The organism is Corynebacterium variabile (genome assembly GCF_006539825.1).
Classification (GTDB): Bacteria; Actinomycetota; Actinomycetes; order Mycobacteriales; family Mycobacteriaceae; genus Corynebacterium; species Corynebacterium variabile.
Genome location: NZ_BJNT01000012.1, coordinates 55511 through 144969, shown reverse-complemented (window position 1 = coordinate 144969; position 89459 = coordinate 55511). Strand labels below are relative to the sequence as shown.

Genomic DNA, 89459 nt, shown 5'->3' with positions numbered 1-89459 from the left:
AGTTGTCGGGACGCTTCCGCCTTCGAGATGCCTCGCCGCATCCGGGCAACCTCGATGCGGTCACCGCTGAGGCGGAGGTTGTCCGCAGGGTGGCTACTGGATGGGGAAGTAGACATCATCATCACGATGCTAGTGCTGCGGCGGACATGGAAACTGAGTAATTGGAGCAGGTGAGCGGACTCGGGGCTGCTCTCTTGCCCCTGGCTGACCGGGGCCGAACCGGGTAGAATCACCGGGCACGAATACCGCACAGGACTACGACCTCCGCACCGAGGATCAGAAGGTCGCCGCTGTCGCCGCGTCGATGACCATGGCAGGGCAGCCGGTGACGCCGGAGGATGAGGCAAGGGGGCGTCGTGTTCTTCGAGGGGAAATCTCGGCGGATCAGGCTGTGCTCGAGATCCTGGAGGGTGAGGGGCTCGCGCACACTTTGAGAGCTGCCGAGCTGCGACGACGGATTGCGCGGGGCGCGTAGGGGGAAACATGGGGGACACAACGGGGGCGCCGGAGAACTACTTCGGGAAAAATGACCCTGCTGAACTGGAGCGTATCGCAGGCAGACTCGCTACTCAGCGCCTGTACGAACTCGAAAGTTCCGCCCCGCTCGCGAGCTTCACCCGGGACGATCTGTGCCATGTGCACGGCTACCTCATGCAGGACATCTACCCCCTGGGCAGGGCAGCTCCGCACCGGCGAGGTCGGTGCGATGGGCATGGCGATGTGCCGGGCGCAGTACGTTGACCAGGAACTCGATCGGGTGTTCCGGGACATCGCGAAGCATCCGCCGTCGACCTCGGATGTGGACGCCGCCGTCGCCACCGTCGCCGACCACTGGGCGGAGCTGACGATGGTCCACCCCTTCCGCGACGGGAACTCCCGGACCCAGCGCTTCTTCTTCGACCAGATGCTCCGCCACGCCGGGTGGTCCGTGGACTGGACGCTTGTCAGTGCCGAGCAGGTCCACGCAGCCCGCTACGTCGGCGCCGCCACCGTCGATTCCTCCTATCTCGCCCAGGCCCTGCGTCCCGGCGTCCTGCCCGCAACGGAGTCTGGTGCTGCATCATCCGGGTCGTCCCTGTCCGCAACCGAAGGATGCTGCGACAACCGGTCCGCCACCGAGATCTTCCACGACATGATGACCTTCCGGCGGACGCATCCCCGGGGCGTCCCGTACCGGCCGGGATCGTGAACCGGGACTGGCAGATCTTCGACGAAAGTCCCGCGGATTTTCGATCGTGGACCGATCGGAAGAGTCATTTTCGCTGGTAAGGACACATTTACGAGTGAACAGGGATCTGTCTCGGAATGAGTACGTTCCCGGTCTGGTTGGGTGCGACTCGAGGGGGTGGTCTGAGAGCGTCGGACCACCCTCTCGAGTCGCAGCGGTGAACGCAGACTCACTTCCGCAGCGACCGCACCCGCACCAGGTGGTCGTTGCAGAACTCGCCGACGCCCCACTCGGCCAGCTCGCGGCCGTAACCGGAACGTCCCACACCGCCGAAGGGGAGTCCCGCCGCGGTGACCGAGGCCTCGTTGACGAAGGACATGCCGACCTCCAGCCGGGCTGCGGTCTGCTCCGCCAACTCCAGGTCCGTGCCCCACACTGACCCGGACAGTCCGTAGTCGGAATCGTTGGCGATCCGTATGGCGTCGTCCACGTCGGTGGCGCGGTAGACGATGGCGACCGGGCCGAAGACTTCGTTGCAGCCCACGTCCGCGGTCGGATCGACGTCGGTTAGCAGCGTCGGCTCCATGAACGCTCCGGGCCGCTCCAGCGCCCGACCACCCACACGCACCGTGGCGGTCCCGTCGGAGGATGCGGCCTCCAGCCGCTGGACGATCTCGTCACGGGCGTCGATGGAGGACAGTGGACCGACATCGGCGTCCGGGTCGTCCCACTCACCCGGTAGCAGCGCACTGATCCGCTGCTCCAGGCCGGCCACCACGCGCTCGTAGTCGTCATCCAGGACGATCAGCCGCTTCGGCGCATTGCACGCCTGGCCGGTGTTGTACATCCGCAGGCCCACGTACCGGTCGAGGACGCTGTCCATGTCTTTGTCGGACAGGCCTCCGAGGATGATGAACGGGTCATTTCCGCCGAGCTCCAGCAGCGACTTCTTGTAGTTCTCGCCAGCTGTCGCAGCCACAGCCCCACCCGCACCCTCCGAACCGGTCAGTGAGACACCCGCGATCCGGGGGTCGGCGACGAAGGCATCCATCTGGGAGCCGGAGGCGTAGATGTTCTGGAATACGCCGGCGGGCAGGCCGGCGTCCTCCAGAAGATCCTGGCAGGCCTGGGAGGACAGCGGACAGATGGACGCGTGCTTGAGGACGAGGGAGTTGCCGAGCAGCAGGTTCGGCGCGGCCCAGCGGGCGACCTGGTAGTAGGGGAAGTTCCACGGCATGATGCCCAGCAGCGGGCCGACCGGGTCCTTGCGGACGTAGGTGTGCAGTGCATTCTGTGCCGGCAGTTCGCGGTCGGCGAGCAGCTCATGGGCGTGCTCGGCGTAGTACCGGTAGATGTCGACGACGATGCCGAGCTCGGCGCGCGCCCAGGAGGTGAGCTTGCCCATCTCGCGTCCGATATGGGACGCGAGCTCCTCGGTGTTCTCCTCGTAAAGGTCGGCGGCCCGGGCGAGGACGCGGGCCCGCTCGTCGACCGAGGTGGTGCGCCAGGAGTTGTAGGCCTCGGTCGCGCGGTCGAGGATGGCGTCCCTGTCGGAGTCCTCGATTCTCGTGAACGTGTCTTCGGTGGTGCCGGTGGACGGGTTGCTCAACTGGAAGGTACTCATGGGTTCCGTTGTACGCGTCTTGACCGGCTACGTCACCCGTTTCGGTGCCGCTCACGCCACACCGAGCAGGCGAAGCCCCGCGGTGGTCGCCATGGCCAGCAGTACCGCGAGGAGCATCGGCACCCGCCGCCACAGTGCGACGATTCCGACAGCTACGCCGAGGATGCGGGATAGCCCCGTGAGATCCTGTCCGTCGTAGGTGGCCTGTGTGGCGGCGACGGCGACGAGAATGACGACCGCTGCACGGTCGAGCCAGAGCCGGGCAGTCGCCGAGGAATCTCCGGATCCGGTGTCGGACGATCTGCCGGACGAAGCGGGGCCTCCCGCGGCGAGACGGTGTCCCCACGACACTCCGGCGAGCCGGATCAGGTAGGTGGCGACGATGAAGGCGCCGGCGGAGAGCAGGAAAATCTGTGTGTCCATCAGGCAGACCTCCGGGTCGATAGGGCCCAGGGCAGCAGGACGACCAGGGTGCAGACGGCGGTGAGGCCCGAGGGGACGAAGGGTGTCGCCGAGACGCTGACCACCACGACGGCGAGCGCGGCCAGCAGTGTGGGCTGTCGCCGGAGATCAGGGAGGACCATGGCGATGAGGATCACGGGGAAGGCTGCGTCCACCCCGAAAGCGTCGGTATCGGTGAGGTCCGCGACCATCTGGCCGGCCACGGCGCCGCTGATCCAGGAGGCGAGCATGACGACGCCGAAGACGGAGAACCGGCGCCACCGTTGCTCGGACGATGCGCCGGTTCGGGAGAAGGCCGTGGTTTCGTCGTTGACCCGGTGCGCGCCGGCGACTGCCCGCCAGCCGCGGGGTGCGATGGTGCCGACGTTCATGCCGTAGGCGAGGTTCCGGGAGTTCACGAGGACGCCGCCCAATACCGCGGCGACCGGGGATCCACTGGCGCCGAGCGTACCGACGAAGAGGATCTCGGCCGCGCCACCGTAGGCCAGCGCGGCGAGAAATGCGGTCTGCCAGAGGTGGAGTCCGGCCTGGTGGGACAGGGAGCCGTAGGAAACGCCCACGGCGAGCAACGTCAGGCAGGTGACCGCGCCGTCTTTCACTGCCGTTCTGTGCGATGGAATCATGTTCGCCATACTGAACGATCTTCTGATGTTCGTTAAGATGGATCATCGTCCCGTACGGTGAACGACATGTCGAATGATTCGCAGTACGACCATCAGCGAATGGGGTCCGCCCTGCGCGCCGAGCGGGAAAAGGTCGGACTGAGCCTCACTGAGGCAGCAGGCCGGGCGGGCATCGGGAAGTCCACACTCTCGGTCCTGGAGTCCGGTGCCGGCAACCCCAGCGTGGAGACACTCTGGTCGCTCGCCAGTGTCTACAACGTGCCGCTGTCCAGGATCATCGATCCGCCGATGCCGGACATCGACGTCACCCGGGCGGAGGAACTGAACTTCCTCGAGTCCGAGGACAGTGCCTACCGCGTGGCACTGGTCAGCCCGGGGGAGCCGTCTACCAGGTGGGACCTGTACTACATCACCGCAGGTCCGGGCGCGGTGAAGTCCTCGACGCCGCACCCGCGGGGGACCGTGGAGTACGTGTTCATCACCTCAGGACGCGCGGTGGTCGGCGTCCAGGACCGGACGATCACGCTGGAGGTCGGGGACTGCGTCCGCTATCCGGGGGACGTCCCGCACACCTTCGAGGCATTGGAGGACGGTACGACGGGTGTCACCGTCGTGGAGGGGTAGCGGCCGGAACGGGGTGGCGCTGCCTCACCGGTACAGAAATAGTGGCCGCAGGTCGCCCGATGCGGATTTTTCCGACTCCTCGCCACTACTTCTGTACAAGGGGGTGCACGGGAACACACGGGAGCGCGAGGGATGCGCAGGGCGGCACCGGGGCTCTGGAACACAGGGGCAGTCGGAGCCGGGAGGGGGAGAGGCCGCGACCGGGGCAGCGGAGTGCCGACCACAGGACCGCACCACCGAGCTGATGAACGACCGGTCACGGTCCACGTCCGTGCCTGCACTAGACTGTCTCACCGTGACTGATCAGACCAGCAGCAGCGCATCACGCAGCAACGAGTCAAGCGGCAACCGGGCCGACCGCCTCCCGAAGCAGTGGAACCCCACCGACGTAGAATCCGCCCTCTACCAGGGCTGGGTTGACGCCGGTTACTTCCACGCGGACGCGACGAGCGACAGGAAGCCGTTCTCCATCGTGCTCCCGCCGCCGAACGTCACCGGCCAGCTGCACATGGGTCACGCCCTCGACCACACCCTCATGGACTCCATGGCCCGCCGTAAGCGCATGCAGGGCTACGAGGTCCTGTGGCTGCCGGGCTCCGACCATGCCGGCATCGCGACCCAGACCAAGGTCGAGGCCATGCTCAAGGAGACCGAGAGTAAGGACCGTTTCGACTACGGCCGCGAGGAGTTCGTCGAGCGCGTCTGGGAATGGAAGCACAAGTTCGGCGGCGTCATCCAGAACCAGATGCGCGCCATCGGCGACTCGGTCGACTGGGAGCGCGAGCGCTTCACCCTCGACGACGGCCTGTCCAAGGCCGTCCAGACCATTTTCAAGGAGCTTTTCGACCGCGGCCTGATCTACCGCGCGAAGCGCCTGGTCAACTGGTCCCCGGTGCTGCGCACCGCCATCTCCGACATTGAGGTCGTCTACTCCGACGACGAGGGTGAGCTGGTCACCCTGCGCTACGGCGATGTCGAGGGCAAGGGCCCGCACGCCGATGTCGCGACCACCCGTGTCGAGACCATGCTCGGCGATGTCGCCGTCGCCGTCCACCCGGACGACGAGCGCTACAAGGACCTCGTCGGCACCACCCTCCCGCACCCGTTCATCGAGGGGCGCAGCATGGTCGTCATCGCCGACGACTACGTCGACCCCGAGTTCGGTACAGGCATGGTGAAGATCACCCCGGCCCACGACCCGAACGACTTCGCCATGGGTCAGCGCCACAACCTCGAGATGCCCGAGGTCATCGACGAGACCGGCCACATCGCGAACACCGGTACGCAGTTCGACGGCCTGGACCGGTTCGAGGCTCGTGAGCAGATCCGGCTGGCGCTGGAGGAGCAGGGCCGCGTCCTCAAGCGCATCCACCCCTACGTCCACTCCGTGGGTCACTCCGAGCGCTCCAAGGAGGCCATCGAGCCGCGCCTGTCCGAGCAGTGGTGGGTCAAGGTCGACGAGCTCGCCAAGATGTCCGGGGACGCGGTCCGTGAGGGCGACACCGTCATCCACCCCGCCTCCCAGGAGCCGCGCTGGTTCGACTGGGTCGACGACATGCACGACTGGTGCATCTCCCGTCAGCTGTGGTGGGGCCACCGCATCCCGATCTGGTACGGACCCGACGGCGAGATCGTCTGCTGCGGTCCCGACGACGAAAAGCCCACCGGCGAGGGCTGGCACCAGGAGAACGACGTCCTGGACACCTGGTTTTCCTCGGCACTGTGGCCCTTCTCCACGATGGGCTGGCCGGAGCAGTCGGACGAGCTGAAGAAGTTCTACCCGACCTCCGTGCTGGTCACCGGCTACGACATCCTCTTCTTCTGGGTCGCCCGCATGATGATGTTCGGCACCTTCGCCGACACCATCACCGGCTCCACCCTCGGTAGCGGCGAGTCCGGCACGAGTGCCGATGAGCGCAACGGTCGCCCGCAGGTGCCGTTCACGGACGTCTTCCTCCACGGCCTCGTCCGCGATGAGCACGGCCGCAAGATGTCGAAGTCCCTGGGCAACGGCATCGACCCGATGGACTGGGTCCGCGACTACGGTGCGGACGCCCTGCGCTTCACCCTGGCCCGCGGCGCCAACCCCGGCACCGACCTGCCGATCGGTGAGGATTCCGCGCAGTCCTCCCGTAACTTCGCCACCAAGCTCTTCAACGCCACCAAGTTCGCGCTGATGAACGGTGCCGAGGTCCTCGGTGAGAACGAGAAGCAGAACTTCCCGGCCCGCGAGGCCCTCACCGACGCCGACCGCTGGATCCTCGACAAGCTCGAGGAACTCCGCGTCCTGGTGGACACCCACCTCGACCGCTACGAGTTCGCCGTCGCCAACGAGGCCCTCTACCGTTTCGCCTGGAACGAATTCTGCGACTGGTACCTGGAGATCGCCAAGGTCCAGATCCCGCGCGACTGGGACGCCGCCACCGACGCCGAGAAGACCCGTGGTCAGAACACCCGTCTGGTGCTCGGTCGCGTCCTCGACACGGTCCTGCGCCTGCTGCACCCGTCGATGCCCTTCGTCACCGAGACCCTGTGGACCGTGCTCACCGACGGCGCCGAGGGCTATCCGACGAGCCTCGTCGTTGCGTCCTGGCCGACCGCCGAGGACACCAACGGGGGAGTGGCTGCCGACGAGGACGCCGCCCGCCGCATCGCCGACGTCGACAAGCTCGTCACCGAGCTGCGTCGTTTCCGCGCCGACCAGGGTGTCAAGCCCACCCAGAAGGTCCCGGCCCGCTTCGACGCCGCCGCTGTCGACCTCGTCGAGCAGGAGGACGCCGTCCGCTCGATCGTCAAGGTCACCGAGCCGGAGGACGGGTTCACCCCGACCGCGAGCGTGGAGCTGCGCCTGTCGACCGCGACCCTGACCGTGGAGCTGGACACCTCCGGCACCGTGGACGTCGCCGCCGAGCGCAAGCGTCTGGAGAAGGATCTCGCCGAGGCGAACAAGGAACTCGACCGCGCCGCGAAGAAGCTGGGCAACGAGGGCTTCCTCGCCAAGGCTCCGGAGCACGTCGTGGCCAAGATCCGTGAGCGTCAGCAGATCGCCGTCGAAGAGGTCGAGCGCATCTCCGCCCGCCTTGCCGAACTGCCGGAGAAGTAGTGGCTGCGGACAAGAACGACAAGAACGCCAAGGACGTCAACGAGGAACTCCACGAGGGTTTCGGCGAGGTCAATCTCGGTGAGTCCGGCCTGGACCTGCCCATCGACCTCAACGAGCCGGCCGCCGACGAGACCCCGGTCCACAATCCGGTGACCCCCGAGGACCTCGCCGCGCTGGCGCAGGTCGAGGCGGAGCTCAACGAGCGGTGGAACGAGACCCACATCGACCCGACCCTGGACCGCATCCGGGAGCTCATGGACCTGCTGGGCAACCCGCAGCGGGCCTACCAGTCGATCCACATCGCCGGCACCAACGGCAAGACCTCCACGGTGCGCATGGTCGAGTCACTGCTGCGCGCCTTCCACCGCCGCACCGGCCGGACCACCAGCCCGCACCTGCAGATCGCCACCGAACGCGTCGCGATCGACGGCCAGCCGATGCATCCGGCGGACTACGTCCGCATCTGGCGGGAGATCGAGCCCTACGTCGACATGGTGGACGCCGCGTCCGAGGCCAAGGGCGGCCCTCGGATGTCCAAGTTCGAGGTGCTCGTCGCGATGGCCTACGCGGCCTTCGCCGACGCCCCGGTCGACGTCGCCGTCGTCGAGGTCGGCATGGGAGGGCGCTGGGACGCCACAAACGTCATTGACGCCGACGTCTCCGTCATCATGCCCATCGGCCTGGACCACACCGACTACCTCGGCGACACCATCGCCGAGATCGCCGCGGAGAAGGCCGGGATCATCAAGTCCCGCTGGAACCGCGACGATCTGCTGACCCCGCCGGACAATGTCACCGTGGTCTCCGAGCAGGAGCCGGAGGCCATGGAGGTCATCCTCAGGAGGGCCGTCGAGGTCGATTCCTCAGTGGCCCGTGCGGGTGCTGAGTTCGGTGTCGTGGAGTCCGGCATCGCCGTCGGTGGCCAGACGCTGACCATCCGTGGTCTCGGCGGGACCTACGACAACATCTTCCTGCCGCTCTCCGGTGCCCACCAGGCCCGCAACGCCGCCGTCGCACTCGCTGCGGTGGAGGCCTTCTTCGGTGCCGGGGCAGGACGCCAGCTCGACATCGAGACTGTCCGACGCGGCTTCGCCCAGGTGCAGTCGCCGGGGCGGCTTGAGCGGGTGCGCGCCACCCCGTCGACCTTCATCGACGCAACCCACAACCCGCACGGTGCCAAGGCACTGGCCGAGGCTGTCGACCGCGACTTCTCGTTCCGACGCCTGGTCGGCGTCCTCGGGATCCTCGGTGACAAGGACGCCCGTGGCATCCTCGCCGCCTTGGAGCCGGTGCTCGACGAGGTTGTGGTGACCCGCAACGGGTCGCCGCGCGCCCTGGAGGTCGAGACCCTGGCCGAGTACGCCCGCGACGCCTTCGGTGAGGAGCGGGTGCATGTCGCCGCGGCCCTGCCCGGGGCTGTGGAGCTGGCCGTGGAGTTGGCCGAGGACGACGGCGGCTTCGACGGCGGCATGGTCTCCGGTGCCGGTGTACTGATCACCGGATCGGTCGTCACCGCCGGTGAGGCCCGCACCCTGTTCGGCAAGGACCCGGCATGACGGCGGTCGCTGAGCAGCAGGTGAAACGCGTCGCCCTGTACCTCGGGTCGGCGACCGGAAACTCCCCGGAGTACGAGGAAGCCACGGTCCGGACCGTACAGGTCCTCGCCGAGGCCGGCTACGAGCTGGTCTACGGCGGTGGCTCCGTGGGCCTCATGGGCGTGGCGGCAGATACCGCGCTGGACGCCGGCATGCCGGTCCACGGTGTGATCACCCGCCACCTCATGGACGGCGAGACCGGTCATCTGGGGCTGGACACCCTCGACATCGTCGAGACCATGACCGAGCGTAAGGAACGGATGGCGTCGATGGCGGACGCCATGGTCACCCTGCCCGGCGGCATCGGCACGCTCGAGGAGTTCTTCGAGGTGTGGGTCGGCCAGGTGCTCGGCGTCCACCACAAGCCGGTCGCGATCGTCGACGTGGACGACTACTGGCAGCCGATGGCGGACATGCTGGACCACATGGTGGCCCGTGGCTTCTTCGCCCAGGAGCACCGTGACCGCCTCATCCGGGTGGAGGATCCGGGCGAGCTGCCGGCCGCGTTGGACCTGTGGACCCCTGCTGCGGCAAAGTGGAGCAGGTGAGCGAGATGAGTGACGACAAGAGGCGGGGCAAGGCTCCCGAGGTCGGCCCGCTGGGCATGGGCCATGACCCCCAGATCGACCCCTTCAAGGGCCTCAAGGGGATGATGGCCGGCATCATGATCATGGAGGCGCTGGCGGTCTTCCTCATCCTCCCGACCATCGGCAAGCTGTGGGACGGCAAGTACGCCTCCGGATTCAACATGACCTACATCGCGGTTCTTGCGGTGGCGATGACCGTGGCGTCCTTCCTGCAGTTCAGGTCCTTCGCCGACCCGATGAACATCGTGCTGCAGGTGCTGCTGCTGATCGGCGGCATCGTGGTGCACCCGATCGTGTTCATTGTCGCGGTGCTGTTCATCGCCGCGTGGTGGTACACGTACTACCTGCGTGGGCATCTCAAGCGGCGGATGGAGCGGGGACTGCTGCCGGCGCAGCACGTGTGGGTCGACGAGAACAAGGACTCGCGGATGTGATCCCCGCCATATAGTTGACGCGTCAACTAATCTGCGGGTATAACTGGTTGGCATGACAAGTACTCCCCGTATCGGCATCCTCGCCGGCACCGTCCGCGAAGGCCGCAACTCCATCAAGATCGCCGACTGGGCGCAGCAGACCCTCGCTGCCGCCGGTATCGACGCCACCTTCGAGGTCATTGACCTCGCCGCCCAGGAGCTGGGCAAGTTCACCTCCGCCACCCCGCCGCGCATGCACCAGGGGGCCTACGAAGAGCCCGAGCTGGCCGCCTGGTCCGAGAAGATCGCCGGCTTCGACGGCTTCATCTTCGCCACCGGCGAGTACAACGGTTCCGTCCCGGGCGTCATGAAGAATGCCGTGGACTCCCTCTTCGTCGAGTGGACCGAGAAGCCCGTCGGCTTCATCGGCTGGGGCTCCACCGGGGCATCCTCCGCCCTGGAGCACTGGCACACCGTCATCACCTTCCTGGGCATGAAGCTCACCGGTGAGGACCTCAAGCTGCCCTTCGCCGAGGTCTTCCCGGACTTCCAGTTCACCCCGGGTGACGCGCAGAATGCTGCCGTCGTCGAGCTCGGCAAGGCCGTCGCTGCTGCCGCCTAGGTCACTGGCTTCATCCCCGCAGGCGCCACATTATGCATGCTGTAGTGCACACTACAGGGTGTATAAATGTCTGTGAACTGGGGGTTTCCTCATGGTGGATATCGGTGAGAATGCACAAAGTGACAGCACGATCTGACACCATCAGGTCAGGGTTGGTCGCTGTCGGTCACAGTCGTGAGAGACAGAGCTTCAGCGCATCAGTGACGGTCTTCCACAGCAGATCGCCGTCGGTGAGATGACCGTAGGCCGGCCGGAGCGGGTGCCACCCGAGATTCCCCAGTTCGGCGGTGATCCGGGAATCACGGTCCCGCTGGGATCTCGCCAGATGCCCTGACCCGTCATACTGCAACCCCGGCCGGCACTCGGCGATCGCCAGGTCGAGTCGTGCGACAATGCGTCCTTCCCCTGGCGTCACGCCGTGCACCGGATCGGACACCGACCCGTCAGCATGGACGACCAACTGCGGTACCAGTTCCGGTAGTGGCGGCAGCGCCCGGCGTGCCGCCAGTCCGTGCAGTATTCGCCGCACCTTCAGATGCATCACGGTCTCCATCGGGGAATCTGTGCCCTGGTCGGCGACTGCCACGATCCGCTTCAGTGTCCGCGCGGATGATGGTCGGCACCTCTGATGACATCCTCGTCCGTACGCACTGAACCGGACGGCACCCACAGTCCGTTGACCTGTGTGTACCTCTCATCCGGTGGTGACTCCCCGGGATGGGTCACCGGCACAGGACACGCAGTAGTACGCAGCGCCTCCGGTTCCTCCCACGCGGACGCCACAGCCTGGTCTATCTCCCCGCCCCGGTACATTTCTGATCCCCACCGTTCCCGGTCGTTTCTCCCCGGTGCCCCCTCGGCACCCAATCAGGCACCCATGGTAAGGGAAGTCCAGGAACGTCCGGTACCCTGTCCGGCATGACTGAACGCACTCTCATCCTCATCAAGCCGGACGGGGTCCAGCGCGGACTCGTCGGCGAGATCATCGCCCGCATCGAGCGCAAGGGCCTGACCCTGGCCGCCCTCGACCTGCGACTGACCGACCGCGCCACCGCCGAGAAGCACTACGCCGAGCACGAGGGCAAGCCCTTCTACGAGGGTCTCGTCGAGTTCGTCACCTCCTCTCCGCTGATCGCCGGCGTCGTCGAGGGCGAGCGCGCCATCGAAGCCTGGCGTCAGATCGCCGGCGGCACCGACCCGGTGTCCGCCGCCACCCCCGGCACCATCCGCGGCGACTTCGCCCTCTCTGTCGGTGAGAACGTCGTCCACGGTTCGGACTCCGTGCTCTCCGCCGAGCGTGAGATCGGGATCTGGTTCCCGGAGCTCGCCAAGTAGCGTTGCCCTTCCGGCCCTCGTGGTCGCGAGATCTGCCACCCCTCAGGTCAATGTCCGGGTCTCCCGGCGAACTGAGGGGTGGCAGATTTCTGTCCGGACAGGTCTCTTTCAGGACGCCGAGTCGGCCGGATGCGCTGTGTCCGCTGCGTCTGCCGCGCCGGCCTCGGTAAGGCTGATCCAGTCGACCCGTTCGCCGGACCGCTCCCGTTCGGTGACCACCACGAGCTTGTCCCGTGCAGCGAGGTCGGCGATGGTGCCTGCGACCTCGTCGGCGCTCATCCCCAGGGGCTCCGCCTCGTGGATGAGTGCGCTGCGGTTGACCTGGCGTCCGGAGGGGACGGCGTTGAGGGCGAGGAGCAGCCGGCACATGGTCCGGGCGCCTTGGCCGGTGGGGACCGGGATGTTCCTGGTGCGGTCGGTGGTCAGCGTCCACCAGATCAGAGCGCAGCTGACGGCGACGGCGACGGCGGCCGCCCAGATCCAGCCGAACACTTCGTCCTCTATGACGCCTCCGAAGGTGAGGGCGGCATAGAGGAGCACCGCGGTGACAGAGGGCGCCCAGGTGTCGACGGCGCTGCGGGTCTGCATTTCGGCATCCGGTGTCATCGGAGCGTGCTCGTTGAGGCGGAAACCGTGGCGCCGGTTGCGGACGGTGACCAGCGCCCAACCGATCAACAGGACGGCGAGAAATGTCCAGGTGACGACGGCATTGGCCCGGGGAGAGGCGGCGAACCCTGCGACGATGCCGGTCACCGTGGACAGTCCGACCCGGAGAAAGGTGACTGGGGACATTACTCCAGGGTACCGGGAAACTGTGGGTCTGCGATGCTCCGTAGAAGAAACTCACGATGTGAGGTGGCAGATACCGTGTGCAGCACAGGTCTTGCCGGGTGTTGTGACAGAATGGCTGGTGGACGTGCAGCACCAGTCAGGCAACACAGAGCCGGTGAACCGGAGTGCGCACCTCCGAGAAGAACTTTCAGACATCAATAATGCGGCGTCCCGGTCCACGAACGACCGACGCTCGGTGAGAGGCAGCGACATGCGCCCGCCGAATTGATGGACACCGCGCCCGTACAAGGAGAACAGTGGCTAAAACCAGCCAGGAACTCGCGGCAGCAGCCGCGGGAATCACAATCGAAGACATGGGGGAGAAGGTCCGCGTCCACGCGCTGGCCAAGGCCCTCGACGTGCCCAGTGCCGAACTGGTGCAGGTGCTGACCGCGCAGGGGATCGAGGGCAAACGTGCCACCTCGACTCTGCCGAAAGCCGAGGTCGGGGAATTCCTCACCGCTCTGACGGCGGCCGGGGCTCCGGCGGAGACCGCGAAGAAGGCTCCGGCCAAGCGCACCCGCAAGGCCGCGCCGAAGAAGTCCGCCGCCACAAAGAGCACTGCGAAAAAGGCTCCGGCGACCAAGACGGCGACCAAGGACGTTCCCGCTGAGGACGCGCCGGTCGATGCTACTGCTGCGGAGAAGAACACGGACGCACCGGCGGAGACCGCGAAGAAGGCCCCGGCCAAGCGCACCCGCAAGACCACCGCCAAGAAGGCGGCGCCGAAGAAGGACGAGTCACAGCAGCCCGAGGCCACCACGGCCGAGCCCAAGAAGTCGCGCGCCCGGAAGGCGCCTGCGAAGAAGACTGCGACGACGCAGACCGCGGCCAAGAAGGAAGAGCCGACTACTCCTGAGACTCCTGAGGTTGCCGAGCCTTCCGCCGAAGAGAAGTCGACGACGAAGACCACGTCGCGTCGTCCCCGTCGTGGACGCAAGGCGACAGCCGCCGCGAAGGCTGTGGCCACGGAAGACAAGTCAGACCAGGCTGACAAGGCAGAGAAGGCTGAGCCTTCGGTCCAGCCCACGGCCGCCACGACCGAATCCTCCGCTGACACCGTGGACGAGCTCATCGACCGCATCGCCGGATCGGTGGAGGCTCCGGAGGACGCCCCGAAGGCAGAGAAGAAGGCCGCGCGGAAGACTGAGACTGCTCAGGCCACCCCGGCTCCCGAGGCGGAGAGCCCGCGCCCGGTGCGTCGTCGTGTCGTGCGTCGGGTCGGTTCCCGCAGTGCCGCGTCCGATGCTGAACTGCTCCGCAGCCGTAAAGCCGAGCAGCGCCGTGCCGCCGAGGCCGTCGAGCAGACGACCGGGAATACGGACCAGCAGGCCGAGCAGGCTGGAGTCTCCGGGAGCTCCGAGAACTCCCGGGACAACCGTGCGTCCTCCCAGGATTCCGGTAACCGCAGCCAGCGTCGCGGCCGTCGTGGTCGTGGCCGTGGCCGCGGCGACCAGGACCGTCAGAACCAGAGCGACAACCGGAACGAGGAGGTCACCCAGGCTTCTGAGACCTCTGAGACTGTTGACCGTGCACCCGAGGCACCCGAGGCTCCTCTGGAGCCCGCCGACGATCACGGAGTCCCCGGCGACCTCCCCGTGCTCACCGAAGGCACCGACGTCGTCGACGAGCCGGTGAAGCTCAGGGGCTCGACCCGCCTGGAGTCGAAGAAGCGCTGGCGTCAGGAGCAGGGTCACGACAAGAAGAAGGTCGTCAGCAAGGCCGAGTTCCTCGCCCGCCGCGAGAACGTCGACCGCTCGATGGTCGTCCGCGACTCCGAGCGCTCCGACCACCCCGGCACGACCACCCAGGTCGGCATCACCGAGGACGGGATGCTCGTCGAGCACTTCGTCACCAGTGAGACCCAGTCGTCGATCATCGGCAATATCTACCTGGGCCGCGTCCAGAATGTGCTGTCCAGCATGGAGGCGGCCTTCGTCGACATCGGAACCGGACGCAACGCCGTGCTCTACGCCGGTGAGGTCGACTGGCGGAACAAGCACCTGCACACCCGCACCCGCCGCATCGAGGCCGCGCTGAAGCCCGGCGACCAGGTCCTCGTCCAGGCGATCAAGGATCCGCTGGGACACAAGGGCGCCCGACTGACCAACCGCCTGAGCTTCGCCGGCCGCTACCTCGTCTACGTGCCCGGCGGAAAGACCCAGGGCATCTCCCGCAAGCTGCCCGAGTCCGAGCGCAAGCGCCTCAAGGACATCCTCGGCCGCGTCGTCCCGGACAACGGCGGCACGATCATCCGTACCGCGGCAGAGGGCGTGTCCGAGGAACTCATCGCCGAGGACGTCAACCGTCTCCACCAGCGCTGGCTCGACATCCAGGACGCCGAGGAGAAGGCCCGCGCGCGCAAGGGTTCCCACCCGGTGACCATGTACGAAGAGCCGAACATGCTCGTCAAGGTCATCCGCGACATCTTCAACGAGGACTTCAACGAGCTCGTCGTCGACGGGGAGAAGTCCTGGGCCGTCGTGCGCGACTACGTCCACCGGATCGCCCCGGACCTGGAGTCCCGCGTGGTGCGCTACCACCCGGAGCAGCACGGCGGGCGCGATGTCTTCGAGGACCGCCAGCTCGACGAGCAGCTCGCCAAGGCGCTGAGCCGAAAGGTCTGGCTGCCGTCCGGCGGATACCTCATCATCGACCGCACCGAGGCGATGACCGTCATCGACGTGAATACCGGCAGCTTCGTCGGCTCCGGCGGGAACCTCGAGGAAACCGTCACCCTCAACAACCTCGAGGCCGCCGAGGAGATTGTCCGGCAGATGCGTCTGCGGGACATGGGCGGCATGATCGTCGTCGACTTCATCGACATGGTCCTGCCGGAGAACCGCGACCTCATGCTGCGTCGTCTCAGTGAGTTCCTCGGCCGCGACCGGACCCGTCACAAGGTCTCCGAGGTCACCAGCCTCGGCCTGGTGCAGATGACGCGTAAGCGCCTCGGCACCGGCCTGCTCGAGACGTTCTCGACCGAATGCCCGACCTGTGAGGGACGCGGCGTCATCATCCACGATGACCCGGTCGAGCACGTCGAGGAGGAGGACGGCCACCACCACGAGCGGCGCGACCACGGTCACCGCTCCGAGAAGCGTCAGGCCCGCGACCAGCAGGAGACGCGGCGTCGCCACGAGAAGAACCGCGAGGACGCCACTTCCGACCACCCGGAGAAGACCGGACAGAAGGAGGCTCCGGCCAAGGAGTCTCAGGACGCCAAGGAGGTCAAGGAGGACAAGTCCGAGGTCGAGCAGCAGCGTCGATCCCGGCGGACCCGTCGTGGATCCCGCGCCGGTGGTCAGGTGGCTGAGAAGGCGCCGGAGAAGGCACAGGAGCAGTCCCGGCCGAAGGCTGAATCCACGGTTGAGCCGAAGGCCGAGTTCAAGGCCGAATCCGAGGCAGCCCCGGAGCACTCCGGGGAGTCCCAGGGTGCCCGCCGTGGACGTCGGCGCGTGGTGCGTAGCAACGAGACCGGTCATCAGGACGAGCCGCGACGGGACCACAGCGGCGCCCGTGACGCCCGTGATGACCGTCGCTCCCATGGTGCAGGCAGTGCCGGTGACGTCGCCGCGATCGCCGCAGAGGCCGTGCAGCATGCCGGGATCGAGGACCCTGACGAGCCCACCGGTGCCGACTACGTGCCGAATGAGCCGCAGGAGATCGCAGCTACTCCGGCATCCGCCCCGGAGGTTGCTCCGGAGGCGGGCACGGACCGTCGTGGTCGTCGCCGGGTGCGCCGCGTGGTGCGGCCTGCCGAGGGGCATGCTCCGGAGCGGAAGGCAGCGCAGCAGAAGTCCCGGCCGAAGAACGGGACGACCCAGTCGGACCGGAAGCAGGAGCCGAAGGCTGCTCCTGAGTCTGCCGCCGAGTCGGCCGCAGCGTCTCCCACCGGGACTCCGTCCACCGGACAGAGCTTCGCTGAGGCGAGGGCCGAGTTCGACGCCTCGCCGCGTCGTCGTCGACGGACCCGGGGCCGCTCCCGGTCGGATGTCGCCCCGCAGCCCGTCGATTTCGCCGATGCGGGGTCGACCGCGGAGGCGGCGTCCTCCCCGGAGCGGGTGGAGAAGTCTCAGCCTGAGGTTGAGTCCTCCGCGCCGACGTCGAAGGCACCGAAGAAGTCTCAGGATACCGCGGTGACCAGCGACGCTCCGGCGGCTCGACGAGGTCGTCGTCGGGTCGTGCGCAGCAGCCGTTAGGGCACTCGGGCCCGGGCGGTGTAAGGATTTTGTCCTTCCCTGCCCGGGCAGGTAGTCTTGAGCGGTCGCTGTTCGACTGTCAGTGTCGTGTGCCCTCAACGGGTGTGCGGGACGTTCCGGCCACCGGATCCTCGGATCCAGATGTCGGCCTCACGATGTCGAACGCAGTGAAAGCAAGTTAGTCCAGTCAGTCCGTTTCCTCGGAACTCTCCGGTACTCCGGCAGAGGGTGGGGGAGCTGCCTGAGCCGAGTAGAGAAACAAAGGGGTAGCCCTTCCATGTACGCGATCGTCAAGACCGGCGGCAAGCAGTACAAGGTTGCCGAAGGTGACCTCGTCAAGGTTGAGAAGATCGAGGGAGAGTCCGGCGCAGCCGTGGCACTCACCCCGGTTCTCCTCGTCGATGGCGCGGACGTCACCTCCGGCGACGCCCTCGCGGGCAAGACCGTGAACGCCGAGATCGTCGAGCAGACCAAGGGTCCGAAGATCAACGGCATGCACTACCGGAACAAGACCGGTTACAAGCGCCGTTACGGTCACCGTCAGAAGCTGACCGTCCTCAAGGTCACGGGCATCAAGTAACTTCACCGACCGCTGCGACGTTACGCGGCGGCAAACTTTTCCGAGGAGGGAAAAGACATGGCACACAAGAAGGGTGCTGCTAGCTCCAGCAACGGTCGCGATTCCGAGTCCAAGCGTCTCGGTGTCAAGCGGTTCGGTGGTCAGCAGGTCAAGGCCGGCGAGATCCTGATCCGTCAGCGTGGTACCTCGTTCCACCCGGGTGAGAACGTCGGCCGTGGTGGCGACGACACCCTGTTCGCCCTCAAGGCCGGCGCGGTGCAGTTCAGCACCCGCCGTAACCGTCGACTGGTGAACATCGTCGAGGAGACCGAGACCGCCGAGGCCTAGTCCTCAGAGATCTCAGACGCCCATTGTGGCGTCGGTCCCGCAGGCCCCCTTCAGCTGTGTGCTGGAGGGGGTTCTGTGCGTCCGGGGCGAGTCCATGAGGTAGTGGGAATACTCACGCCGTGATAAAGGCCAGCCTATGGTAACTTATCTGGTCATGAAGCTCCCGACACTTCCGACCCGTGATCAGCCGTCATTCAGGCACCGACCCGTCACACGTCGCGCTTTCCTCGGCGGCACTGTCGGTGTCGCAGCCGTGGCCCTGCTGGCCGCCTGCTCCGGCGACGAGGAGGACGCTGACGACTCCACGGCGTCCTCCACCGACAGCGATGCGCAGACCACCCGCGTCGTCGCCCTGAACACCGGACACCTCGACCACCTCCTGCTGCTCGGCATCGTGCCCGTCGGCCTCGCTGTCGCCAAGTCCGCCAACGGTGACCCCAGCGGTATCCCGGACTACATCTACGACCGCTTCGGCGAAAGCTTCGACCTGGACGCCATCGAGCAGGTCGGCCTGCGCGCTGAACCGGACGTCGAGAAGATCGCCACACTGGAGCCGGATCTGATCCTCTCCAACGACCGCGCCGACGAGGCTCTGCTCACCCAGCTCCGTGGCATCACGACGGTTGTCACCACCAACGGTGGCTCCGAACTGTGGAAAGAGGACCTCGGGATCCTCGCCGACGCGGTCGGCAAGCGGGAGGAGGCCGACGACCTGCTCGCCGCCTACGAGAAGAACGCCTCCGACTGGGCAGACAACCGGGGCAATGACGCTGTCGTCTCCCTGGTCCGTGGCCGCAACGACGAGTACATCCTCACCGGCCCCAGTTCCCTCTCCGGCAGTGTGGTCGAAGACGCCGGCCTCACACGTCCTGATGGGCAGCGGTTCAGCGACACCGCCAACCACGACCTCTCCGTGGAGAACACCGACCAGTTGGACGCCGACTATCTCTTCTACTCCTTTGACGGTGGTGCGGAGTCGCTCACGGACTCGGCGTCCTGGCGCAACCTGGAGGTCGTCAAGGACGGCAACGCCTACGCCGTCGACATGGACGCCTGGTTCCTCAACGCCTCCCTCGTCGCCGCGCAGTACATCCTCGACGACCTGAAGGACAGGATCGGGGAGTAGGGAACCCGCTGGACGCGGGGTACACTCACCCGGTACGCGTTTGCGTCTGGTCTGTGCTTTCTACCTGGAGGGGAATCCCACCAATGTCTACCCGCTTCGTCGACCGAGTCGTCCTGCACCTGCAGGCCGGCGACGGCGGCAACGGCTGTTCCTCGGTCTACCGCGAGAAGTTCATCCCGCTCGGCGGTCCGGACGGCGGCAACGGCGGCCACGGTGGCGACATCATCCTCGAGGTCGACCCCCAGGTCCACACCCTGCTGGACTTCCACTTCCACCCGCACCTCAAGGCGGGCCGCGGCACCAACGGTGCAGGTGACCACCGCAACGGCGCCCGGGGTGAGGATCTCATCCTCCAGGTGCCCGCCGGTACCGTCATCCTCGACGACAAGGGCGAGGTCATCGCCGACATGGTCGCCAAGGGCCAGCGCGTCATCGTCGCCGCCGGTGGCCACGGTGGTCTCGGCAACGCGGCCCTGGTCTCGCGTGCCCGCAAGGCCCCCGGCTTCGCGCTGCTCGGTGAACCCGGTGAGATCAAGGACATCACCATCGAGCTGAAGTCCATGGCGGACGTCGGACTCGTCGGATTCCCCTCGGCCGGCAAGTCCTCGCTGGTCAGCGTCCTGTCGGCGGCGAAGCCGAAGATCGCCGACTACCCCTTCACCACGCTGCAGCCGAACCTCGGTGTGGTCAATGTCGGCCACCGCGTCTTCACCATCGCCGACGTCCCCGGCCTGATCCCCGGGGCGTCCCAGGGCAAGGGTCTGGGCCTGGATTTCCTGCGCCACATCGAGCGCACCGCCGTGCTCGCGCACATCGTCGACTGCGCCTCGCTGGAGTCCGAGCGCAACCCCGTCGACGACATCCGCGCCCTGGAGAGCGAGCTGGCCAACTACCAGTCCGAACTGTCCGAGGACGCCGGGCTCGGCGACCTGCGCGACCGTCCCCGCGTCATCGTCCTCAACAAGATGGACATCCCCGACGCCCGGGAGATGGCCGAGATCATCCGCCCCGAGCTCGAGGAGGAGTTCGGGTGGCCGGTCTTCGAGATCTCCACGGTCGCCCACCAGGGTCTGGAACCGCTGAAGTTCGCTCTCATGGACATCGTCGAGCAGCACCGGAAGGACCACCCGGTCGACGTCGCCCCCGCGCAGGTCATCACCCCCAAGAACCAGCGGCGCAAGGGTACGGCGAAGGTCAGCTTCGAGGTCAAGCCCGATCCGCAGGCCGGTCCCGACGGCGGCGCCTGGATCATCGAGAGCTCCGATCTGGAGCGCTGGATCCGGCAGACCGACTTCGAGAACGACGAGGCTGTCGGCTACCTCGCCGACCGCTTCGCCAAGGCCGGTGTGGAGGAGGCCCTCTACAAGGCAGGGGCGATCGAGGGCGACGACGTCACCATCGGCTGGGCGACCTTCCAGTGGGAGCCGCAGACCGCCGCCGGTGTCGATCTGCTGCCGTCCGGACGCGGCACCGACAAGCGTCTGGAGCGCACCGAGCGCGCGAGCGCCGTCGAGCGTAAGCGGGCCTCCCAGGCGCGCCGCGGTCTTATCGATGAGCTGGACTTCGGCGACGGGGAAGAGGCTTCCCGAGACCGCTGGGAAGGTTAACGGTAAAGTCGGGGGGCATGTCTGACACCGACGTGCAGCCTGACCCTTCCGACCCTTTCTTCGCGAACCCTGTGTTCGGGACAGATAACATCCATCAGCCAGGACCGGTCATTCCGGCGACGGCGAAGGAGTTCCCTGATCCCGACCTCTCTCTCGACGATCCCGAGTACGGGCACCGGTCGACCGCGAGACGGACGATCCGTGACGCCAAGCGTGTCGTCGTGAAGATCGGCTCCTCCAGTCTCACCGACGAGACAGGGAGTGTGAGCCCCGAACGTATCGACCTCATTGCCGACGCCCTGGAAGCCCGCATGGACCGCGGGACCGACATCATCGTCGTCTCCTCCGGCTCCATCGCCTGCGGCATGGGACCGCTCGGCCTGAGCCAGCGACCCACCGACCTCGCCACCAAGCAGGCCGCCGCGGCCGCGGGACAGGTCCTGCTGGCCCAGGAGTGGGCACGCAGTTTCGCCCGCTACGGCCGGCCCATCGGCCAGGTCCTCCTCACTGTCGCCGATGCATCGCGCCGTGACCGCGCGAGAAACTCCCAGCGGACCATCGACCGACTGAGACAGCTCGGCATCGTCCCGATCGTCAACGAGAACGACACCGTCACGACCTCCTCCGCCACCTTCGGCGACAACGACCGTCTCGCCTCCCTGGTGAGCCACCTGACCTACGCGGATGCCTGCGTACTGCTCTCCGATGTCGCCGGCCTCTACGACCGCAACCCCGCCGAGCCGGACGCCAAGTTCATCGCCGAGGTCCGCTCCCACAGAGACCTGCGTGGCGTCATCGCCGGTGACGGCGGACGCCTGGGCACCGGAGGCATGAGTGCGAAGGTCTCGGCCGCGCGCCTGGCGTCCCAGGGCGGCATCCCGGTGCTGCTGACCTCCACCGACAACATCGGTGCCGCGCTCGACCAGGCCATGGTCGGCACCTGCTTCTGGCCCGCCGAGGACCGCCTGTCGGCGTGGAAGTTCTGGATCCTCTACGCCGCGGAGGCCGGGGGTGTGCTGCACATCGACGGCGGTGCGGCCCAGGCCATGGAGCACCACAACTCGCTGCTGCCGGTGGGCATCACCAAGATCACGGGCGACTTCACCTCCCGTGAGGTGGTGGACATCGTCGGTCCCGGTGGCCACCTCATCGGTCGTGGCGAGGTGAACTACGACGCCGCCACCCTGGCCGGCCTCATGGGCAAGTCCAGTGACGAACTGCCGGACTTCGCGCAGCGCCCGGCGGTGCATGTCGACAACCTGTCGACCTACGCCAACCGCCTGTCCCGGGACTACGGCGCCACCCGCTAGGTACCCTTCCGGGGCCCGGCCCTGAAGTTGTTCAACAATTCGGGGGACAGGGGACGGTGCCTCGCGTAGGCTGGGGCACCATGAGTACCTCCAGCACGATCACCTCCGACTCCACCGGACTGACCGCCGAGCGCGCCGCAGAGCGTGCCGAGGTCCTCGCCAAGGCCACCACGGCCCGCGAGGTGTCGCAGCGTCCGCCGCTGACGACCACCGAGAAGAACACGATCCTCCTCGCCGCCGCCGACGCCCTCGTCGCCCGCAGCGCCGAGATCCTCTCCGCCAACGAGAAGGACATCGCCGCCGGCCGCGAGCGCGGCATGGACGAGTCCCTCATCGACCGCCTCCGCCTCACCGACGAGCGTGTCGAGGGCATCGCCGGGGGACTGCGCCAGGTCGCCGACCTGCCCGACCCGGTCGGCGACGTCGTGCGCGGTTCCCGCCGCCCCAACGGCCTCGAGATGCGCCAGGTGCGCGTCCCGCTGGGCGTGATGGGCATGGTCTACGAGGCCCGCCCCAACGTCACCGTCGACGCCTTCGGCCTCGCCCTGAAGTCCGGCAACGTACCGCTGCTCCGCGGTTCGAAGTCCGCCCAGCACTCCAACACCGCCCTCGTCGGGATCCTCCAGGATGTCCTCGAGGCCCACGACCAGCCCCGTGAGACCGTCCAGCTGCTGCCGTGCGACACCCACGACTCGGTCCAGGACCTCATCACCGCCCGCGGTCTGGTCGACATCGTCATCCCGCGTGGCGGTGCCGGCCTGATCAACGCCGTCGTCACCGGCGCGACCGTGCCCGCCATCGAGACCGGTACCGGGAACTGCCACTTCTACGTCGACGCCTCCGCCGACGTCGAGGAGGCCACCCGCCTGGTCGTCAACGGCAAGACCCGCCGCTGCTCGGTGTGCAACGCCACCGAGACCGTCCTGCTGGACGCCAGTCTCTCCGCCGAGGACAAGAAGCACGTCCTCACCACGCTGCAGGACGCCGGGGTCACGCTCCACGCCGACCTCGCCGAGCTCTCCGGTCTGGATCTCGGCGGCGTTGTCGCGGCCACCGAGGCCGACTGGGAGGACGAGTACGGCTCCTTCGACATCGCCGTGAAGATCGTCGACGGCGTCGAGGCGGCGACCGACCACATCCGCCGGTACACCACCGGCCACACCGAGGCGATCGGTGCGACCGATATCCGCGTCACCCAGTACTTCACCGCCAACGTGGACGCCGCGGCCGTCATGGTCAACACCTCCACCGCCTGGACCGACGGTGAGATGTTCGGCTTCGGTGCCGAGATCGGCATCTCCACCCAGAAGCTGCACGCCCGTGGACCGATGGGGCTGCCGGAGCTGACCAGCACCAAGTGGATCGTCACCGGCGAAGGTCAGGTCCGGCCGTAGCCGCTCTCAGCTCCTCCCCGGTCCTGTCCGGGGTCGTCGGCGGGACGCACGGGTACTGTATGTAGCCTGAGAAACATGAACAGCATCGTGAAGCCTGTCATGAGGTCCGGAGGGTCGGCGGCCGCCGTCCTGGCGCTCGTCCTCGCGGCGGCACCCGCGGCGCATGCCGGTGCGGGTGCGGCGGCAGGTACGGCAGGGGACACCTGCCCGTCCACCGTCATCCTGGCCGGCCGCGGCAGCGAGCAGAACCACGTCACCTACCCGGACGGGCCGCTGGCACGGTACTCCAACGGCTGGGAGGGGGAGGCCGTCTCCAACCTCTTCACCTTCACCCTCGCCGAGCACCCGGAGATCCTCGACGACGGCACCACGCAGATCATCGGCATCACCGACGAGCACTATCCGGCCCGCTTCCCGCTGCCGAAGTCCGTCGCCGACGTCACCCCGGCGGTTCTGGTCGAGTCCGCACAGCTCACCGCGGACTCCGTCATCCGCAGCTTCACCGGTGGGCAGACCCAGGTCGACGACTGGGAGGCCACCACCGGGTGCCGGCCGGACTACATCACCGTGGGCTACTCCCAGGGCGAACTGCCGATGCCCGGTGTCCAGCGGGATCTGGCAGCGGAAGGACGACTGCGTGGCGTCCTCGCCTTCGGCAACCCCCTGCACCATGTCCCTGGTGCCCGGGGCTTCCCCGGTGTGCCACGGGATGTCCCGTCGCTGGACTACTGCGTGCCCGATGACGTGGTCTGCGACACCGACGTCCGCTCGGCCTTCCTCGCCCTGACCGACCCCGAAGATGCGGGGGCCCACGCCTACTACTTCGAGGACGCCGCCGCCGGTTCACCCTCGGCGGGGGACCGGCGCGTCGCCGACACCCTCGCCGACTGGATCAGCCGGTAACTCAGCCGATGAACAGGACCAGCGGCCCGTCGTAGAGCACGGCGGCGACCAGTCCGGCCACGGTCACCCCGATGACCACCGGAATCTCGGTCATGCCGACCTTCTTCGGCGTCCACGCGGTCTTCGGTTCGGTCGAGGTGGCGTCCTTCGGGACGGCGTAGGAGCGCCACAGTGCCCAGCCGAAGACCACCACGGCCAGCAGCCACGGCAGGATGCCCATGTGCTCGGAGGTGACCGAGAAGACCACCACGACCAGGGACACCGCGTGGAAGACCATCGAGCCGGTCCACCATGCACGGTCGCCCTTCTTGCGGATCATCGTCTTCACGTAGAGGACGGTGCCGACCTGGTACAGGGCGAGCCACACCAGTGACCACCACATGACCGCCGGCAGGGAGTCGACGACCTCGGCGGTGAACAGGTTGCGGGTCAGCGTCACACCGTCAGAGACCGGCTGTGACGCACCGACACCCACACTGGCCAGCACCGCGATGAGGAAGGCGGAGGCCACGGTCTCGGCGGCACCGGCGATGAACGAGCGGGGCGTGCCACGGTTGATCTCCATCAGCGCGATGGCGGTCAACGGGACGAAGATCACCGCCCACCACAGCAGATGCGGCTGCAGGAGGACCGCACACACCACGGCGACGAGTGTCACCGCGCCGTAGACCAGGGTCGGCGTTTTCGCGGCGGCCCTGATGCGGGTGTTGCCCGAGGACCGGGCCTGCAGCCACTTCCCGCCGGCGAAGAAGGTCAGGTACCCGACGACCCAGGCCACCGCGACAGCGAGGGCGGTGAGTACCGCGCCGATGCCGGCATGGAAACCGGAGCCGAGTGCGCCCGCGTCGGAGACGATGGAGCGGAGTGCCCACAACCAGGCGAGACCGACGATGAGGGGGGCGATGATCATGGGCCAGGCACCGTGCTGGTCGGGCTGCCAGTAGCGTGAGGAGCGGGACGTCATGGTGATTCAGCGTAGCCGTCCGATAGGCTCTGTGGACGTGAACACACCCACAACCGGGCAGGGCAGGACCGGCCGGCCGCGGCGCATCGGCGTCATGGGCGGAACCTTCGACCCGATCCACAACGGACACCTTGTCGCGGCCAGTGAGGTCGCCGCGCTCTTCGAGCTGGATCTGGTCATTTTCGTGCCTACCGGGCAGCCCTGGCAGAAGAAGGACCGGTACGTCTCCGAGGCGGAACACCGCTACCTCATGACGGTGATCGCGACCGCCTCGAACCCGCGGTTCACCGTCTCGCGGGTGGACATCGACCGGCCCGGGGCGACGTACACCGTCGACACCCTCAAGGACATCCAGCAGCACCACCCGGACGCCGAACTGTTCTTCATCACCGGGGCGGACGCGTTGGACCGCATCGTCACCTGGCGGGACTGGGAGGAGGTCTTCCACCTCGCCCACTGCGTCGGCGTGACCCGCCCCGGCTACGACCTGGCGGACGCCGGCGAACAGCTGCGCGCCCAGGTCGACGCCGACCGGCTGAGTCTGGTGAATATCCCGGCGATGGCGATCTCCTCGACGGACATCCGGGAGCGGGCGTCCGAGCAGTGGCCGGTCTGGTACCTGGTGCCCGACGGGGTGGTGCAGTACATCGCCAAGACCGGGATGTACCGGAACACCGAGGAGGTCTACCCGTCCTACCTGGAGGGGAATCCGGACGCGGAGCCGGACGTGGACTGGGGGACGCACCGGTTCCCGCCCGGTTCGTTCCGACAACCCGGCTCCTACAGGTAGAATTACGCAACGGATATTTCCGCACCAACCCTGCACCAACCTCTGCACTAACCTCTGCACCTACCCTGAAGGAACTCACTGACCGTGACCGCCAGCTCCGAAGCCATCAACCACGCAGGCATCGCCGCCCGTGCCGCCGCCGAGAAGTTCGGTGAGGACATCGCCGTCCTCGACGTCACCGGCCGTATGCCGCTGGCGGACATCTTCGTCATCATCACCGGCGACAACGAGCGCATGGTCGACTCGATCGTCGACGAGATCGAGGCGGAGCTCTCCGAGAAGGCCGGCGTCAAGCCGCGCATGCGCGAGGGTCACCGTGACGGTCGGTGGGTCCTGCTGGACTACGGCACGATCATCGCCCACGTGCAGCGCCGTGGGGAGCGCGAGTTCTACGGACTCGACCGTCTCTACCGCGACTGCCCGACCGTCGAGGTCGAGGGCATCGAGCAGTCCGACCGTGGCGCATGGGCGGACAACCTCGACGTCAGCGAGCTCGCCGAGCTCGACCGGTTGGATCCGCTGCAGGCTCAGAGCGTCGACGAGCTGCCGCTGGCCGGTCCGGGGCCGGACGCCGACGAGATCTAGGTCAGGAGACCTGTCATGTCGGGAACAGCGGGATCACCAGCGCGTCCGGAGCGTCGTCTCCTGCTGATCCGTCATGGCCAGACCGAGTTCAACAAGGCCGGTCGGATGCAGGGGCAGCTCGACACGCCGCTGAGTGACGCCGGTCGGGACGAGGCCATCCGGGTCGCCGAGGGCCTCGCGGACTGGCCGATCGGCACCGTCGTCTCCTCCGACCTGGAACGCGCGGTGGATACCGCCGCCGCGCTCGCCGGGGCACTGTTCGCGGAGGCCCGGCAGTTCACGACGGACCCCCGACTGCGGGAGACCGACCTCGGGGAGTGGTCGGGGCGCGCCCACGAGGACGTGGACGCGAGCTTCCCCGGCGCCCGGTCCCACTGGCGGCTCAACCCGCGGTGGGCGCCGCCGGGCGGGGAGACCCGCCTGGAGGTCTCGGCACGGGCGGCGGAGGTCGTCACCGAGCTGATGGCCTCGGACGCCTGGGACCGTGGTGCGGTCGCACTCGTCGCCCACGGCGGGACGATCTCCGCCCTGACCTGCCGTCTGCTGGGGATCCCGGTGGATCACTACGCGATGCTCGGCGGCCTGGGGAACACCCGCTGGTCGCAGGTCGTCGCCCGCCCCTCGGACGCCTGGGCACCCGGGTCAGGGAGGCCCTGGTGGGAGAGCCCACGCTGGTTCCTCGAGGGCTGGAACGTCGGTGTGTCGATGCCGTCGCCGGTGGCCGTCGTCAACGCCGACGAGGGGACGGACACCGACGGTGAGCCGGACACCCCTGAATCCTCAGGTGGTGCGGCATGACAGTGCATGTGGTCACGGATTCCACGGCCTGCCTGCCGCCCGCGCTCGCGGACGAGTACGGCATCACGGTCCTGGACATCCACACCCGGGGACAGATCCCCACCAAGGGTGCGGACGCTCCCGGGGTACCGGAGGATATCGCCGACGACGAGGCCGGGGGCAAGGACGCGGACACGGACGCGGCCCCGGAGGACGCCGGGTCCGTCAGGGAGAGCGGCGATACCGACGATGCCGATGACCCTGGTGACGTCGCTGGCGATTCCGGCACCGGTGATTCCGGGAAGCAGGAGGAGGACGCCCCCACGACCGCCGGTCTCGGCCCGTTGGAGCTGACCGCGGCCTATGCCCGGCTGCTCGAACGTGGTGGTGACGAGGGTGTTGTCGCGCTGCACCTGTCCCGGGAACTGTCGTCGACCTGGACCTCGGCGACGCAGGCCGCGGGTGTCTTCCACGGCCTGGTTGAGGTGCTGGACACCCGGTCGGCCGGCATGGTGCTGGGCCAGGCGGCGATCGCCGCGGCCCAGGCATCCGCCGCCGGTGGGACGTTGGCCGAGTGCACTGCGGCCGCGCAGCATGTCCTCGATGGTGCAGAGGTCTGGCTGTACGTCCACCGACTCGACGCCATGGCCCGCGGTGGGCGCCTGTCCACCGCGCAGCGGCTGTTGTCGACGGCGCTGGCGATCAAGCCGATCCTGCGTCTGGCGGGCGGCAAGATCGAGCTCGCGGCGAAGACCCGTACCCAGTCCAAGGCGATGGCCCGGTTGGTCTCCCTCGCCGAGAGTGCCTACCGCACCGCCGCCACCCCGGCTCGTGCGCCGGAGACGGACGAGGACACAGCGGACGCCGAAGACGCAGTGGGCACACAGGACTCCGCAGACTCCGAGGACACGCCACCGGAGACCGGCGACGCAGTCGAGACTGTCGAGGACACGAAGGCCGCTGAAGCGACTGAAGTAACTGAGGCTGCTGACACCGAGGCTCCCCAGGCGGAAACTGATGACGACGCCTCCGATGACGGCGCTGACAGCGCTGACGACGCCGACACCTCCGGTGAGGTGGAGCAGCAGCAGGAGGAAGGGCGTCCCCGCGTCTTCACCTTCGGCGGTGACCACGAGTTCCGGCTGCGCAAGCGCAAGGAAGCTCCGGTGCCGCTGTCCGAGCTGCCTGCGGTGCCGATGCATCTGGACATCCACCAGGCCGGCTGCCCGGAGATCGCCGAGGAGCTGCGCGCGACACTGCGCGCCGATCTGCCCGACTGCGTGGTGATCTCCGTGGTCGATCTCTCCCCGGCCCTGATGGTCCACACCGGCCCGGAGGCCATCGGTATCACTCTTGTCCAGGGCTGAACTCCGGGCCGGATGACGGACGATTCGGGGCTCTGCGGTGTGATGTCTCAGGGCACCGTCGCCGGAACCCCTATCGGCGGACCGATCTTTCACCGACAGGCAGGAACGTCACGGCGGACAATGGTCGTCACGGGTGGACTGTGGCTGTGGTCCCTGGCGCCGTGACGGCCCGTAGGCCCGGGCGACACCCCCGTCTGCCCGAGCGCGTCCGTCTGCGAAACACGTCCGCTGCTCACCGGAAGTGTCACCGATGCCCTGATACATCACATTCCGGGATCTGCTGGACAGGTGCTCAGAATCGTCCGTTTTTCTTCCGGGGGACGCCGGGCGAGACTGCCCGGAGTGGAGGGGGAGGACTACAGAAACTGTTGCTGATCTGCGTTTTTCAGGTGTCGTGGCCGTGTCTGCGGCGTCCTGGTAAAAAGTTTGTCCACAGGGGCCGAGTTATCCACAGGGTCCTGGTCTTTTGTCTTTTCCGGGGGCCGGGCGGCGACGCCACCGTGGTTGGCTGTGCCGCATGGACGGAGACGCAGAGCGCAACGGAGAGCTGAAGGGCCGCACACGACGTGCCGCCGGCTCGGTGAAGGCCAGGATCGAATCCCTGGTCCAGCCGGTGCCGGGGCATGAGCTGGCCGATGTCCGTTTCGAGCGTCGGACCGCGATCGGTCCCCGGTCCGCCCGTGCCTTGACCATCATCGTCGCGGCTGTCGCAGTCGCACTCGGAGGAGGGATGCTTATCGGACTGTTGAGAGGCGGAGGTGGCGACGGGGGAACGGTCGCCGTGGCGGGACTTTCGCCGACCGGAGCAGGACAGCTGACGGAAACGCCCATTGCTGCAGAATCTCCGTCAGCTGGCCGCCCGGAGAGGGACAACAACGGGGATGCAGGGGATACGGGGAACACAGGGGATACAGAGACGGTGGTGATCGCGGTCCAGGGGCTGGTGGACCGCCCGGGGCTGCACATCGTCGATGCGGGGACGCGGCTGGGCGAGATACTCGACCTCGCCGGAGGGGTGCGGCCGGAGGCGGGACTTGAGGGGATCAATCTCGCCGAGAAGGTGGTCGACGGTCTGCAACTGGTGGTGGACGCCGAGGGGTCCCGGGTGACGTATCCCGGGCAGGCGGTGCAGGCAGGTGGGGCGTCAACGGGAGGGACCACCGGGGGCGGGGACCCGGGATCCGACGGTGGCACCGGTGGAGAGAAGGTGGACATCAACACCGCGGACCTCGCCGGGCTGACCACGCTGAGCGGGGTGGGGGAGAAGACCGCGCAGGCGATCATCGACTGGCGCGAGGCCAACGGTCCGTTCACCGCGCCCGAGCAGCTCATGGAGGTCAAGGGGATCGGCCCGGCGAAGTTCGAGGCGCTGCGGGACGCCGTCAGTGTCTGATCTGCCTGAGTCGTCCAAGCGGGGCGAGCAGCCTGGGCAACCCGAGCGGTCCGACCGTCCCTACCCGGATCCGGACCTCACGCCGGCCCCGGGGACCGGACGCGCCTGGAGTGTCCCGGACCGGGATCCGCACAGTCCCGCTGTCCTGCGCAGTCGACGCGGCCCGGACCTGCGGCTCGTCCCGGTCGCCCTCGCCGTCTGGCTGTCGGTCATTCTCACCGTGGTCACGAGGACGCCGTGGCCACCGCTGTTCACCGGCATGCCGGTCCTGGTCGGTGGACTGGTTGTCGGGGTGCGACGGTGGGGACGTCGAGGTCACCACCGACCCGGCTTCACCGGCACCCATGCTGCTGCGCTGCGCACCGGCGTGCTGGCCGGACTGTGTGCCGCGGTGTGGTCGGCACGGGCGGCCTTGCTGGTCCACCGGGCAGACCGGCACCCGTGGCTCACCGGGACCTCCCGCCGGTTCAGTGGGGTCCTCGAACTGGCCGGCGCACCGAAGCGGCTCACCGGGGGAAGCCTGCAGGCGCCGGTCGACGTGCCCGACCTGGGCACGGTGCCGCTGTTCATCTCCCCGGACGAAATTCCGGCAGACACCCCGGCCGGTGCCGGCCCGCTCGAGGCGATCCTCGACCTCCAGCCGGGCGCGGAACTGGCGGTCACGGCGACGGTCCGGGCGTCCGATCGTCCGGGCATCGCCCCGGTCACGCTCTCGGCGGTCACCACACCGGAACCCGCCGACGGGCCCGACGGCATCTCTGCGGTGACGGCTCATTTGCGCGACGGACTGCGAGACGCCGCGTCCCACCTGCCCGACGGTGCCTCTGACCTGGTACCGGGCATGGTCGTCGGCGATGTCGGTGGGCAGGCTCCCGCCACCCGCACCGAATTCCTCGCCACCGGACTCTCGCACCTGACCGCGGTTTCCGGGGCGAATCTGGCGATCGTCTCCGGCGGGGTGCTGGTGCTGGCAGGTGCCCTGGGCGCGGGCAAACGGGTACAGGTGATCCTCGCCGCGGTCTGTCTCGTGGCGTTCGTCGTGCTCGTCGGCCCGGAACCGAGTGTGCTGCGCGCCGCGGTCATGGGGTTTGTCGGCCTGGTCGCCGTGGTCAGCGCCCGCCGGACCCACGGGTTCGCGGCCTGCTCGGCGGCGGTACTGCTGCTCCTGCTCATCGACCCCGGCCTCGCGGTGGAGTACGCCTTCATCCTCTCGGTCGTGGCGACGGTCGGCATCGTGGCCGTCGCACCGCTGGTCTCCCGGCGACTGCTGCAGTATCAGGCGGACAGGAGGACCGACCACCACACCCCGGTCGGCTGGCAGCGCAATCTCTGTCAGCTCATCGGGGTGAGTCTCGCCGCCGATGTCGTCACCGCACCGGTCATCGCACACATGACCGGGGTCCTCTCGCCGACCGCCGTGGTGGCGAATCTTCTCGTCGGGCCTGCCGTGCCCGTGGTGACGGTGGTCGGCATGGTCGGCGCCCTGCTTGCGGGGGTGTGGGTGCCGGTCGGTGTGGCGGTGTTGTGGATCTGCGCGCCCTGTGCGATGTGGATCACGCAGGTCGCCCACACCCTCGCCAGGGTTCCGGTGCTGTCGACGACCGCGGGCTGGTGGGCGGTGGTGGCTGTCGCGACTGTCGGGACAGCTCTGGTCACGGTGGTGGTCTCGGCCCGGTGGCGCACGACCGCTGCCGGCGTCCTCGGTATGGCGCTGGTGGTCGGGGCACTGGCCTGGCGGAGCGGAACACTGACCGCCGGGCCGTACCCCACACCTGCGGCCACACCACGCTTCGGTGCAGGCATCGACCGGACCTGGGCCGAGAACCTCGACGAGGTGACCGACTGGCGGATCGGGGTGCGGTGGGCCGACGACGGTCCTGAGCTGCTGAGCCCCGGAGACCACGGAGCCGACACCGTGCAGGTCATCACCCTGCCCGACGATGGGAGCGTCCTGCGACATGAACAGGCGGCCTCCGGCACACAGCGTCCTGACCTGTACGTGGTGACCGCCTGCGGACGCTCCCGCGGCATGCCCAGCATGACCCCTGGCGGCGTCCCCGTGGCCTACCCCTGTCGCGACGGAACAGTACTTCTCGCCGACGACGGACTGCACGCCTCGGGGCAGGGGTGAGCTGGTCCGGTGCGCTGTCTACTATGGCGGGCATGGCTCCAGCGTCTTCCGTGTCATCCACGCGCCCGTCGGCCACCGCACAGGTGTACCTCATCGTCGGCGGGGACGACTTCCTCGCTGAGCGACGGCGCACCGCGATCGTCGAGGAAGCCAGGCGCTCCGCCGGCAACCCTGACCTGCCGGTGGAGATGCGCAAGGTCAGCGAGATCGACGCCGGGGAACTGGCCGAGCTGCTCAGCCCCTCCCTGTTCGCCGAGGACCGTGTCGTCGCGGTCACCGGACTGGCCGAGGCATCCAAGGACACCGCCGGACTCATCGAGGCCGCCGTCGCCGATCCTGCGCCGGGCGTGGTCCTGATTCTCCAGCACTCCGGCAAGGGGCGCCAGAAGGCACTGGTCACCAGCCTGCCGAAGAAGGCACCCACCGGTGCCCTGCAGGTGCTCTCCGCCGAAGAACTCAAGGGCCGGGAACGCGCGGGTTTCATCGACGCCGAATTCCGGGACGCCGGGGTGCGCGTCAGCCCGGACGTCACCGAGGCTCTGCTGGACGCCGTGGGTACGGACCTGCGTGAACTGGCCAGCGCCGTCAGTCAGCTCGTCTCCGACACCGGCGGGAAGGTCACCGCCGCCGCGGTCCACCGCTATTACCAGGGCTCGGCCGAGGTCTCCGGCTTCGATGTCGCCGAGTACGCCGTGTCCGGGCGGACCGACCAGGCGGTGGGGGCGGCGCGCCGGGCACTGCAGCTGGGCGTCCCGCATGTGCTGCTGGCCTCCGCACTGTCCGGGATGATGGGGGACATCGCCAAGGTGCACGGGGTGGGACGGATCAACGCCCGTGCCCAGGCGGCGGAGTTCGGCATGCCGCCGTGGAAGCTGGAGAAGACCGTCCGGCTGGCACGGGCGTGGACGGCGGCCGGGGTCGCCGCCGCAGTCCAGGTCGTCGCGGAGCTGGACGCCGGGGTGAAAGGCTGGGCGGCGGATCCCGAGTACGCGGTTGAGGATGCTGTCAGACGCATTTCCGTTCTCGCACGGGGGTAACCACTGCCACCCCCACAGGGGTGTTTCGGGACGCAGTTTCCGGGGTGGCTGCGGAGGGGATCTGCCGTTCGTCCAGCGGATATGCGGAAACTCGCCCGCATGAGGGGGTAGTAGGCAGGGGTGAATATGTGGTTACCCGCTGAATCCGGACATACGGTGGAACTCGGGACTTACCCCCACGTTCTTCACTCGAAGGAGCCGACATGAACCCTCGGACCCGGGTACTCACAGGGACGGTGCTCGCCCAACTCGGACTGGGCACCGTCTACTCGTGGTCTATCCTCAACCCCGCACTGGCCGACAAGTACGACACGAAGACCTTCAGCATCGCGATCACCTTCTCGATCATGATGATCTGTCTGTCGGTCTCCACCCTGACGATCAACTGGCTGCAGGCGAAGTTCGGCGTCCGCAATGTGCTTGTCGCCTGCGGCGTGGTCCTGGCCGTCGGCCTGTTCCTCTCCGCGTTCATGCCGAATGTCATCCTGCTGTACCTCACCGCCGGCGTCATGGTCGGTATCGCGGACGGCATCGGTTACCTGCTGAGCCTGACCAACTGCCTGCGCTGGTTCCCGGAGAAGTCCGGCACCATCTCCGGCATCTGCGTCGGCGCCTACGGTCTGCCCGCCTTCATCCTCCCGCTCGTCGTCACCCCGGTGCTCGGCGCCGCCGAGGACGGCTACCCCGGACTGCGGACCTGCTTCATCCTCTGGGCGGTCATCGCCGCCGTGCTCATCGTCGTCGGTGGTCTGCTCCTGGCGGACGCCCCGCGGATCCCGCACTCCGACACCCCGTCCTCCGGGGAGTACAGCCGGCCCCAGATGCTGCGTCAGCCGCAGGCCTACCTGCTCTTCTGGGGCATCACGGCCTTCTGCTTCGCCGGCCTGTTCATCATCGGTAACGCCGGTGGTGCCGCCGCGGACGCCGCCGACCCGAAGAAGTACCTCATCGGCACCACCGTCACCCTGGTCTCCCTGGTGGCGCTGGCGAATACCGCGGGACGCTTCCTCTTCGGCTGGCTCTCCGACCACGTCACCCGCACCCTCATCGTCGCCTGCTCGCTGACCGTGCTGACCATCATGTCGGTGGTCGTCGGCCTGGCCTGGCGTCCGGAACCGTGGCTCTACATCCTCGCCTTCCTGCTCTTCGGCGCTGCTTTCGGTGGCTGCATCACGATCTACCCGACGATCGTCGGCGATTACTTCGGCCACAACAACCAGGCGAAGAACTACTCGATCATCTACCAGGGGTTCGCCTGCGGCGCGGTCATCACCCTGATCTTCAACACCCTGATGTCCAATGACGCCCTCGAGTTCGGCACCGCCCTGCTCATCGGCTCCGTCTTCCTCGCGATCGGCGCGGTCATCCTCTTCCTTGTCAAGGCCCCCGGCCCGCCGCCCGCGGAGGACGCCGCCACGACCGCAACCCCTGAATCCGTCAACGTCTAGCAAAGGACAGTGACCACAAATGTCTGACACCACAGCAACCGCCCCGGTCGTCGACTTCGCCGCCATCAAGGCCGGCCTCGGCGAGGACTACGACAACCCGTTCCAGGTCCTCGACGAAAACCACCGGGTCGTCAACCAGGAGGTCTTCGACACCTTCACCGACGACGAACTCGTCCACTTCATGAAGATCATGCTCCGCGAGCGCATCCTCCACGAGCAGACCACCGTCTTCTCCAAGCAGGGACGCCTCGGCTTCTACGCCCCGACACTCGGCCAGGAGGCCAGTCAGCTGGGCAGCGTCACCGCCTTCCAGCCGCAGGACTACCTCTTCCCGAGCTACCGTGACCTGCCGCAGATGATCGAGCACGGCGCGATCACCCCGGCCCAGGGCTACCTCTGGTCCCGCGGACATGTCCAGGGCAACCGCATGGCCGACGGTCACCGCAGCTGGTTCCCGCAGATCATCATCGGCGCGCAGCACATCGCCGCCGCCGGCGCGGCGCTCGGTCTCAAGAAGAACGGGGAGGACGCCGTGGCGTTCTCCTACTCCGGTGACGGCTCGACCTCCCAGGGCGACACCTACGAGGGACTGAACTTCGCCGGTGCCTTCCAGGCTCCGCTCGTCATGATCATCCAGAACAACGGCTGGGCGATCTCCGTGCCGCGTGACTACCAGACCCACACCCGCACCCTGGCCCAGAAGGCCGTCGCCGCCGGCGTCCCGTCGGTGCAGGTCGACGGTATGGACGTCCTCGCCGTCCACGCCGTGGCCAAGGCCGCCCGTGACTTCGCCGCCGCCGGCAACGGCCCGGTGATGATCGAGACCCTGACCTACCGCTTCGGTGCCCACTCCTCGGCCGGCGACGACCCGTCCCGCTACCGCACCCACGAGCAGGAGCAGCCCTGGTTCGACAAGGACCCGCTGAACCGCCTGCGTGAGCTGCTCACCGAGAAGGACCTGTGGTCCGCCGAGCACGAGGCAGAGCTGAAGGACGCCTACAAGAAGGAGTTCCGCGCCGCCATCAAGGAGGCGGAGGCCGCTCCGCACCAGACCGTCACCGAGTTCCTCACCAACACCTTCGAGGAACCCACACCGAACATCGTCAAGCAGCTGGAAGAAGCGGCTGCTGCAGAGGCTGAGGAGAAGTAACCATGACCACCATGAGCTACATCGATGCCGTCACCAGTGCCCTCGACAACGTTCTCGCGGAGGATCCGAAGACCCTCATCTTCGGCGAGGACGTCGGTAAGAACGGCGGCGTCTTCCGCGCCACCCAGGGGCTCCAGGACGAGTTCGGCGAGGACCGTGTCTTCGACACCCCGCTGGCGGAGTCCGGCATCCTGGGCCTGTCGATCGGACTGGCCGCCACCGGATGGCGTCCCATCCCTGAGATCCAGTTCTCCCCGTTCTCCTTCGAGGCCGCGGACTCGCTGATCGGGCAGATGTCCCGCAACCGCTTCCGCACCGCCGGCGACATAGCCCAGCCGATCACCGTGCGTTCCCCGTACGGCGGCGGCACCCACACCGCCGAGCTGCACTCCGACAGCATCGAGCACGTCTTCGCCGGCGTCCCCGGTCTGCGCGTGGTCGCCCCGTCCTCCGCCTATGACGCCAAGGGTCTGCTGGTCTCGTCGATCGAGAACAATGACCCGGTCCTCTTCCTCGAGCACCTCAAGCTCTACCGCTCGATCAAGGAGGACGTCCCGGAGGACATCTACCGCATCCCGCTGGACAAGGCGAACGTCGTCCGGCAGGGCACCGACATCACCCTCGTCGCCTACGGTGCGATGGTCCACGAGTGTGTGAAGGCCGCCGAGGAACTGGCCAAGGACGGGATCGCCGCCGAGGTCATCGACCTGCGCACCATCTCGCCGATCGACACGGACACCATCTTCGCCTCCGTCGACAAGACCTCCCGCCTCGTCGTCGTCCAGGAGGCACAGAACATGGCCGGTGTCGGCGCCCACGTCGTCACCGAGGTCGCGGAGAACCGGATCCTGTCGCTGGAGGCCCCCATCGGGCGCGTCTCCGCCCCGGACTCGGTCTACCCCTTCGCCGTCGACGAGCACGCCTGGCTGCCGGACGCGTCCAAGATCGTCGCCAAGGCCCGCGAAGTCCTGAGCTATTAGGAGCACATCATGGCTTATTCATTCATCATGCCGGAGCTGGGCGAGGGCCTGGCCGAGGGAACCATCTCCAACTGGCTGGTCGCCGAGGGTGACACGGTCGAGGAGGATCAGGACCTCGTCGAGATCGAGAACGACAAGGCGGTCACCGAACTGCCCTCGCCGGTCGAGGGCACCGTCGAGAAGATCAACTTCGGACCCGGTGACGTCGCCAAGGTCGGTGACGTTCTCATCGTCATCGACGACGGGTCGCCGGATACCGGGGCCGATGCCGTCGAGGACGCCTCTCACCCGGCCGTTATCGCCGACGCCACCGCCCTCGAGGAGCACTCCGCCAAGGGCGGCGCCGATGAGGCGGTGACGGCACAGGAGAACCCGGTCAACCGGCAGACCCGACCGGCCGCCCCCACCGAACCGGGCACGACACCCACCGAGGTCGCGCCGCTGCGCAACGACGGTGACCCGGCTGTCGCCGCGGCCGAGGGGACCCGCGTCCTCGCGATGCCGGCGGTGCGCCGTTACGCCCGCGAGCGTGACGTGGACATCACCACGGTCGTCCCGACCGGAGCCCACGGCCACGTCACCCGCGGTGACATCGACAAGGCCTACGGTGCGCCGAAGGCCGCCGACACCGAGGCAGCCACAGAGAACGCTCCCGCGCAGGACGCCGCGGCGTCCTCCCCGGTCGCTGCCGCACCCGCGCCGGTGCGTCCGACCGAAGGCGACCGTCGCGAGGCCTACGCCGGCATCTCGGCGGCCACCGGCCGGGCGATGTCCGCCTCCCACGCGACGATCCCGCCGGTCACCAACTTCGGCGAGGTCGAGGTCTCCGCGCTGCTCAAGCTGCAGAAGAGGTACAAGGAGCACGCTGCCGAGCAGGACGTCCACCTGACCATCCTGCCGTTCATCGTCAAGGCGCTCGTCGCCGCGATGAAGAAGTACCCGGTGCTCAACGGCGCGTTGGATACGGAGACCAACGAGATCGTCTACCACGCGGCCTGCAATGTCGCGATCGCCACCGACACCCCGCGCGGGCTCTACGCCCCGGTGGTCAAGGACGCCGACCGCGTCAATGTCCTCGAGATCGCCAAGACCATCGGCGACAACGCCGGCAAGGCGGCCGAGGGCAAGCTGTCCGCGGACGACATGTCCGGCGCCGGCGTCACCGTGAGCAACCTCGGCGGTGTCGACGGTGGCTGGTTCACCCCGATCATCAGTGTCGGGCAGTCCGCCATCCTCGGTGTGGGCCGTGCCGTCAAGGCACCCTACGTCAACGACGACGGTGAGCTGGCTGTCGGCAGGATGATGAAGCTCTCGCTGACCTACGACCACCGCATCATCGACGGCGTGCGCGGCCAGGAGATCCTCAACACGGTCATGCGGCTGCTGCACGACCCGAACCTGCTGGTCATCGAAGGTTAGGAGAACAGTCATGGCCAAGGAACTGGAACAACACGGCACCGTCATCATCGGTGCAGGCCCCGGCGGGTACGTCGCCGCGATCCGTGCGGCGGAACTCGGACAGCAGGTCACCGTCATCGAGGAGTCCGACACCCTCGGCGGCATCTGCCTCAACGTCGGCTGCGTGCCGTCCAAGGCGCTGATCTCGGCCGGCAAGCGGCTGAGCCAGGCGCAGGACTCCACCATGTACGGGATCACCACCGGTGAGGTCTCCTTCGACTTCACCGCCCTGCAGGACTGGAAGCAGCACAAGGTCGTCGACCGGATGACCAAAGGCATCGAAGGGCTGTTCGCCAAGCACGGGATCGAGATTGTCCGCGGCTCCGCGATGCTGGTCAGCGACAGCGAGATCCAGATCATGCCGGCCGGCCCGCAGCAGTTCATGAGTGTCACCGAACCGCGGCGGATCGCCTTCACCGACCTGATCATCGCCACCGGCTCGCGCCCGGTGGAGATCCCCGGCTTCCAGATCAGCGGACGCGTCATCGACTCGACCGGCGGTCTGGGTCTGGAGAGTCTACCGAAGGAGCTCGTCGTCATCGGCGGCGGGTACATCGGCACCGAACTCGCTGGCGCCTACGCCGACTTCGGTACCCACGTCACCATCCTCGAGGGCACCGACCAGATCCTCCCCGGGTTCGAGAAGGACCTGGTGAAGGTCGTCGTCAAGAAGCTGAAGTCCAAGGGCGTCACCGTGCTCACCGGGGTGCGCGCCAAGCACTCCGAGCAGCGTGCGGACGAGGTCACCGTCACCTACGCGACCAAGGGCGGCGAGGAGAAGAAGGTCACCGCCGACTACTGCATGATCACCGTCGGAAGGACGCCGAACACCGACTCCCTCGGGCTGGACGCCACGGGTGTGGAACTCGACAAGCACGGCCTCATCAAGGTCGACGAGCGCGGGTTCACCGGGGTGGATCACATCTGGGCCGTCGGTGACGTGACCATGGGCCCGGCTCTGGCGCACATGGCCTTCATGGAGGGCAAGACCGCGGCCGGTGCCATCGCCGGACGCCCGGACGCCAACGAGTATTTCGCCGTGCCGGCGGTGTGCTTCTCCGACCCGGAGATCGCGACGGTCGGCATGACCGTGGCGGAGGCGGAGAAGAGCGGGCTGACCGTGCACGCCTCCCAGTTCCCCTTCGCGGGCAACGCCCGTGCCGTGTCCCTGGGTGAGGGCGAGGGCTTCGTGCGTCTGGTCTCGACGATCGACACCGGCACGCTCGTCGGTGCTCAGATCGTGGGCCCGGGTGCCTCCGACCTCATCTCGGAGTTGTCCGTGGCAGTGAACTGCCAGCTCAACGTGGAGGACATCGCCCTGACGATCCATCCGCACCCGACGCTGGGTGAGCCGGTGGCCGAGGCCGCGGACATCGCGATCGGTCTGCCGACACACCTGTAGGGCTCTCTTCAGGACGCGTGCAGGACGCCCGTATCGCGCCCGCAGCGCGCCGGGCCGGGTCGACCGCCACCGCGGCGGGGGTAGCGCAATGTCCCCCCGCTGTGGTGGCGGTCGTCGTCATGTTCAGGGGGTGCCACCTCTGCAGACGGGGGAGGTGTCAAGTATGTTCGCACACCTATGTTGATAGAAGGGTTGCCGGGTATGGGGGAGCGGCCTAGCGTGGTCCGCGTCGCCGCCGATGTGATCCCGGGCACAAAAACGTTGCACTGTGACCCTTCTCGGTACCTCGGCGGCGCGACCCCCTGTTTCTACCGTTGCATCCCCTCCGAGAGGACCTTCCTTGTCTGCTCCGACGATCGACCGTACCGACCTCAACAACCGCGTCCTCACCTGGTTCGCTGACTTCGCCGACGCCCTGGCGACCCCGGATGCCGAGGCCGCCGCCTCCGCCACCGCCGACCTGTTCGTCGAGCAGGGTTACTGGCGTGACCTCACCACCTTCACCTGGAACCTGCACACCGCAGAGGGCCGGAAGAGTATCGAGGACCTGGTCAAGGGTACCCACGGCACCGGCAACCTCACGATCAGCAACATCGAGATCGACCGGGACGCCGTCGTGGAGGACGCTGCCGACGGAGACGGCGAGGACATCTTCGCCTTCGTCACCTTCGAGAACCGGGTCGTGAAGTCGCGGGCGCTGATCCGTCTGAAGAACGAGGGCACCGAGGACGCCCCGGTCGACAGGTGCTGGACCCTGCTGACCTCCGCCCGTGAGCTGCACGCCCGCCCGGAGAAGAAGGGCCGTAACCGGATCAAGGGTGCCGAGCACGGACCTCACGCCGACCCTCGCAACTGGGCGGACCGCCGGGCCGAGCGGCGCGAGAACCTCGGCTACTCCGAGCAGCCGTATGTCCTCATTGTCGGTGGTGGTCAGGGTGGCATCGCCCTGGCGTCCCGCCTGAAGCGGCTCGGTGTGCCGACGCTGGTCGTGGAGAAGTCCGCCCGCCCCGGTGACCAGTGGCGCGGCCGGTACCACTCCCTGTGCCTGCACGACCCGGTCTGGTACGACCACCTGCCCTACCTCCCGTTCCCGGACGACTGGCCGATCTTCACGCCCAAGGACAAGATGGGCGACTGGCTGGAGCACTACACCGGCATCATGGACCTCGACTACTGGAACAACACCAGCTGCGAGCGGGCGTCCTACGATGAGGCGTCCGGCACCTGGGAGGTTGTCGTCGACCGTGACGGTGAGCAGGTCGTGCTGCATCCCGAGCAGCTCGTGATGGCCACCGGCATGTCCGGTATCGCCAACAAGCCGACCTTCCCCGGCCAGGAGAAGTTCCGTGGCGAGATCCGGCACTCCTCGGAGCACCCCGGCGGTGAGGTGGACAAGGGACGCCGCGTGGTCGTGCTCGGCGCGAACAACTCCGCCCACGACATCTGCGCCGACCTCTACGAGAACGGTGCGCACCCGGTGATGATCCAGCGGTCGCCGACCTACATCGTCAACTCGGACATGTTCATCAAGTACGTGACCAGCCCGCTGTACTCCGAGGAGGCGGTGGACGCCGGCATCGACACCGACACCGCCGACCTGCTGTTCGCCTCCTGGCCGTACAAGCTGCTGCCGCTGGGTCAGCGCGTGGCCTCCGACGGCATCCGCGAGGAGGACGCGGAGTTCTACGCCGACCTGGAGAAGGCCGGGTTCATGGTCGACTTCGGTGAGGACGAGACCGGCCTGTTCCTGAAGTACCTGCGCCGAGGCTCGGGCTACTACATCAACGTCGGTGCGTCCCAGCTGGTCATCGACGGGTCCATCGAGGTCCACTCGCAGGTCGGCATCGACCACTACACCGAAGACGGTGTGGTGCTCACCGACGGCACCGAACTGCAGGCCGACGTGGTCGTCCTGGCCACCGGCTACGGCTCGATGAACGGCTGGGCCGAGCGACTGATCAGCCCCGAGGTCGCCGACAAGGTCGGCAAGTGCTGGGGTCTCGGCTCGGAGACCGCCAAGGATCCGGGCCCGTGGGAGGGCGAACTGCGCAATATGTGGAAGCCGACCCAGCAGGAGAACCTGTGGTTCATGGGTGGCAACCTGCACCAGGGGCGTCACTACTCCCGCTACCTGTCGCTGCAGCTCGCGGCCCGGCATGAGGGGCTGGACACCCCGGTGTACGCACTGGCTCCCTCGTATCACGAGAAGTAGAAGCCCGGCTGCTTCTCATCGGGCCGCTGTTCTTCAAGCCCCACGAAATCTGCCACCCCTCAGGTCATGTCCCGGACTTCCAGGCGACCTGAGGGGTGGCAGATCTCTGTGTCGGATGGGGCTTCACGACTGCTTCGCCCACGAATCCGAGGTGTCGTGGTGGCGTCCTACCCCGTGAAGAGACCCGCGGCCTTGATGATGGTCTGGATCACGCCGTAGGACAGGGCGGCGACCACGATGAACGCCAGACCCGAGGCGACGGTCGTGTAAAGGCCACCGGCGGTGGTGGCGGTGCCGTTCGAGCGTGCATCGGAGGCCTGGGCGGCAGCGGCGCGGTCGGCCCGGACCTTCTCCTCGACGATCTCCGGATCCTCGAAGTGCTTTTCGTTGACCTTGCGGACCAGCAGGTTCGCGATGAAGCCGACGACCAGCACGCCGACCATGATGAACAGGGACAGCCGGTAGAGGTCGAATCCGGAGTGGCCCGCATCCTCCTGGGACTCGACGACGGAGTTGACGATCAGCGGGCCGGCGATACCGGCGGCGGACCAGGCGGTGAGCAGGCGACCGTGGATCGCGCCGACCTGGTAGGTGCCGAAGAGGTCCTTGAGGTAGGCCGGGATCGTCGCAAAGCCGCCGCCGTAGAAGGAGAGGATGACCAGCGCGCAGACCACGAACAGTGCCAGGGAGTGCGAGCCGAGGCTGGCGAGCAGCAGGTAGAGCAGCGACCCGAGACCCAGGTAGAGGATGTAGGTGTTCTTGCGGCCGATGTAGTCGGAGACGGTGGACCAGACGAAGCGTCCTCCCATGTTGAACAGCGACAGCAGACCGACGAAGCCACCGGCGGCGACCGCGGTGATCGCGAAGGAGTTCTGGATCATCGGGGAGGCGGACTCGAGGATGCCGATACCTGCGGTGACGTTGGTGAACAGCACGATCCAGAGGAGCCAGAACTGTGGCGTCCTGATCGCACTCCTGGCGGAGACATTGCCGGTGGTCTGGTGGGCGCGCGCCGGGATCGTCGCCGGGGTGTAGCCGGCCGGCTTCCAGTCCGGGTGAGGCAGGCGGATGACGAACGCGCCGAGGGCGATGATCACCAGGTAGAGGATCGCGAGAGTGAGGAACGTGGCCGGCATGCCCGGGGTCAGGGAGTCCGCGTCGTCACTGAACAGCGACATGAGGTCATTGGACAGCGGGCTGGCGATCAGCGCACCACCGCCGAAGCCCATGATCGCGAGGCCTGTCGCCAGGCCGGGGCGGTCCGGGAACCACTTCATCAGCGTGGAGACCGGGGAGATGTAGCCGATGCCCAGGCCGATGCCGCCGATGAAGCCGTAGCCGAAGTACACCAGCCACAGCTGGTCGGTCCAGATGCCGAGGGTGGCGACGAAGAAGCCGACGACCCAGGCGGTGCCGGAGGCGACCATGGCCTTGCGTGGTCCGACGCGTTCGACCCACGGGCCGGCGATGGCGGCGGAGATGCCGAGCATGCCGATGGCCACGGAGAAGATCCAGCCGGTGGCGACCTCACCGACCTCGAAGTGTTCGGTGAGCGGTGCCTTGAACACGGAGAAGGCGTAGGCCTGCCCGATACTCAGGTGGATGGCGAGGGCGGCGGCGGGGATGAGCCACCGGTTGAAGTTCACGGGCGCGATGATGGCGTCCCGGTCCAGTACTGACATGGGGGTCTCCTTATGGCGTCATGTATTCGCGCCGAATGTACCTTTTGTGACGCCGAATCAGTATCCCAGGTCACACCTGGTACCCCCGTTCGCCCAGGGAACTCTCGTACTCTGGGGCCCATGTCTGAACTTCCCACACTGCCCACCACCGTCGACGAACTGCTGTCCACTGTCACCGTCCCGTTGGAGCGCCGTCCGGACGGGGACGTCGTCTCCTCCCGGGCTGTCCACGACCCCGCCACCGGCCAGGTCATCGGCCTGGCCCCGGTTCACGGCGCCGAGGAGGTCGATGAGGCCGTCGCGATGGCCAGAGATATCCAGCCCGAGTGGGCGTCCTGGTCCCCGGCGGAGCGCGCTGCAGTGCTGAACCGGGCGGCGGACGCCGTGGACGCCGTCGCCGGACCACTGGCCGAACTGCTCAGCCGGGAGACCGGCAAGCCGCTGAACGGCCCCAACGCCCGCTTCGAGGTCGGGGCGTGTTCGGCGTGGCTGCGGACCGCGGCGTCGCTCGAAGTGCCGGAGGCGACGGTGGTCGATGACGGTGAGAGCGGGGGAGCGGTGGGACGCGGGCGACGCTGACGTGGCGTCCGGTGGGGATCGTCGGGGCGATCGGTCCGTGGAACTGGCCGATGATGATCAGCATCTGGCAGATCGCGCCGGCGCTGCGGATGGGCAATGCTGTGATCGTCAAGCCCTCGGAGAATACGACGCTGTCCGTCCTGGCGCTGGGCTGGGTGCTCAACCAGGTGCTGCCCGCCGGGGTGCTCACCGTCGTGCCGGGGGAGCGGGAGGTTGGTTCGGTCATCGCCGGGCACCCGGACATCCGCAAGGTGATGTTCACCGGCTCCACTGCGACGGGACGACGCATCGTCGAGGCCAGTGCGGGCAACCTCAAGCGGCTGACTCTGGAGCTCGGCGGGAACGACGCCGGCATCGTCCTGCCCGACATCTTCGACGGTGCTTCGCCCGAGCGTCGCCGGGAGATCGCGGAGACCCTGTTCTGGGGTGCGTTCATCAACACCGGCCAGACCTGTGCGGCGCTCAAGCGGCTCTACGTGCCCGACGAGATCTACGACGAGGTCTGTCGGGCGCTGGTGCGGGTCGCTGAGGATGTGCCGATGGGCATGGGGCTGGAGGAGGAGAACCTGCTGGGCCCGCTGCAGAACCGGACGCAGTTCGACATCGTCGACCGGCTCGTGGAGGACGCGAAGGCCTCCGGTGCCACGGTGCTGTGCGGTGGCAACCCGGACCGGGACGCGCCGGGCAACTTCTACCCGACGACGCTGGTCGCCGACATCGACGGGGACGCCGCGCTGGTCACCGAAGAGCAGTTCGGCCCGGCGCTGCCGATCATCCGGTACACGGACCTGGATGACGCGGTGGCCGAAGCGAACCGGTCGGAGGCCGGACTGGGCGGGTCGGTGTGGTCGGCGGATCCCGTGGCAGCCCGCGAGGTCGCGGCCCGGCTGGAGGCCGGCACCGTGTGGATCAACAACCACGGTGCGGTCGATCCGCGGATCCCCTTCGGTGGGGTGAAGGGGTCCGGCTACGGCCTGGAGTTCGGTGTCGAGGGGCTCAAGGCGGTGGCCGTGCCGCAGGTGATCAACGGGTGATGCTCACAGCGTGATCCGGTAGCGGCGGATAAGGACGCCGTCCGGGTCGGTACGACGGTCCTCGAGGACGCCACCGCAGGCTTCGATGACTCCGATCGAGCCGGCGTTGTCATCGTTACAGACGAGCAGGGCCCTGTCGATACCCCGCTCAGCGAGCAGGGCGAGGGACTGCCGGAGGATCTCGGTGGCGTAGCCGCGACGACGGTGGTCGGGGGCGACGGCGTAGCCGATGTGACCGCCGTAGTTCAGCAGGTACTCGTTGAGGCCGTAGCGGATGGAGGTGCGGCCGATGAGGGTGGTCCCGCCGTCGGCGGTGATGACCTCGGCGACGAGGAAGTCCGCGGGGAGCCAGCCCTCCGGCAGATCGGTGCCTTCATGCTGGTTGCGGACACTGTCGAGGAAGGCGGTGTAGCCGGTGCTGTCGGCGTTGAGATTGCCCACGCCGGCCAGGAAGTCGAAGGTGTCCGTCGAGCAGGAGCGGTTGAGCTCCCAGACAGCGGATTCGTCATCGGTGGTGGGCAGGCGGAGCGTGAGGGAGGGAGTTGTGGAACCTGTCACCGGAACGCCTGCTCTCCGGTGAGTGCCTGGCCGATGGTGAGCTGGTGCATTTCCGCGGTCCCCTCGTAGGTCAGCACGGACTCGAGGTTGTTGGCGTGCCGCAGCGGGGAGTGATCCAGGGTGATGCCGGATGCGCCGAGCAGCGTCCGGCATTCGCGGGTGATCTCCAGGGCCACGCGGGTGGAGTTCAGCTTGCCGACGCTGATGCGCGGCGGGGTGAGCTGCCCGGCGTCCTTGAGCCGACCGAGTTGGAGGGCCAGCAGCATGGACTTGTCGAGTTCGACGGTCATGTCCGCCAGTTTGGCCTGGGTGATCTGGAAACTGCTCAGCGGCCGGTCGAAGACGTCGCGGGTACCGACGTAGTCGATGGCGGTGGCCAGGGCGTCGCGGGCAGCACCGAGGGCACCCCAGATGATGCCGTAGCGCGCCTCATTGAGGCAGGTCAGTGGGCCACGCAGGGAGCTGACGCCGGGCAGTCGCCGGGAGTCCGGTAGCCGGCAGTCCTCCAGGATGATCTCGCCGGTGACCGAGGCGCGTAGGGAGAGCTTGCGGTGGATCTCGGCGGTGGAGAATCCGGGGGCGCCCTTCTCGACGATGAAGCCAGCGAAGCCGGGCTTTCCATCGCCGCGGTCGTCGGTGCGGGCCCAGACCACGGCGACATCGGCCACCGGGGCGTTGGTGATCCACATCTTCGTGCCGTTGAGGATCCAGTCGGCATCCTCCCCGGAGCCGTCGCGGACTGCCCGGGTGCGCATGTTCGCGGGGTCGGAGCCGGCGTCCGGCTCGGTGAGCCCGAAGCAACCGAGGGTGGTACCGGCGGCCATGCCCGGCAGGTAGTGCTCCTTCTGCTCCTCCGAGCCCCAGTGGTGGATCGCGAACATGGCCAGCGATCCCTGGACAGAGACCAGCGAGCGCAGGCCGGAGTCGACCGCCTCGATCTCCATGCAGGCCAGCCCGTAGTCGACGGCGGACATCCCGGGGCAGCCGTAGCCGTCGAGGTGCATACCGAGGACGCCGAGTTCGCCGAACTTCGGTGCGAGATCGTTGACCGGCAGGGCGCCGGCCTCGAACCAGTCAGCGACGTGGGGCCGCAGTTCCCGGTCACCGAAGTCTGCGACGGCGTCCCGGATCTGCCGTTCCTCGTCGCTGAGCAGGGAGTCGAAGCCGATGAGGTCCAGCGGGGTGGTTGTCGCGGAGGTTTTCGTCATGAAGCCACCGTAATCCTTTCGTGGTGAATTGTTGTTCAGTTGAGCTGAACCTCGACCACCGAACCGAGCAGTGGCAGGTGGATGAGGATCCGGGCGGGGGGAGTGCCGGTGATGTCGGTGAGCGCCCGGCGGTACACCTCCATCTGACCGAGGTACTTCGCCGCCACATGACCGGTTGGGTCGGTGCCGGGGTAGGTCTTGTGGTCGACGATGATCTGCCGGTCACCGTTGTCACCGGGCACAGTGACCAGCTGGTCGATCCAGCCCTGGGCCCGCTGGTGAGCCTCATTCGTCCAGGTGAAGGGGACCTCGGAGTCCACGGCGGTAGCGCCGAGGGACTCATGCAGGAACCGCTGCCAGCGCTCACCGCACTCCACGACCTGCTCGGGACTGACCACCGCACCGACACCCCAGTTCGTCACCAGCCGGGCAGCGACCTGCTGCTTCATGGCGGCATCGAGGGATTCCAGGGGAGCGGCGAGATAGGAGTGGATGCAGTCGCCGACCTTGTTCCACTCCGGGCCACCGCCACTGACCAGTGCCGGGCCGAGGTCCGCGATCTCACGGACCACGGTGCCCAGTGCCGTCTCCGGAGTGGCCTCGGCACCACTGGGCGCGATCGTGGCAGGCACGATGTCGCGTCCGGCGTCGACGAGTCCACGGTCGACATCGAGCTGTCCGGCCGGTGAGGTGAACCGACGGGCGGCCTCCACCACGGTCTCGCGTGGCAATGCAGGTACGGGATCCGAGTCGGCGAGCAGTACAACAAGCTCATCGGCGTCCAGGCCGGCCTCGGCCAGCGCCCGCCACTTCGCGGTCGACGAGTACGGGGCCAGCACGGTCCGGAACTTCGAGCGGGTCATCGCGACATAGAGCAGTCGCTGTTCCTCGAGCAGTTCGGTGGTGCGCCGGGCCTGCTGTGCGTCGGTGGCGGCCAGCGCTTCCTTCACCCCGGAGTGGGCGAGCAGTGTGTCCGGCCAGAACCGGAGGTGGCGTCCTGCCAGGGGATCGTCCATGGTCAGCGGGGTGGAGGGCTGGACCCACACCCCGGCCGGGGTGAAGCGTTCGCGGGAGTCCGGCATGGCGACGATGACCGTGTCCCACTCCAGACCCTTGGCCTGGTGGACGGTGTGGACCTCCACCGCGCCCGGTTCCGCGGTCGGGGTGGAGACCGTCTCCTCGTCATTGAGATGGGCCAGGACGCCGGCGACAGTGGCGGGCTCGCCGGCGGACTCCTGCTCGGCGGCGAAGTCCGCGGCTGCTTGCAGGATCCCGGTGACCGAGCCGGTGCGTTCAGCCGGGCCGGTGGACGCGGCGACGCGTCCCCGCAGGTCCAGGGCATCCACCACAGCGGCGACGAGTTCGGCGACCGGCAGTTCGGACAGGGCACTGCGCAGGGCGGTGACCGGGGCAAGCACCGGGTCCTCGGTCCAGAGCTGCAGCTGTTCCCGACATGCGTCCCGGTCCGGCAACGCGGCGAGCGTGTCGAACCAGTCGGCGTGGGCGGAATGGTCGGGCATCAGGGTGATCATCTCGACCAGCGCCTGGGTGTCCGCCTTGTCCAGCAGCAGGGCGAGTGCGGCGGTGACCAGGCTTCCTTCCCTCGTGGTGGACAGTGGCACGCCACCACCGGCACAGGGGATACCTGCGGCCCGCAACGCGGTGCGGATCTCGGCGGCGTGGGAGTTGGTGCGCACCAGGATCGCGCGGCTGCCGGAATCGGCGTCGCGTTCGGCGAGTGCGCCGATACCGTCGCTGATCCGCTCGAACCACACGTTCTTCGATGCACGACCTTCGGTGTGTGGCCAGGTGACGGTCTCGCCGGCTGCACGGGCGCCGTCGGCGGCGTAGGCCTCCGCCCGGATCTGCGGGACGCTGAGCTCCACATCACCGGTGAACAGGCGGCTGAACAGGCGGTTCGACAGGTCCAGCGGGGCCTGCCGGGTGCGGTAGGAGTGGGCGAGGATCTCGGAGCGTCCGGCCAGCCCGGCGGGATCGGTGATCGCCTCGACCGCCGAATCCATCAGTGCCGGGTCAGAGCCGCGGAAGCCGTAGATGGACTGCTTCGGGTCACCGACCCAGATCACCTCGTCGACCAGGCCGGCGAGCTCGGTGAACAGGGCGAGCTGCAGGGGGCTGGTGTCCTGGAACTCGTCGACGACGAGGATCCGGAACCGTGCGGCGAGGGTCTCGCGCACCGCGTCCCGGGTCGCCTCAGACACCCCGTCGCCGCGCAGCAGACGCAGGGTGAGCTGTTCCTGGTCGGTGAAGTCGATGAGGCCGAGGGCGTCCTTGTAGTCGGCGTAAGCGCTCAGGCAGGACGCTGCGGTGGTGAAGACGAGCCGGATCAGCGTGTCCAGGTCAGTGCGCAGCGCGGGGTCGACGAGAATCTCCGCGGCGGAGGTGACCGACCCGTAGGCCTCCTTGATCGGCTTGGTCGGCGCGGACACCCCGGGGACCTTGCCCTCGGCGGTCTTCAGCCAGTCTGACCAGGGGATCGAGTCGCGCTCGCGGCGTACCCGGCGGGCGAAGCGTTCCAGGGAATCGAGCCGGGTGAGGACGCCGTCGGCCGACCGCTTGGCGATGGTGCCGTTCTCGACCTCGGCGCGCAGCTGGCGGGGCAGGGTGCGGGCGGCGGTGGTCAGGGCGGCGCGGGTATCCGAAGGCGCGGTGCCGGCGGACTCCTCGTCCAGCACGCTATGCAGCTCGGTGATGCTGGCCTCGGCGAAGCCCGCGAGGTCCTCGGCAGGGATGTTGTTCGACCGGGCGTGGTCGGTGACGCTGCGGATCGTCGCTGCCCAGTTGGTTGCTTTGCTGTAGAATCCGCGGTCCTCGACGGCGTCGTAGCCGGTGCGGGCGAGCAGGTCGCGGTGGGCGTCCTCAGCCTCGGCGATGAGGTGGTCGGTCGCGCGGGTGAAGGCGGTCTGCTGCGACTGCTCGGTGAGCACGGCGAGGTCGGGGGAGCGGCCGGCGTCGAGGGCGAAGTCGGTGAGGATCCGCCCGGTCACCGAGTTCACCGTGCCGATGAGCGCGGTGGGCAGGGCGGCGGCCTGGTCCAGCAGTCCACGGTCGACGAGGGTGCCACGGATGCGGTCGGTGAGTTCGGCGGCGGCGGCGCGGGTGAAGGTCGTGGCGATGATCTGGGAGGGGCGCAGCACGGTGCCGTCGTCGGCCGGGTGGGTGAGCCGGTCGGTGAGCAGTTCGGTGAGTCGGTAGGTCTTGCCCGAGCCGGCGGAGGCCCTGATGATGGTCCAGCGGGTCATGCGCGGTCTCCTTCCACGCCGGTGACCAGCGCAAGATCGGTGTACTTGGCGGACGCCGCGGGCAGGTACCCGGTCTCTCCGGCGGCGGCGAGGGCTGCCCTGGTCTCCTCGGTCGTCCCCTCGGAGGAGTTGCTGTCGGGGTCTGCGTCCTGGAGTACGAGCAGGTTGCCGAGGTCGGTGAGCTGTCCGGCGCGCAGATCGTCGAGGATCCGGTTGAGCCCGGTGACAGCCCGCTCCCACAGTTCGTCGGCGGTCGGGGCACCGCCGTCGGCGACGGACACCTCGAGGGTGTCTTCACCGAGCCCGAAGCGCGGGTCGGCGGTGTGAAGCAGGTCATTGTGGAGGGAGAAGTACGCCACCGGGACATCGGCGAGGCGTTGTCCGGTGCCTGGGGCTCCGGCGACCGAGGCGGCGTACACGGCGAGCTGAAGGGCGGTGCCGTTGGCGACGGCGTCCCGGTACTTCTTCTTGGCGAAGGTGTATTTCAGGTCGATGACGCCGTCGGTGCCGTCGGCCATGATCACGTCCATGTCGCGGAAGCCACCGAGGACCAGTGGTTCACCGTCCCGGCCGTGGCTGCCGGTCAGCGTGGTCTCGAATTCTGCCTCCACGGCGCGGACGCGGATCCCGGCGTCCTCCAGTGCGGTGAACAGGCCGGTGATCGAGCGGACGGCGAGGGCGATGGTTGCGCCGCGGTCGCGGCTGCGGCCGGGCAGGGCGAGTTCGGAGGCGTAGACGGGCAGCAGTGCCTCGAGTTCCTCGGTGACTTCGTGGGCGGTGACGTAGACGGTGACGGGGTCGCCGTTGTTCTCGTCGAGGCGGCGGTTGACGATGTTCTCGACGGTGGCGTGGAGCCAGGTACCGACCATGCGGTTACCGGTGGGCACGTCGACGAGACCGCCGGCGCGGATGCCGAGGCGCCGGTCGAGCAGCCATTCCAGCGGATGGACCAGCAGTTTCTCCCACTGGGAGTAGCTGATGCGGGTGGGGATGAGGTGTTCACCTCCGGTGACTGTGCGGCTGACGGGGTCGGGGATGCAGAACTCGAGGGTGTCGGGGACGTGTGCCCGGTCGTCGGGGAGGGTGGCGACCTCCCGGGTGCTTTTCTGCAGGTCGTCGAAGGTGGTGTCTGTCTTGCGGGGTAGATCGTTGATGAGGAAGGTGAGGGCGGCGTGCTCGGCGGCGCGTTCCCCGTCGACCCGGGCGGGCAGGACCGCGGTGACCCTTCCGCGTCGGCGCAACGCACGCAGCTCGGAGCGCAGCGTGAGGCGGGCGAGCATTTCGGGGTCGGGGAGGGCGACGCCGGCGTTCTCCAGCCAGGCGGATTCGGCGGGGCGCAGCAGGTCGCGGACGCTGCGGTGTTCGTCGGTCGGCAGCCACCAGATGACCGGGGCCGTGCCGGTGCCGAGCTGGCCGGGGGAGGTCACGGTGTCACGTGCCGCGGATGCTTCGGAGTGGACGCGGAGCCCGCCGGTGCCGGTGACTTCGGAGACGACCTGGTCGAGTTCGTGGGCGCTGATCCTTGCCCCGAGACCTGTGACCAGTGTGCTGACGGTGCTGATCAGTGCGGTGACACGGGCAGGCTCGTTGTCCTCCCGGCTGAATCGCTGGAACTGCCGTCCGAGCCAGTCCAGATGAGCGGCGACCAGCGAGGTGTCGAGGCCGTCGTCGTCGGTGAGCGGGATGAGACGGATGAGCTCGTCGAACTCACGGACACTCTGGGCATCTTCGGGCCCGGCGCCGTCCAGGGTGGTGTTGACGGCCGTGGTCCAGGCGGGGCCGCCGACACCGGGTTCCTGGTTGAGGGCGTCGATGAGGGTTCTGCGCAGTGCACCGGGCAGCAGCGGGAAGGTGGAGCGCTCGTCGATCCCCGGGACGGTGACATTGAGGAGGTCAGCGAGGGCGGAGACATCGTGGGGCGCGGTGACGGCGCGGAGGAACACCGGGATGACCTGGGCCAATGGGGACACTCCGCGGGCACGCACACCGACCGGCGTCCCGCCGAGGCGCAGGAGTTCGCGGTCGAGCAGTTGGGTGGAGCGTCCGGCGAGGAAGGTGTGGTGTTCGCCGGCCGTCTCGAGGTCGGTGAGCAGGCGGGCGACGGCGGGGGCGGCGTCCCATTCGGTGTCTGCGGTGAGGACGGTGAGGTCGCTAAGTGGTGCAGGTTCAGGAAGCTCGGTGACGGGGACGCCGAGGGCGGTGAGGTTGGTCAGGATGCGCCGCCACAGGGGCGGCAGGTCGTTGACGGGGTGGTCGAGGGCGACGGCATCGATGCCGAGTGGCCAGTCGGTACCGTTGGTGACCAGGTCCGCGAGGGTTGTGTCGATGGTGCGTAGGGTGTCCGCGGGGCCGGGTGCCCAACCGGCCGTGGTGGGCAGCAGCGCTTCGACGCGCACGAGGACGCCGAGACGCTCGGGGGTGTCTGTGCCTGCCGTGTCTGTGGGATTCCATCCGGCAGAGACGAGCTGGTCGCGCCAGGCGAGGAGCTCGCGGGCGACGGTCCAGGGGTCGTGGGAGAAGCCGGCGGCGGGCCAGGAACCGGGAGCGGCGGTGGCGACGACCTGGCCCAGGGCGCTGCGGTAGGCCGCGATGCGGGTGGAGCGGTCCAGGTCAGGTCGGGTGAGTGCGAGGCGGGTGGCGAGGATGTCCGCGAGGCCGGTGGGACCGGTGACCACTGACCCGAGGGTGGCGGGTGTGGTGGCGGTGGTCCAGCGGGCAGTGTCGAAGCCCCATCCGAAGGTGATGTGCATGCGGCGTCCTTTCTGTTGTTCGCGAGGCTACATGCGGGGCCGGACAGCTCCGGCGCGCAAGGCGCGAAGTGTTCGATTACTGGCGTGTCTGCCCGGCGCACTGGTCATATTTCTCACGATTCGGGACGCTGATACCCCCGAAGTGGGTTATTTTGGGACGTGAAGAGGTTGGAGGCTTATCGTTGACGACGAACTCGACCACACCAACGCTCGTGGGAGAGCCTCGACCCCGACCCGCACCCTGGTCGGGGTCGTTTCATGTCTGCAGGGGGTTGTGGGGTGGGGAAGGGCAGGTTATTGTTTTGGGACCCGAGCTAACCGGCCGGGTGATGTGCCGTCGAGGGGCGGGCATCTGGGGAGGAAGATCAAGGGGAAAGACGTATGACGCGTACCTGGACTGTGTCGGGACGGCGGATGATGTGGGGTCAGGTGTCGGGACGATCGGGTCGAAGACTCCGTGGGAGGCGCAGGGGGAGATGGAAGCCTCTGCTGGCGGCGCCGCTGGTCGGGGTGTTGCTCGCCGTGAGCGGGTGCACCTCGGATGATGGGGAAGATCCCGGCGTTGAGGATGTCGCTGCCGCATCCACTGTGGATCCGAACATTCTTGTCGAGGTTCCGGTGACCACGGAGGATGGTCGGATGCTGCAGCCCGCCGGGCATGTCGGCATCTGGTTCGAGACTGAGCCGAGTGATCCGCTTGACCGCCTGGTGTGGAAGTCCCAGCAGTTCGTAGGGCAGCCGCTGGAGCTGGAGCCGTTGGGTGATGCTGCGCGGACCCCGGAGAGTGTTGATCTTCCGAATGTGTGTGTTCCAGAGGTCTTTGACCGGTTGGAGACGCTAGGGATGGAGAAGGGGGCTGCCCCGGATATTGGTCTTGACTATGTGGTCTGTGCGATTTCTGGGTCGCATTCCGATTCGTCAGCTCGTCATGTCGGGTTCTTGTGGGGGGCTGCTTCAGGGGCCGGTCCTCTCCTGGGGGACGACGGTGTTATTTCACAGGATGATTCCGGAATTAATGTCTTAGATGATGGGGGATACTCGGTTGAAGCTGGGTGTATCGCTTTTGGCGGTTCCGCGTTGGAGGGTCCAACGATATTCTCCTATTCGAGAGAGTTGGATCCGTACATGGAATGCGATGGCCCCATTCGTGGTCAGCAGTTAATCTTGAATTCTATTGGAGGGCACTATGTTTAAATTCGATGTTGAAAGTGTTAATCAAGCTCTTTTTGAGGTTAAGAATGCTGGACATCCGTTGGCTTACGGAAATCTGGAAGTATTCAGGGCAACTACTTTCACGACATCGCCAGCTCTTGGTGCTGTCGCAGCTCAGTACACCTCGTACATTGGGGACCATCCAGGATCCCTGGCAGTTGCGACTCGCGCGATGCTGGAGAATGTGAATTTCCTCCATGAGTCGATGCTTCGGCTGACTGAGGCAGTCGAAGCACAGGAAGCCGGGGCCTCGGAGGCTTTCTTCAATGACCCTGCTGTCGCCGGAATGAAGGCTCGCCAGCTCGAGCAGGGGACGCTCATTCTGCCGACGCGCAAGGATGTGCCGATCCTGGACCTCGCCTACACGCCCCCGGTCGCCGCTATCGAGGCGGGAACCGAGATCAAGACGCTGCTGGCGATGTTCACCGGTGAGGACAGCTCGATCATCATGGCGTCGGACGCCTGGATTCGCGGGGGGAAGAGGCTGGCCACGGCTGCGAAGACCCTCCAGAGCGCATCGGCGACCCTGGCCGCGAACACGGAGGGCGAAGCCTTCGTGACTATGCAGACCACTATCGGCGAGGTCGTCGCCCAGGGCACCATCATCGCCGCTAACGCCACGGCCATGGGGACCTCCATGCTGCAGTTGCCGGAAATTCGAGCGACAGCGCACGCGACACTGACCGCCATGGTCGCCGAGGCGGAGACCAGGAAAACTGCGGCCACGGTTGCGGCTGCTGCTACCCCGGGTGGTGCCGCTGCCGCAGCGGTGACGATGGCCACGGTTGAAGCCGAGACTCAGGCCGAGGTCGCAGCCTTCGTGTCCTCCTACCTGCAGCCGGCGCTGGACATCGCCAGGCCGACGGTCAGCAATCTCGGTGTGGAAGTCGTCGGACACAACGGAGGAGGAACACTCACCACCGGGACAACCGGCACCCAGGCGATGGGCGATGTCGCCACCCAGGTATCGGGTGGAGCACAGGCTGCCGGTCAGACCTTGGCGACTCAGCAGGCGACGCAGGTGGCCCAACAGGCTGGTCAGGTGGCGAACACGACGACTGCAGCTACGCCTGCTGCGCCGTTGGGCAGGGCCTCGACAGCTCCCGTCGGTGGTACAGCCCCAGCCGGTGGTGCACCGATGGGAACGGCGACGCAGCGCAGCGCTGCAACTGCTCCGGCCGGTGGCGTCCAGACTGCCGGTGGCGGAACCTCCGCAGCATCCCCGCTGACAGGGCAGAACAGGACCGTCAGTTCCCCGACCATGGCGGGCACCGGAACCCGGACTGGCACCGGGACGGTGGCTCAGCCGCTGCTGCCACGATCATTGTCGATGGGCGGCTCAGGCGGAACCGGTGGGCAGGGAAGAGTAGGCGGTATGGGTGGATCAGGTGGACCCGGCGCCGGCGGACCTGGCACGACAGGTCGCACGGGTGTCCCGGGAGCAGGCATCCCCGGTGGAGCCATAGGAGGTGTCCCCGCCGGTGGTGCGGCCCGTGGTGGCGCCGGCGGCATGCACGGCATGGGCATGGGACCCGGCATGGCAGGAGCGGGAGGCGGCGCTGGTGCCGGTGGAAAGCAGGGCGCGGCGTCCTCCACGCCCTTCGCCGCAGGGGACGGGAAGAAGAAGTCCAAGCGCGACATGATCAAGGACTACTTCCGGCGCCAGTTCATGGGGGAGGAGCCGCAGACCGTCCGCACCGTCATCCGGTAGACGGCTAGAAGGAGCCGTCGATGTCGCTGACCACGACGACCTTCTGGTTCACGAACTCCTTGATGCCCAGGTCGATGAGCTCGTGGCCGTAGCCGGAGTGCTTCACACCGCCGAAGGGAACGTCGGCCTTCACACCGGTCGGCTGGTTGATGAAGACCATGCCGGTCTCGATACGGCGGGCGACCTTGCGGGCACGCTCGATGTCGGTGGAGAACACCGAACCGCCGAGGCCGAACGGCGTGTCATTGGCGATGCGTACGGCGTCCTCCTCGTCCTTGGCCCGGTAGAGCTGCGTGACCGGACCGAAGAACTCGGTCTGCGACGTCGCGGAGCCCTCCGGGATATCGGTCACCAGCAACGGGCGGGCGAACGCCCCCTGCTCCGGGACTTCAGCACCGATCGCCTCGACGGTCGCACCCTCGGCCTTCGCCTTCTCGACCTGCACCGCGAGATCATCGGCAGCCTGCTGGGACGACAGCGGTGCCAGCGTAGTGGAGGGATCCATCGGATCACCGGCGACCAGCTCGGCGACATGACGGCGGTACTCGGTCAGGAACCGGTCGTACACTGCATCGACGACAATCAGCCGCTTGGAGGAGACACAAACCTGACCGGCATTCCAGTGCCGGCCGAACGCGGCCCACTTCGCGGCCTTCTCGACCTCCGCGTCCTCCAGGACGACGAAAGCGTCCGCACCGCCGAGCTCCAGGGTCGACTTCTTCAGGTTCTTCGCGGCGGCCGACGCAATGGCGGCGCCGGCACCCTCGGAACCCGTGAGAGCCACACCGCGGACACGCGAATCGGCGAGGATCCGGTCGGTGGCGTCATGACCGGCGAAGACATTGGTCAGCAGGTTCTCCGGGGCACCGGCCTGGCGGTACAGCTCAACCATGCGTAGCGCGGACTGCGGCACATTCGACGCGTGCTTGAGCACGATGGTGTTGCCGGCGAGGAACTGGGGAGCGCTGATGCGGATGACCTGGTAGTAGGGGAAGTTCCAGGGCTCCACGGCGTAGAGGACACCCAGCGGGTCATTGACCAGGGCGACATCCTGATCGCCGAATCCCTCGGCCCGGAGGTACCGCGGGGCCAGCGCCTCGGCACCGTGGTTCGCGTAGTACTCCAGGATGCCCGCCGAGAGTTCTACCTCGGCCTCCGCCTCACCGATGAGCTTGCCCATCTCGAGAGTCAGGGTCTCGGCATAGTCGCGCTTGTTCGCCCGCAGGATCTCCGCAGCCTTGGCGAGGACCGCGGCGCGCTCCTCGACCGGGGTCTGCGACCAGGTGCGGAACGTGGCATCGGCGCCGGTGACCGCCTGGTCGATCTCCTCGGCGGTGGCGGTCGGGAAGGTCTTGACGACCTCTCCGGTGTAAGGGTTGGTGGTTGCGTACGCCATGGTGGTGGTCCTTTCGTACGGTAGGTGGTTCGCTGTTCACTTCCCGAGTTTAGGTCCACCTCAGGCGGTTTCGGCAGGGTGATGTTGCACACAGGCGTGCCGACCATGACTGAGCTCTGCTGACTGTTGCCGACCGTCGCTGACCGTGACCCCCGGTCACCCCCGGGACCTACTCCACCGTAAACGTCACCGTCTCGGTGTACTCGGCACCGTAGCGGTCCGTCGCCGTGGCCTCGGCGGTGTGCTCGCCCGGGGTCAGGTCGGCCGGGACCGCGGTCCGCCACAGGTGCGGGCTGGACTGCGCCACATTGCCCGTGGTCGACAGGTTCTCGGTCGCGGAGATCGGATCGGTGAATTCCCAGCCCTTGTTCTCGCCCTCGCCGGTGGCAGGCTGGGTGATCTCGGCGTCCACGGCATTCCCACCGTCGAAGGAGACAGACACCGTCGCCTCGGTGGAACCACCGAAGAAGCTCGAGGTCAGGAAGGACTTGCCGTCCTTCAGATCTTCAGTAGACACCGTCAGCGGATCAATCGAGGCCGGCTCATCGCCCGCCTTGTCGTCGTCCTGCCACGCCTGGGCCTTCTCGGCCCACTCACGCCAGGTCGGCGAGTTGATGCCGATGAGCTGCTGGTGTGCCTGGTCGGCACCACGCACCGTGTAGTACCCGCCGTAGGTTCCCGGCTCGTCGCCGGAGAAGGTCAGCGTGTACACGCCAGGCTCCGCGGCCTCGGAGGTGTAGGCGTAGGGCACACCGTTCTTGTTGAGCCCGCCGGAGTACCAGTCACCGGAGACCGCACCGGCGACGATCTGATCGTTCGGCAGCTCGGACAACCCGGCGTCCTTCCACTCCTGACGCTGCTCGCCGGCGAGCAGGTGCTCGAGGGTGTGGGTGTGGCCGCCGACGGTCACCAGGTTCGGGTGCGAGGAGACCGCGTCGTAGAAATCAAGAGCGTCATCGGTGATGAGCTCCTTGTAGTTCACGATCGGTGCGTGGGAGTAGACCACCACCTGTGCATTCTCGTCGACCTGGGCGAGGTCGTTCTTCAGCCAGGTCAGCTGCTCCTCGCCGACCTTCTCCAGATAGCCGTTCTTCGAGCCGTCCGGGTTCGCGCCCTTGTACTCGATGTTGTCGAGGGCGATGAAGTGCGTGTCGCCGACGTTGTAGGAGTAGTGCGTCGCGCCGAAGTCCTGCCGGTAGGTGTCGGTGGCGTGGGAGTCGTCCGCGGCGTCGTAGTCCATGTCGTGGTTGCCGGGCAACGCGCGCACCGGGCCGTTCATGCCCGCGTACAGCGAGCGGAGATCCGGGTTCAGTGACAGGTCGTCGCCGACATTGTCGCCCAGCAGCATGACGCCGCAGCCGGCGTAGTCATTGCGCTCGGCGAGGTCGGCGGGGCCACCCTTGGCGGCGTACCCGACCTCCTCCTTGTCGTAGGTCTGGGTGTCCGCGGCGACCGGGCAGGACTGGTCCTTGGCTGCCGTAGCCTCGGACTTCGCCATGGGGAAGTTCACCGCGGCCGGCACGTCGCCGGTCGGTTCCAGGCCACCGAACTTCAGGTCGGTGGAGCCCTCCGGCAGGTGGTTGTAGCTGAACTGGGCGAAATTGTCGGCGTCGACCGGCACCTGCCAGCCGGCCGGCTGGGTGACCGACAGGGTGAGGTTGTCACCGGCGGGCAGCTCGTAGCGTCCCTCATCGTCGGTGGTGACGACGTCGACCCCGTTGCTCACGGGGACGCCGGCGATCGGCTCTTCGCCGTCGTCGAGGGTGGAGTTGCGGTTGGTGTCGTCGAAGACCCGGCCGGTGAAGGTGGACTGGTCCTCGGCCGGATCGTCGGAGACCTCGACCCGGCCTTCGTAGAGGCCGTCGTTGGTGGAGGGGCCACCGGGTCCAGTGTCGGAGGAGCCGGGAAGGGAACCGGGGAGAGAGCCGGTGATTGACCCGGCCGAGCCTGCTGAGCCGGCGGGCGAGGAGCCGGGCAGGTCGTCGGCGACGGCGGTGGCTGTGGTGGAGGCGGCAGACGCGGTGAGCGCTGTGAGGATGGCGAGGGACGCAGCGGTGAGGTGCCGGCGTGAGGATGACGAGGAAGTCATGCGAGAGGTCATGGGAGAGTAAGCCCCTGAGAGGTTGGGAGAGTGGATGATGCGGTGGTTGTCCGCACCTCACGGGAGCTTAGGGACGCCGGGTCACGAGGCAGTGGCGTTGATGTGGCAGCCCGGTGGTGGGGGAGTGAACAGGTGGTGGCGTGGGCGAACCCCCGGATACGACGACACCGCCCGCCATCCGTGGAGGATGACGGGCGGTGAAGAGTGCCACCGGCGCACGAGGCGCCGCAGAGGCCGACTTACTTGGCGGTGAGCTTGTTCAGCTCGGCAGCCAGACCGGACTTCTTGTTGGCGGCGTTGTTCTTGTGGATGACGTGCTTGGTGGCGGCCTTGTCGTAGAGACGGGAGGCGACGCGCAGCTGAGCGGCGGCACCCTCGGCGTCGCCGGCGGCGACCAGGGCGTGGAACTTGCGGGTCTCGGTGCGCAGGCGGGAACGGACAGCCTGGTTACGCTGACGGGCGAGCTCGTTGGTGAGGACGCGCTTCTTCTGCTGCTTGATGTTGGCCATGGGGAATACCTCTTCCTGAACGGTGAATCTGGCGATACTTCTGATCGTTCGCCACTTTCGTGCGGGTCAGCCGCAGACACGGTCTCTGACATCCGGCCCAAGGTCCTGCCGGATGCGGTGAATGCGCCACGCACGGTCGCGGGTCAACCTGACACACCCTACACGCGTGCAGCGCAGTGCCCCAATTCACGCCTCACACTCACGCCTCATCGAAGCCCCGGGACGTCCTGCCCGTCGGCGGTGCGGCCACCGGAGGACGCATCCTCCCACCCAGCAGCTCCTCGATCTGCACCGCAGCCTGGAGTACCGGCACCCAGCGCATGTCCTTGAGCACCCGCCCCGGCGACCCGAGTTCCCCATCGGACGCCAGGAAGGGGATCAGCCCTGCCCGGGCCGCACCGACGGCCCCGGCCAGCATCGCCTGCCGGGCCTCCATGTCGGTGAAGCTGCGCGAGGTGGCGCGCAGCAGCGGACCCGGGGTCTCTGACGACTTCGCACGGGATTCCGGCGCGATCCACCAGTGGGACGTCGCCGGCGCCTCAGGCACCAGGGACTCCTTGTTCGTCCACGGCGCCCCGCCCGACCACACCTGCGGGGCGTAGCCGAGGAAGATGTAGCCGAGGATCTCGCCCAGCACAGCGAGCCGCTCGGCGTCGGTCAGCCCCTCATGCAGTCGCACCTGGTACCAGGCCTTCTCCGGGGTCAGCGGGGACTGCGGTGCCAGGCCCGGCTGCCCGCCCCTGATGCGGCAGGTGAAGGCGCCGGACCGGTCGGCGGTGCGTCCTGACCCGTAGTAGTCGACCGAGATGCCGATAGCTGCGACCCTCTTGACCGCCGTCGCCCAGGCTGCTGCAGCATCCGGAATGGAGACCGGCTCGCGCTCGCGCCACGGGTACTCCCGGTTGCCGTCGACCTCGCGGAAGAGGTCGGTATCGACCACGTAGTTCACCTCGCCACCGTCGGTCCCGGGCAGGGTGATCAGTGCATCCTTCTCCTCGGTACGCAGTCCGTTGGAGTAGGCCTCGATCTCCGGGATGAGCATGGAGGTCCTCGAGGTGGTGGGGGCGTCCTTCCGGTAGCGCTCGCGGTAGCGACGGTAGATCTGCAGTGTCGCCTCGACCGCGTCGGACAGGGAGTGGTCGCGCTGCCGCACCGCGAAATCGAGCAGAATCGGCACCGTCCGGTTGCGGTCGAAGGCGTTGCGCAGTCCCCAGATCTCCAGCTCGAACGCCTCGAAAGGGGTGAAGGTCCTGGTGGTCTCAGTCATGAAAGTATTCTCCTTTCACTGACGAGTGTGCCACGGATCACCACACCCCCGAGCTACCCCTGCGCCACGAGCCGACCAGATGCGTGTCGACGATGCCCACGGCCTCCATCAGAGCGAACATCGTCGTCGGCCCGACGAAGGCGAAACCGCGCTTCTTCAGCGCCTTCGCCAGTGCCACGGACTCCGCCGAGGTCGTCGGGATCTCCCCGATACTCTCCGGCTCCGGCGTGCGTTCCGGCGCGAAGGACCAGATGAAGGACGCCAGGTCCCGGTCTTCCGTGTTCCCGTTGCTCCGCATGGCCACCGTGGCCCGGGCATTATTCAGTGTCGCGAGGACCTTGCGACGGTTGCGCACGATGCCGGCGTCCGCCATGAGACGTTCCACGTCCACGTCGGTGAAGGCGGCGACCGCGTCCGGATCGAAGTCGGCGAAGGCGGCGCGGAACGCCGGACGTTTACGCAGGATCGTCGCCCAGCTCAGCCCGGACTGGAAGGCCTCCAGGCTCAGCCGCTCGAACATGCCCTGTTCGGTGCGGACCGGCATGCCCCATTCGGTGTCGTAGTAGTCGCGAAGCAGCGGGTCGGACGCGGCCCATGCCGGACGCGCCAGCCCGTCGTCGCCGGTGATGAGTCCTGAGTCGCTCATGAGTCCATTCCTGTCACGCGCATGGTGATGTTCAGCCGGCCGGTGATGCCGCACTCGTCCGGCGCGGTGCCGTCGAGGACCCTGGGGACGCCGTGGAAGTTCCACCGTGCGGGGCCACCGAAGACGAAGGTATCTCCGGAACGCAGCTCGACATCGGTGTACGGCTTCGTGCGGGTCTCGGCGTTGCCGAAGCGGAAGCGGCAGGTGTCGCCGATCGACAGCGAGACGACCGGGGCGGGGGAGGACTCGTCGGCGTCGCGGTGCATGCCCATTGTCGCGCCCGGGCCGTAGTGGTTCGCCAGCAGGCTGTCGGGTGTGTACGTCGGATCGCCGGTGACCATCCGGCCGACCTTCACCGCCCAGTCCGGCATCGGCAGGATGCGGGCGTTGTTGACGTCGACGGCATTCCGGGAGAACCCGTTGCCGGCCCAGTGCCAGCCCAGGGAGAGCATCTCCACGCTCATCTGCCCGGAGCCGTAGCGGGGGCGCCGCGGCGGGACCGGACCGTTGCGCCACTGCCGGTACTGGCGGACGATCCACTGCTGCTGGTCCATGGTCAGCCAGTCAGGCAGGAACCGTGCCCCGGACGGCAGGTCGACCGGTTCGCGGGGTGGTTCGGGCATGTCGAACAGTCCGTGCTGGTCGGGTTCTGACGGCACAGCAGCCACTCAGGACCAGCCGTGCTCGGTGCGCAGTGCGCCGGCGATGCGGTCGTAGCGTCGTTCCGGCATGGAGACGCCGCGACGCTGGATCCGGGCCTCGGGGATCTCCACCACGCGGTCGATGCGGACCCAGCACTTGTTGCCCCTGGGGTCCCAGAGTCCGGTGCCGATGGGGATCCAGTTGTCGTCGGTACGGTGTTCCGGGTTCGAGCTGATGAGCATGCCGAGCAGGGTGTGCTCGTTGCGTCCGATGATGAGGCAGGCGCGCATCTCGGGGGCAACGTCCTTGGCGCGGACGACGCCGTACCAGACGACCTCGCCGGGATCGACCTGTCCGTCCATGTCGGGGGCGTAGATCACCGGGCGGGCCAGGGTGCCGGTGGGCACGGTGACGGTGACCGAGCGGTCCTCGCGCTCGACGGTCGGGCCGTTGGACAGTCCGAGGTTCGCGTGCAGCTCATCGATGCCGCGGTCGAGGTGGCCGCGGTGGTGGAAGTGGCGCTCGATGAAATGCCGGGCCCTGCGGACGGGATTGCTGTGGGTGCGGGCGGGCTCCGTCATGGGGACCATGGTAGCCCTACCTTGGTTCGGTTGCCGCTTCGTCGCCACGGGCCCGGAGTGCTACCCGTCGTTGTCTCGTCGGGTCTGTGACCGCAGGTCCTCGAAGTCGCCCTGGGTGGCCTCGAGACCGGTGACCGGGGCGTCCTTCAGCAGCGTGCCGTCGGCGGAGACGACCGCACCTCCGTGGTGCTGCGCCTTCTCGGATGCAGCCTCGTCGATGTGGGTTGCGACCTCGTCGACCTTCTCGCGCAGACCGTGGTGGTGGGCCTCTGCCGGGATGCGCATGACAGCACCGTCGGACTCGCGGATCTCCAGGCCGTGGGCGGCGAGGACCTTCTTCTGTTCGACCGCCCCGTGGCGTCCGGCGGCCTTCTGGGCGTCCTGGAACATGGTGGTGCGTCCGCGCAGGATGCGGCGGATGAGCCTGCGCTCGCGGAAGGGCTTGCCGACCAGCGACAGCAGGACGCCGGCGAGGATGTAGCAGGCGATCAGGATCCAGCCGTGGGTGTAGCCGGGGCCGACGCCGTAGACGAGTTTCTTGAGCATCTCGGTGATGCCGTTGCCGACGACGCCGCGGGAGATCCATTCGAAGAACCGGGGCATCATCCAGATCGGCAGTGCGCCACCGGAGGCTGGCATCGACAGGAAGATGCACATGAGCATCGCGGGCACGGCGACGAAGCGTCCGACGAAGTAGGAGACTCCGTTGACGGCTGCGCCGATGGCGAAAGCCCAGATGAAGCCGAGGCCCCACAGCGCCCAGAAGTGACCGGTGATCGCACCGAGGATCGGGTCGACGAGCAGGGCGGAGAGGAAGCTCAGCAGGACCGCGGTGCAGGCGATGATGAAGAAGCGGACGCGCCGGCCCAGTGGACCACCCATGAGTCCGACGAACATGGCGGCGAGGTAGCCGGAGATGCACCAGGCGATCATGAGGTACATGGGCGTCATGCCGATGTCGTGGGCGGGCAGGGGAGCGAGGTCGTCGACGGTCGGGGTCTCGTCCTGTTCGAGGGCGGGCAGTACCGGGGTGACGATCTTCGGGATGATGTTCGCTGCCTGGGCCTGAAGGGCGGAGGCGGTGATGAGCGTGTGGGAGTCCACGTCATAGGCGGCGGCGAGGTCGCCGTCGCTGACCTGCCGGGTAGCGGTGGCGTAGTCGGGGAGGTTCTCGAACGCGATCGCGCCGGGCTCGCCCCGGTCGGCGGCGGCCTGGAGGGTCCGGGTCTCCTCGACGGTGCCGACGACGCCGATGGGGGCGTCGCGCGGGGCGGCGTGCTGGAAGGGGGCGACGTAGCAGAGAATGAACATGATGAGCATGAACACGGGCATCCACAGCTGGGAGAGCACCATCTGGACATTGGGGTGCTGTGCGCCGTACCAGCGTCGGTACGCCGACTTCTTCGGAGGCATTGCGTAGACGAGGTGGTCGGTGTGCTGGTCGGCGGAGGACGCCTCGCTGTGTTCAGAGTGTTCAGTTGTATCCATAACGGGATTATCTTAACTGACAGTTGGGGTGCGGGCAGTGTGAGGGTGATCGGGGCTGTGGCGGCGGCGTGGTGTCGTCGGGCAGGGGGCGCGGGGCCACTTGGTAGGCTCGACCCGATATCCACCTGCCCGGCACCCCGGGCCAGGGCAGCGCATCACCAGGAGGACCCCCATGGCGCCGAAGCAGCAGAATTACGCCCTCGACACGTTCACGGAGCCGAGTCGTATCCGCAACTTCTGCATCATCGCCCACATCGACCACGGCAAGTCCACCCTGGCGGACCGCATACTGCAGCTCTCCGGCGTCATCGACGACCGTGACATGCGCGATCAGTACCTGGACAACATGGACATCGAGCGCGAACGCGGCATCACCATCAAGGCGCAGAACGTGCGCCTGCCGTGGATCCCGCGCTCCGGGGCGAACAAGGGCGAGGAGCTGGTGATGCACCTCATCGACACCCCCGGCCACGTGGACTTCACCTACGAGGTCTCGCGCGCCCTGGAGGCGTGTGAGGGTGCGATCCTGCTGGTGGACGCCGCGCAGGGCATCGAGGCGCAGACCCTGGCGAACCTCTATCTGGCGATGGAGAAAGACCTGGAGATCATCCCGGTCCTCAACAAGATCGACCTGCCGGCGGCGGATCCGGAGAAGTACTCCCTGGAGATCGCGAACATCATCGGCTGTGAGCCGGAGGAGGTGCTGCGTATCTCGGCGAAGACCGGTGAGGGCATCCCGGAGATGCTGGACAAGGTCTGTGAGCTGGTGCCGTCCCCGACCGGTGATGAGGATGCGCCGGCCCGCGCGCTGATCTTCGACTCGGTCTACGACATCTTCCGTGGTGTGGTGACCTATATCCGTATGGTCGACGGCACGCTGGAGCCGCGCCAGAAGATCACGATGATGTCCTCGGGCTCGACGCATGAGGCGTTGGAGATCGGTGTGGTCTCCCCGCAGCCGACGAAGTCGAAGGGCCTCGGCGTGGGGGAGGTGGGCTACATCATCACGGGTGTGAAGGATGTGCGCCTGTCGAAGGTGGGCGACACGGTGACGTGGGCGAACAAGGGGGCGACGGAGCCGTTGAAGGGCTACTCGGAGCCGACACCGATGGTCTACTCGGGCCTGTTCCCGGTCTCGGCCGACCAGTACCCGGATCTGCGTGAGGCGATCGAGAAGCTGCAGCTCAATGATGCTTCGCTGACCTTCGAGCCGGAGACGTCCACTGCGCTGGGCTTCGGTTTCCGTTGTGGCTTCCTGGGGCTGCTACACATGGAGATCACCAGGACGCGTCTGGAGCGCGAGTTCGACCTGGACCTGATTTCGACCGCGCCGAGCGTGGTCTACAAGGTGGTCGCGGAGAACGGCGAGGAGCTGTTCGTGCAGAACCCGTCGGACTGGCCGGAGGGGAAGATCAAGGAGGTCTACGAGCCGATGGTGGACATGACCATCATCGTGCCGGAGGAGTTCCTGGGTGGGGTGATGACTCTGTGCCAGGAGAAGCGCGGCCAGATGAAGAACATGGACTTCCTGTCGACGGACCGTGTGGAGCTGCGCTACTACATGCCGATGGGTGAGATCATCTTCGACTTCTTCGACATGCTGAAGTCGAAGACGAAGGGCTATGCGTCGCTGAACTACGAGGAGAACGGCGAGCAGCTGGCGGATCTGGTGAAGGTCGACATCCTGCTGCAGGGGGAGCCGGTGGACGCCTTCGCTGCGATCGTGCACCGGGAGAATGCCCTGCATTACGGCAATAAGATGACGAAGAAGCTCAAGGAGCTGATCCCCCGTCAGCAGTTCGAGGTGCCGGTGCAGGCGGCCATCGGGTCGAAGATCATCTCCCGCACAAATATCCGCGCTTTGCGTAAGGATGTCCTCAGTAAGTGCTATGGTGGCGACATCTCCCGCAAGAAGAAGCTGCTGGAGAAGCAGAAGGAAGGCAAGAAGCGCATGAAGTCCATTGGGTCGGTGTCTGTGCCGCAGGAGGCGTTTGTTGCTGCTTTGTCGACTGATGAGGGCTAAAAGTAGAAAACTTCCGCCGTATCCCTAAACTAGAAGTTACCTCTCTGGGGTGCTTCGGACGATCATTTCTGCCATCCTGTCAATAATTTGAGAGCACTCTTCCCGAATTACATTTTCCCCTCGGTCTACCGAGGCGGAAACTCGGTCGGCGACAACGGATTTGGCCTTAGCGACTGTTTTCTCGGCATCTGGCACTCCACAATCTTCGAGAATTCTCTGGAGTCGTTCGCTCCAAGCTTGAGTCTGGCCATTTGCGAGAGTGGACTTCTGTTTCTCGTTGAGCGAGAATCCAATGACGGATTCGACACTTTCCATGTAGATGGAGTCTTTGAAGAGATCCTCCAATTCTGAATACTTGCTGTTCGGTCTCGCAATTGAGACCACGGAAGTATTGTTGATCTTGCCGGACTCAAGGAGTTTCTTGACGTCGCTCTTTCCTGCACTGTCTCCGTCTACGATCGCGATGGGTTTTGCTAGTATGGCATTGGCAGCAGCCACAAGGGTTGATATTTTACTTCCGGAACCAGCTGCCATGAAAGTGATTCTACCAGATTTAATGAGTTCCCGGACTCGTGGTTCCTTCAGACCCAGAATCTTTGGTAGTGTTAAGTAGTCCAGTTTTCCTTCAAGTATTATCATGACCTCAGCACTAGTGAGAGAATCCGATACTTCTACTCCGAGTATTTTTCTTAGATCTTCAATGTTTCGAGCTGGATGTGCGGTGCGATCGCTCACGATCACGTTCTGACCAATACTATTTCTATTCACTAGTGACTGACTGTGGGTGGTAACCATAACCTGATGGTCCTCGGAAATCCCCGATAGGACTGATCTGAGTTCATGGATGGCTCCAGGATGAAGGTGCGATTCTGGCTCTTCGACTGCAATGATAAGTTGTCTATCGGGGTGATTTCTTGAGCGGGTCCACTCGAGCGTAAGGGCTAGGGCGACCAAGCTCTGAATACCATCACCTTTAGATGTTAGCGAAGTCAAAGAACCGTCATCTATCGAGATATCCTCAATTTCCCAGGAACTTGCTACGGACTTGGTCTTTAAGTCAACCGCCAGTGTACCTGGAACGAATCTATCTAGAGTGCGCTTTAGGATTTCCTCAACATCAGAATCTATCGAATCATGGTAGGACTGAATCTTTTCGAGAAGTTGATTATATTCTTCGTCTTCTTGGAGCTTCCGTCGTCTTGATGTGAGAATCTCTTGCGCTATGTCGATCGCAGTCAAATTTGTTCGAATTGCTGGAATATACAGCATTGAAATGTGCTTGTCCACAAAGCGTGCGATTGCCCTTGATTTGAGATCGTGATTTCCCTTACCTTGCTTGGGTACTTCGAGTTTGACTTTCATTTCACCCAGGGTTATTTTGATGGGAAGGTTGTCGTTGATGGAGATACCTGTGGAAGATTTAAATTCGTCCCGCTCGGAGGCACTTAGAGCAAAATCAAGCTGTATGATTGTACTGGTCTGAGCCCCTTTTCTCTGTCGTGCAAACACTGGAAAATCTCTATCCCAATAATACTCTATGTCTGCACCATGACTATGTGAGGGAATACCTCGACGTGATACTGAGAGCACGTAAGAGATTGGGGGTTCTCGAAGGGCGCTCCGACCCGGTGCTATACGACTCCATCCCCGGATGATTGCCATTCCCAATGCCGTTGCTCTAAGCAGGTTAGACTTGCCTTGATTATTGGGTCCAATGAGGACCGAGAAATTCCCCACATCGAAACTTGCCTGCCGATCGATACTTCTATACTTTCTTACAGATACTTTGCGTAGTTTCAAAACACGATTCCCTTCAGTGAGATTCCGATTTGTCATTTTTCCTGTAGTTGATGAATTGCTATTAATAACTGCAAGTTCGCCACTTGCGTTCTTGTGTGCTTGTATTTATTTCCTAATGGGTTCTGCTGCTTTGTGAAGTAGAGCGGCTCGTCGAATGGCGGTCGTCGGGGCAAAGGGTATTCTATAGTAGTGACTGTGCTGAGAGATAGTCTAGTGGAACATTTTCTTGGGAACAGTGTAAGGGTAAAGATTTCTCGAATGGGGGTGATGGAAGGTGAACCCTCACAACCGCGTCGTTTCCTGTCCGTCGCGGCCGACCTCGTGGATGCGGTGCCGACAGAGTTGGAGGCGCAGCCATTCCTCGACCGGCGGGAACCGGCGTCCCCGCCGTCAGATGAGGTCCACGTTCATCTCCCAGTCGGTGAACGGGTACGCGCCCAGCTGCAGCTCCACGAGCTCTCCGGTGGCGATCCCCTTGAGAATGAGCTGGCGAGGGACCGTCGCCCACCCCACGCCGGACTTCATCAACTCGATGAGCGCCTGGTAGCTGTCGGAATGCCAGGTCTGCGTCGACTGCAGGTACTCACTGGTCGGCAATGCTCGAGAGTACGAGGCGTAGGCGAGATGCCGGACGTCACGGATGTCGTCGAAGCTGGGGCTACGGACAGTAGCCAGCGGATGGTCGCGGTGCACCACATGCGTCATGAACAGCCTACCGAGCTGACGGAACGCCAGATCCTCCGGGTAGTCCGGCAGGGCAAAGGCGACCCCCAGCAGTGTCTCGTCATCCAGCACGCTGGAACGCACGTCACCGTTCGCTGGATTCCGGATGGTCAGGTCGACGAAGGGGAACTCGTCGGCGAACCGGGTGAGTACAGGGGAGAGCTGACGGTGGGGATCCCCACCGCCAGGGTGATGTTCGTCGGCTGGCCCTGGAAGAGGGAGTCCCCGAGCCGCTCGTAGGCGTGTCCGCGGTCATAGAGGGCCTTGGCCTCCTGGAGCAGCGTCTCGTCTTCCGCGGTGAGAACCGGGAAACGCGAGGATCGGTCGAACAGCTCTGTGTCCAGCGCGATCTCCAGGTTCGCGATGGATGTGCTCACCGTGGACTGACTGCGTCCCATTGCCCGGGCGGCCCTGGAGAAGGAGCCGTGCCGGGGGCGAGGACGAAGGCCTCGACCTGTTCCAGAGTGAGTCGCACAGCAGCACCGTACGTCCTCCGGCCGCACACCGCAGCGCGAAACAGGGGAGGGGAGCTGCACAGCGATGTATCGGAATGAACGATGGACACTCACTGTGCACATCGTCCGGATCGCCATACTTTCTGCGTCCATGTCCTCCACAACTCCACCCTCCACCCGCCCCGACAGGCTGAATCCGCCGGAGGTCGACGAGGTCCTCCCGTGGCGCTCCATGCTCAGTCTCGGGCTCCAGCTTGTCCTCGTCATCTACGCCGGCATTGTCGCCGTGCCCCTCATCCTCGGTTCCGCCCTCGGCCTCGACAACTCCGAGGTCATCATCCTGATCAACTGCAACCTCATCATCGGCGGTCTCGTCACCGTCCTGCAGACCACCGACATCTGGCGGTTCGGATCCCGGCTCCCGCTGATCCAGGGGGCGTCCTTCATCGCCCTGGCACCGATGCTGCTCATCGGCGAGGACTACGGGATCCGTTACATCTTGGGTCCGTCATCGCCGCCGGTGTGCTTGGTGTGATCCTTGCGCCGTTCTTCTCGCGCCTGCTGCGGTTCTTCCCGCGGGTCGTCATCGGCTGCCTCATCACCATCGTCGGCATCTCCCTTATGCCGACCGCCGCCGGCTGGTTCGGTGGCGGTGAGAATGCAGACGACTTCGGCGCCACGAAATACCTCATCCTCGTCACGGTGACTGTCCTGGTCACGGTTATCGGCTATGTCATGTTCACCGGACTGCTGGCCAGTCTCTCGGTGCTCATCGGCATGGTCGTCGGCACTGTCGTAGCTCTGTGCATGGGACTGACCGACTTCTCCGGTGTCGCGGACGCGGACTGGATCGGAATCTCCGCCCCGCTGCACTTCGGCAGTTCGCAGTTCAGCCTGTCGCCGGTCCTCGTGATGACGCTCGCCCTCATCGTCATCATGGCCGAGACCACCGGCAACAGCCTCGCCATCGGCCGGATGATCAAGGCCCCGATCACCCAGCGTCGGCTCTCGGACACCTTCCGTGGTGAGGGATTCGCCGCGGTCGTCAGCGGGTTCTTCAACGGATTCCCACTCAACGCCTTCAGCCAGAACACCGGCCTGATCGCCATGACGAAGGTCCGCAGCCGTTTCGTGGTCACTGTCGCCGGCGTCATCATGGTGCTCATGGGCCTGGTACCGAAACTCGGGGCGGTCATCGCCGCCATCCCGCCGTCCGTGCTGGGCGGTAGTGCGATCATCATGTTCGGCGTGACCTCCGCCGCCGGTATCCAGGAACTCGCCCGGGTGAAGTTCGAGGGGACGAACAACGCGCTGATCGTGGCGGTATCCCTTTCCGTGGGCGTGCTGCCGATGGCGTCCCCGGAACTCTTCGGACACTTTTCCGGCACTGCCCGTCTGGTGCTGGACAGCGGCATCTTCCTCTGCGCGATCTGTGCGGTGGTCCTCAATCTCATCCTCAACCGAAAGAACACCGACAATGACTGACAACCTCACCGACAACGCCGGACTCACCGAGACTGACCTGGGATTCCTGCGCCGGGCCATCGAACTCTCCGAGGAGTCGAAGCAGCGGGGGCGCCACCCGTTCGCCGCCCTCGTGGTGGACGCCGACGGCGTCGTCCTCTCGGCGAAGGGCAACAACTCGATGCCCCCGGAGGGCGATCCCACCCAGCATGCCGAGCTCACTGCGGCCGCTGAGGCTGCGACGAAGCGGATGCTGGAGGAACTCGCCGGAGCGACGCTCTACACCAGTGCCGAGCCGTGCGTGATGTGCACCGGTGCGGTGTACTGGACCGGCATCGGCCGGATCGTCTACGCACTGTCGGAGAAGAAGCTGGCGACTCTGACCGGTGATGACCCCGAGAACCCGACCTTCGATCTGCCCTGCCGCGAGGTCGCGGCGCGGGGGCAGCGCGTCATCGAGATCCACGGTCCGGCGTTGGAGGACGAGGCTGCGGCGCCGCACCTCGGGTTCTGGCGGCCGACGGAGGGGTAGGGGGCTACTTCCCGAACTTCTCGTTGATCTGCGCGGTCACGTAGTCGGCGAGGAGTTCGTTCGCGCGTGTCGTCATGTGCTCGGCGGCGCTGAAGATGTATGTCTGGTCGGCGTCCTCACTGGCCCAGGCGTCCTTCTCGCAGACGTTCTGGCCGGGTTCGCGGCAGGCGTCCTCATTGGCGCCGTGGGTGAAGCCGTTGTCCTCCTTGTTCTCCACCAGATCGTCGACGAAGGACCAGGTGTCCAGCACCTGGACACGGGGATCGTCCGGCAGGGAGTTCGTCAACTCGTCGTTGTAGGAGGTCGCGAGCGTATGGACGTAGTCGCGGGATGCGTCGGACTCGAACCAGGGGAGCTTCGCGAGGTCGAAGACGTTGAACACCAGGATGTGCTCCGCGCCGTTGTCCAGCATGCGCTGGACCTGGTCGGCCTCGTCGGATGCGGCGGTGCGCACGCGCGCGTCCTCGGACGCCATGACGTTCTCCGGGGCAGGTGTGTTGTCGCGCAGGGACTGCGCCATCTCCGGGTTGATGGAGGGGTCGTAGTTGTAGGCGACATCGTTGGTGCCGATGTACACCGTGGCGAGCTGGTCCGGGTCGAACTTCTGGTGCTGCTCGAGGAAGCGGTCGACCTGGACCTTCACGGAGATCGGTGTTCCGTCTGCGGCGTCCGAGACCGCGGAGTACGCGGAGTTCGCCTTGGCACCGCCTTCGGCGTAGTTCAGGCCACCGGGGCCGGGCTCTCCGGGCTTGCCGACGTAGACATCATTCGGGTCAGCGACGTGCTCGTTGGATTCCGTCGACTGGCCGAGGCCGTCGGCGATGTGCTGGGCCCAGGTCTGTCCTGGCATGGTGGTGAAGCGGTAGCCGTAGGTGCCGGCGTCGGTGAGGCTGTCGCCGAAGAAGACCCCCTCGGTAATTGCCCCGCCGGCGAGGGGCTCACCGGTAGGGGCGGCTGGCGTGCCCGATGTGTCGGCTGAAGCACCGGCTGACGTGGGTGTGTCGGTCGTGGTGGAATCGTCCGACGAGCTGCACCCGGCGAGGGCCAGGGTGCCGATCGCGATGGTGGCGGTGGCGGCTTTCATCCAGCCTGTGGGCATCCTGCTCATGGGTTCTCCTCGGTGTTGTGGCCGTCAGTGAATACGGACTCAGCTAACAGTAGAGACGTGGATCACAGTCGCGCAAGGTACTTTGTCTGAGGTTCAGTCGCAACCTGGGGAAACCGCCGCAGGGAGAGCTCGGAAGTTCATACGGGATGCGGAAAATGGGCATGCCTGCAGAATCATCTGGCCCTCACGCCGCGCAACCGGGGCGGACGGGAACTCGCATTCCGGCGGGAATTCTCGCTCGCGGTAGTCGGCGACGGCGACAAATGACCAGGTGAACGCGGCGATCAGTGAACGATTGCTTAACATGTTCGACGAGTGGAAGTATTCCGTTCCACACCGATAGTCAAATGTGAGGCAGGGCACAAGTATGACCGCAGCAGTAGAGCGTCGCCGCTCCACCAGCAGCACCACTGCTGCTGCCCTCGCACGCGACCTCGGTGTTTCCCGGGCCACCGTCAGCTACGCACTCAACGGCAAGCCGGGTGTGTCCGACGGTCTGCGCCACCGCATCCTCAAGGAAGCGAAGAAGCGCGGTCTGGAGGTCAACACCGGTACCACCGCCCATGGTGGATCTGTCGGTCTCGTCCTCGGCGACGTGATGAACCCCTTCTACGCCGAGCTCGCCAGGGAGGCGGTCCGTGCCGCCCGCGAACTCGACATGGAGGTGCTCGTCGCCAACAGTGACGGTAACCCCGCCCAGGTCCGCCGATCCGTGAACGCACTCACCGAGGCCGGCGCACGGGGGATCATTCTCACCACGCTCAATCTCGATGACGGCGAACGAATCCGCGAACTCCGGCAGAGTCACGTTCCTGTCGTTCTGCTTTCTCGACGCATCCCCCAGATACAGGACATCCCCTTCGACGGTATCGACGATTTCCAGGCAGGTCGTGACCTCATGGATCACGTCCTCAGCCACGGCTACCGGGACATCGCCATTGCCACCGGAGGATTCCGTTCCTATGCGACAAGCCGTCGCATCGAGGGATTCCTCGCCTCCGCAACCGGAGCGGGGATCATCATTCCGAAGAACCGGATCATGTCCACCGAGCTGAACATCGTCGGCGGCGACATCGCCGCCGAGTACCTCCTCGGACAGAAGACACTTCCGGAGGTCGTGGTGTGTGGCGCCGACGCCATCGCGACAGGCCTCATAAACCGGCTCGTCCACGCCGGAATCCGCGTTCCCGCGGACATGGCTGTCGTCGGTTTCGACGGCGCCCGCGGTCTGCGCAACGCCTACATCGACCTGACGACCATCGTCCAGCCCACCCACGTCATGGCGTCCAGCGCCATCCGCAAACTCGTCGAACTCGCCTCCGGGCGACGGCCCGACGATATCCAGACCTTTCACCCGCACGAACTGCACATCGGCAGTACCTGCGGTTCCCATCCGTCCACCGATTCCGACAATCAGTAGGAGAACATCCCCATGACAGCCTTATCCACTGACCAGCAGTACTCGCCCCTCGCAGGACGCAACGCCGTCGTCACCGGGGCCTCCCGCGGCATCGGCGCGGGCATCGCACGCAAGCTCGCCGACCGGGGCGCCCGCGTCATCGTCACTGACGTCAACCTCGAGGCCGCCACGGCCACAGCCGAGGCCTGCGGAAACGGTTCCTTCGCCGTCGAGCTTAATGTCGCGGACGCGGATGCCGTCCGTACCACTGTCGCCGACCTCATCGGGAAGCTCGAGCACATCGACATCCTCGTCAACAACGCCGGCATCAACCGGGACGCCATGCTCCACAAGATGACCGACGACCAGTGGGAGGCCGTGCTCGCTGTCGACCTCTCCGGAGAGTTCTACATGTGCCGTGAGATCGGCACCCACATGCGCACCACCGGCTACGGACGCATCGTCAACGTCGCCTCGGCGTCCTGGATGGGAAACGTCGGCCAGACGAACTACGCCGCGGCGAAGGGCGGCGTCGTCTCCCTGACCCGCTCCATCGCCAAGGAACTGGCGCGCAAGAACATCACCGCCAACGCCATCTGCCCGGGATTCATCGACACGGAGATGACCCGCGGCATGCCACAGGACCTCTTTGACGCCCAGCTTGACAAGATCCCGCTGGGACGCGCCGGCCAGCCGGAGGATGTCGCCAACCTCGTGGCCTTCCTCGCCTCGGATGATGCCTCCTACCTCACCGGCGAAGTCATCAATATCGGCGGAGGGTACAAACTCTGATGAAGATCATCACCCCTGATCAGGTACCTGCTCTCGTCCCCGACGGCGCGACGGTGGTCAGCGACGGCATGACCATGATGGGTGTCGCCGACGAACTGTTCGCGGTGCTGGAGACCAGTTTCCTGGGCACGAACTCGCCCCGGGACCTCACCTGGGTTCACGCCGCCGGACAGTCCAACCGCGTGGCTGGGCTGGCCCGCATCGCCCATGACGGCATGGTCCGCCGCGTCGTCGGTTCACACTGGGGGCTCAACCCACCCGTCGGCGAGCTCCTCGGACAGGACCGTGCCGAAGGCGTGTGTCTCCCGCAGGGGCAGCTGTCCACCCTCTTCCGGTCCATCGCCGCCGGACGCCCCGGCCAGCTCTCCACGGTCGGCCTGGCAACCTATGTCGACCCCCGCCTCGGCGCCGGACTGATCAACGACTCCGCCCGCAGCAACGTCGCCGAGGGGGAGTACGTCCAGATCGTCGAGGTCAACGGTGAGGAGTACATCTTCTACCGCGCCTTCGACCTCGATGTCGCCCTCATCCGCGGTTCCGCGATCGACACCGACGGAAACCTCAGCCACCGCGAGGAGGTCTCCGGCCTCGACGCCCTGGCCATCGCCCAGGCCGTCCACAACTGCGGAGGCGTGGTGATCGCCCAGGTCCGCGAGATCGTGGAACCGGGGGACATCGACGCCCGCGACGTGACCGTTCCTGCACCGCTGGTCGACTACACCGTGGTCTGCACCGACCCGCAGACGTACCACCGGCAGTCCGACAGCTACCCCGAGGTCGACCGTGGTCTCGTCTCCGGACACATGGACGCCGACCGTCTCCGTCATGCCTTCGAGGTCCAGGAGACTCCTGAGCACCGCCTGAACGTCGGACGTCGTGGAGTCGGACTCGTCAAGTACGGCGACGTGATCAACGTCGGCACCGGCATCCCCGCCGACACCGTCGGGAAGGCACTCGCCGAAGCCGACCTTCTCCCGGAGGTCCATCTCACCGTCGAGTCCGGCACCTACGGTGGACTCCCGCTGGGTGTCGTCGACTTCGGCTGTTCGGTGCACCCGTCCGCCATCGTCGGGCATCCCCAGCAGATGGACTTCTACAACGGCGGGGGAGTGGACATCACCTTCATGGGCGCCGGCCAGATCGACCCCCACGGCGACATCAACGTCTCCTTCCTCGGCGGCAACGCCATCGGCTGCGGCGGATTCATGGACATCGTTGACGGGGCCCGCACCGTTTGCTTCCTCGTCTCCGTCTCCGGCCGCCACTCCAAGTACACCGACCACGTCGACCAGATCAGCTTCTCCGGTGCCCAGGCACTGCGCAAGGGGCAGAAGGTCTACATCGCGACCGAGTACTACCTCCTCGCGTTCACCGAAGACGGTTGGGCGCTGCAGGACTGCGACGACAGCGACGACGCACGCGCGGCAATCGAACGAATCCCTTTCACCATCACAGGAGCGAACAATGACTGACTCCACCAACCCCAACGCGCCGGTCTTCCTCGCCGGGGCCCGTACCGCCGTCGGTTCCTTCGGCGGCAGCCTCGCCAGCGTCCCGAACCATGAACTCGGCGCCCACGCTACCCGCACTGCCCTGCAACGGGCCGGGGTCCCCGCAGAGAACATCGACGAGTTCATCTACGGCTGTGTCGGCCAGGTCGGCGGCGACGCCTTCCTTGCCCGTCGTATTTCGCTGGCCTCCGGGGCCAGGGACAGCTCCACCGCAATGACCGTCAACCGCCTCTGCGGATCCGGTCTCCAGGCGGTGCAGAGCGCCGCCCAGGAACTCGCTACCGGTCAGTCGCGCTACGTCGTCGCCGGCGGCGCGGAGAACATGTCCGCCCAGCCCTTCCTCGACTACGGCGCACGTGACGGCTGGCGGCTCGCGAACCGGACCGTCATCGACGGGACGCTGTCCCTGGTCACCGACCCCTTCGGCAACTACCCGATGGGCACCACCGCCGAGGCCGTCGCCCGCGAGTTCCACGTCTCCCGGGAGGAGCAGGACGCCTTCGCCGCCGAATCCCAGCGTCGCGCCGCAGACGCACAGGAGGCGGGCCTCTTCGCCGACGAGATCGAGCCGCTGGAGGTGAAGAAGCGCCGGGAGACCGTCACGGTCGACACGGATGAGCACCCCCGTCCTGGGACGACCGTCGAGAAGCTCGCGAAGCTCCGTCCGGCCTTCGACCCGGAGGGGTCAGTCACCGCCGGTAATGCCTCCGGTATCAACGACGCTGGCGCCGCGCTCGTCATGACCACCCGGGCGACCGCGGACGCGGACGGCGTCCGCCCGCTCGGAGAACTCGTCGGTTTCGCCAAGGCCGGCGTCCGCACCGAGATCATGGGCTACGCCCCGCGCTACGCCGTGGAAAAGGTCCTCGGCCAGACCGGACTGTCACTCGCGGACATCGACTGGATCGAGCTCAACGAGGCCTTCGCCTCGCAGGCCGTCGCGGTGTCCCGTGATCTCGGGCTTGACCCGCAGAAGGTCAACCCGCTCGGCGGAGCCATCGCCCTCGGTCACCCCATCGGGGCGACCGGAGCCATCCTCACTCTCCGCACACTGCTCAACCTGCACCGCACCGGCAAGGAATTCGGCCTCGTCACCATGTGCATCGGTGGCGGGCAGGCCGTCGCCGCCGTTGTCCGGGCCGTCTGACCCGGGTAACCCGAATTCACTGCGCCACCCACAACAGAGAGTGACACCATGAGTACCACCAACTCGAACGAGGTTTTCGAGGCCGCCCGGGACGCTGATGCGGTTGTCCGGGCCCGGACCGCCGGAACGATCACCAAGATCTTCCGCCGCCTTATGCCGATCCTCGTCATCGCCTACATCATCTCCTTCGTCGACCGAACGAACATCGGCATGGCCAAGGAAGGCCTCGAGACCGATATCGGCATCTCGGCCGCCGCCTACGGACTCGGTGCCGGACTCTTCTTCGTCTTCTACGCTTTCCTCGAGGTCCCCTCGAATCTGATCCTCAACCGGGTCGGAGCTCGGTTCTGGATTGCCCGCATCATGCTGACCTGGGGAATCCTGTCGATGTGCATGGCTTTCGTCTGGAACGAGTGGTCCTTCTACATCGTCCGTATGCTCCTCGGTGCCGCTGAGGCGGGTCTGTACCCCGGCATCATCTTCTATATCTCACTCTGGTTCCCGAAAAAGACCAGGGCGAAGGCCATCGGCATCTTCCTGCTGGGCGTCTCCCTGGCAAACATCATCGGTGCCCCCATCGGCGGACTGCTGCTGGAGATGGATGGATTCGGAGGTCTCCACGGATGGCAGTGGATGTTCCTCATCGAGGGCGTCCCGGCGGTCATCATGTGCTTCTGGGTCTGGTTCAAACTCCCGAACGGACCCAAGGATGCGTCATTCCTCACTGACGGTGAGAAGGAGGACCTGTCCCGCGTGCTCAGCGCGGAGGATAGCGGAGAGCAGAGCAGTCACGGCGATCTCCGTGCCCTCGGCCCCGTACTGAAGGACAGGCAGATCTGGTTGATCGTCGCGATCTACTTCACCCACCAGATCGCCGTCTACTCCCTGTCATACTTCCTCCCGTCGATGATCAAGAGCTACAACGACGACATGTCGTCGCTGACCGTCGGACTGATCACCGCGTTGCCGTGGATCGCCGCAGCAGTCGGCTCGATTCTGCTGCCCCGCCATGCGACCAACATCACCAGGAAGAAGTCCATGGTCTCCGGTGGCCTCATCCTCATCGCCGGCGGACTGGTCATCGCAGCCACCTCCGGATTCATCATCGCGCTGGTCGGTTTCTGCATCTCCGCGTTCATGCTCTTCGTCATCCAGTCGATCCTGTTCACATTCCCGACTGACCGACTCTCGGGTGCTGCCGCTGCCTCCGGTGTCGCCTTCATCAACACCTGTGGCCTGGTCGGTGGCTTCATCGGCCCGACCGTGATGGGAAGTCTTGAGGAATCCACCGGAAACTCGCGGGCAGGACTGTGGTTCATCAGCATCCTCGCCGTCTGTGGCGCAGCTCTGGCGTGGGGCCTGAAGAACGCGAAGCCTACGGAAGTAGTGGCGGAGCCATGAGGATTATCGTGGCACCCGACTCGTTCAAGGAATCCCTGACGTCGGTCGAGGCTGCGGCCGCCATGGCGGCCGGGATCCACGATGTGGACCCGGCCGCCGAGGTCGTGGAAGTCCCGATCGCCGACGGAGGCGAAGGAACCGCCCTAGCTCTCACCCCGGCACTGGGTGGAGAGCTCAGGACCGCCACGGTGACCGGGCCGACCGGCACGCCGGTGGACGCCGTCTGGGGCTTCGTCCCCGCCACATCCACCGCGGTGGTGGAACTCGCGGAAGCCGCTGGCATCCACCTCGTGCCCGTGGACCGTCGTGACATCTGGAGAGCAGGGACCAGCGGGGTCGGGGAACTGATGGCACATGCCCTCGACGCGGGGGCGACAACGGTCATCGTCGGACTCGGCGGCTCCGTCACCAATGACGGTGGCCTCGGGCTGCTCCAGGCACTCGGCGTCTACGTCACCGACCGCGATGGCACTACGGTTACCCCGGACGCTGCCGGGATGGCGCAGGCAGACAGCCTCGACATCACAGGGATGGACCCCAGGTGGGAAGATACGCAGGTCATCATCGCCGGTGATGTCACCAACCCCCTGTGCGGTGTTGACGGAGCGTCAGCGGTCTTCGGGCTGCAGAAAGGTGCCACGCCGCAGGACCTCGGCCCGCTCGATGAGGCACTCCGACGATGGGTTCAGGTGCTGGCCGGCGGCTGTGGCGGGGACGCAGGCACAATCAGGGACGTGCCTGGGGCAGGAGCCGCCGGCGGTGTCGGCGCGGCCCTCCTCGCGGTCCTGGACGCACGGATGGAATCCGGTGCTGAACTTCTGCTGGATCTCGTGGACTTCCGGGAACTGTGCCGCGGAGCCGATCTGGTGCTCACCGGAGAGGGGAGCGTGGACGTCCAGACCGGTCACGGCAAAGCCCCGGCGGTGGTCGCCGGATCCGCGGCGCAGCAGGGTGTCCCGACCGTCGCCTTCGGCGGCAGGGTGTCTGATTCTGCGGAAGACCTGGTCCCCGTGTTGTTCCATTCAGTGGTGCAGGTCAGTGAACCCACCGCGCCCCTGGAGGAATCCCTGGCGCGTGGCGCGGAAAACCTACGGAAGCATGTTGCGGAATATCTGAGGAAAGCGACGGAAGAATAATGACAATGACTGACATACTCTCCGGCCAATTTGACCCGGAAACCAGGACATTCGGACGGGTTCCGCTCACTGCGTGGGGTGCCCTGTCCCGGACCGCCGCAAGATATCCGGACAAGGCGGCCGTGTGCGAGGATTCGGGCGACAGCCTCACATTCGGCGAGTTGCTCAGCCAGGCTGAGACCGCCTCCGCCAATCTGTGGGCGATCGGTGCCCGTCCGGGGACGAGGGTCGGAATCCTCCTCGACAACTCGGCGGCGTTCCTCACCGCTCTACTTGCAGTGAACCGGATAGGCGCGGTCTCCGTGATGCTGCCCGGAAAATTCTCTGACGCCCAGCTGACCGAGATGATCGGAATCGCCCGGGTCGACATCCTCGTCGTCGACGATCCCCGTGCCGCCGGTACCGGTGATTTTCTTGTTCCGACCACCATGGCACTGTCGGATTTCCTGTCCCCGTCGGGGAGACCGATGCCGGGGGCTGTGACGGATCCCTGTGCCCCGGCCGTCCACATGTTCACCTCGGGGACGACCGGGACACCGAAACGGGTCGTGCTCACCAACCGAAACATCATGCATGCCGTGGCCGCGTACGAGCACGTCCTTGACCTGACCGCGGAGGACAGCATGATCTTCGGCGCGGCCCTCTACCACGTCACCGGAGTAGTAGCTGTCGCACTGCAGTGCGTCTACCTGGGAATGACCCTACATCTTCAACGGCGATTCGACCCGGTGGCCTTCGTCCATTGGGCGGAAGATACCGGGGTGACATACATTCACGGGTCCCCGACCATCTTCCAGCTCATGCTGGAGAACTGGCCCCAGGAACGTCCACAGTTGGGGAACGTCCGACTGTTGGCGTGCGGCGCGGCGAACATGCCGCCCGGTCGGATCCAACGGCTGACAGAGCACATGCCCGCGGCGTCCTTCCGGACGGTCTACGGACTGACGGAAACGACGTCGCCGGCCACGGTCTTTCCGGTGGACGCTGCGTCCTCGTCCCTCATCGGATCGTCCGGAACCCCGATTCCCGGTGTCACCGTGCGCATTGTTGCCCCTGACGGGACAGAGCTCGGTTCGGACGAGGTCGGCGAGATCACCGTGTCCGGCACCAATGTCTCACCCGGATACCTGGATGCCGACGACCACTTCACGGCTGCGGAGTGGTTGACCACCGGAGATCTGGGGTATCTCACTGCAGACGGGTACCTCTATGTCGTGGACCGGTTGAAGAATCAGATCAACAGGGGCGGGGAGAAGATCCACCCGAACAGCGTGGAGAATGTCCTGTGCAGTCTTGAGGGGGTGGAGGACGCCTGCGTCGTCGGTGTCCTAGATGACCTGTACGGGGAGGTCCCCGCCGCCCTGGTGGTGGTTGAGGAAGGTACTGACATCGGGGAACTCCCGGAGAAACTCCGGGGGAGGATCGCCAAGTACGCTGTGCCGGTCAGGATCCTCCCGGTCGACGAGATCCCGAGGACAGTCGGGATGAAGACCGACCGGGACGCTGTGCGTGCACTGCTGACTGAGCGGTGACCGGGGACCCAGACAGAACGTGAGCCCCCGACGGCGTTGAGCCGTCGGGGGTTCGTTGTGGTCTGTGATGTATCGGGCGCGGGAAGTGCGCCCGTTACGGGGTGACCGTGAGCTGCTCGGTGACAGGCGCAGAATGGCGGATCTGACGGATGAATAGGGGAACCAATGCGCCGATGAGTGCGAAGGCCGCCATGCAGAGGAAGGTGTAGACGTATCCGGTCGACTCCTCCCACCCGCCGCCAAGGCCGACAAGACGCCCCATGAGCACGGGAGCGATACCGCCACCGATGAACATTGCTGTGGTGATCACGCCGTTGGCAGTGGAGGTTCCACCTTCAGGGGCGGCGTCTGATGCGGTGGCGTAGTAGATGGGCCACACGGCATTGGCGACGAGACCGAACGCCAGCTGCACGATGACGACGAGGAGCGACGTGGTGGCGAAGTAGAGGCAGCCGACACTGACGGCCATCCAGAGACCGCAGATCACGATCGTGACCCCGCGTCCGAAAATGTCCGACAGCGTGGGCCACAGGACCTGGCCGATAATGCCCGTGAGGGTGAACACAACACTGAGCCCGGCGGACTCGGCCAGGGAAAGGCCGACGATGTTGTGGAGGTACAGCGGAAGTACCGTGTTGACCCCCATGTAGACGATCTGGGTGAGCATCGTGGTGATTGCCGTGCCGGTGATCTGCGGGGTGGTCAGGACCTTGCGCAGGACACCCTCCGGACGTTCGGCGTGCTCGGTGATGACCTCGGGGGCGGTCAGTCCCTTCGCCTCGATGTCGGCGTAGAGGGTGTCGATCTTGTCCCGGGTGGAGTACTTCCGCCAGAACAGCATAATCGGTACAGCAAAGACAAGACTGAAGAAGAAGGCGTAGGACCAGCCCTCGTCTCCGAACCAGGTGAGTACGGCTGCGCCAGCGACACCGGAGAGCAGAGAACCAATCGGGTAGCCGGTGTGGTGAGCACCGAGGGCGAAACCGCGGCGCTCCCGGGGCCACCATTCGGCGGTGTTGCTCACACCCACCGGTTCGCCCCAGCCTGCGCCGAGGTTCACACCGACGCGGACCGCGATGAAGGCGACGATATTGTGGCTCACAGTCTTGAATCCGGAGAGGAAGGCCAGTGCGGTGGTTCCGATGACCAGGGGGACCTGGAATGCCGCCCGCTTGTGGCCGCCTCCATGCCGGTCGCTCATGGCGGAGCCGGCAATCGGCATGACGGCGAGAGCGAGCATAATCAGGGACGCGATTACACCCCAGGTGTCGGGGGAGAGGTCGAAGGTCTCGGAGATCGACGGCCCCAGGCGCAGGACGATCTCCCGGTCGTAGGCGTTGAGAATCCAGATCAGCCAGCAGACAGCCAGGGAGACCCAGGAATAGCGGTGGATCTGGCCGAGCGATGTTTTCATCCGGGTGTACATGGTGGCCTCCTAAGCGTTTCCAGCGAAACGATGTTCGGGGACCCCTGTGACACCGAGACCGGTGATTGCGAACAGGGAACCGCGCTGTTGTCCGTCGTCAGGGAATCGGGGAAGTGGGGGCCTCGCCATCGACGTCACATAGAGGGTGTCGAGGTCAGGGCTGCCGAAGTTCATGCTGGTGCACTTGAGGACCGGCATTTCGATGGTGCGGTCGACGGTGCCGTCCGGGGCGTAACGGACGATGACTCCGCTGTAGACCAGTGCCTGCCAGAGGTAGCCCTCGGAGTCCACGGTCGCTCCGTCGGCGGCTCCGCCCCGGGAGGTGTCGACACCGGCGAAGACCCTGCGGTTGGTGGCGTCCCCGGTATCGGGGTCGTAGTCGTAGCTCCAGATGTCGCCGGTCCAGGTGTCACTGAAGTAGAGGATTCTCCCGTCGGGGCTGAAACACGGGCCGTTGGAGCAGATGATGCCTTCATCGAGGACGCGGAGACCGCCGTCGGGAGAGTAGGAGTAGAGCCGCCCGAGCGGGTCTTCCTCGAGGGTGTCCATGGAACCGACGATGAAGCGTCCCTGTCGGTCGGTCTTCCCGTCGTTGAGTCGGGTCCGGTCGTTCTCCTCCGGGTCGGTGATGAGCGTCTTCTCCCCGGTTGCCTGGTCAACCCAGTAGAGGCCGGACTTGAGCGCGGCCAGGAAAGCGGTGCCGTCCTCGCTGAGCGCGATGGATCCGATCGGCTCGCCGACTTCCCAGGCACGAAGCTCCCGTCCGTCGGCGGTGGACCGGAAGATCCGGCCGTCGGCGCTGTCCACCCAGTGGAGGCGTTCAGAGTCGGCGTCCCAGAGCGGGCCCTCTCCCAGCGTGGTCTTGATGTCCAGCAGGACATTGATGTGTGGATCTGACAGTGAAGTCATGCGGTGACTCCTCCTCATGGGTGTGGACAAGTTGGTGGACGACTACCCGTGATGCGGAGCCGTCAGCCCGCACTGCTGTGTCTCGAGTCACAGAACAGGGTGGTCATGAGGAGGGATTGTGCTGAAGATCCGGAGGGATAAGCAATGGTTAAGCAGGGGAAACGTTGTGTTGTCGGCTGAAGGTGCGGACATACATCTCTATTGCCCATGGGTGTTCAACGTGAATTGCACGCCTGTCCCGCACTCCACCTGGTGAATTCGGGAAGGCTGCCAGCGTCCCCGTCAAAGGTCTTGAGCAGCGAGACGAACTCGTCGACTGCGGGGGTGCGCGGCCGGGAGGCGTCCTGCAGGATGCCGACCCGCCGGGTCACCGTGCCCGCCCCCGCCAGGGGTGCCAGTGGTCGGATGGTGACCCCCGCCACCCGGGTCATGGGGATCACGAACCCGGGCACAGCCGAGATTCCGAGCCCTGCCGCGCACAGGCCGGCGACCGCGGAGATCGTCCCGGCGGAGACCGTCTGCGCAGGCACGATGCCCGCGGCGCTGAGCACCCGGTCCGTAATCCGCCGCACGGAACTTGTTCCGGTGAAGGAGATGAAGGACTGCCCCGCGAGATCGGTCCACGCCACCGTCTCCTGCCGGGCAAGCTCATGCTCGGAGGGGAGAATGCAGGCGAAGCCTTCGCTCGCGACGGGGGTGAAGTGAAAGCTGCCCGGGAGAGTGTTGAACAGTTCGGCATCCTCGGCGGTCACCGCGAGATCCACCGTGCCATCCCGGCAGAGGTCGATGATGTCCGCGGCCTTGAGGTCCAGGAGGTCAACGGTGGCGTGGGGGAACGCGTGGTGAAACCGGTGGATGAACGGTGGCAGCAGTGTGGCTGCGAGGGACGGCAAGGTTGCGATTCTCAGTTTTCCGTTGGGGCCGCTGAGATAGCTGACGAAATGGTTGATGGACCGGTCGTAGGTCTCCACGATGTGACGTGCGGTGTGGACGAACTCTGCCCCGAGCTCTGTCAGGGTGACACTCCGGGTGGTCCTGTCGAAGAGTCGCGCGCCAGCGGACTTCTCCACCATCGCGACGACTCTGCTCAAGGAGGACTGGGACTGCCCGAGAACATCGGCTGCTGCAGTGAATCCTCCCTGGTCAGCGATACAGATGACGGTTCGCATGTGTTCCACGGTGATGTCTTTCATGCGCATGGAGCATTAATCTATGCGATATTGTTGTTGGACACAACTAAGTGGCCTGGCTCATACTCGACGATGTCCACGCGGTACGTCACGGGCGCCACATCACGGTGCATCGCGGCTGCCGCAGTATCCATGAGAGGAGAGCCACCGCGATGCTTGCGTTGTTCGGCTTTCTCACAGTAGGGGTGTTTCTCGCACTCACGCTGTTCACGCGGACGTCGGTCCTCGTCGGCCTGGTCCTTGTCCCCATCGTCTTCGCTGTCATCGCCGGCAAGGGCGGAGACCTCGGCGACAATATCGGTGACGGTCTGCTTCAGGTCGCCCCTGTCGCCGTGATGATGACCTTCGCCGTTCTCTACTTCAGTCTGATGATGGAGTCCGGCCTGTTTGATCCGTTGATCAGGGTCATTATCCGCTGGGCCAAGGGCGATCCGGTGAAGATCGCGATGGGTACAGCCGTCGTGACGATGTGTGTCCACCTCGACGGTGACGGGGCCGCGACATTCCTCATCACCCTGTCCGCTTTCCTCCCGATCTACCAGAGGATCGGCATGCGTCCGATCACCCTGACCGCCATCGTCGCCCTCGGCGCGGGTCTGATGAACATGCTCCCGTGGGGCGGTCCCACCCTGCGCGCGATGGCGGCCCTCAATCTGCCCTCCTCAGAAGTTTTCACCCCGATGATCATCCCCATGATCGCGGGCGGGGTGTGGGTGCTCGTCGCAAGCTACATCCTGGGTCGGATGGAACGGCGACGGCTCGGGACACTCAGCGTGGACGGCATCCTGTCATCTGACGATGTGGAGGCGGCGGGGAACGGGACGGTGGCCGAGGGCGGCCTCACCGACCACACCGACCACACCGACACATCCCACGCCTCCCGCGACCAGCACGTCCCCCTCTGGCGCATGGTGTTCAACCTGGTGCTCACGGTCGCGCTGATCGTCGTGCTGCTGACCCACAGCGTCCCGATGGAAGTCTGCTTCATCGTCGCCTTCGTCATCGCCCTGTGCGTGAACCTCCCACAGTGGTCGGATCAGCAGCAGCTGTTCAAGGACCACGGTGCGAACGTTGTCCTTGTCACCTCCATGGTGTTCGCCGCGGGCGTGTTCACCGGCATTCTGGGCAAGACCGGAATGATCCAGGAGATGGCCAAGACTCTCGCGGACGTCATCCCGGACAGCATGGGCAGTTTCCTCCCTGTCATCGTTTCGGTGGTGTCGATGCCGCTGAGCCTCGTCTTCACGCCGGACGCCTTCTACTTCGGTGTCCTCCCTGTCTTCTCCGAGACCGCCTCTGCCATGGGTGTGGATCCTGCCATGGTGGCCCGTGGTGCGATCGCAGGGCAGATGACCACCGGCTTCCCACTGAGCCCGCTGACCGCCTCCACCTTCATCCTCATCGGCATGGCAAAGGTCGAACTGGGCAAGCACCAGAAGTTCACCTTCCTCTGGGCCTGGGGAACCACCATTGTCATGACCGTCGCCGCGCTGGTCACAGGCGCGCTCGCCGTCTAAGGAGTAATCATGAGAACAATCCGTATCGGTTCCGGCGCGGGTTTCGCCGGTGACCGCCTCGACCCCGCCGTAAAACTGGCGAAGGACGCCCGCCTCGACTACCTCGTCTTCGAGTGCCTTGGCGAACGTACCGTCGCCGCCGGCCAGCTCCGGCGACTCAAGGACGCCACCACCGGCTACGACCCACTCCTGGAGACACGAATGCGAGCCGTCCTGCCGTACACCGCGGCACAGGGCACGACGGTCGTCACCAACTCCGGCGCCGCGAACCCGGAGGCCGCAGGCCGCCTCATCGCCCGGATCGCCGCCGAGGTCGTCCCCGACCGGGAGGTGACGGTCGCCGTGCTCACCGGAGACGGCGTCCTCACCCAGGTCACCGGCACCGACCCGCAGATCTGGGAGACCGGACGCCCGCTGTCGGCGGACAACGACGGACTCGTGTCCGCCCACGCCTACCTGGGGGTGGAGCAGGCGCTCCCCGCCTTCGCCGTGGGCGCGGACGTCATCGTCACCGGACGCCTCGCCGATCCCTCTCTCTTCCTCACCCCGATGGTGCACGAATTCGGGTGGGCCCTGGACGACTGGGACCGGCTGGGCGCGGGAACCCTCATCGGGCATCTGCTGGAGTGCGCCGGTCAGGTCACCGGGGGGTACTTCGCCGATCCCGTGACCAAGCCGGTGGACGGCATGGCGGATCTCGGCTTCCCCTTCGCCGACATCGGTGAGGACGGTACCGCGGTCCTCGGCAAGCTCGCGGACACCGGCGGAACGCTTACGCGGCAGACCGTGCGTGAACAGCTGCTGTACGAGGTTGCTGACCCGTCGGCCTACCTCACCCCTGACGTGGTGGCGGACTTCTCCGGTATCCGGTTGGAGACCGTGGGGCCGGACGCTGTCCGCGTGTCCGGCGCCACCGGACATCCCCGGACCGGCACCCTGAAGGTCACCCTCGGATTCCGCGGCGGTTGGCTGGGGGAGGGACAGATCACCTATGCCGGTCCACGCGCCCGGCAGCGCGCAGAACTGGCGTGGTCGATCGTCTCTGACCGCCTGGCCCGCGTCCACGGTGTGGATCCGTCCGCGCTCAGCGTGGAGTTCATCGGCGCCGGTGCCGCATTCCGGGACATGACGCCCATGCCTGCCGACCCACCGGAGGTCCGTCTCCGGGTGGCCGGCCGGGTGCCGACCGAGACCCAGGCCGAGGCCATCGGCTGGGAGATGGAGGCCCTCTACTGCGCTGGTCCGGCTGCCGGTGGTGGCGCGCGCAAGGGACGCAGTGAAATGCTGGCGATCCGTTCGACCCTGCTGCCCCGAGACCTCGTCACGCCGACCGTGACGACCATCGGTTCCATGACCTTGAACAACGACACGGACGGAGCACTGTGATGACAATCCTGGATGACTACGCGGACGCGCGGACCGGGGACAAGGGGGACACCCTCATCGTGGCTGTCCTCCCACGCTCGTCGGCTGACTTCGAGTACCTGCGCGGGGAGCTGACGACAGTCTCCATTTCCGAGCACTTCCGGTGCGCGACGGAAACCGTGACCCTGCGCGAGGTCCCCGCCGCCGAGGCTTTCGTGGTGGAACTGCGCGGCCTGCTCGGCGGGGGAGTGACCGGTTCCCCCGTTCTCGACGGACACGGGAAGACCCTCAGCTACCACATGCTCACCCTGCCGCTGGACGGCACGGCGAGTGACGACGAGAACGGAGAACTGTCTTGAGTACCACAGGAAAAGTCATCCCGAGCGCAGCGGCCGCGGTAGCGGACGTGACCGACGGCGCCCGGCTGGCCGTCGGAGGCTTCGGCCTCAACGGCATCCCGGACCGGCTCATCGCCGCACTGGTCGATTCCGGTGTCCGGGATCTGGAGGTCTACTCCAACAACTGCGGCGTGGACGACTGGGGTCTGGGCCTGTTGCTCGCCGGACACCAGATCCGTCGGGTCGTCGCGTCCTACGTCGGTGAGAACAGGGAATTCGCGCGGCAGTACCTCGCCGGTGAACTTGAGGTCGAACTGACCCCGCAGGGCACGCTCGCTGAGAAGCTCCGGGCGGCGGGTGTCGGCGTACCCGCGTTCTACACCCCGGCCGGCGTCGGCACACCGATCGCCGAAGGCGGACTTCCGTGGCGCTACCGTGCGGACGGTTCCGTCGAGGTGGCGTCTCCGCCCAAGGAGACCCGCGAGTTCGGTGGACGTCACTACGTCCTGGAGGAGGCCCTGCCCGCCGACGTGGCACTGGTCCACGCGGAACTCGGGGACACAGAGGGAAACCTCGTGTTCAACAGGTCGGCGATGAACTTCAATCCGCTGTGTGCGATGGCAGGGACAGTCACGATCGCCGAGGTCGAACGACTGGTGGAACCCGGTGAGATCGATCCGGGGCAGGTACACCTGCCGGGGATCTTCGTGCAGAGGATCGTGGAGACCGGACCACAGGCCAAGCGGATCGAGAAGCGCACTGTCCGGGAACACAGTGACGGTATGAACCACAGGGAAGACAGGGAGGCACAGCGATGAGCTGGACGAAAGACCAGATGGCGGCCCGGGCGGCCCTGGAGCTGCGGGACGGACAGTACGTGAACCTGGGGATCGGGCTGCCGACCCTGATCCCCGGGCACCTGCCGGACGGCGTG

Annotated in this window: 73 protein-coding genes and 1 pseudogene (1 of these 74 cut by a window edge); 48 read left to right on the top strand and 26 right to left on the bottom strand. The window is 66.4% G+C overall.

Annotated elements, in window-relative coordinates; genetic code table 11:
* The first annotated feature begins 634 nt into the window (after positions 1–634).
* The gene (locus tag CVA01_RS08335) at positions 635–1189 is read left to right on the top strand and encodes a Fic/DOC family protein (protein WP_244938217.1); all 555 of its coding nucleotides are present in this window, start codon (positions 635–637) and stop codon (positions 1187–1189) included.
* 208 nt (positions 1190–1397) lie between these two features.
* On the opposite strand, the gene CVA01_RS08330 is transcribed toward CVA01_RS08335, so the two are convergent.
* Genes CVA01_RS08330 through CVA01_RS08320 form a run of 3 tightly spaced genes read right to left on the bottom strand, consistent with a single transcriptional unit; the run spans position 1398 to position 3853 of the window.
* Entirely contained in the window at positions 1398–2792 is a 1395-nt protein-coding gene (locus CVA01_RS08330; protein WP_141329990.1) for an aldehyde dehydrogenase family protein, read from the bottom strand.
* Between the two features lie 51 nt (positions 2793–2843).
* Positions 2844–3215, bottom strand: coding sequence for an AzlD domain-containing protein (locus CVA01_RS08325; RefSeq protein WP_073883766.1), 372 nt, complete (start codon positions 3213–3215; stop codon positions 2844–2846).
* Positions 3215–3853 carry an AzlC family ABC transporter permease gene (locus CVA01_RS08320; protein WP_244938216.1) on the bottom strand — a complete coding sequence of 213 codons (639 nt, stop codon included), beginning with the start codon at positions 3851–3853 and terminating at the stop codon, positions 3215–3217. Before CVA01_RS08320 ends, CVA01_RS08325 begins: the two co-directional genes overlap by 1 nt.
* Positions 3854–3943: 90 nt before the next feature.
* On the opposite strand from CVA01_RS08320, the gene CVA01_RS08315 reads away from it, so the two are divergent.
* The 6 genes from CVA01_RS08315 to CVA01_RS08290 all read left to right on the top strand — a co-directional run bounded on the left by CVA01_RS08315 (position 3944) and on the right by CVA01_RS08290 (position 10821).
* Positions 3944–4501 carry a helix-turn-helix domain-containing protein gene (locus tag CVA01_RS08315; RefSeq protein WP_141329986.1) on the top strand — a complete coding sequence of 186 codons (558 nt, stop codon included), beginning with the start codon at positions 3944–3946 and terminating at the stop codon, positions 4499–4501.
* A gap of 244 nt (positions 4502–4745) precedes the next feature.
* Positions 4746–7604: a valine--tRNA ligase gene (locus tag CVA01_RS08310; protein ID WP_141329984.1), complete on the top strand. Its 2859-nt coding sequence runs from the start codon at positions 4746–4748 to the stop codon at positions 7602–7604.
* Between the two features lie 89 nt (positions 7605–7693).
* Entirely contained in the window at positions 7694–9160 is a 1467-nt protein-coding gene (gene folC / locus CVA01_RS08305; RefSeq protein ID WP_373862667.1) for a bifunctional tetrahydrofolate synthase/dihydrofolate synthase, read from the top strand.
* Positions 9157–9747 (top strand): LOG family protein, encoded by a 591-nt coding sequence (locus tag CVA01_RS08300; protein WP_141329980.1) that lies wholly within the window; start codon positions 9157–9159, stop codon positions 9745–9747. The genes folC and CVA01_RS08300 overlap by 4 nt, the downstream gene beginning before the upstream one ends.
* A 5-nt stretch (positions 9748–9752) precedes the next feature.
* Positions 9753–10220 (top strand): DUF4233 domain-containing protein, encoded by a 468-nt coding sequence (locus CVA01_RS08295; protein ID WP_141330012.1) that lies wholly within the window; start codon positions 9753–9755, stop codon positions 10218–10220.
* 52 nt (positions 10221–10272) lie between these two features.
* On the top strand, positions 10273–10821 hold the full coding sequence (locus tag CVA01_RS08290) for an NADPH-dependent FMN reductase (protein ID WP_073883769.1): 549 nt from the start codon (positions 10273–10275) through the stop codon (positions 10819–10821).
* Between the two features lie 166 nt (positions 10822–10987).
* On the opposite strand, the gene CVA01_RS15265 is transcribed toward CVA01_RS08290, so the two are convergent.
* Positions 10988–11407, bottom strand: coding sequence for a putative endonuclease domain-containing protein (locus CVA01_RS15265; RefSeq protein WP_244938215.1), 420 nt, complete (start codon positions 11405–11407; stop codon positions 10988–10990).
* Positions 11408–11739: 332 nt separating this feature from the next.
* On the opposite strand from CVA01_RS15265, the gene ndk reads away from it, so the two are divergent.
* Entirely contained in the window at positions 11740–12156 is a 417-nt protein-coding gene (gene ndk / locus CVA01_RS08280) for a nucleoside-diphosphate kinase (protein ID WP_014009459.1), read from the top strand.
* A gap of 108 nt (positions 12157–12264) precedes the next feature.
* Here the strand turns inward: ndk and CVA01_RS08275 are convergent, their stop codons facing one another.
* Positions 12265–12948, bottom strand: a complete 684-nt coding sequence (locus CVA01_RS08275) for a hypothetical protein (protein WP_141329978.1) — start codon at positions 12946–12948, stop codon at positions 12265–12267.
* A 296-nt stretch (positions 12949–13244) separates the two neighbouring features.
* On the opposite strand from CVA01_RS08275, the gene CVA01_RS08270 reads away from it, so the two are divergent.
* From CVA01_RS08270 to CVA01_RS08235, 8 genes are all read left to right on the top strand, one after another.
* Complete coding sequence (locus CVA01_RS08270; protein ID WP_141329976.1) at positions 13245–17189, top strand: translation initiation factor IF-2 N-terminal domain-containing protein; 3945 nt, start codon at positions 13245–13247, stop codon at positions 17187–17189.
* 277 nt (positions 17190–17466) lie between these two features.
* Positions 17467–17769, top strand: coding sequence for a 50S ribosomal protein L21 (gene rplU, locus CVA01_RS08265; RefSeq protein ID WP_014009462.1), 303 nt, complete (start codon positions 17467–17469; stop codon positions 17767–17769).
* Positions 17770–17826: 57 nt separating this feature from the next.
* Positions 17827–18096, top strand: coding sequence for a 50S ribosomal protein L27 (rpmA, locus tag CVA01_RS08260; RefSeq protein ID WP_014009463.1), 270 nt, complete (start codon positions 17827–17829; stop codon positions 18094–18096).
* Positions 18097–18250: 154 nt separating this feature from the next.
* On the top strand, positions 18251–19222 hold the full coding sequence (locus tag CVA01_RS08255; RefSeq protein ID WP_244938214.1) for an ABC transporter substrate-binding protein: 972 nt from the start codon (positions 18251–18253) through the stop codon (positions 19220–19222).
* A gap of 83 nt (positions 19223–19305) precedes the next feature.
* A complete protein-coding gene (gene obgE / locus CVA01_RS08250) occupies positions 19306–20829 on the top strand; it encodes a GTPase ObgE (RefSeq protein ID WP_014009465.1) in 1524 nt (507 codons plus the stop codon).
* Between the two features lie 17 nt (positions 20830–20846).
* Positions 20847–22139 carry a glutamate 5-kinase gene (proB, locus tag CVA01_RS08245; RefSeq protein WP_014009466.1) on the top strand — a complete coding sequence of 431 codons (1293 nt, stop codon included), beginning with the start codon at positions 20847–20849 and terminating at the stop codon, positions 22137–22139.
* 80 nt (positions 22140–22219) lie between these two features.
* Complete coding sequence (locus CVA01_RS08240) at positions 22220–23533, top strand: glutamate-5-semialdehyde dehydrogenase (protein ID WP_141329974.1); 1314 nt, start codon at positions 22220–22222, stop codon at positions 23531–23533.
* 75 nt (positions 23534–23608) lie between these two features.
* Positions 23609–24436, top strand: coding sequence for an alpha/beta hydrolase family protein (locus CVA01_RS08235; RefSeq protein ID WP_141329972.1), 828 nt, complete (start codon positions 23609–23611; stop codon positions 24434–24436).
* Between the two features lies 1 nt (position 24437).
* Here the strand turns inward: CVA01_RS08235 and CVA01_RS08230 are convergent, their stop codons facing one another.
* Positions 24438–25400: a YwiC-like family protein gene (locus CVA01_RS08230; protein ID WP_141329970.1), complete on the bottom strand. Its 963-nt coding sequence runs from the start codon at positions 25398–25400 to the stop codon at positions 24438–24440.
* Here CVA01_RS08230 and nadD point away from each other — a divergent pair.
* The 13 genes from nadD to CVA01_RS08165 all read left to right on the top strand — a co-directional run bounded on the left by nadD (position 25399) and on the right by CVA01_RS08165 (position 42130).
* On the top strand, positions 25399–26190 hold the full coding sequence (gene nadD, locus CVA01_RS08225) for a nicotinate-nucleotide adenylyltransferase (RefSeq protein ID WP_141329968.1): 792 nt from the start codon (positions 25399–25401) through the stop codon (positions 26188–26190). The genes CVA01_RS08230 and nadD overlap by 2 nt on opposite strands.
* A gap of 84 nt (positions 26191–26274) precedes the next feature.
* On the top strand, positions 26275–26775 hold the full coding sequence (rsfS, locus tag CVA01_RS08220) for a ribosome silencing factor (protein ID WP_141329966.1): 501 nt from the start codon (positions 26275–26277) through the stop codon (positions 26773–26775).
* A 15-nt stretch (positions 26776–26790) separates the two neighbouring features.
* The gene (locus tag CVA01_RS08215; RefSeq protein ID WP_141329964.1) at positions 26791–27573 is read left to right on the top strand and encodes a histidine phosphatase family protein; all 783 of its coding nucleotides are present in this window, start codon (positions 26791–26793) and stop codon (positions 27571–27573) included.
* Entirely contained in the window at positions 27570–28919 is a 1350-nt protein-coding gene (locus CVA01_RS08210) for a DegV family protein (RefSeq protein ID WP_244938213.1), read from the top strand. Before CVA01_RS08215 ends, CVA01_RS08210 begins: the two co-directional genes overlap by 4 nt.
* A gap of 517 nt (positions 28920–29436) precedes the next feature.
* Complete coding sequence (locus CVA01_RS08205) at positions 29437–30312, top strand: ComEA family DNA-binding protein (RefSeq protein WP_244938212.1); 876 nt, start codon at positions 29437–29439, stop codon at positions 30310–30312.
* The gene (locus tag CVA01_RS08200; protein WP_244938211.1) at positions 30305–32443 is read left to right on the top strand and encodes a ComEC/Rec2 family competence protein; all 2139 of its coding nucleotides are present in this window, start codon (positions 30305–30307) and stop codon (positions 32441–32443) included. Before CVA01_RS08205 ends, CVA01_RS08200 begins: the two co-directional genes overlap by 8 nt.
* Before the next feature lie 23 nt (positions 32444–32466).
* On the top strand, positions 32467–33480 hold the full coding sequence (gene holA, locus CVA01_RS08195) for a DNA polymerase III subunit delta (RefSeq protein ID WP_014009475.1): 1014 nt from the start codon (positions 32467–32469) through the stop codon (positions 33478–33480).
* A 203-nt stretch (positions 33481–33683) separates the two neighbouring features.
* On the top strand, positions 33684–34928 hold the full coding sequence (locus tag CVA01_RS08190; RefSeq protein WP_141329962.1) for an MFS transporter: 1245 nt from the start codon (positions 33684–33686) through the stop codon (positions 34926–34928).
* A 19-nt stretch (positions 34929–34947) separates the two neighbouring features.
* On the top strand, positions 34948–36078 hold the full coding sequence (locus tag CVA01_RS08185) for a thiamine pyrophosphate-dependent enzyme (RefSeq protein WP_141329960.1): 1131 nt from the start codon (positions 34948–34950) through the stop codon (positions 36076–36078).
* Between the two features lie 2 nt (positions 36079–36080).
* A complete protein-coding gene (locus tag CVA01_RS08180; RefSeq protein ID WP_141329958.1) occupies positions 36081–37058 on the top strand; it encodes an alpha-ketoacid dehydrogenase subunit beta in 978 nt (325 codons plus the stop codon).
* Positions 37059–37067: 9 nt separating this feature from the next.
* Entirely contained in the window at positions 37068–38477 is a 1410-nt protein-coding gene (locus tag CVA01_RS08175) for a dihydrolipoamide acetyltransferase family protein (RefSeq protein ID WP_141329956.1), read from the top strand.
* A gap of 10 nt (positions 38478–38487) precedes the next feature.
* Complete coding sequence (gene lpdA / locus CVA01_RS08170; protein ID WP_141329954.1) at positions 38488–39918, top strand: dihydrolipoyl dehydrogenase; 1431 nt, start codon at positions 38488–38490, stop codon at positions 39916–39918.
* Positions 39919–40258: 340 nt separating this feature from the next.
* A complete protein-coding gene (locus CVA01_RS08165; protein ID WP_141329952.1) occupies positions 40259–42130 on the top strand; it encodes a flavin-containing monooxygenase in 1872 nt (623 codons plus the stop codon).
* Positions 42131–42297: 167 nt separating this feature from the next.
* Here the strand turns inward: CVA01_RS08165 and CVA01_RS08160 are convergent, their stop codons facing one another.
* Entirely contained in the window at positions 42298–43812 is a 1515-nt protein-coding gene (locus CVA01_RS08160) for an L-lactate MFS transporter (RefSeq protein WP_141329950.1), read from the bottom strand.
* 120 nt (positions 43813–43932) lie between these two features.
* Between CVA01_RS08160 and CVA01_RS08155 the strand changes: the two are divergent.
* Positions 43933–45425: pseudogene (locus CVA01_RS08155) on the top strand (aldehyde dehydrogenase family protein).
* 3 nt (positions 45426–45428) lie between these two features.
* On the opposite strand, the gene CVA01_RS08150 reads toward CVA01_RS08155, so the two are convergent.
* From CVA01_RS08150 to CVA01_RS08135, 4 genes are read right to left on the bottom strand one after another with little or no spacing between them, the layout of a single operon-like run.
* The gene (locus tag CVA01_RS08150) at positions 45429–45983 is read right to left on the bottom strand and encodes a GNAT family N-acetyltransferase (protein WP_218024566.1); all 555 of its coding nucleotides are present in this window, start codon (positions 45981–45983) and stop codon (positions 45429–45431) included.
* Positions 45980–47191, bottom strand: a complete 1212-nt coding sequence (locus CVA01_RS08145; RefSeq protein WP_141329948.1) for an acyl-CoA dehydrogenase family protein — start codon at positions 47189–47191, stop codon at positions 45980–45982. The genes CVA01_RS08150 and CVA01_RS08145 overlap by 4 nt, the downstream gene beginning before the upstream one ends.
* A 35-nt stretch (positions 47192–47226) precedes the next feature.
* The gene (locus CVA01_RS08140; protein ID WP_141329946.1) at positions 47227–50454 is read right to left on the bottom strand and encodes a UvrD-helicase domain-containing protein; all 3228 of its coding nucleotides are present in this window, start codon (positions 50452–50454) and stop codon (positions 47227–47229) included.
* On the bottom strand, positions 50451–53204 hold the full coding sequence (locus CVA01_RS08135) for a PD-(D/E)XK nuclease family protein (protein WP_141329944.1): 2754 nt from the start codon (positions 53202–53204) through the stop codon (positions 50451–50453). The genes CVA01_RS08140 and CVA01_RS08135 overlap by 4 nt, the downstream gene beginning before the upstream one ends.
* A 639-nt stretch (positions 53205–53843) precedes the next feature.
* On the opposite strand from CVA01_RS08135, the gene CVA01_RS08130 reads away from it, so the two are divergent.
* Positions 53844–54398, top strand: a complete 555-nt coding sequence (locus tag CVA01_RS08130) for a hypothetical protein (RefSeq protein WP_141329942.1) — start codon at positions 53844–53846, stop codon at positions 54396–54398.
* Between the two features lie 202 nt (positions 54399–54600).
* Positions 54601–56127: a hypothetical protein gene (locus CVA01_RS08125; protein WP_141329940.1), complete on the top strand. Its 1527-nt coding sequence runs from the start codon at positions 54601–54603 to the stop codon at positions 56125–56127.
* Positions 56128–56131: 4 nt separating this feature from the next.
* Here the strand turns inward: CVA01_RS08125 and CVA01_RS08120 are convergent, their stop codons facing one another.
* The 8 genes from CVA01_RS08120 to CVA01_RS08085 all read right to left on the bottom strand — a co-directional run bounded on the left by CVA01_RS08120 (position 56132) and on the right by CVA01_RS08085 (position 64757).
* Positions 56132–57523 (bottom strand): NAD-dependent succinate-semialdehyde dehydrogenase, encoded by a 1392-nt coding sequence (locus CVA01_RS08120; protein ID WP_141329938.1) that lies wholly within the window; start codon positions 57521–57523, stop codon positions 56132–56134.
* Between the two features lie 169 nt (positions 57524–57692).
* Positions 57693–59612 carry a calcineurin-like phosphoesterase C-terminal domain-containing protein gene (locus CVA01_RS08115; protein ID WP_244938210.1) on the bottom strand — a complete coding sequence of 640 codons (1920 nt, stop codon included), beginning with the start codon at positions 59610–59612 and terminating at the stop codon, positions 57693–57695.
* A gap of 251 nt (positions 59613–59863) precedes the next feature.
* A complete protein-coding gene (gene rpsT, locus CVA01_RS08110) occupies positions 59864–60133 on the bottom strand; it encodes a 30S ribosomal protein S20 (protein WP_141329934.1) in 270 nt (89 codons plus the stop codon).
* A gap of 199 nt (positions 60134–60332) precedes the next feature.
* Positions 60333–61400 (bottom strand): hypothetical protein, encoded by a 1068-nt coding sequence (locus tag CVA01_RS08105; protein ID WP_141329932.1) that lies wholly within the window; start codon positions 61398–61400, stop codon positions 60333–60335.
* Positions 61401–61437: 37 nt separating this feature from the next.
* Positions 61438–62046, bottom strand: coding sequence for a DNA-3-methyladenine glycosylase I (locus tag CVA01_RS08100; RefSeq protein WP_141329930.1), 609 nt, complete (start codon positions 62044–62046; stop codon positions 61438–61440).
* Positions 62043–62669, bottom strand: a complete 627-nt coding sequence (locus CVA01_RS08095; RefSeq protein ID WP_170209731.1) for an alpha-ketoglutarate-dependent dioxygenase AlkB family protein — start codon at positions 62667–62669, stop codon at positions 62043–62045. The genes CVA01_RS08100 and CVA01_RS08095 overlap by 4 nt, the downstream gene beginning before the upstream one ends.
* A 45-nt stretch (positions 62670–62714) precedes the next feature.
* Complete coding sequence (locus CVA01_RS08090) at positions 62715–63269, bottom strand: type II toxin-antitoxin system PemK/MazF family toxin (RefSeq protein ID WP_244938209.1); 555 nt, start codon at positions 63267–63269, stop codon at positions 62715–62717.
* A gap of 60 nt (positions 63270–63329) precedes the next feature.
* Positions 63330–64757: an ABC transporter permease gene (locus tag CVA01_RS08085; protein ID WP_141329924.1), complete on the bottom strand. Its 1428-nt coding sequence runs from the start codon at positions 64755–64757 to the stop codon at positions 63330–63332.
* A 172-nt stretch (positions 64758–64929) separates the two neighbouring features.
* Between CVA01_RS08085 and lepA the strand changes: the two genes are divergently transcribed.
* Complete coding sequence (gene lepA / locus CVA01_RS08080) at positions 64930–66780, top strand: translation elongation factor 4 (protein ID WP_014009508.1); 1851 nt, start codon at positions 64930–64932, stop codon at positions 66778–66780.
* 36 nt (positions 66781–66816) lie between these two features.
* Here the strand turns inward: lepA and CVA01_RS08075 are convergent, their stop codons facing one another.
* The 3 genes from CVA01_RS08075 to CVA01_RS15465 all read right to left on the bottom strand — a co-directional run bounded on the left by CVA01_RS08075 (position 66817) and on the right by CVA01_RS15465 (position 69881).
* A complete protein-coding gene (locus tag CVA01_RS08075; RefSeq protein ID WP_141329922.1) occupies positions 66817–68616 on the bottom strand; it encodes an ATP-dependent nuclease in 1800 nt (599 codons plus the stop codon).
* Positions 68617–68970: 354 nt separating this feature from the next.
* Positions 68971–69411, bottom strand: a complete 441-nt coding sequence (locus CVA01_RS15085; RefSeq protein WP_244938219.1) for a LysR substrate-binding domain-containing protein — start codon at positions 69409–69411, stop codon at positions 68971–68973.
* A 2-nt stretch (positions 69412–69413) separates the two neighbouring features.
* Positions 69414–69881: a LysR family transcriptional regulator gene (locus CVA01_RS15465; protein WP_280528070.1), complete on the bottom strand. Its 468-nt coding sequence runs from the start codon at positions 69879–69881 to the stop codon at positions 69414–69416.
* A 28-nt stretch (positions 69882–69909) separates the two neighbouring features.
* On the opposite strand from CVA01_RS15465, the gene CVA01_RS15460 reads away from it, so the two are divergent.
* From CVA01_RS15460 to CVA01_RS08060, 3 genes are read left to right on the top strand one after another with little or no spacing between them, the layout of a single operon-like run.
* Positions 69910–70293 carry a solute carrier family 23 protein gene (locus CVA01_RS15460; RefSeq protein ID WP_218024564.1) on the top strand — a complete coding sequence of 128 codons (384 nt, stop codon included), beginning with the start codon at positions 69910–69912 and terminating at the stop codon, positions 70291–70293.
* Entirely contained in the window at positions 70290–71243 is a 954-nt protein-coding gene (locus CVA01_RS08065) for a solute carrier family 23 protein (protein ID WP_218024563.1), read from the top strand. The genes CVA01_RS15460 and CVA01_RS08065 overlap by 4 nt, the downstream gene beginning before the upstream one ends.
* Complete coding sequence (locus tag CVA01_RS08060; protein WP_141329920.1) at positions 71236–71754, top strand: nucleoside deaminase; 519 nt, start codon at positions 71236–71238, stop codon at positions 71752–71754. Before CVA01_RS08065 ends, CVA01_RS08060 begins: the two co-directional genes overlap by 8 nt.
* 4 nt (positions 71755–71758) lie before the next feature.
* On the opposite strand, the gene CVA01_RS08055 is transcribed toward CVA01_RS08060, so the two are convergent.
* Complete coding sequence (locus CVA01_RS08055) at positions 71759–72862, bottom strand: SGNH/GDSL hydrolase family protein (RefSeq protein WP_141329918.1); 1104 nt, start codon at positions 72860–72862, stop codon at positions 71759–71761.
* 367 nt (positions 72863–73229) lie between these two features.
* On the opposite strand from CVA01_RS08055, the gene CVA01_RS08050 reads away from it, so the two are divergent.
* From CVA01_RS08050 to CVA01_RS08020, 7 genes are read left to right on the top strand one after another with little or no spacing between them, the layout of a single operon-like run.
* A complete protein-coding gene (locus CVA01_RS08050; protein WP_141329916.1) occupies positions 73230–74282 on the top strand; it encodes a LacI family DNA-binding transcriptional regulator in 1053 nt (350 codons plus the stop codon).
* A gap of 12 nt (positions 74283–74294) precedes the next feature.
* A complete protein-coding gene (fabG, locus tag CVA01_RS08045) occupies positions 74295–75053 on the top strand; it encodes a 3-oxoacyl-ACP reductase FabG (protein ID WP_141329914.1) in 759 nt (252 codons plus the stop codon).
* Positions 75053–76525 (top strand): CoA-transferase, encoded by a 1473-nt coding sequence (locus CVA01_RS08040; protein ID WP_141329912.1) that lies wholly within the window; start codon positions 75053–75055, stop codon positions 76523–76525. Before fabG ends, CVA01_RS08040 begins: the two co-directional genes overlap by 1 nt.
* Positions 76518–77711 carry a thiolase family protein gene (locus tag CVA01_RS08035; RefSeq protein ID WP_141329910.1) on the top strand — a complete coding sequence of 398 codons (1194 nt, stop codon included), beginning with the start codon at positions 76518–76520 and terminating at the stop codon, positions 77709–77711. The genes CVA01_RS08040 and CVA01_RS08035 overlap by 8 nt, the downstream gene beginning before the upstream one ends.
* Before the next feature lie 48 nt (positions 77712–77759).
* Positions 77760–79112: an MFS transporter gene (locus CVA01_RS08030; protein ID WP_141329908.1), complete on the top strand. Its 1353-nt coding sequence runs from the start codon at positions 77760–77762 to the stop codon at positions 79110–79112.
* A gap of 8 nt (positions 79113–79120) precedes the next feature.
* Positions 79121–80248: a glycerate kinase gene (locus CVA01_RS08025; RefSeq protein ID WP_244938207.1), complete on the top strand. Its 1128-nt coding sequence runs from the start codon at positions 79121–79123 to the stop codon at positions 80246–80248.
* 5 nt (positions 80249–80253) lie between these two features.
* Complete coding sequence (locus tag CVA01_RS08020; RefSeq protein ID WP_170209730.1) at positions 80254–81780, top strand: class I adenylate-forming enzyme family protein; 1527 nt, start codon at positions 80254–80256, stop codon at positions 81778–81780.
* Positions 81781–81874: 94 nt separating this feature from the next.
* On the opposite strand, the gene CVA01_RS08015 is transcribed toward CVA01_RS08020, so the two are convergent.
* The 3 genes from CVA01_RS08015 to CVA01_RS08005 all read right to left on the bottom strand — a co-directional run bounded on the left by CVA01_RS08015 (position 81875) and on the right by CVA01_RS08005 (position 85314).
* The gene (locus CVA01_RS08015) at positions 81875–83194 is read right to left on the bottom strand and encodes an MFS transporter (RefSeq protein ID WP_244938206.1); all 1320 of its coding nucleotides are present in this window, start codon (positions 83192–83194) and stop codon (positions 81875–81877) included.
* A gap of 21 nt (positions 83195–83215) precedes the next feature.
* A complete protein-coding gene (locus CVA01_RS08010) occupies positions 83216–84115 on the bottom strand; it encodes an SMP-30/gluconolactonase/LRE family protein (RefSeq protein WP_141329900.1) in 900 nt (299 codons plus the stop codon).
* A 215-nt stretch (positions 84116–84330) separates the two neighbouring features.
* Positions 84331–85314, bottom strand: coding sequence for a LysR family transcriptional regulator (locus CVA01_RS08005; RefSeq protein WP_141329898.1), 984 nt, complete (start codon positions 85312–85314; stop codon positions 84331–84333).
* A gap of 143 nt (positions 85315–85457) precedes the next feature.
* On the opposite strand from CVA01_RS08005, the gene CVA01_RS08000 reads away from it, so the two are divergent.
* The 5 genes in view from CVA01_RS08000 to CVA01_RS07980 are tightly spaced (at most 9 nt apart) and all read left to right on the top strand, a layout consistent with a single transcriptional unit that may run on beyond the window.
* Entirely contained in the window at positions 85458–86822 is a 1365-nt protein-coding gene (locus CVA01_RS08000; protein WP_141329897.1) for a CitMHS family transporter, read from the top strand.
* Between the two features lie 9 nt (positions 86823–86831).
* Positions 86832–88208 (top strand): acyclic terpene utilization AtuA family protein, encoded by a 1377-nt coding sequence (locus tag CVA01_RS07995; RefSeq protein WP_141329895.1) that lies wholly within the window; start codon positions 86832–86834, stop codon positions 88206–88208.
* Positions 88208–88546 carry an AtuA-related protein gene (locus CVA01_RS07990; protein WP_141329893.1) on the top strand — a complete coding sequence of 113 codons (339 nt, stop codon included), beginning with the start codon at positions 88208–88210 and terminating at the stop codon, positions 88544–88546. The genes CVA01_RS07995 and CVA01_RS07990 overlap by 1 nt, the downstream gene beginning before the upstream one ends.
* Positions 88543–89343 carry a CoA transferase subunit A gene (locus tag CVA01_RS07985; RefSeq protein ID WP_141329891.1) on the top strand — a complete coding sequence of 267 codons (801 nt, stop codon included), beginning with the start codon at positions 88543–88545 and terminating at the stop codon, positions 89341–89343. The genes CVA01_RS07990 and CVA01_RS07985 overlap by 4 nt, the downstream gene beginning before the upstream one ends.
* On the top strand, positions 89340–89459 hold the 5' end (the start) of the coding sequence (locus CVA01_RS07980) for a CoA transferase subunit B (RefSeq protein WP_141329889.1). 528 nt of this gene lie beyond the right edge of the window; the window shows 120 of its 648 coding nt (coding positions 1–120); the start codon lies at positions 89340–89342; its stop codon lies off the right edge, out of view. The genes CVA01_RS07985 and CVA01_RS07980 overlap by 4 nt, the downstream gene beginning before the upstream one ends.

Excerpts from the sequence above, each read along its gene's own strand:
- CVA01_RS08335 (WP_244938217.1), top strand. The coding sequence starts at position 635 with ATGTGCACGGCTACCTCATGCAGGACATCTACCCCCTGGGCAGGGCAG.
- CVA01_RS08330 (WP_141329990.1), bottom strand. The coding sequence starts at position 2,792 with ATGAGTACCTTCCAGTTGAGCAACCCGTCCACCGGCACCACCGAAGAC.
- CVA01_RS08325 (WP_073883766.1), bottom strand. The coding sequence starts at position 3,215 with ATGGACACACAGATTTTCCTGCTCTCCGCCGGCGCCTTCATCGTCGCC.
- CVA01_RS08315 (WP_141329986.1), top strand. The coding sequence starts at position 3,944 with ATGTCGAATGATTCGCAGTACGACCATCAGCGAATGGGGTCCGCCCTG.
- CVA01_RS08310 (WP_141329984.1), top strand. The coding sequence starts at position 4,746 with ATGAACGACCGGTCACGGTCCACGTCCGTGCCTGCACTAGACTGTCTC.
- CVA01_RS08300 (WP_141329980.1), top strand. The coding sequence starts at position 9,157 with ATGACGGCGGTCGCTGAGCAGCAGGTGAAACGCGTCGCCCTGTACCTC.
- CVA01_RS08295 (WP_141330012.1), top strand. The coding sequence starts at position 9,753 with ATGAGTGACGACAAGAGGCGGGGCAAGGCTCCCGAGGTCGGCCCGCTG.
- CVA01_RS08290 (WP_073883769.1), top strand. The coding sequence starts at position 10,273 with ATGACAAGTACTCCCCGTATCGGCATCCTCGCCGGCACCGTCCGCGAA.
- ndk (WP_014009459.1), top strand. The coding sequence starts at position 11,740 with ATGACTGAACGCACTCTCATCCTCATCAAGCCGGACGGGGTCCAGCGC.
- CVA01_RS08275 (WP_141329978.1), bottom strand. The coding sequence starts at position 12,948 with ATGTCCCCAGTCACCTTTCTCCGGGTCGGACTGTCCACGGTGACCGGC.
- rplU (WP_014009462.1), top strand. The coding sequence starts at position 17,467 with ATGTACGCGATCGTCAAGACCGGCGGCAAGCAGTACAAGGTTGCCGAA.
- rpmA (WP_014009463.1), top strand. The coding sequence starts at position 17,827 with ATGGCACACAAGAAGGGTGCTGCTAGCTCCAGCAACGGTCGCGATTCC.
- CVA01_RS08255 (WP_244938214.1), top strand. The coding sequence starts at position 18,251 with ATGAAGCTCCCGACACTTCCGACCCGTGATCAGCCGTCATTCAGGCAC.
- obgE (WP_014009465.1), top strand. The coding sequence starts at position 19,306 with ATGTCTACCCGCTTCGTCGACCGAGTCGTCCTGCACCTGCAGGCCGGC.
- proB (WP_014009466.1), top strand. The coding sequence starts at position 20,847 with ATGTCTGACACCGACGTGCAGCCTGACCCTTCCGACCCTTTCTTCGCG.
- CVA01_RS08240 (WP_141329974.1), top strand. The coding sequence starts at position 22,220 with ATGAGTACCTCCAGCACGATCACCTCCGACTCCACCGGACTGACCGCC.
- CVA01_RS08235 (WP_141329972.1), top strand. The coding sequence starts at position 23,609 with ATGAACAGCATCGTGAAGCCTGTCATGAGGTCCGGAGGGTCGGCGGCC.
- nadD (WP_141329968.1), top strand. The coding sequence starts at position 25,399 with ATGGTGATTCAGCGTAGCCGTCCGATAGGCTCTGTGGACGTGAACACA.
- CVA01_RS08230 (WP_141329970.1), bottom strand. The coding sequence starts at position 25,400 with ATGACGTCCCGCTCCTCACGCTACTGGCAGCCCGACCAGCACGGTGCC.
- CVA01_RS08215 (WP_141329964.1), top strand. The coding sequence starts at position 26,791 with ATGTCGGGAACAGCGGGATCACCAGCGCGTCCGGAGCGTCGTCTCCTG.
- CVA01_RS08210 (WP_244938213.1), top strand. The coding sequence starts at position 27,570 with ATGACAGTGCATGTGGTCACGGATTCCACGGCCTGCCTGCCGCCCGCG.
- CVA01_RS08205 (WP_244938212.1), top strand. The coding sequence starts at position 29,437 with ATGGACGGAGACGCAGAGCGCAACGGAGAGCTGAAGGGCCGCACACGA.
- holA (WP_014009475.1), top strand. The coding sequence starts at position 32,467 with ATGGCGGGCATGGCTCCAGCGTCTTCCGTGTCATCCACGCGCCCGTCG.
- CVA01_RS08190 (WP_141329962.1), top strand. The coding sequence starts at position 33,684 with ATGAACCCTCGGACCCGGGTACTCACAGGGACGGTGCTCGCCCAACTC.
- CVA01_RS08185 (WP_141329960.1), top strand. The coding sequence starts at position 34,948 with ATGTCTGACACCACAGCAACCGCCCCGGTCGTCGACTTCGCCGCCATC.
- CVA01_RS08180 (WP_141329958.1), top strand. The coding sequence starts at position 36,081 with ATGACCACCATGAGCTACATCGATGCCGTCACCAGTGCCCTCGACAAC.
- CVA01_RS08175 (WP_141329956.1), top strand. The coding sequence starts at position 37,068 with ATGGCTTATTCATTCATCATGCCGGAGCTGGGCGAGGGCCTGGCCGAG.
- lpdA (WP_141329954.1), top strand. The coding sequence starts at position 38,488 with ATGGCCAAGGAACTGGAACAACACGGCACCGTCATCATCGGTGCAGGC.
- CVA01_RS08160 (WP_141329950.1), bottom strand. The coding sequence starts at position 43,812 with ATGTCAGTACTGGACCGGGACGCCATCATCGCGCCCGTGAACTTCAAC.
- CVA01_RS08145 (WP_141329948.1), bottom strand. The coding sequence starts at position 47,191 with ATGACGAAAACCTCCGCGACAACCACCCCGCTGGACCTCATCGGCTTC.
- CVA01_RS08140 (WP_141329946.1), bottom strand. The coding sequence starts at position 50,454 with ATGACCCGCTGGACCATCATCAGGGCCTCCGCCGGCTCGGGCAAGACC.
- CVA01_RS08135 (WP_141329944.1), bottom strand. The coding sequence starts at position 53,204 with ATGCACATCACCTTCGGATGGGGCTTCGACACTGCCCGCTGGACCACC.
- CVA01_RS08130 (WP_141329942.1), top strand. The coding sequence starts at position 53,844 with ATGCTGCAGCCCGCCGGGCATGTCGGCATCTGGTTCGAGACTGAGCCG.
- CVA01_RS08120 (WP_141329938.1), bottom strand. The coding sequence starts at position 57,523 with ATGGCGTACGCAACCACCAACCCTTACACCGGAGAGGTCGTCAAGACC.
- CVA01_RS08115 (WP_244938210.1), bottom strand. The coding sequence starts at position 59,612 with ATGACTTCCTCGTCATCCTCACGCCGGCACCTCACCGCTGCGTCCCTC.
- rpsT (WP_141329934.1), bottom strand. The coding sequence starts at position 60,133 with ATGGCCAACATCAAGCAGCAGAAGAAGCGCGTCCTCACCAACGAGCTC.
- CVA01_RS08105 (WP_141329932.1), bottom strand. The coding sequence starts at position 61,400 with ATGACTGAGACCACCAGGACCTTCACCCCTTTCGAGGCGTTCGAGCTG.
- CVA01_RS08100 (WP_141329930.1), bottom strand. The coding sequence starts at position 62,046 with ATGAGCGACTCAGGACTCATCACCGGCGACGACGGGCTGGCGCGTCCG.
- CVA01_RS08095 (WP_170209731.1), bottom strand. The coding sequence starts at position 62,669 with ATGCCCGAACCACCCCGCGAACCGGTCGACCTGCCGTCCGGGGCACGG.
- CVA01_RS08090 (WP_244938209.1), bottom strand. The coding sequence starts at position 63,269 with ATGACGGAGCCCGCCCGCACCCACAGCAATCCCGTCCGCAGGGCCCGG.
- CVA01_RS08085 (WP_141329924.1), bottom strand. The coding sequence starts at position 64,757 with ATGGATACAACTGAACACTCTGAACACAGCGAGGCGTCCTCCGCCGAC.
- lepA (WP_014009508.1), top strand. The coding sequence starts at position 64,930 with ATGGCGCCGAAGCAGCAGAATTACGCCCTCGACACGTTCACGGAGCCG.
- CVA01_RS08075 (WP_141329922.1), bottom strand. The coding sequence starts at position 68,616 with ATGACAAATCGGAATCTCACTGAAGGGAATCGTGTTTTGAAACTACGC.
- CVA01_RS15465 (WP_280528070.1), bottom strand. The coding sequence starts at position 69,881 with ATGTGCACAGTGAGTGTCCATCGTTCATTCCGATACATCGCTGTGCAG.
- CVA01_RS15460 (WP_218024564.1), top strand. The coding sequence starts at position 69,910 with ATGTCCTCCACAACTCCACCCTCCACCCGCCCCGACAGGCTGAATCCG.
- CVA01_RS08060 (WP_141329920.1), top strand. The coding sequence starts at position 71,236 with ATGACTGACAACCTCACCGACAACGCCGGACTCACCGAGACTGACCTG.
- CVA01_RS08055 (WP_141329918.1), bottom strand. The coding sequence starts at position 72,862 with ATGAGCAGGATGCCCACAGGCTGGATGAAAGCCGCCACCGCCACCATC.
- CVA01_RS08050 (WP_141329916.1), top strand. The coding sequence starts at position 73,230 with ATGACCGCAGCAGTAGAGCGTCGCCGCTCCACCAGCAGCACCACTGCT.
- fabG (WP_141329914.1), top strand. The coding sequence starts at position 74,295 with ATGACAGCCTTATCCACTGACCAGCAGTACTCGCCCCTCGCAGGACGC.
- CVA01_RS08040 (WP_141329912.1), top strand. The coding sequence starts at position 75,053 with ATGAAGATCATCACCCCTGATCAGGTACCTGCTCTCGTCCCCGACGGC.
- CVA01_RS08035 (WP_141329910.1), top strand. The coding sequence starts at position 76,518 with ATGACTGACTCCACCAACCCCAACGCGCCGGTCTTCCTCGCCGGGGCC.
- CVA01_RS08030 (WP_141329908.1), top strand. The coding sequence starts at position 77,760 with ATGAGTACCACCAACTCGAACGAGGTTTTCGAGGCCGCCCGGGACGCT.
- CVA01_RS08020 (WP_170209730.1), top strand. The coding sequence starts at position 80,254 with ATGACTGACATACTCTCCGGCCAATTTGACCCGGAAACCAGGACATTC.
- CVA01_RS08015 (WP_244938206.1), bottom strand. The coding sequence starts at position 83,194 with ATGAAAACATCGCTCGGCCAGATCCACCGCTATTCCTGGGTCTCCCTG.
- CVA01_RS08010 (WP_141329900.1), bottom strand. The coding sequence starts at position 84,115 with ATGACTTCACTGTCAGATCCACACATCAATGTCCTGCTGGACATCAAG.
- CVA01_RS08005 (WP_141329898.1), bottom strand. The coding sequence starts at position 85,314 with ATGCGCATGAAAGACATCACCGTGGAACACATGCGAACCGTCATCTGT.
- CVA01_RS08000 (WP_141329897.1), top strand. The coding sequence starts at position 85,458 with ATGCTTGCGTTGTTCGGCTTTCTCACAGTAGGGGTGTTTCTCGCACTC.
- CVA01_RS07995 (WP_141329895.1), top strand. The coding sequence starts at position 86,832 with ATGAGAACAATCCGTATCGGTTCCGGCGCGGGTTTCGCCGGTGACCGC.
- CVA01_RS07990 (WP_141329893.1), top strand. The coding sequence starts at position 88,208 with ATGACAATCCTGGATGACTACGCGGACGCGCGGACCGGGGACAAGGGG.